Annotated in this window: 96 protein-coding genes and 3 tRNA genes (2 of these 99 cut by a window edge); 67 read left to right on the top strand and 32 right to left on the bottom strand. The window is 73.3% G+C overall.

All coding sequences use genetic code 11. The features are described from left to right. The 4 genes from SERN_RS09650 to SERN_RS09665 form a co-directional block, all read left to right on the top strand. Positions 1-160: the 3' end of a hypothetical protein gene (locus SERN_RS09650; protein ID WP_135849939.1), read on the top strand. Its footprint begins 941 nt before the window's first position; the window shows 160 of its 1,101 coding nt (coding positions 942-1,101); its start codon lies off the left edge, out of view; the stop codon is at positions 158-160. A gap of 76 nt (positions 161-236) precedes the next feature. Next, the gene (gene rsfS / locus SERN_RS09655) at positions 237-635 is read left to right on the top strand and encodes a ribosome silencing factor (RefSeq protein ID WP_135849940.1); all 399 of its coding nucleotides are present in this window, start codon (positions 237-239) and stop codon (positions 633-635) included. Positions 636-637: 2 nt separating this feature from the next. Next, on the top strand, positions 638-1,249 hold the full coding sequence (locus SERN_RS09660; protein ID WP_199241581.1) for a histidine phosphatase family protein: 612 nt from the start codon (positions 638-640) through the stop codon (positions 1,247-1,249). Positions 1,250-1,362: 113 nt separating this feature from the next. Then, positions 1,363-1,435: transfer RNA gene (locus SERN_RS09665), tRNA-Ala, on the top strand. Positions 1,436-1,510: 75 nt separating this feature from the next. Here SERN_RS09665 and SERN_RS09670 read toward each other — a convergent pair. Next, the gene (locus tag SERN_RS09670) at positions 1,511-1,855 is read right to left on the bottom strand and encodes an ArsR/SmtB family transcription factor (RefSeq protein WP_135849941.1); all 345 of its coding nucleotides are present in this window, start codon (positions 1,853-1,855) and stop codon (positions 1,511-1,513) included. A 77-nt stretch (positions 1,856-1,932) separates the two neighbouring features. Between SERN_RS09670 and SERN_RS09675 the strand changes: the two genes are divergently transcribed. After that, entirely contained in the window at positions 1,933-3,042 is a 1,110-nt protein-coding gene (locus tag SERN_RS09675; RefSeq protein WP_135849942.1) for an NADH:flavin oxidoreductase/NADH oxidase, read from the top strand. A gap of 9 nt (positions 3,043-3,051) precedes the next feature. On the opposite strand, the gene SERN_RS09680 is transcribed toward SERN_RS09675, so the two are convergent. Next, positions 3,052-3,249 carry a hypothetical protein gene (locus SERN_RS09680; RefSeq protein ID WP_135849943.1) on the bottom strand — a complete coding sequence of 66 codons (198 nt, stop codon included), beginning with the start codon at positions 3,247-3,249 and terminating at the stop codon, positions 3,052-3,054. Positions 3,250-3,353: 104 nt separating this feature from the next. Here SERN_RS09680 and SERN_RS09685 point away from each other — a divergent pair, with 104 nt between their 5' ends. Further along, positions 3,354-4,289: a WXG100 family type VII secretion target gene (locus tag SERN_RS09685; RefSeq protein ID WP_135849944.1), complete on the top strand. Its 936-nt coding sequence runs from the start codon at positions 3,354-3,356 to the stop codon at positions 4,287-4,289. Positions 4,290-4,314: 25 nt separating this feature from the next. Here SERN_RS09685 and SERN_RS09690 read toward each other — a convergent pair whose 3' ends face one another. After that, on the bottom strand, positions 4,315-6,276 hold the full coding sequence (locus tag SERN_RS09690) for a penicillin-binding transpeptidase domain-containing protein (RefSeq protein ID WP_135849945.1): 1,962 nt from the start codon (positions 6,274-6,276) through the stop codon (positions 4,315-4,317). A 115-nt stretch (positions 6,277-6,391) separates the two neighbouring features. On the opposite strand from SERN_RS09690, the gene SERN_RS09695 reads away from it, so the two are divergent. Both SERN_RS09695 and SERN_RS09700 read left to right on the top strand, forming a co-directional pair. Next, the gene (locus tag SERN_RS09695) at positions 6,392-7,456 is read left to right on the top strand and encodes a zinc-dependent alcohol dehydrogenase family protein (protein WP_135849946.1); all 1,065 of its coding nucleotides are present in this window, start codon (positions 6,392-6,394) and stop codon (positions 7,454-7,456) included. Positions 7,457-7,483: 27 nt separating this feature from the next. Continuing rightward, positions 7,484-8,161 carry a GOLPH3/VPS74 family protein gene (locus tag SERN_RS09700; RefSeq protein WP_135849947.1) on the top strand — a complete coding sequence of 226 codons (678 nt, stop codon included), beginning with the start codon at positions 7,484-7,486 and terminating at the stop codon, positions 8,159-8,161. Between the two features lie 4 nt (positions 8,162-8,165). On the opposite strand, the gene SERN_RS09705 is transcribed toward SERN_RS09700, so the two are convergent. The 5 genes from SERN_RS09705 to SERN_RS09725 form a co-directional block, all read right to left on the bottom strand. After that, positions 8,166-8,786, bottom strand: coding sequence for a DJ-1/PfpI family protein (locus SERN_RS09705; protein WP_135849948.1), 621 nt, complete (start codon positions 8,784-8,786; stop codon positions 8,166-8,168). Then, positions 8,783-9,625: a purine-nucleoside phosphorylase gene (locus SERN_RS09710; protein WP_135849949.1), complete on the bottom strand. Its 843-nt coding sequence runs from the start codon at positions 9,623-9,625 to the stop codon at positions 8,783-8,785. The genes SERN_RS09705 and SERN_RS09710 overlap by 4 nt, the downstream gene beginning before the upstream one ends. Continuing rightward, positions 9,622-11,127, bottom strand: coding sequence for a purine-cytosine permease family protein (locus SERN_RS09715; RefSeq protein ID WP_199241582.1), 1,506 nt, complete (start codon positions 11,125-11,127; stop codon positions 9,622-9,624). Before SERN_RS09715 ends, SERN_RS09710 begins: the two co-directional genes overlap by 4 nt. Before the next feature lie 89 nt (positions 11,128-11,216). Continuing rightward, a complete protein-coding gene (locus tag SERN_RS09720) occupies positions 11,217-12,503 on the bottom strand; it encodes an alpha/beta fold hydrolase (RefSeq protein WP_199241583.1) in 1,287 nt (428 codons plus the stop codon). After that, positions 12,500-13,114, bottom strand: coding sequence for a hypothetical protein (locus SERN_RS09725; protein ID WP_135849950.1), 615 nt, complete (start codon positions 13,112-13,114; stop codon positions 12,500-12,502). Before SERN_RS09725 ends, SERN_RS09720 begins: the two co-directional genes overlap by 4 nt. Positions 13,115-13,252: 138 nt before the next feature. On the opposite strand from SERN_RS09725, the gene SERN_RS09730 reads away from it, so the two are divergent. Next, positions 13,253-14,221, top strand: coding sequence for an EamA family transporter (locus SERN_RS09730; RefSeq protein ID WP_233251602.1), 969 nt, complete (start codon positions 13,253-13,255; stop codon positions 14,219-14,221). Here the strand turns inward: SERN_RS09730 and SERN_RS09735 are convergent. After that, complete coding sequence (locus SERN_RS09735) at positions 14,157-15,383, bottom strand: benzoate/H(+) symporter BenE family transporter (RefSeq protein WP_135849952.1); 1,227 nt, start codon at positions 15,381-15,383, stop codon at positions 14,157-14,159. The genes SERN_RS09730 and SERN_RS09735 overlap by 65 nt on opposite strands. Before the next feature lie 81 nt (positions 15,384-15,464). Here SERN_RS09735 and SERN_RS09740 point away from each other — a divergent pair, with 81 nt between their 5' ends. From SERN_RS09740 to SERN_RS09760, 5 genes are read left to right on the top strand one after another with little or no spacing between them, the layout of a single operon-like run. Beyond that, positions 15,465-15,989 (top strand): helix-turn-helix domain-containing protein, encoded by a 525-nt coding sequence (locus tag SERN_RS09740; protein ID WP_135849953.1) that lies wholly within the window; start codon positions 15,465-15,467, stop codon positions 15,987-15,989. Then, positions 15,986-16,912, top strand: a complete 927-nt coding sequence (locus SERN_RS09745; protein ID WP_199241584.1) for a DMT family transporter — start codon at positions 15,986-15,988, stop codon at positions 16,910-16,912. The genes SERN_RS09740 and SERN_RS09745 overlap by 4 nt, the downstream gene beginning before the upstream one ends. Positions 16,913-16,958: 46 nt before the next feature. Beyond that, complete coding sequence (locus tag SERN_RS09750; RefSeq protein ID WP_135849954.1) at positions 16,959-17,549, top strand: hypothetical protein; 591 nt, start codon at positions 16,959-16,961, stop codon at positions 17,547-17,549. Next, positions 17,546-18,343 carry an HAD-IIB family hydrolase gene (locus tag SERN_RS09755; RefSeq protein WP_135849955.1) on the top strand — a complete coding sequence of 266 codons (798 nt, stop codon included), beginning with the start codon at positions 17,546-17,548 and terminating at the stop codon, positions 18,341-18,343. The genes SERN_RS09750 and SERN_RS09755 overlap by 4 nt, the downstream gene beginning before the upstream one ends. A gap of 5 nt (positions 18,344-18,348) precedes the next feature. Beyond that, positions 18,349-20,082, top strand: a complete 1,734-nt coding sequence (locus SERN_RS09760; RefSeq protein WP_135849956.1) for a hypothetical protein — start codon at positions 18,349-18,351, stop codon at positions 20,080-20,082. On the opposite strand, the gene SERN_RS09765 is transcribed toward SERN_RS09760, so the two are convergent. Next, positions 20,069-21,133, bottom strand: coding sequence for a hemolysin family protein (locus SERN_RS09765; protein ID WP_135849957.1), 1,065 nt, complete (start codon positions 21,131-21,133; stop codon positions 20,069-20,071). The genes SERN_RS09760 and SERN_RS09765 overlap by 14 nt on opposite strands. Further along, positions 21,130-22,596, bottom strand: coding sequence for a hemolysin family protein (locus SERN_RS09770; protein WP_135849958.1), 1,467 nt, complete (start codon positions 22,594-22,596; stop codon positions 21,130-21,132). The genes SERN_RS09765 and SERN_RS09770 overlap by 4 nt, the downstream gene beginning before the upstream one ends. Positions 22,597-22,810: 214 nt before the next feature. Here SERN_RS09770 and SERN_RS09775 point away from each other — a divergent pair, with 214 nt between their 5' ends. The 7 genes from SERN_RS09775 (at position 22,811) to SERN_RS09805 (ending at position 32,399) form a co-directional block, all read left to right on the top strand. Continuing rightward, the gene (locus SERN_RS09775; protein WP_135849959.1) at positions 22,811-24,721 is read left to right on the top strand and encodes a metallophosphoesterase; all 1,911 of its coding nucleotides are present in this window, start codon (positions 22,811-22,813) and stop codon (positions 24,719-24,721) included. Positions 24,722-25,005: 284 nt separating this feature from the next. After that, positions 25,006-26,178, top strand: a complete 1,173-nt coding sequence (locus SERN_RS09780) for an LLM class flavin-dependent oxidoreductase (protein ID WP_135850498.1) — start codon at positions 25,006-25,008, stop codon at positions 26,176-26,178. After that, positions 26,175-26,675, top strand: coding sequence for a MarR family winged helix-turn-helix transcriptional regulator (locus SERN_RS09785; RefSeq protein ID WP_135849960.1), 501 nt, complete (start codon positions 26,175-26,177; stop codon positions 26,673-26,675). The genes SERN_RS09780 and SERN_RS09785 overlap by 4 nt, the downstream gene beginning before the upstream one ends. Beyond that, entirely contained in the window at positions 26,672-27,235 is a 564-nt protein-coding gene (locus SERN_RS09790) for an NAD(P)H-dependent oxidoreductase (protein WP_135849961.1), read from the top strand. The genes SERN_RS09785 and SERN_RS09790 overlap by 4 nt, the downstream gene beginning before the upstream one ends. Before the next feature lie 145 nt (positions 27,236-27,380). Beyond that, positions 27,381-30,323 carry a leucine--tRNA ligase gene (leuS, locus tag SERN_RS09795; protein WP_135849962.1) on the top strand — a complete coding sequence of 981 codons (2,943 nt, stop codon included), beginning with the start codon at positions 27,381-27,383 and terminating at the stop codon, positions 30,321-30,323. Between the two features lie 79 nt (positions 30,324-30,402). Then, a complete protein-coding gene (locus SERN_RS09800) occupies positions 30,403-31,680 on the top strand; it encodes an amidohydrolase (protein WP_135849963.1) in 1,278 nt (425 codons plus the stop codon). Positions 31,681-31,730: 50 nt separating this feature from the next. After that, complete coding sequence (locus SERN_RS09805) at positions 31,731-32,399, top strand: VOC family protein (protein ID WP_135849964.1); 669 nt, start codon at positions 31,731-31,733, stop codon at positions 32,397-32,399. Positions 32,400-32,487: 88 nt separating this feature from the next. On the opposite strand, the gene argG is transcribed toward SERN_RS09805, so the two are convergent. Both argG and SERN_RS09815 read right to left on the bottom strand, forming a co-directional pair. Continuing rightward, a complete protein-coding gene (gene argG, locus SERN_RS09810; protein WP_135849965.1) occupies positions 32,488-33,921 on the bottom strand; it encodes an argininosuccinate synthase in 1,434 nt (477 codons plus the stop codon). A 29-nt stretch (positions 33,922-33,950) separates the two neighbouring features. Next, entirely contained in the window at positions 33,951-34,550 is a 600-nt protein-coding gene (locus tag SERN_RS09815; protein ID WP_135849966.1) for a TetR/AcrR family transcriptional regulator, read from the bottom strand. A 144-nt stretch (positions 34,551-34,694) separates the two neighbouring features. On the opposite strand from SERN_RS09815, the gene SERN_RS09820 reads away from it, so the two are divergent. After that, positions 34,695-35,330 (top strand): CPBP family intramembrane glutamic endopeptidase, encoded by a 636-nt coding sequence (locus SERN_RS09820; protein ID WP_135849967.1) that lies wholly within the window; start codon positions 34,695-34,697, stop codon positions 35,328-35,330. Positions 35,331-35,333: 3 nt separating this feature from the next. Here the strand turns inward: SERN_RS09820 and SERN_RS09825 are convergent, their stop codons facing one another. Then, positions 35,334-37,268 (bottom strand): helicase HerA-like domain-containing protein, encoded by a 1,935-nt coding sequence (locus SERN_RS09825; protein ID WP_135849968.1) that lies wholly within the window; start codon positions 37,266-37,268, stop codon positions 35,334-35,336. Between the two features lie 166 nt (positions 37,269-37,434). Here SERN_RS09825 and SERN_RS15810 point away from each other — a divergent pair, with 166 nt between their 5' ends. The 3 genes from SERN_RS15810 to holA are packed head-to-tail and all read left to right on the top strand — an operon-like array spanning position 37,435 to position 41,974. Then, positions 37,435-38,382: a ComEA family DNA-binding protein gene (locus tag SERN_RS15810; RefSeq protein ID WP_233251603.1), complete on the top strand. Its 948-nt coding sequence runs from the start codon at positions 37,435-37,437 to the stop codon at positions 38,380-38,382. Beyond that, a complete protein-coding gene (locus SERN_RS09835) occupies positions 38,379-40,913 on the top strand; it encodes a ComEC/Rec2 family competence protein (protein WP_135849969.1) in 2,535 nt (844 codons plus the stop codon). The genes SERN_RS15810 and SERN_RS09835 overlap by 4 nt, the downstream gene beginning before the upstream one ends. 38 nt (positions 40,914-40,951) lie before the next feature. After that, the gene (gene holA, locus SERN_RS09840; RefSeq protein ID WP_135849970.1) at positions 40,952-41,974 is read left to right on the top strand and encodes a DNA polymerase III subunit delta; all 1,023 of its coding nucleotides are present in this window, start codon (positions 40,952-40,954) and stop codon (positions 41,972-41,974) included. A 188-nt stretch (positions 41,975-42,162) separates the two neighbouring features. Here the strand turns inward: holA and rpsT are convergent, their stop codons facing one another. Together rpsT and SERN_RS09850 are read right to left on the bottom strand one after the other, a co-directional pair. Then, positions 42,163-42,423 (bottom strand): 30S ribosomal protein S20, encoded by a 261-nt coding sequence (rpsT, locus tag SERN_RS09845; RefSeq protein ID WP_135849971.1) that lies wholly within the window; start codon positions 42,421-42,423, stop codon positions 42,163-42,165. A 232-nt stretch (positions 42,424-42,655) separates the two neighbouring features. Continuing rightward, complete coding sequence (locus SERN_RS09850; RefSeq protein WP_199241585.1) at positions 42,656-43,222, bottom strand: type II toxin-antitoxin system PemK/MazF family toxin; 567 nt, start codon at positions 43,220-43,222, stop codon at positions 42,656-42,658. Positions 43,223-43,363: 141 nt separating this feature from the next. Between SERN_RS09850 and SERN_RS09855 the strand changes: the two genes are divergently transcribed. From SERN_RS09855 to SERN_RS09865, 3 genes are read left to right on the top strand one after another with little or no spacing between them, the layout of a single operon-like run. Beyond that, a complete protein-coding gene (locus SERN_RS09855) occupies positions 43,364-44,995 on the top strand; it encodes a circularly permuted type 2 ATP-grasp protein (protein WP_135849972.1) in 1,632 nt (543 codons plus the stop codon). Then, positions 44,989-45,915, top strand: coding sequence for an alpha-E domain-containing protein (locus tag SERN_RS09860; RefSeq protein ID WP_135849973.1), 927 nt, complete (start codon positions 44,989-44,991; stop codon positions 45,913-45,915). Before SERN_RS09855 ends, SERN_RS09860 begins: the two co-directional genes overlap by 7 nt. Beyond that, positions 45,912-46,769: a transglutaminase family protein gene (locus SERN_RS09865; protein WP_135849974.1), complete on the top strand. Its 858-nt coding sequence runs from the start codon at positions 45,912-45,914 to the stop codon at positions 46,767-46,769. The genes SERN_RS09860 and SERN_RS09865 overlap by 4 nt, the downstream gene beginning before the upstream one ends. Positions 46,770-46,845: 76 nt before the next feature. Here SERN_RS09865 and SERN_RS09870 read toward each other — a convergent pair whose 3' ends face one another. The 3 genes from SERN_RS09870 to SERN_RS09880 are packed head-to-tail and all read right to left on the bottom strand — an operon-like array spanning position 46,846 to position 48,678. Further along, the gene (locus tag SERN_RS09870) at positions 46,846-47,319 is read right to left on the bottom strand and encodes a septum formation family protein (RefSeq protein WP_135849975.1); all 474 of its coding nucleotides are present in this window, start codon (positions 47,317-47,319) and stop codon (positions 46,846-46,848) included. 44 nt (positions 47,320-47,363) lie between these two features. Further along, entirely contained in the window at positions 47,364-47,822 is a 459-nt protein-coding gene (locus tag SERN_RS09875) for a hypothetical protein (RefSeq protein WP_135849976.1), read from the bottom strand. Positions 47,823-47,868: 46 nt separating this feature from the next. Further along, the gene (locus SERN_RS09880; RefSeq protein ID WP_135849977.1) at positions 47,869-48,678 is read right to left on the bottom strand and encodes a maleylpyruvate isomerase N-terminal domain-containing protein; all 810 of its coding nucleotides are present in this window, start codon (positions 48,676-48,678) and stop codon (positions 47,869-47,871) included. A gap of 40 nt (positions 48,679-48,718) precedes the next feature. Here SERN_RS09880 and lepA point away from each other — a divergent pair, with 40 nt between their 5' ends. The 4 genes from lepA (at position 48,719) to SERN_RS09900 (ending at position 54,043) form a co-directional block, all read left to right on the top strand. After that, positions 48,719-50,593 carry a translation elongation factor 4 gene (lepA, locus tag SERN_RS09885; protein WP_233251604.1) on the top strand — a complete coding sequence of 625 codons (1,875 nt, stop codon included), beginning with the start codon at positions 48,719-48,721 and terminating at the stop codon, positions 50,591-50,593. A 9-nt stretch (positions 50,594-50,602) separates the two neighbouring features. Beyond that, the gene (gene hemW, locus SERN_RS09890; RefSeq protein ID WP_135849979.1) at positions 50,603-51,805 is read left to right on the top strand and encodes a radical SAM family heme chaperone HemW; all 1,203 of its coding nucleotides are present in this window, start codon (positions 50,603-50,605) and stop codon (positions 51,803-51,805) included. A gap of 152 nt (positions 51,806-51,957) precedes the next feature. Continuing rightward, positions 51,958-52,938: a hypothetical protein gene (locus SERN_RS09895; RefSeq protein ID WP_135849980.1), complete on the top strand. Its 981-nt coding sequence runs from the start codon at positions 51,958-51,960 to the stop codon at positions 52,936-52,938. A gap of 115 nt (positions 52,939-53,053) precedes the next feature. Then, positions 53,054-54,043, top strand: coding sequence for a hypothetical protein (locus tag SERN_RS09900; RefSeq protein ID WP_135849981.1), 990 nt, complete (start codon positions 53,054-53,056; stop codon positions 54,041-54,043). Between the two features lie 3 nt (positions 54,044-54,046). Here the strand turns inward: SERN_RS09900 and SERN_RS09905 are convergent, their stop codons facing one another. Next, a complete protein-coding gene (locus tag SERN_RS09905; protein ID WP_135849982.1) occupies positions 54,047-54,922 on the bottom strand; it encodes a DUF3097 family protein in 876 nt (291 codons plus the stop codon). A gap of 132 nt (positions 54,923-55,054) precedes the next feature. Here SERN_RS09905 and hrcA point away from each other — a divergent pair, with 132 nt between their 5' ends. From hrcA to SERN_RS15335, 18 genes are all read left to right on the top strand, one after another. Further along, positions 55,055-56,113, top strand: coding sequence for a heat-inducible transcriptional repressor HrcA (gene hrcA / locus SERN_RS09910; RefSeq protein WP_135849983.1), 1,059 nt, complete (start codon positions 55,055-55,057; stop codon positions 56,111-56,113). Between the two features lie 76 nt (positions 56,114-56,189). Next, positions 56,190-57,308, top strand: a complete 1,119-nt coding sequence (dnaJ, locus tag SERN_RS09915) for a molecular chaperone DnaJ (RefSeq protein ID WP_135849984.1) — start codon at positions 56,190-56,192, stop codon at positions 57,306-57,308. Then, positions 57,305-58,315, top strand: a complete 1,011-nt coding sequence (locus SERN_RS09920) for a PhoH family protein (protein ID WP_135849985.1) — start codon at positions 57,305-57,307, stop codon at positions 58,313-58,315. Before dnaJ ends, SERN_RS09920 begins: the two co-directional genes overlap by 4 nt. Then, entirely contained in the window at positions 58,312-58,773 is a 462-nt protein-coding gene (ybeY, locus tag SERN_RS09925) for an rRNA maturation RNase YbeY (RefSeq protein WP_135849986.1), read from the top strand. The genes SERN_RS09920 and ybeY overlap by 4 nt, the downstream gene beginning before the upstream one ends. Then, positions 58,770-59,729, top strand: a complete 960-nt coding sequence (gene era / locus SERN_RS09930) for a GTPase Era (RefSeq protein ID WP_135849987.1) — start codon at positions 58,770-58,772, stop codon at positions 59,727-59,729. The genes ybeY and era overlap by 4 nt, the downstream gene beginning before the upstream one ends. Positions 59,730-59,806: 77 nt before the next feature. Next, positions 59,807-61,432, top strand: a complete 1,626-nt coding sequence (locus tag SERN_RS09935; protein WP_135849988.1) for an alpha/beta hydrolase family protein — start codon at positions 59,807-59,809, stop codon at positions 61,430-61,432. Between the two features lie 90 nt (positions 61,433-61,522). After that, positions 61,523-63,301 (top strand): FHA domain-containing protein, encoded by a 1,779-nt coding sequence (locus SERN_RS09940; protein ID WP_135849989.1) that lies wholly within the window; start codon positions 61,523-61,525, stop codon positions 63,299-63,301. Positions 63,302-63,323: 22 nt separating this feature from the next. Continuing rightward, positions 63,324-64,991: a serine/threonine-protein kinase gene (locus SERN_RS15585; protein WP_199241586.1), complete on the top strand. Its 1,668-nt coding sequence runs from the start codon at positions 63,324-63,326 to the stop codon at positions 64,989-64,991. Between the two features lie 45 nt (positions 64,992-65,036). Further along, positions 65,037-65,750 (top strand): hypothetical protein, encoded by a 714-nt coding sequence (locus SERN_RS09950; protein WP_135849990.1) that lies wholly within the window; start codon positions 65,037-65,039, stop codon positions 65,748-65,750. Positions 65,751-65,819: 69 nt separating this feature from the next. After that, positions 65,820-72,086 carry an Ig-like domain-containing protein gene (locus SERN_RS09955; RefSeq protein WP_135849991.1) on the top strand — a complete coding sequence of 2,089 codons (6,267 nt, stop codon included), beginning with the start codon at positions 65,820-65,822 and terminating at the stop codon, positions 72,084-72,086. 75 nt (positions 72,087-72,161) lie between these two features. Then, the gene (locus SERN_RS09960; protein ID WP_135850501.1) at positions 72,162-73,124 is read left to right on the top strand and encodes an AAA family ATPase; all 963 of its coding nucleotides are present in this window, start codon (positions 72,162-72,164) and stop codon (positions 73,122-73,124) included. Between the two features lie 11 nt (positions 73,125-73,135). After that, the gene (locus SERN_RS09965; RefSeq protein ID WP_135849992.1) at positions 73,136-74,398 is read left to right on the top strand and encodes a DUF58 domain-containing protein; all 1,263 of its coding nucleotides are present in this window, start codon (positions 73,136-73,138) and stop codon (positions 74,396-74,398) included. Then, positions 74,395-76,704, top strand: coding sequence for a transglutaminase-like domain-containing protein (locus SERN_RS09970; RefSeq protein WP_135849993.1), 2,310 nt, complete (start codon positions 74,395-74,397; stop codon positions 76,702-76,704). The genes SERN_RS09965 and SERN_RS09970 overlap by 4 nt, the downstream gene beginning before the upstream one ends. 41 nt (positions 76,705-76,745) lie before the next feature. Then, positions 76,746-78,308 (top strand): FHA domain-containing protein, encoded by a 1,563-nt coding sequence (locus tag SERN_RS09975; protein WP_135849994.1) that lies wholly within the window; start codon positions 76,746-76,748, stop codon positions 78,306-78,308. Between the two features lie 169 nt (positions 78,309-78,477). Next, on the top strand, positions 78,478-80,244 hold the full coding sequence (gene leuA / locus SERN_RS09980; protein WP_199241587.1) for a 2-isopropylmalate synthase: 1,767 nt from the start codon (positions 78,478-78,480) through the stop codon (positions 80,242-80,244). 187 nt (positions 80,245-80,431) lie between these two features. Continuing rightward, complete coding sequence (recO, locus tag SERN_RS09985) at positions 80,432-81,163, top strand: DNA repair protein RecO (protein ID WP_135849995.1); 732 nt, start codon at positions 80,432-80,434, stop codon at positions 81,161-81,163. After that, positions 81,160-81,978, top strand: a complete 819-nt coding sequence (locus tag SERN_RS09990; RefSeq protein ID WP_135849996.1) for an isoprenyl transferase — start codon at positions 81,160-81,162, stop codon at positions 81,976-81,978. The genes recO and SERN_RS09990 overlap by 4 nt, the downstream gene beginning before the upstream one ends. Before the next feature lie 74 nt (positions 81,979-82,052). Beyond that, a complete protein-coding gene (locus SERN_RS15335) occupies positions 82,053-82,409 on the top strand; it encodes a VOC family protein (protein ID WP_158292629.1) in 357 nt (118 codons plus the stop codon). Here the strand turns inward: SERN_RS15335 and SERN_RS10000 are convergent. From SERN_RS10000 to SERN_RS10020, 5 genes are read right to left on the bottom strand one after another with little or no spacing between them, the layout of a single operon-like run. Continuing rightward, entirely contained in the window at positions 82,406-82,930 is a 525-nt protein-coding gene (locus SERN_RS10000; protein WP_135849997.1) for an SNARE-associated domain-containing protein, read from the bottom strand. The genes SERN_RS15335 and SERN_RS10000 overlap by 4 nt on opposite strands. A 13-nt stretch (positions 82,931-82,943) precedes the next feature. Beyond that, positions 82,944-83,342, bottom strand: a complete 399-nt coding sequence (locus tag SERN_RS10005) for a Fur family transcriptional regulator (protein ID WP_135849998.1) — start codon at positions 83,340-83,342, stop codon at positions 82,944-82,946. A 2-nt stretch (positions 83,343-83,344) separates the two neighbouring features. After that, positions 83,345-84,304, bottom strand: a complete 960-nt coding sequence (locus SERN_RS10010) for a metal ABC transporter permease (RefSeq protein ID WP_135850503.1) — start codon at positions 84,302-84,304, stop codon at positions 83,345-83,347. A gap of 14 nt (positions 84,305-84,318) precedes the next feature. Beyond that, the gene (locus tag SERN_RS10015) at positions 84,319-85,197 is read right to left on the bottom strand and encodes a metal ABC transporter ATP-binding protein (protein ID WP_135849999.1); all 879 of its coding nucleotides are present in this window, start codon (positions 85,195-85,197) and stop codon (positions 84,319-84,321) included. Further along, positions 85,194-86,147, bottom strand: coding sequence for a metal ABC transporter substrate-binding protein (locus SERN_RS10020; protein WP_135850000.1), 954 nt, complete (start codon positions 86,145-86,147; stop codon positions 85,194-85,196). The genes SERN_RS10015 and SERN_RS10020 overlap by 4 nt, the downstream gene beginning before the upstream one ends. 130 nt (positions 86,148-86,277) lie before the next feature. Between SERN_RS10020 and SERN_RS10025 the strand changes: the two genes are divergently transcribed. Genes SERN_RS10025 through dusB form a run of 3 tightly spaced genes read left to right on the top strand, consistent with a single transcriptional unit; the run spans position 86,278 to position 90,309 of the window. Next, a complete protein-coding gene (locus SERN_RS10025; RefSeq protein WP_233251605.1) occupies positions 86,278-87,660 on the top strand; it encodes a glycine--tRNA ligase in 1,383 nt (460 codons plus the stop codon). Between the two features lie 7 nt (positions 87,661-87,667). Continuing rightward, a complete protein-coding gene (locus tag SERN_RS10030) occupies positions 87,668-89,113 on the top strand; it encodes a YibE/F family protein (RefSeq protein ID WP_233251606.1) in 1,446 nt (481 codons plus the stop codon). A 50-nt stretch (positions 89,114-89,163) separates the two neighbouring features. Continuing rightward, the gene (gene dusB, locus SERN_RS10035; protein ID WP_199241609.1) at positions 89,164-90,309 is read left to right on the top strand and encodes a tRNA dihydrouridine synthase DusB; all 1,146 of its coding nucleotides are present in this window, start codon (positions 89,164-89,166) and stop codon (positions 90,307-90,309) included. 15 nt (positions 90,310-90,324) lie between these two features. On the opposite strand, the gene SERN_RS10040 is transcribed toward dusB, so the two are convergent. Continuing rightward, positions 90,325-91,350, bottom strand: coding sequence for a LacI family DNA-binding transcriptional regulator (locus SERN_RS10040; protein ID WP_135850003.1), 1,026 nt, complete (start codon positions 91,348-91,350; stop codon positions 90,325-90,327). Positions 91,351-91,668: 318 nt separating this feature from the next. On the opposite strand from SERN_RS10040, the gene SERN_RS10045 reads away from it, so the two are divergent. The 5 genes from SERN_RS10045 (at position 91,669) to SERN_RS10065 (ending at position 98,927) form a co-directional block, all read left to right on the top strand. Continuing rightward, positions 91,669-93,009 (top strand): sugar ABC transporter substrate-binding protein, encoded by a 1,341-nt coding sequence (locus tag SERN_RS10045; protein ID WP_135850004.1) that lies wholly within the window; start codon positions 91,669-91,671, stop codon positions 93,007-93,009. A 105-nt stretch (positions 93,010-93,114) separates the two neighbouring features. Further along, the gene (locus tag SERN_RS10050) at positions 93,115-94,749 is read left to right on the top strand and encodes an ABC transporter permease subunit (RefSeq protein WP_233251607.1); all 1,635 of its coding nucleotides are present in this window, start codon (positions 93,115-93,117) and stop codon (positions 94,747-94,749) included. Between the two features lies 1 nt (position 94,750). After that, complete coding sequence (locus tag SERN_RS10055; RefSeq protein ID WP_135850005.1) at positions 94,751-95,713, top strand: sugar ABC transporter permease; 963 nt, start codon at positions 94,751-94,753, stop codon at positions 95,711-95,713. Then, a complete protein-coding gene (locus SERN_RS10060; RefSeq protein ID WP_135850006.1) occupies positions 95,710-97,638 on the top strand; it encodes a glycoside hydrolase family 13 protein in 1,929 nt (642 codons plus the stop codon). The genes SERN_RS10055 and SERN_RS10060 overlap by 4 nt, the downstream gene beginning before the upstream one ends. After that, positions 97,635-98,927, top strand: a complete 1,293-nt coding sequence (locus SERN_RS10065; protein WP_199241588.1) for an alpha-amylase family glycosyl hydrolase — start codon at positions 97,635-97,637, stop codon at positions 98,925-98,927. Before SERN_RS10060 ends, SERN_RS10065 begins: the two co-directional genes overlap by 4 nt. A gap of 96 nt (positions 98,928-99,023) precedes the next feature. Here SERN_RS10065 and SERN_RS10070 read toward each other — a convergent pair whose 3' ends face one another. Continuing rightward, the gene (locus SERN_RS10070) at positions 99,024-100,808 is read right to left on the bottom strand and encodes a glycoside hydrolase family 13 protein (RefSeq protein WP_135850007.1); all 1,785 of its coding nucleotides are present in this window, start codon (positions 100,806-100,808) and stop codon (positions 99,024-99,026) included. 87 nt (positions 100,809-100,895) lie between these two features. Between SERN_RS10070 and SERN_RS10075 the strand changes: the two genes are divergently transcribed. From SERN_RS10075 to dnaG, 3 genes are all read left to right on the top strand, one after another. After that, positions 100,896-102,170, top strand: coding sequence for a deoxyguanosinetriphosphate triphosphohydrolase (locus SERN_RS10075; RefSeq protein WP_233251608.1), 1,275 nt, complete (start codon positions 100,896-100,898; stop codon positions 102,168-102,170). A 56-nt stretch (positions 102,171-102,226) separates the two neighbouring features. Further along, entirely contained in the window at positions 102,227-103,018 is a 792-nt protein-coding gene (locus SERN_RS10080; protein ID WP_135850009.1) for an LLM class F420-dependent oxidoreductase, read from the top strand. 102 nt (positions 103,019-103,120) lie between these two features. Then, entirely contained in the window at positions 103,121-105,208 is a 2,088-nt protein-coding gene (gene dnaG, locus SERN_RS10085) for a DNA primase (RefSeq protein ID WP_135850010.1), read from the top strand. A gap of 302 nt (positions 105,209-105,510) precedes the next feature. Here dnaG and SERN_RS15340 read toward each other — a convergent pair whose 3' ends face one another. Next, positions 105,511-106,356: a hypothetical protein gene (locus SERN_RS15340; protein WP_158292630.1), complete on the bottom strand. Its 846-nt coding sequence runs from the start codon at positions 106,354-106,356 to the stop codon at positions 105,511-105,513. Between the two features lie 83 nt (positions 106,357-106,439). Between SERN_RS15340 and SERN_RS10090 the strand changes: the two genes are divergently transcribed. After that, positions 106,440-107,273: an alpha/beta hydrolase gene (locus SERN_RS10090; RefSeq protein ID WP_135850011.1), complete on the top strand. Its 834-nt coding sequence runs from the start codon at positions 106,440-106,442 to the stop codon at positions 107,271-107,273. A 100-nt stretch (positions 107,274-107,373) separates the two neighbouring features. On the opposite strand, the gene SERN_RS10095 is transcribed toward SERN_RS10090, so the two are convergent. The 3 genes from SERN_RS10095 to SERN_RS10105 all read right to left on the bottom strand — a co-directional run bounded on the left by SERN_RS10095 (position 107,374) and on the right by SERN_RS10105 (position 110,996). Continuing rightward, positions 107,374-107,634 carry a hypothetical protein gene (locus tag SERN_RS10095; RefSeq protein ID WP_135850012.1) on the bottom strand — a complete coding sequence of 87 codons (261 nt, stop codon included), beginning with the start codon at positions 107,632-107,634 and terminating at the stop codon, positions 107,374-107,376. Between the two features lie 122 nt (positions 107,635-107,756). Continuing rightward, positions 107,757-107,830, bottom strand: a tRNA-Ile gene (locus tag SERN_RS10100). Positions 107,831-107,936: 106 nt separating this feature from the next. Beyond that, positions 107,937-110,996: an amidase family protein gene (locus tag SERN_RS10105; protein ID WP_199241589.1), complete on the bottom strand. Its 3,060-nt coding sequence runs from the start codon at positions 110,994-110,996 to the stop codon at positions 107,937-107,939. 161 nt (positions 110,997-111,157) lie between these two features. On the opposite strand from SERN_RS10105, the gene SERN_RS10110 reads away from it, so the two are divergent. The 3 genes from SERN_RS10110 to SERN_RS10120 all read left to right on the top strand — a co-directional run bounded on the left by SERN_RS10110 (position 111,158) and on the right by SERN_RS10120 (position 112,518). Further along, positions 111,158-111,691, top strand: coding sequence for a hypothetical protein (locus tag SERN_RS10110; RefSeq protein WP_135850013.1), 534 nt, complete (start codon positions 111,158-111,160; stop codon positions 111,689-111,691). A 222-nt stretch (positions 111,692-111,913) separates the two neighbouring features. Next, a tRNA-Asn gene (locus SERN_RS10115) sits at positions 111,914-111,986 on the top strand. A 67-nt stretch (positions 111,987-112,053) separates the two neighbouring features. Beyond that, positions 112,054-112,518 (top strand): hypothetical protein, encoded by a 465-nt coding sequence (locus SERN_RS10120; protein ID WP_135850014.1) that lies wholly within the window; start codon positions 112,054-112,056, stop codon positions 112,516-112,518. Here SERN_RS10120 and SERN_RS10125 read toward each other — a convergent pair. Continuing rightward, on the bottom strand, positions 112,491-113,750 hold the full coding sequence (locus SERN_RS10125) for a kynureninase (RefSeq protein ID WP_135850015.1): 1,260 nt from the start codon (positions 113,748-113,750) through the stop codon (positions 112,491-112,493). The two genes, SERN_RS10120 and SERN_RS10125, sit on opposite strands and share 28 nt — an antisense overlap. Before the next feature lie 132 nt (positions 113,751-113,882). Here SERN_RS10125 and SERN_RS10130 point away from each other — a divergent pair, with 132 nt between their 5' ends. Next, a complete protein-coding gene (locus tag SERN_RS10130) occupies positions 113,883-115,217 on the top strand; it encodes a DUF4352 domain-containing protein (protein ID WP_135850016.1) in 1,335 nt (444 codons plus the stop codon). Between the two features lie 16 nt (positions 115,218-115,233). Then, positions 115,234-115,343, top strand: the start of a protein-coding gene (def, locus tag SERN_RS10135) for a peptide deformylase (protein ID WP_135850017.1). It continues 373 nt past the right edge of the window; 110 of the gene's 483 nt are visible here — the first part of the coding sequence; its start codon is at positions 115,234-115,236; the stop codon falls past the right edge of the window.

Genomic DNA, 115,343 nt, shown 5'->3' on the forward strand with positions numbered 1-115,343 from the left:
CGACGTCGTCCCCGAGGAGCTCGAGGCCGAGGCGGCCGACGGCATCGACGTCGGGAGCGACGACGGCGCGCGGCCCCTGTGGGTGACGTGGGCCGGCTTCGTTCTCCTGGCGCTCGTCGGCGTGGGGATCGGTGTCGGCATCTACCTGGCCGTGACGTAGGTCGCAGCCACCGGGACCCGCGCGGCCAGCCCGTAGACTCGGGACGATTCTGTCGTCCCCTTCCTTGGAGTACCGCGTGCCCGCAACTGCCAACGCCGTCGAGCTGACCATCGTGGCGGCGCTCGCCGCTGCGGAGAAGAAGGCCGAGGAGATCATCGCGCTGGACGTGTCCGAGCGCCTCGTCCTGACCGACGCCTTCCTGGTCGCCTCCGGCACCAGCGAGCGTCAGGTCTCCGGCATCGTCGACGGCATCGAGGACGCTCTGCACGCCCGAGGCGTCAAGGCGATCCGCAAGGAGGGCGTCTCGCAGGGCCGCTGGGTGCTGCTCGACTACGGCGACCTCATCGTCCACGTGCAGCACTCCGAGGACCGCGAGTTCTACGCCCTCGAGCGCCTGTGGCGCGACTGCCCGGTCATCGAGCTCCCCGCGGAGGTCCGCGAGGCCCCGGAGGACTCGCGCGACTCCCAGGACTGAGGGTGAGCGCCGGAACCCTCGTCCTGCTGCGGCACGGTCAGACCGACTACAACGTCGCGATGCGGCTGCAGGGGCAGACCGACATCCCCCTGAACGAGACGGGCCGCGAGCAGGCCCGCCGCGCCGCCGAGGTGCTGGCCGGGATCGCCCCCGACGCCGTCGTGGCCTCCGACCTCTCGCGCGCGGCTGACACGGCGCGCGCCGTCGCCGGCCCGCTCGGCCTGGACGTCGTCACCGATCCGCGGCTGCGCGAGCGCGACTTCGGGCTGTGGGAGGGCCTGCACGGTGACGTGATCGCCGAGCGGTGGCCGCAGGACTACGCCGTCTGGCGCGGGGGAGGCCACCCCGAGAGCGTCGGCGCCGAGCGCCGCGGCCACGTCGGGGTGCGGTTCGCCGACGGCGTCGCCGACGCCGCGTCGCGGCTCGAGACGAGCCAGACGCTTCTGGTCGTCGCCCACGGTGCGTGCATCACGTCCGGCATCACGGCCCTGCTGGGGCTCGACGCCGACACCTGGAGCGGGCTGAGCGGACTGGGCAACTGCCACTGGTCCGTGCTGCAGGCCTCCGAGCGTGAACCGCGCTGGCGGCTGACGTCGCACAACGTCGCGGCCTGAGCCTCCTCGCAGAACGAGGCCCGGGAACGGCGTGATTCCGCCGATTTGGTCGAATCGCCCGGCGCTGCGTAAGATAGTCAAGCCCTGCGGGGCACGGGCTGGGAGACCAGCACGGGGCATTGGCGCAGTTGGTAGCGCGCTTCCATGGCATGGAAGAGGTCAGGGGTTCGAATCCCCTATGCTCCACAGAAATCGACTGGAAGGCCGTCCCTCGCGGGGCGGCCTTCCGGCGTTCTCAGGCGAATGCACGCGGACAGCGCCCTACCGGGCCGCGGACGCCCCGCCGTCGCTCCGCGCCCGGCGCTCGGCCTCGATCACCGAGCTCACCAGTCCCGGGAAGCGCGCCTCGACGTCGTCGGTCCGCAGCGCGTTCAGGATGGCCGTGCCCTCGTAGCGCTGCGTGATCAGGCCGGCCTCGCGCAGCACCCGGAAGTGGTGGGTCGAGGTGGACTTGCTCACCGGGAGCTCGAACGCGATGCACGCCTGGTCGTCGTGGCCGCGCGCGAGCTGCGCCAGGATCGTTCGCCTGACGGGGTCCGCCAGGGCTGCGAGCACCGCGTCGAGCGAGACGTCGGCCGCAGCGGGGTGTGTCAGCTCACGTGCCATCTCGCCAGCCTAGCGTTGTACGATCGGCACCGTTGTACGACGCACGTCGTACGAGCCTCGACCCCAGGAGCCCCGCCGTGCCCTCCCTGTTCGACCCGATCCAGCTGCGCGACCTCGAGATCGACAACCGCGTCTGGATGTCGCCGATGTGCACGTACTCGGCCGACCCAAGCGCCGAGCTCGCCGGCCGCCCCACCGACTTCCACGTCGCGCACTACGCAGCGCGGGCGGCCGGGGGAGTCGGGCTCGCCATCGTCGAGGCGACGGCGGTCGTGCCCGAGGGACGCATCACGCCATACGACCTCGGGCTGTGGAGCGAGGACCGGGTGGCCGACTTCGCCCGCGTCGCTGCGGCGCTGAGGGCGAGCGGCGCCGTCCCCGGCATCCAGATCGCGCACGCCGGTCGCAAGGCCTCCACCGACCGCCCGTGGGCGGGCGGCGGACCGGTCGCCACGACCGGCGAGAACGGCGAGGAGACGCACGGGTGGACGCCCGTCGGCCCCAGCGCCGCGGCGTTCCCCGGCCTGAAGGACCCCAGCGAGCTGAGCGCGGACGACATCGCGGGCGTGGTGGAGGCGTTCGCCGCGACGGCGCGCCGCGCGGACGAGGCGGGCTTCGACGTCGTGGAGATCCACGCCGCGCACGGCTACCTGCTGCACTCCTTCCTGTCCCCGCTGTCCAACCACCGCACCGACTCCTACGGCGGCAGCCTCGAGAACCGGGCGCGTCTGACGCTCGAGGTCGTCGACGCCGTGCGCGCCGTCTGGCCGGTCGGCAAGCCGGTCCTGCTGCGTGTGTCCACGACCGACTGGGTCGAGGAGAACGACGGCGACGACCGCGACTCGTGGACCGTGGCGCAGACCGTGCAGCTCGCCCGCTGGGCAGCGCAGCGCGGCGTCGACCTCGTGGACGCGTCCTCCGGTGGCAACGACGTCGTGGACATCCCGCGCACGCCGGACTACCAGGTCAGCCGAGCCGCCGTCGTGCGCGCGGAGTCGGGCGTCCCGGTCGGCGCCGTGGGCCGGGTGGACACGCCCGAGCGGGCGCAGGAGCTGGTGCGCAGCGGTCAGGCCGACGCCGTGCTGCTGGGCCGCCCGCTGCTGCGTGACCCGTCCTGGGCGAACGACGCCGCGCTCGAGCTCGGCGCGAGCCCGCGGTTCCTCGAGCAGTACGCCTACGTGCTCTGAGCGGTACGGCTACCGCTTCGTGACGACGTAGGAGGACCCGTCGGGGCGCTGGACGCGCTCGAGCGTCTCGTGCAGCTGCGTCTCGCGGGCCTCGTCCGCCTCGGTCACCGGGGTGACGGCGTCGTGCGGGCGCAGCTGCGCCGGACCGAAGATCCGCAGCGCGAACCGGTAGGTCCCGCTCTCACCGTTCCATCGTCGCTTGGCCACGGTGCGACTCTAGGCGGTCGGTCGGCCCGAGGGTCGCGCGCTGCCGGAACGTTCCGGCAGCGCCGGTCTGGCGCACCGCGACACCGGGGGCGCACGATCCCTGCATGACGACCTTCAGCGGTGCCGACGTCCAACTCCTGAGCGACCTCGCCGAGGCGATGCTCGGCGGTGCCGGACAGATCGGCGACGTCCGCACCCGGCTCGACCGCGCGGTCCCGGCACTCGCGTGGAGCGGGCGCGACCAGCAGCGGTTCGCGCAGGAGTGGTCGACGACGTTCGGGCCCGCCCTCCTCACCGTGACCGGTGCCCTGGAGACGGCCGCGCAGGAGGCGCGGTCGAACGCGCAGGACCAGGAGCGAGCGTCGTCGGGCGGTCCGGGGGCGGCAGCCGCAGCGGCGGCCGGTGCCGGCGCGACCGCAGCACCCGGCACCGCAGCACCCGCCGCCCCCCAGGACCGTTACGGCCACCCGACCGGGGACCTCTCGGCCCGCTACGAGTCGCGCGGCGACGTCGCGACAGTCTCGACGGGCGTCGGGGACCCCGGCGGCGTCTCCTACGGCACCTACCAGCTCGCGACGACCAGGGGCGTGCCGCAGGAGTTCGTCACGTGGGCCCGCGAGCACTACCCGGCCGCGCACGACCGGCTGACCGGCCTCACGCCGGGCACCCCGGCGTTCGGGACCGCGTGGCGCGAGCTCGCCACGGCCGATGCCGCCGGCTTCGGTCAGGCGCAGCACGAGTTCATCACCGAGCACCACTTCCGGCCCGGCGTCGACCGGATCACGAGCCGGGTGCCCGGGTTCACGCTGGAGGGGCGTGACCCCGTGGTCGCCGACGTCGTGTGGTCCTCCTCGGTGCAGCACGGTCCCGCCGGCGCCGGGCGGATCTTCGCCGAGGGGACGGCCGGGCGCGACGTCGCCACGATGAGCGACGCCGACCTCGTCCGGGCCGTCTACGCCGAGCGCGAGCGGCGCTTCCCCCGCCTCGCCCCGCGCTTCCGCGCCGAGCAGGCCGACGCGCTGCACGGCCTGGGGGACTAGCGGGACCGGTGACCGGCGCGCGGCCTCACGCGCCCGTCGCGGCGAACGTGAGCACGTCGGCGATGATCGGACCCGCCGTCGCCGTCCCGTAGTCACCCACCTCCACCAGCACGGCGACGGCCAGATCGCCCTGGAACGCGATCATCCACGCGTGGGTCTGGGGCGGGTCCTCCGTCCCGAACTGCGCCGTCCCGGACTTCGCCCCGACGGGGTCGCCGGGCACGGACTGCAGGAAGGTGGACGAGCCGGTCCGGACGACGCCGAACATCAGCTCCTGCAGCGTCTGCGCCTCCTCGGTGGTGAGGGGAACGGCCGGCGCCACGGGCACCGGCGGCTCGGCGACCTCCACGAGCGTGGGGACCACGGTCCGCCCGGCGGCCACCGACGCCGCGACGCCCGCCATCGCGAGCGGGGAGGCGAGCACCTCGCCCTGCCCGATGAGGTCGGCCGCGTGGGTGGTGCCCGTGGCGTCCGTCGGCACGGTGCCCGAGAAGTAGGGGAAGGTCCACGCCTCGCCCTCGGGCAGGGCAGCGCCGATCCCGAGGCTGGCGGCGGCGTCGGCGACGTCCGCCGACGTGATGCTGGCGCTCTGCGCGATCAGGGCCGTGTTGCACGACTGGGCGATGGCCTCGCGCAGCGGGATCGTTCCGACCGACGTCTCCGGGTAGCCGGGGAAGTTCTGGAACTCGCGGCCGTCGACGGTCACGGTGGGCGTGCACTCGACCGGTGAGTCGGGGGTCAGCCCCGAGCGGATCAACGCGAGCGCGGTGGCGACCTTGAACGTCGAGCCCGGCGCGTACTGGCCCACGGTGGCGGTGCTCAGACCGGAGCTGCCCGGACCGCTCGCGGCCGCGAGCACGGCACCGGTCGACGGCTGGATCGCGACGACGGCGCTCGCCGAGGTCACGTCGGCGAGCCGCTGCTCGGCGTAGATCTGGAGGTCCACGTCGAGCGTGGTGCTCAGGTCAGCACCCTCGACGGCGTCGCTCCCGCCCAGGAGGACGTCGCCCGCCGGGTCGGTCAGCACGATCTGGGTCGCGGGCGTCCCGCGCAGGTCCGCGTCGTAGGTGCGCTGCAGGCCCGAGGTCCCGACGACGTCGCCCGCCACGACCTGCCCCTGCGAGGCGTCGACGATCTCAGCGGTCGCCTCGCCGACGCCGCCGAGGATGGCGCGCGCGAAGGTCGACGTGGGTGCGAGAGGAATCGTGTCCTCCTGGAGCAGGACACCCTCCATCGCGCGCAGCGCCTGCGTGTCGTAGCTCCCCTCGTCGCCCTGACGGATCGTGAGAGCCACGGGGAAGGCGGCGGCGCCGGCGCCCAGCACGCGCTGCACGTAGCCGGCCTGGTCGTCGAGCTCGAGGGCCGCGGCGAGCGCCTCCGCGGCGGGCTGCCACCGGTCCTCGGTCAGGTTGGCCTTGTCTATCCCGACGCGGAAGACGGGCCGGTCGATGACGATCGGCGCGCCGTCGCGACCGTTCACGTCACCGCGCGCCGCCTGGGTGCGCCGCACGGTGACGACCGACTCCGCCGTCGCCTCGGGGTGGACGAGCGTCGGGCTCCACACGGTGGTCCACGCGGCCGGGTCCTCGCCGTCGCCGTCGGGATCGGTGAGCGTCAGCGTCGCGGACGTCGTCGTCTCGAGCGGGTCCACGCCCTCGCCCAGGTCGATCGACCACGTCAGCTCGACGGTCCGCACCTCCGGCGCGTCCTCGCCGTCGCCGTCATCCTCGGCCGGCTCCACCACGGTCGCCGTCACCTCGCGCGGGAACGCGGCGAGATCCCCGAGGATCGAGGCGAGCTGCTCGTCCGCGACGTCGGGCGCGTCGAGCGGGGCGGCGTCGAACGTGCCGTCCTCGAGGTCGGTCGCCAGCGCGTCGGCCGCGGGCCGAGGATCGGGGTCCTCGGGCTCCGGGGTGCACCCGACCAGGGTGACCGCGAGGGCGAGGGCGAGCGTGAATGAGGTGGTGAGGCGTCGTCCGTGGCGCATGGGCCAACCCTAGGCAGACGCACCGACACGGGAGGTCCCTCCCGGCCGGGGGGCGGGCGACCTTCACCCGATCGGCACAGTGCCGTTCCGGGACGGGCGGTCGTAGGCTCGAACCATGCGCGCCACCCTCATCCACGCCCCCGGTGACATCCGTCTCGAGACGGTGCCCGACCCCGTCCTGTCCACGGGCGGCGACGCCGTCGTCCGCGTCACGGCGAGCTGCGTCTGCGGCTCCGACCTGTGGCCCTACCGCGGCGTGACGGAGACCAAGCACGCGCACCGCATCGGCCACGAGTTCATCGGCGTCGTCGAGGCCGTCGGCGACGACGTCACGACGCTGGCCGTCGGCGACTTCGTCATCGCGCCGTTCTACGTCTGCTGCGGCGAGTGCGCGAACTGCCGCAACGGGATCACCACCTCCTGCCTGAACGGCGGCTGGTGGGGCTCGAAGGTGCGTGAGCTCGGGTTCGCCGACGGTGCGCAGGGCGAGCTCGTCCGCGTCCCGCTCGCCGACGGCACGCTCGTCAACGTCTCGACGGCGATCGGGGGCGGCCAGCCCGACCCGGCGCTGATCCCGAGCCTGCTGACGCTCGCCGACGTGATGGGTACCGGCCACCACGCTGCCGTCTCGGCCGCGGTTCGCGAGGGATCCACGGTCGCGGTCGTCGGCGACGGTGCCGTCGGGCTGTGCGGCATCCTGGCCGCGAAGCGCCTCGGCGCGGCCCGCATCATCGCGATGTCGCGCCACGAGACGCGGCAGGCCATCGCTCGCGAGTTCGGCGCGACGGACGTCGTCGACCAGCGTGGCGACGACGGCGTCGAGGCCGTCCGCGCGCTGACGGGCGGCATCGGCGCCGACGCCGTCCTGGAGTGCGTCGGCACCAAGGAGTCGATGGACCAGGCGCTGCGCTCGGCACGTCCAGGCGGGCGCGTCGGCTTCGTCGGCGTTCCCAACGGCGGTCCGGAGCTGCCGATCCGCACGATGTTCGGCACCAACGTCGGCGTCGTCGGGGGCGTGGCGCCCGTGCGCGGGTACATCCCCGAGCTGCTGGCCGACGTGCTCAGCGGCGCGATAGACCCCGGCCGGGTGTTCGACCTCGAACTGCCTCTCGCCGACGTCGCGGAGGCCTACGCCGCCATGGACGAGCGCCGTGCGACGAAGGTGCTGCTGCGCCCCTGAGTCGGGCCGGATGGTTACCCTGACGCGATGACCATGCTCATCGTGGAGGACGTCGCGCTGCTCCTGCTGGACGACCGGAGCGGGAGGTTCGCCGGGTCGAGCGCCCTCACGCCCGTTCTGGGCGGCGCGGTGCTGGTCGAGCTGGCGCTCGCGGAGCACGTGTGGATCGAGCCGAAGTCCGGTTTCTGGCACACCGCGAAGGTCCATGTCGTCCCCGGCACCCCGGCGCCCGTCGACCCGCTGCTGCTCGGGGCGCTCGGCGTCGTCGCCGAGAGGCCTCGGGGTCCGCAGGACCTCGTCGGCCGACTCGGCAAGAACCTCCGCGACCACGTCGTGGAGCGTCTCGCCCAGCGCGGGCTGGTGCGGCGCGAGGACGCCACCGTGATGGGCCTCTTCCCGACCACCCGGTGGCCGGCGCAGGACGTTCGCCACGAGCAGGAGCTGCGCGGCGGGATCGAGCTCGTCCTCGGCCACGGCGCCGCCCCCGACCCCCGGACAGGCGCCGTCGTCGCGCTGCTGTCCGCCGCCGACCAGGCGCACCGCGTGCTGACGGTGCCGGGCGTGCCGCCCCGCGAGGTGAAGGCACGAGCGAGGGCCGTGGGCGAGGGGGACTGGGCGGCCAAGGCCGTGCGTGACGCGATCGCCGCGATGAACGCCGCAGTGATCGCCGGCATCACGGCCGCGACGGCAGCCGGCACGTCCTGATCGTTCAGCGCCGCCAGGCGTAGTCCATCTGGTGCGCGGTCGCCTCGGCGTGCGCCGTCGTCGACAGCGTCGCCACGAGGTGGAGGCTGAGGTCGAGACCCGCCGAGATGCCGGCGGAGGTGTAGAGGCCGTCGCCCCCGACCCACCGCGCCCGGTCGGTCACGCGGAGGGCGGGGAACCGCTGCGCCAGCTCGGCCTGGTCCTCCCAGTGCGTCGTGACCTCCTGGTCGGTGAGGACGCCGGCCACGGCCAGCAGGAACGCGCCCGTGCAGACCGAGGCGAGCGTCGGCGTCGTCCGCCGCTGCGCGATCCAGGCGATGACGTCCGCATCGGTCTCGACGGCGGTCGTGACGCCGCCGGGCACGATCAGGAGATCCAGCTCGGGGGCGTCGGACAGGGTGTGGTCGGCGGTGAGGACCAGCCCGCCGCGGGCGCGCACGCGCGTGGTGGTGCGGGAGGCCGCGATGAGCACCACCGTGAACGTGGCCGTCGCCGAGCCCGTGGCCGCGACGCGCGGCCGGGCCGCGACCGAGAAGACCTCGAACGGTCCGCACGCGTCCAGCACCTCGACCTCGTCGAAGACCAGGATGCCGACGGCGAGCGGGCGGGCGGGCGGTGAGGTCACGGGGTCTCCAGCATCAGTCGGACGGCGCGCGAGAGGGTCCCGCGCGCCCGCGCGGCGGCAGCGAGCACGGACTGCGCGTTCGTGGGCGTCGTCGCGAACGACAGGTCGGACACGACGCTCAGGCCACCCACCCGCAGGCCCAGGGCCGCGGCGGTGAGGGCCTCGTGCACGGTCGACATCCCGACGACGTCAGCGCCCTGAGCCGCCAGCATCCGGCTCTCGGCCACGCTCTGGTACTCCGGCCCGCGCACCCCGGCGTACACGCCGCGCCTGTTCGTCACGGTGGCGGCCGCCCCCGTGAGCGCGAAGTCCCAGACCCCGCGCGGGTCCAGGAACACGCCGCCGTCGAACGGCGAGGAACCCGTGAGGTTGAGGTGGTCGTCGATCGCGACGACGTCGCCCAGCGCCCAGTCGCTCAGGCAGCCGTTCGCGTTGGTCAGGACGGCGCGCGTGACGCCCGCCGCGGCGGCGATGCGCACGAGCGTGGTGACGGGACGACGCCCGAGCCCCTCGTACAGGTGCGTCCTTCCGAGGGCGACCAGGACGCGCAGCGGGGCACCACCGCCGTAGCCGTCGCCCTCGCCCTCGCCAAAGTTCTCGAGCACGACGCTGCGCAGCTCGTCGCGGTGACCGTCCGCGCTCGGCGCGAGCGCACCGGGCAGCTCCGAGAGCCGGAGCGTCGCACCCGCCGTCCCGAGGGCGTCGGCCACCTCGGCGAGTCCCGAACCCAGCACGAGCAGGGCGTCGTGCCGCTCGTGACCGGTGACGGACGCGAGGTGGGAGGCGGCGGCGCGGTCGTCGTCGTCGAGCAGGTGGTCGCGGAAGTCCTCCGGGCTCATCGGACGTCGCCGACGGGGACGTCCGCCCCGGCGTCGCCCGCCCCTGACCCCAGCAGCGACCCGCGGCGCTCCTGCTCGGCCACGCGCCCGCGGCACAGCAGCAGGTAGCCGACGAACCCGATCACGAGCGCGAACAGCACACCAAGGTTCGCGTACGCCCAGTCGCCGTCCCGGCCGCCCACCAGGCCGAGCAGGTAGCCCTGCCACGACAGCCAGCTCGCCGAGGTGTTCATCACGAACCCGAAGCCGACGACGGCGGCCAGCGCGAGCACTCCCAGGGCCGCCGGGTTCGCCGAACCGTAGACGCCGCGTGCGCTGAACAGGTCCGCCTCGGCGTAGTCGCGGCGGCGCAGCAGGATGTCGGCCAGGATGATGCCCGCCCACCCGGCGATGACGACGCCGAGCGTGGTGAGGAAGCCGGTGAACGGACCGAGGAAGTCGGCCGAGAGGAAGACCACGGCGATCGCGCCGAGCGTCATGATCGTGCCGTCGATCGCCGTCGCGACGGGACGGGTGACGGGCAGGCCGGTCGCCAGCAGCGACAGCCCGGAGGAGTAGATGTCCATCGTGATGCCGCCGATGAGGCCGAGGATCGCCACGACGGCGAACGGCACGAGGAACCAGGTCGGCAGGACCGTCGTCAGCGCGCCGATGGGGTCGGCGCCGATCGCGTCGGTCAGCGTCGGGTCGGACCCCACGAGCAGGAGTCCGAAGACCACCAGGAGGATCACCGGCAGGGCGGAACCGAACGTCGTCCACCCGACGACGCCGCGCGTGCTCGCCGAGCGAGGCAGGTACCGGGAGTAGTCGGCTGCGGCGTTCACCCAGCCGAGCCCGAAGCCGGTCGTGATCATCACGAGGGCACCGATCACGGCCGCCGTCGATCCGGCCGGCATCGCGAGCACGGCGGTCATGTCGATGCGCGGCACCACGAGGGCCAGGTAGACCACGGTCAGCGCGCCGGTGATCCAGGTGATCCACGTCGTCGCCCGCATCAGGGTGTCGAAGCCGAGCACGCCCGCGCCGCCGGCGATGAGCACGACCGCGATCAGCGCGACAACCTGCGCCAGGGTGTGGTCGGTGAAGCCCAGCGCGCCCATCACGGTCGCGGCCGCGAGCGTCGCGAGGACGCACAGGAACGTCTCCCAGCCGACCGTGAGGATCCACGAGATCGCGGCCGAGATCCGGTTGCCGTGGTAGCCGAACGCCGCCCGCGAGAGCACCAGCGTCGGGGCGGAGCCGCGCTTGCCGGCGATCGCGATGAGACCGCACAGACCGAAGCTCGCGACCACGCCGATGACGGACGCGATCACGGCCTGCACGAAGGAGATCCCGAAGCCGAGCACGAAGGCGCCCCACGAGATGCCGAACACCGAGATGTTCGCCGCGAACCACGGCATGAACAGGTCGGCGGGCCGGCCCTTGCGCTTCTCCTCCGGGATGACGTCCGTCCCGGCCATCTCGACCGTGGCCGTGCGGGTGGTGGCGCCCGACTCACTCATGCCGACTCACTCATCTCGTGCCCCTCGTCCCGGGCGCCCGTGCGCGCGGAGGTCAACGTACCGCGCAGCGACGACGTGTCGAGCGGCGGTCACCGCGCCGTGACGCGCCACCGCCCGGCGGCGAGGTCCATCAGCCGCGGCAGGATCACCTCGCCGCCCGTGCGGAGCCCGTCGTGCAGGTATTCGTTCGTCACCCAGACCTGGGCGTTGCCGACGGCGCGGGCGGTGCCGAGGGCGAGGTCGACGTCGACGTACGGATCGTCGAGGTACTGCACGGCCGCGAGCGGGACCTCGTTGCGGGCGAGCGCGTCGACGTCGTACAGCGCGGGCCACTCGGGGCGGGCCGCCAGCTCGTGCGCGACCGCCTCGAACGCGTGCAGACCGGGGATCTCGCGGTACATCCACGGGAAGATCGCCTCACCGGTGAGCTGGAGCGGTCGAGCACCCGCCGCGAACGCCGGGCGCCGGTCGAGCTCGGTCTGCGCCGCCCAGCCCGGGGTGCGTGCACCCTGGTGGTAGATGACCTCCTGCAGCACGGCGTACAGCGGGTTGGTCGCGAAGGACGTCTCGTGCGCGATCGTCGCCAGGAGCGACGGCGTGGGCGCCCCGTCGGCGTCCAGACCGGTCTCCAGGGCCCAGTGCACCTGCTCGACGCCGGTGCTCATCCCCAGGCCCATGCCCAGCAGCTGCAGGCGGCGGGCGGTCAGGCGCTCGCCCGTGGGGAGCGCGACCGGTGCGGCCTCGACGCGGTCGGCCAGCGAGCCGAGCGCGACGACGTCGTCGGGGAACCGCTGCGCGAGCTCGCGGTTGCGCGCCGCCTGGAGGTCGAACGTCCGGCGGTAGACCTCACCGGCGTCGGCCGTGATGCCCGGCAGACCCCCCGTGACGTAGGCGGCCTCGATCGCGTCGGGGTGGCGCGAGAGGTAGGTCAGCGTGAGGAAGCCGCCGTAGGACTGCCCGAGCGTCGACCAGCGCCGGCCGCCGAACACGCGGGTGCGCAGGTCCTCGGCGTCGGCGACGATCGCGTCGGCGCGGAAGCGGGCCAGGTACCCAGCCGCGGTCCGCGCGTCCGGGAACGCCGCGATCGTGTCGGACGTGATCGCGCCGGACCGGCCCGTCCCGCGCTGGTCGAGGAGGATCACGCGGTGCGTGCGCGTCGCCGTCGCGAGCCAGCCCCCGCCGGTGGGACGCGGACCCTGGCCGCCTGGTCCACCCTGCAGGAACAGCAGCAGGGGGAGGTCCTCGCCGTCGCGCGTCGGGTCGACGACCTCGCGCGCGAAGACCTCGATCGACCCGAAGCGTGTCGGGTCGGCCCGGTCCACGGGCACGGTCAGGACGTGGTCGCGGTGGAGCAGTCCGCCGGCGAGGACACTCACGAGCTGTGCCGTGCGCCGGAGGCGACGGTCGTCGTGACGCTCGTCAGACCGGGCGCTGCCGGCGTCGAGCTGAACCCGAACCGGACCGGCGGGTCGACCGGGGCGAGGTCGCCGAGCGACTCGCCGCGCCACGTCGCCTCCAGCGCGAGCACGTGGCGGCGGTCGGTCGCCCCGTACGCCTCGCTCCGGCCCCGACCGGCCGTCCCGAACGTCCGCACCCCGGCGATGGCGTACGCCGCTGGGGAGACCAGCCGCGAGAACCGCGGGCTGCGCGCCACGGAGCGCGGCAGCAGCGCGAGCGCGTGGCCGAGCAGGTCGCGCTCGCCGAGCCGGGCCCGCAGGTGGAGGTCGCCGCCGTCGAACGCCACGTCGCGACCGCTCAGCCGCGCGCGCACCGGGGCGAGGACCACCTCGTCGAAGGAGTAGGTCTCCGCGATGAAGGTCGCGACCTCCTGCGTCGGGGCGACCAGGGTCCGGTGCCCCGAGGCGTCGGCGACCATCGCGTCGGCGAACGGGCCGAACGGCGTCTCGCGCCACAGCCCCACCACCGCCCGGACGCCGCTGGTGCTGCCGACCCCGAGGATCGCGCCGTCGAAACGCCACTGGCTCATCCCTCCAGTGTGCGGGGCGCGGCGCCCCGGGTCCACGCTGCGGTCGTCCCGCGGGCGCCCCGGCGCCGCGCGCCATGATGGGCGCATGCCCCGCCCCGGCCGCCGCCCCCGAGGTCTCGCGACGTCACGGGCGTGCCCGTGAGCCCGACGCTCCTGGTCCTGGCCGCCGCGATCTGCTTCGGCACCACCGGCACCGCGCAGACGTTCGCGCCCGACGGCGCCACCCCGACCGCGGTCGGTGCCGCGCGGCTCGTGCTCGGGGGGCTGCTGCTCGCGCTCGTCGGCCTGGCCTCCGCGGCGTCGCGGGGTCGGGTCAGGAGCCGTGGGGGACGCCCCGGCCGCGCCGGCCCCGACGTCGCGCTGCCGACCACGCGCGCCCGCACACCCCGCGCCCTCGCCGTCCTGGTCGCCGTCGCGGCGCTCGCGATGGTGGGCTACCAGCCCGCGTTCTTCGCGGGGACGCAGGCGAACGGCGTCGCCGTCGGCACGCTGGTCGCCCTCGGCACCGGACCGCTCGTCGCGGGTGTCCTGGAGTGGCTCGTCCTCGGTCGGCGCCCCACGCGGCGCTGGGCGGTCGCGACGCTCGTGGCGATCCTCGGCGTCGCGCTGCTCGCCGCGACCCCCGGCGGGACGGTCGGGCCGGCCGGGCTGGCGTCGTCGCTCGCCGCCGGCGTCTGCTACGCCGTCTACGCCGTCGCGAGCAAGATGCTGCTCGAGGCCGGGTGGCCCGTGGTCCGCGTCGTCTCGCTCGTCTTCGGCACGGGCGCCGTGCTCGCGCTCCCGATCCTCCTGTCCGGCCCGACGGCGTGGCTCGGCACGGGCGCGGGCCTCGCCGTCGCGCTGTGGCTCGGGGTCGTGACGCTCGCGGCGGGCTACCTGCTGTTCGCCGCGGGCCTGCGGCACGTGCCCGCCGCGACGGCCGCGACGCTGACGCTGGCGGAACCCGTCACGGCCGGTGCGCTCGGCGTCCTGCTGCTGCACGAGACCCTGGGCGTGCAGGGGTGGCTCGGCGTCGCCGTCGTGATCGGGGCGGTCGCCCTGCTCAGCGTGCCGCGGGGGCGTCGGGGCTCGCGGTCGAGGGAACCGGTCGCTCCCGCCGATGCGTGAGCAGCAGCGCACCGTGCACCGCCAGTCCTGCCAGCAGCGCCCAGAACGCCGCGCCCACGCCGCCGAGCGTGATGCCGGACACGGCGACCACGAACGTCACGACGGCGGCCTCGCGACCCACGGGTGAGCTGACCGCGGCGTTCAGGCTCGAGCCGAGCGTGCCCAGCAGCGCCAGCCCGGCGGCAGCGACGAGCAGGTCGCCCGGGGCGCCGAGCACCACCGCGGTCAGCGACGCCGAGAACAGCGCGAGCACCAGGTAGGTCACGCCCGCGCTCCGGGCGGCGAGCCAGCGCCGCGTGGTGTCGGCGCCGCCGTCGGGTCCGGCCGAGAGCGCCGCGGAGATCGCGGCGAGGTTGAGGGCGTGCCCGCCGAACGGGGCGCCGAGCACGGTCGCGGCCCCGGTCACGGTCAGGCTCTCGCGCCACGGCGCGCGGTAGCCGAACGAGGCCAGGACCGCCGCCCCCGGCACGTTCTGCGCCGCCATCGTCACGATCCACAGCGGGACGGCGATGCCGACGACGGCCGCCCAGCTCAGGCCGGGCGTCGTCCACTCCAGGTGCGGCAGGAACGGGCCGGTGATGCCGCCGTCCCGCATCCCGGCGACCAGGGCCACGACGAGGGCGACGCCGATCGCCGCGGGAGCGGCCAGGCGGGGACGGAGGGCGAGCACCACGACCCACACGAGCACGACCGGGGCGACAAGGAGCGGGCGCGCCACGAGCGCCAGCACGGGTGTCAGGCACAGCGGGACCAGGACGCCGGCGAGCATCGCCTGGGCGATCGGTGCCGGGATGCGCGCGACGGCGTCGCCCAGGGCGGGGATCGCGGCCGTGGCCAGGAGGAGGAGCCCGGTGAGGGCGAAGGCGCCGACGGCGGCGGACCACCCGCCGTCGACCGCACCGGCGGCCGCGAGCAGGGCGGCTCCCGGTGTGGACCACGCGAGCACGACCGGGGTGCGGTGCCGCTGCGCCAGAAGGATGGTGCCGAGGCCCTGCAGCACGCACAGCGCCAGCAGGCCGGACGCGGCCTGACCGGGGGAGGCGCCGACCGCCGTCAGCCCGGCGAGCACGACGGCGAACGACGACGTCATGCCCACGACGGCCGTCACGACGCCGGCCACGTGGACCCGCGACCGTGCGTCCGACGCAGGGGTTCTGTTCATGGAACGGAGCGTAGCGGGCCGGGCAGATCGGCACGCCGACGTCCGGGGAAGGGTGTCGGTGGGCGGTCGTAGGGTGAGCGCGTGAATCCCCTCGTGTCCCGGGTCGGCGAGCGCGTCCGCGCCGTCAGGCGAACCAGGGGTCTCAGCCTGACCGCCCTCGCCGAGGCCGCCGCGATCGGCAAGGGTTCGCTGTCGGAGCTGGAGAACGGGGTCCGCAACCCCACCCTCGCCACGCTGTACGCGCTCGCGGCGCCGCTCGGGGTCCCGCTGGCCACCCTCCTGGACGACGCCGCCGGGGCGGTCGTGACGGACGACGGCGTGAGCGTCGTCCTGCTCGAGACCCGGCGGTCGGCGTCGTCCGTCCGCGAGGTCTACGCCCTCGACCTGGATCCGGGTGCGGTGCGCACCTCGCCCGCACACGGGTCCGGCGTGGTCGAGCACCTCCTCGTCACGTCGGGCTCGCTCGAGGCGGGTCGGGTCGGGGCGGGCGCGGCGCTCGCGGCGGGGGAGCACCACACCTGGACCAGCGACGTCGAGCACGTCTACCGGGCGGGGCCGCGGGGGGCCGGCGCGGTGCTGACCATCCTCACCGGGTCGCCGTCGTGACCCGCCGCGGCGCCGTCGTCCGGTTCGTCGTGCTCGCGGCGATCTGGGGGTCGAGCTTCCTGCTGATGAAGGTGGCCGTCCAGGGCCTCTCGCCCGTCCAGATCACCGCCGGCCGGCTGCTGTTCGGCGCGCTCGTGCTCACGGCGATCATGGCGGCGGGCCGGCGCGCCTGGCCGCGCGACCCGCGGCTGCTCGCCCGGATCGGGCTGCTGTCGGTGCTGCTGTGCGTCGTCCCGTTCTTCCTGTTCGGATGGGCGGCGCAGCACCTGCCCTCGGGCATCTCCAGCATCTTCAACGCCACCACGCCGATCATGACGCTGCTGGTCGGGATCGTGGCGCTGCCCACGGAACGGCTGACCCGGGACCGGGTGGCGGGCTTCGTGCTCGCGCTCCTGGGGGTGCTGGTCGTCGCCGGCCCCTGGCGCATCGACCTCTCGCAGGGCGGATCGCTGCTGGTCCTGGGCCAGCTCGCGTGCCTGGGTGCGACCTTCTGCTACGGGCTCGGCGCCGTGCTCAGCCGGCGCCTGCTGCGCGGGTCGGACATCGACTCCCGCACGCTCGCGGCCACCCAGATCACCATCGGCGCCGTGCTCGCGCTGGCGCTGGCGGGTGCCGTCGGTCGGAGCCCCATGACGCTCACGGCACCCGTGCTGGTCAGCATCGTCACGCTCGGCGCGGTCGGGACCGGACTCGCCTACATCTGGTTCAACGACATCATCCGGGCCTGGGGGGCGCCGCTGGCCACGAGCGTCACCTACCTCACGCCGGTGGTCGGGGTCGTGCTCGGCGCCCTGGTGCTGGCCGAGGAGGTGCACTGGAACGAGGGCGTGGGCGCCCTCGTCGTGATCGCCGGGATCCTCCTCACGCAGGGCGTGGCGTCTCGACGGCGAGCGAGCCCCCCGGTCGGAGGAGCCCCGCAGTAAAGTTGCGCGAGCGGCAGCAGCCGCGCCGCACACCTCGAGGAGCCCCATGTCTCAGCCGTACGACCCCTCCGGCCCGCAGCAGAGCCCCTGGGGCGCGTCGCCCGCCTCGCAGCAGCAGCAGGGCGCGCCGTCCGGCTACGGTCAGCAGCCCGGGTACCCGCAGGGTCAGCCGCAGCAGGGTCAGCCGGGCCAGCAGGGTCAGCCTCACCCGGGGCAGCACGGCCAGCAGCCGCCGCCCGCGGGCTACGGCGCACCCGGTGCGCAGATCCCCGGCTACGGCGGTCCCGGCGGCCCGGCCCAGCAGCAGTGGCCCGCCCCCGCGGCCAAGGAGCCCGGCGCGTTCGCGCGCCTGTTCGACACCTCGGTGACGAAGCTGATCAGCCCGTCGCACCTCAAGGGTGCGATGGTGCTCGTCATCATCGTGGCCGCCGGCGTCACCCTGAGGCGCGTCAGCGAGTCCTTCTTCTACTTCGGCGAGTACGCCGGTGTCGGCGAGATCCTGTTCGGCGTGCTCTCGCTCGTCCTGGCCGCGGTCTACGGCCTCGCCGTCCTGCTGGTGGGCCGGTTCGCGATCGAGCTCCTCGCCCACGTCGCCGCCATCCGCGAGCGCGGCGCGAAGGGTGAGGAGAAGGAGTGACGACGCCCGACGTCCGCCTGGACGCCGCCCCCGTCGCGTTGGTCGCCTTCGACCTCGACGACACGCTGGCCCCCTCCAAGTCCCCGCTGCCCGCCCCGATCGCCGACCTCCTCCGCTCCCTGCTGGAGCGCGTGCCGGTCTGCGTCATCTCGGGCGGCCAGTACGGCCAGTTCCAGCAGCAGCTGCTCGAGCGCCTCGACCTCACGCCGGAGCTCGCGCAGCGCCTGCACCTCATGCCGACCTGCGGCACGCAGTACTACCGCTGGGACGGAACCGGGTTCGGCCAGGTCTACGCCCACACGCTGACGGCCGACGAGCGCGACAGCGCCCTGGCGTCGCTGCGGACGAGGGCCGAGGAGCTCGGGCTGTGGGAGACCGAGACCTGGGGCGACGTGCTGGAGGACCGCGGTTCGCAGGTGACGTTCTCGGCCCTCGGACAGCAGGCGCCCGTGGCCGCCAAGGCTGCCTGGGACCCGACCGGGTCGCGCAAGTCGGCCCTGCGCGACGCCGTCGCCGCCGATCTGCCGGGCCTCGAGGTCCGCTCGGGCGGGTCGACGTCCGTGGACATCACCCGGCGCGGCGTCGACAAGGCCACCGGGATGCGCGCGCTCGTGGACCTGGCCGGGGTGCCGCTCGCGGAGATGGTGTTCGTCGGCGACCGGCTCGACGAGGGCGGCAACGACCGACCCGTGCTGGACCTCGGCGTCCGCTGCCACGCCGTCCACGGCTGGGAGGACACCGCCGCGTTCCTCGGCGACGTGCTGCTGCCCCACCTGGACGACCAGCGAGGCTGATCGTCGTGCCCCGCCTCGCCCGCCTGCGCGCCCTCCTCGCGATCACCGCCGCGACCGCGGTGCTCGCGGGCTGCACGGGCGAGGTGGTGCTGACGGCGGACCCTCCGACGGACGTCACCATCGGTGCCGCCACGCAGGACCCGCCCGAGGGTGTCACCGTGCTCGAGGGTGACGGGGCCACGGCGCTGGCGATCGCCGCCAGCGAGGCGTACTTCGCCTCGGCCGAGATCGTCGTGATCACGCCGCCGGAGGCCGACGCGCAGCTGCGGGCCGCGTCCGTGGCCACGACGCTCGGGCTGCCCGTCCTGGTGACGGGGGAGGAGGGCACGGCCGACGCCGTCGCGACGGAGCTGGAACGCCTCGGCACGCGCACGGTGCTCGTGACCGGCGGCGCGACCCTCCCCGAGCTGGCGCCCGACCGGCCGTTCCTGCGCGCCGTCCCCGCCCCCGACGACCTCGACGGTCTGCAGGTCGTGATCGGCCGCGACCTCGCGGGCGAGGTCGTCGTGCAGGCCGGGGGAGAGGTCGCGGCCCTGGCGTCCGCCCAGGAGCCGTTCGACTGGCTGCTCGTCCCGCCGTCCGACTCCCCGGCCGCGTCCTCCGACTCCGCCGAGCCCACCGAGGAGGCCACGCGCAACCTCGCCGACCTCCCCGGGCTGCCACCGTTTCGCGCGCCCGAGCGGCTCACGACCAACGCCCTCGTCTCCGACGGCGGGGACGGCCAGATCGCCGCGGTCGGCACGGCGCGGGCGGCGGGGGCCGGCGTCGTGGTCACGACCGACCTCGCGTCCGACCCGAACGCGATCGCCACGCTCTTCGGCCTCGGGGCCGACCGCATCGTCGGCGTCGGCGACGTCGGGGACCCGCAGACGTTCGCCTACCGCGCGCGGGTGGCCGCCACCGGCGTCGACCTTCCGGGCGGCGGTCAGGAGCTGCTCGACGGCAAGGTGTACGTCGGGCTGCGGGGTGCGCCGGGCGCCCCGGAGCTCGGATCCCTCGGCGAGCAGGACGCGTCGGCCACCCTGGAGCGGCTGCGGTCGCTGGCGGGGTCTGCGGGGGGCGGTTCCTCCAGGGTCGTCCCGACGGCGGTCCTGCTGACCACGGTGGCGTCCGCCACCCCCGGCAGTGACGGGTCGTACTCGGGCAAGCGCACGCTGGCGGACGTCGAGGGGTTCGTCGACGCCGCGCGCGACGCGGGCGTGAGCGTGCTCCTGACCTTCCAGCCGGGTCGGCAGAGCATGGTCGAGCAGGTCGCGCTCTACGACGAGGTGCTCGCGCGGCCGAACGTCGGCGTCGCCCTCGAACCGGGGTGGCGCCTGCAGCCCGGTGAGGTGCCGGGGTCGCAGGCGGGGGTGGTCGCGGCCGACGAGGTGAACGCCGTCGTGGAGCACCTGGCCGCCCTGACGGACGCCCAGGCGCTGCCGCCGAAGATGCTGCTCGTGCGGCTGGCGACCGACGGCACGGTGAGCGATCCGCAGAACATCGACGCGTCCCGACCGCAGGTCGGGGTCGTGCTCGAGGTCGACGGCGGCGGCGTCACCCCGCCCGCCGAGACCGAGGCTGCGCCTGAAGACCCGGCCGCGCCGGCGCCCGTCGTCGTGACGTCCTCGGAGATCTGGGCCAGGGCCACGGCGCTGCCGTGGAACGGTCCGTGGGGCTGGGCGCAGGGGAGCACCGAGGTGACGGCGAGCGAGCTGTTCGCGCTCTCGCCGTCACCCGTGGTCGTCACCTACCCCTGACAGCCAGCCGGCGGGAGTCGTCGCGGATCTCGCCGACGAGCTCTTCGAGGACGTCCTCGAGGGTCACGATCCCCAGCGGCGTCTCGGGGGTGGTGCTGTCGGCGTCGTGCACCGCGGCGAGGTGGCTGCTGGTGCGCTGCATCGCGGCCATCACCTCGCGCAGCGAGTCCCGCGGGCCCACCCGCGGCAGCTCGCGCACCAGCGACGCCGGGATCGGCTTGTCGCGCAGGTGCTCGTCCGCGGTCAGCAGGTCCTTGATGTGGACGTACCCGGCGAGCGAGCCGTTCGCGCCGCGCACCGGGAAGCGCGAGAAGCCCTGCACGGAGGCGGCCTCGGCGGCCTCCAGCGTGACGTCGGGCTCCAGCGTACGGACGCGGTCCATCGGGAGCAGCACGCTGCGCACGTCGCGCTCGGCGAACTGCAGGGCGCCGAGCAGCAGCTTCTCGTCGTTCAGCTCGATCAGACCGCCCTCGTGCGACTCCTCCACGAGACCCGCGACCTCGTCGCGCGTGAAGGCGCTGGTCACCTCGTTCTTCGGGGTCACGCGGATCAGGCGCAGGCAGATGTTGGCGATGCCGTTCAGGAGCCACAGCACCGGGTAGAGCACGAAGACGATCGCCACGAGGAGCGGCGAGAGCGCCTTGGCCATCCGGTCCGGACCCGCCAGCGCGATGTTCTTCGGCACCATCTCGCCGAAGACGACGTGGAGGTAGGTGACGAGGGAGAGGGCGATGACCAGGGCGACCGGGTGCAGCCACGCCTCGGGCACGCCGAGCGCCGCGGCCGGCACCTCGATGAGGTGCGCGATCGCCGGCTCGCTGATCGAGCCCAGCGCGAGCGAGCAGATCGTGATGCCGAGCTGCGCGCCCGCCATCATCAGCGAGACGTGCTCCATCGCGTACAGCGTGATCTTCGCGATGCGGTTCCCGTCGGCCGCAAGCGGCTCGATCTTGGTGCGCCGCGCGGAGATCAGCGCGAACTCCGCGCCGACGAAGAACGCGTTCAGGATCAGCAGGACGACGGTGAGGCCGATGCCGGCGAGGTCGCTCATCGCTGGGCCTCCGGGTCGTTCGTGGTGACGGGGGTGGTGACGGACTCTGGGTCGCTCCCGGTCTCGGGATCGCTCTCGTCCTCGTCGTCGCGGTTCTGGAGGGAGGACGGGTCGTCCTCCGCCAGCACCTCGACGCGGACGCGCTCGACTCGGCGGCCGTCCAGCTCCAGCACCTCCAGGCGCACGGTGCGCTCGGTGACGCCGGGCACGTGGTCGGTCGCGACCAGGGCGACGTCACCGACGTCGGGGAAGCGCTCGAGCGTCGCGGTCACGAGGCCACCCAGGGTGTCCCAGGCCTCGTCCTCGGGAACGGCGACGTCCAGGAGCTCGCTCGCCTCGTCCGTGCGCATCAGGCCCGGCAGGGACCAGGCTCCGTCGACGTCCTCGCTCGCGGCGACCTCGGCGACGTCGTGCTCGTCACGGACCTCGCCGACGATCTCCTCGACGAGGTCCTCGAGCGTGACGAGCCCGGCGATGGAGTCGAACTCGTCGATCAGCACGGCCATCTGGAGGCCGCCGGCGCGCAGGTCGTCCATCAGCTCGTCCAGCGGCATCGAGTCGGGGCAGACGATCGCGGGGCGCAGGAAGGCCCCGATGAGGGTCGTCGCGCGCTCGGCGTACGGCACCGCCAGGACGGCCCTGATGTGGGCGACGCCGCGGACCTCGACCTCGGTGTGGCCCTCGGTGTCCTCGCTGGTGTCGAGCACCGGGAAGCGGGAGTGGCCGCTGGTGCGGGCGCGCTCGATGAGCTCGGCGACGGTGTCGGTGGAGTCCAGCGCGATCACCCGCGAGCGGGGGGTCATGGCGTCCCGGGCGCGGCGGTCGCCGAACGCGAGCGAGCGCTCGACCAGCTCGGCGGTGTCCAGGGCGAGCGTGCCCCGCTTGGCGGAGTGCTTGACGAGCGCGGAGAGCTCCTCGGCGCTGCGGGCCGAGGCGAGCTCCTCCTGGGGCTCGATGCCGATGCCGCGCAGGATGCGGTTGGCGGTGCCGTTGAAGAACCGGATCGGCCAGGCGATGGCGCGGGTGAAGCCGCGCTGGAAGCCGGCGACGGCGCGCGCGGTGGCCAGCGGCCTGGCGATCGCGAGGTTCTTGGGCACGAGCTCCCCGAAGACCATCGTCACGACCGTGGCGGTGACGAGGCCGATCGTGACCGACGTCGTCGTGACGGCGGTCTCCGAGAGCCCGAGGTCGCGCAGACCGGGGCGGATGAGGGAGGAGATGGCGGGCTCGGCGAGGAAGCCGATCGCGAGGTTGGTGACCGTGATGCCGACCTGGGCTCCGGAGAGCTGGGTGGACAGGGTCCGCAGCGCGGACAGCACGGAGGCGGAGCGCTTGTCACCGCCGGCTGCTGCGGCCTCCACCTGGGCGCGGCCCACGGTGATGAAGGCGAACTCCGCGGCGACGAATCCGCCGCAGGCGGCCACGAGGATCATGGCGAGGACGAGCAGGAGTACTTCGGTCATGCTGCCTCACCCCCCGTGGGGCGAGGCGACGGACTGTCGCCCTCCGTGTCGGTGTCGACGTCAGTCGTGGGGGGGACCGTATGGTCGCCCGCGCTGGAGGCGCGCATTGTCTCCGTCCGGGTGGTGCGGGGGTCGGGTGGCCACCGAGCGGTGACCGCCGCTCAGGATACGACACCGGGGGCCACCCGGCGGGAGGCGGGGGAGAATGGTGGGGATGTCCTCCTCGCCCCCGCCTTCGCCCGCCTCGGAATCCGCCCCGGACCCCGCCTCGGACCCCGCCACCTCGACCCGCCGTCCTCGGGGCCCGCTCGCGCGCTGGTGGCACGCGCGCCGCCCCTGGCAGCGCCGCACCGTTCGCCAGACCGCCGTCGTGCTCGCGACGGGTGTCGTCGCGCTGGTCATCGGTGTCTTCACGGCGACGGCGGAGGGTTCCGTCGGTCCGCACGAGGCCGACCTGGCCGTCACGTCGACGCACTCGGTCGACATCGACCTCGGGCCGCTCGGCGCGCTGCTGCTGGAGTCGCCGGCGCCGTGGCCGCTGGGCGTCCAGGTCGACGTCGGGGAGATCCCCGCGACCCTGACCGAGGTCGACAACCCGCTGGACGCCCTCGGCGGCGACGTCAGCGCCTACGCCGCGTTCTTCGCGCAGCCCGAGAGTGCGATCACCACCGCCGTGTGGGCGCTGGTGAGCGACGCCGTCGCGCGCACCGTGCTCCTGTGGTCGATCGCTCTCGTCACGATCGCCGTCGGGCAGCTCGCCGCGGGCGGGCTGCTGCGGGCGGAGCTGCGCGCCAAGCTGCACCGTCGCGGCGTCGCGCCGCTGGTCGCGGTGACGCTGCTCGCCGTCGTCGCGGTGCCCGTCGCCGGGATCGCGCAGCGGCCGGGGGAGCAGGGGCGCGAGTCCCAGGTCCTCGCCGAGCTCGGCGGCGCGATGGACGGTGCACGCGTGACGGGGCGGTTGGGGGTGCTCGTGGACACGTACGGCGAACGCGCCATCGCGACCGTGCGGAGCAACGCCGCCTACTACGACGTCGTGCGCGAGAACGTGGTCGCGGCCTACGCCGCCGACGCCGCACCGCTCGAGCCGCGGCGTCCGCTCGCGCCGCTCGTGGTGGCTGAGCCGGAGCCGGAGGACGACGCCGACGCCGACGCCGACGCGCCGGCCGAGGACGAGACGCCCGCGGACGCCGAGACGTCCGCCGATGCGGACGAGACGTCCCCCGACGCCGACGCTCCCCTCGAGGACGAGACGTCCGCCGACGACGCGACGCGGTCCGGCACGCCGACCTCGACCCCGACCCCGTCCCGCGCCGCCCGTGAGGAGCTCGAGCCCGATCTCGTCACGATGGTCCTGGTCTCCGACAACCACTGCAACACGGGCATGGGGCGGGTGATGGGCGAGGTCGCGCGCCAGGCGCAGGCGGATCTCGTGCTCAACCTGGGCGACACGACGATGGGTGGCTCCGGACCGGAGCAGCTGTGCGTGGACGCGATCGCCGACGAGCTGACGGACTTCCCCGTCGTGGTCGCGGACGGCAACCACGACTCCATGCTCACGGGTGACCAGGAGCGCCAGCGCGGCTGGACGGTGCTGGACGGCGGTGTCGTCGAGGTCGAGGGCGTGCGGATCGTCGGCGACCGCGATCCGCGGCTGACCTCCGTCACCCTGGGCAAGCAGGAGTTCGCGACCAAGACCGAGGCCGCGACCACGCTGACCGACGCCGCGTGCGCCGGCTTCGACCCCGACGACCCGAGCTCGCGCGTGGACATCCTCGCGATCCACGACCCCTACGTCGGCAACCGCGTGATGCCGTCCGGGTGCATCGTGCTCGAGCTGTCGGGCCACCTGCACCGTCGGGTCGGGCCGTTCCAGCAGGGTCTCGGACTGTTCTACGGCATGGCCTCCAGCGGTGGCGCGACGGCGGGCCAGCTCACGCTCGGCACGCTCCCCGCGCAGGCGACCGTGTCGGTGCTGCTCTACGACCGCGCCAACCAGCGGCCCGCCGCGCTGCGCGAGGTGCGCATCGACCCCGACCAGGCCGTCACGCTGACACCGTGGGAGGCGTTCCCAGAGATGCCGACCACGTCGGTCGACGCCGATCTGTCACCCGCCGCCTCGAGCTGACCCCGGGTCCCGGGCCGTCCGGCTTCGCCCCGGCCGGCCGCGGCGCGCTGGCCGGGCTCGTCGCGCTGACCGGGCGCGAAGACTTGAGATCGTTCGTGTCCTTGAGAAGGACACGAACGATCGCGAAAGCTCGAGGGGTGGTCGGACGGGCTGGTCGCCGGTGCGCGCGGCGTCGTCACGGAGTGCGGCGTCGTGCGGGAATACCTGGACACGAGCGCCCGTTGACCCCCATAGTCCATGCAGATGCATGAATCAGAGAGTCGACGGAGGACGCCATGAGCGGCATGCAGTTCGGGATCTTCTCGGTCGGGGACGTCACGACGGACCCGACGACGGGCCACACCCCCACCGAGGCGGAGCGCATCAAGGCGATGATGACGATCGCCAAGCACGCCGAGGACGTCGGTCTGGACGTCTTCGCCACCGGTGAGCACCACAACGAGCCGTTCGTGCCCAGCTCGCCCACCACGATGCTGGGCTATCTCGCCGCCCAGACCTCGCGCCTCATCCTGTCGACCTCCACCACGCTCATCACGACGAACGACCCGGTGAAGATCGCCGAGGACTACGCCATGCTGCAGCACCTGTCCGACGGCCGGATGGACCTCATGCTCGGCCGCGGCAACACCTCGCCGGTCTATCCGTGGTTCGGTCAGGACGGCCGCAACGCGCTCCCGCTGACCGTGGAGAACTACCAGCTGCTGCGCGAGCTGTGGGACAACCACACCGTGAGCTGGGAGGGTCGCTTCCGCACGCCGCTGCAGAGCTTCACCTCCACCCCGCGGCCGCTCGACGGCGTCGCCCCCTTCGTGTGGCACGGCTCGATCCGGACGCCGCAGATCGCGGAGCTCGCTGCCTACTACGGCGACGGCTTCTTCGCGAACCACATCTTCTGGCCGAAGGAGCACTTCGCTAAGCTCATCGGGCTCTACCGCGAGCGCTACGAGCACTACGGCCACGGCCGTGCGGACCAGGCGATCGTCGGTCTCGGCGGTCAGGTGTTCCTGCGGAAGAACTCGCAGGACGCGGTGCGCGAGTTCCGTCCGTACTTCGACAACGCGCCGGTGTACGGCAACGGCCCGAGCCTCGAGGACTTCACGGACATGACACCGCTGACGGTCGGGTCGCCGCAGGAGGTCATCGACAAGACCCTGACCTTCCGCGAGACGTTCGGCGACTACCAGCGCCAGATGTTCCTCATCGACCACGCCGGGCTCCCGCTCGCGACCGTGCTCGAGCAGCTCGACCTGCTGGGCGAGCACGTGATCCCCGTGCTGCGCCGCGAGCTCGACGCGCTGCGCCCCGCCGACGTCCCGGGCGGCCCGACCCACGCCGACCGCGTGGCCGCGAGGCGTGCAGCCGAGACGGCAGCCCCGGTCGACGCCGCGCCGTCGTCCACCGATGACGCGCACGAGACCCCCGGTCTCGTCGACGGCGCCCTGGTCGGCGGCCGGTGACCAGCCGCGCCGGCGCCACGCGCGCCTGGAGCGAGATCCTGCGGACCTCGACGCTGCTGATGCGGCGGTTCGAGACCGCGGGCGACTTCGGCGACCTCGCGCCGCGCGAGTACGACGTGCTCCTCTCGCTCGCCGAGGCCGACGGCGAGGAGGCCCGGCTGGGCTTCCTGGCCCAGGCGTCCTCCCTCCCGCAGCCGAGCATGAGCCGGATCGTCGAGCGGCTGGAGCGCCGCGGCCTGCTGAGCCGCTGCCCGACGCCCGACGACGGCCGCGGCGTGCTGGTACGCCTCACCGACGCGGGGCGCACGCTCCAGCGCGAGGCGGCCCGCCGACACGTTCGCAGCATCACCGACGCGATGGCCGCCGGTCTGAGCGACGCCGAGATCACGACCCTCGCCCGCCTGCTCGGCAAGGTGCGCGCGGCCAACACGAGCACCAGCACCAGCACCGTCACCAGCGGCACGAGCAGCAGCACCACGGAAGGCAGGACACGATGAGACTGGTCGGACTCTCCGGCGGCGTGGGGGCGCCCTCCAGCACCACGACCGTGGTGCGGCTCGTGCTCGACGCCGCCACTGCGCAGCTGCGCGAGCGCGGTGTCGACGACGTCGAGGTGAGCGTCGTGGAGGTGCGCGACGTCGCCGTCGCGGCGGCGAGCGAGACCGTCGGAGGGCTCCGGGAGCCCCACCTGGACGCCGCGCTGCGCCACCTGGAGGAGGCCGACGCGCTCGTCGTCGCCTCGCCCGTGTTCCGCGGTTCGTACGCGGGCGTGTTCAAGGCGGTGCTCGACCTCCTCGAGCCGGGGTCGCTGCGCGGCATCCCGACGGCGCTCGCGGCCACGTCCGGCACGACGCGCCACACGCTCGTCACGGAGCACGCCATGCGCCCGTTGATGTCCTACTTCGGCGCACTCACGCTCCCGACCACGATCGTGGCGACGCCGGACGACCTCGTCCTGGGCTCGCGGCCGGTCCCCGAGCTCGCGGCGCGCATCGCCCGCAGCGCGGTCGAGCTGGCCGACGCCGTCGTCCCGGGCCGGACTAGGATGGGCGCATGACTCGTCGGGTGCTTCCCCAGCCGCGCTGACCTCGGCGGACGCCGCGCTCCTGCGATTCCGGGAGCCTGCGTCGCACCAGCGCGGCCGACCTCCCGCCCTCGCGGGGGGTCTCTTTTTGCCCCGACGCCACGACGAAGGACAACTGATGACTGAGCAGGTCGCGCAGGCCGAGACGACCGGGCAGGGCGCCACCACCCCGCCCTTCCGCTACACGCCCGAGCTGGCGAACACCATCGAGCTCGCGTGGCAGGAGCGGTGGCAGGCGGAGGGGACCTTCGAGGCGCCGAACCCGGTGGGCGACCTCAGCGAGCGCACCGAGGGGGCGCAGGTCCCCGGCGAGTCCTTCTTCGTCATGGACATGTTCCCCTACCCCTCCGGCAAGGGGCTGCACGTCGGTCACCCTCTGGGCTACATCGCCACCGACGTCACCGGCCGGTTCGAGCGCATGCGCGGCAAGAACGTGCTGCACGCCCTGGGCTACGACGCGTTCGGCCTGCCCGCCGAGCAGTACGCCGTCCAGACCGGCCAGCACCCCGCGATCACCACGGACGAGAACATCGCCGTGATGCGCGGCCAGCTCCGCCGCCTCGGCCTGGGTCACGACGACCGTCGCAGCTTCGCCACCACCGACCCCGAGTTCGTGCGCTGGACGCAGTGGATCTTCCTGCAGATCTTCCACAGCTGGTTCGACCCGAGCGCGACGGCCCCCGACGGTTCCGCGGGCGCCGCCCGCCCCGTGGCCGAGCTGGTCGCCACCTTCGCCTCGGGTGAGCGGGACCTGCCGGAGCCGCACCTCGGCCGGGCCTGGTCCGACCTCAGCCCGCGCGAGCGCGAGGACGTCCTGGCCGGCTACCGCCTGGCCTTCGTCGCCGACGTGCCCGTCAACTGGTGCCCCGGCCTGGGGACCGTGCTGGCGAACGAGGAGGTCACGGCCGACGGCCGCTCCGAGCGCGGCAACTTCCCCGTCTTCAAGCGCAACCTGCGCCAGTGGGTCATGCGGATCACCTCCTACGCCGACCGCCTGGTCGCCGACCTCGACGAGCTCGAGTGGCCCGAGAAGGTCAAGATCATGCAGCGGCACTGGATCGGCCGCTCGGAGGGTGCGCACGTGGACTTCGCCGTCGACGGCGCGTCCGAGCCGCTGACGGTGTTCACCACCCGACCCGACACGCTGTTCGGCGCGACCTACGCCGTCGTGGCGCCCGAGCACCCGCTCGTGGACGAGCTCCTGTCCGCCCCGACCGCCGCGGGCTGGGGCGAGGACGTCCCGTCCAGCTGGACGGGCGACGCCGCCACGCCCGCCGAGGCCGTGCGCGCCTACGTCGCGGCGGCTGCCGCGAAGACCCCCGAGGAGCGCCAGGCCGACGCCGGTGCCAAGACGGGCGTCTTCACCGGGGGCTACGCGGTCAACCCGGTCGACGGCGAGGCGCTCCCGATCTTCGTGGCCGACTACGTCCTCATGGGCTACGGCACCGGCGCGATCATGGCCGTCCCCGGCCACGACCAGCGCGACCACGCGTTCGCCACCGCCTACGACCTCCCGATTCGCGAGGTCGTCTCCGGCGCGCCCGACGGCGTCGCCGACGCCGCGTGGACGGGCGACGGCGTGGCCGTCCACTCCGCGAACGCGGAGGTCTCGCTCGACGGTCTGCCCGTCGCCGAGGCCAAGCGCGTGATCATCGCGTGGCTGCAGGAGAAGGGCGCCGGCCGCGGCACCACCACCTACCGCCTGCGCGACTGGCTCTTCAGCCGGCAGCGCTACTGGGGCGAGCCGTTCCCGGTCGTCTACGACGTCGAGGACGGCCGCGTCGTCCCCGTGCCGGAGTCGATGCTGCCCGTCGCGCTGCCCGAGGTGGCCGACTTCTCGCCGCGGACGTTCGACGTCGACGACGCCGACTCCGACCCCGAGTCGCCGCTGTCCCGCGCCACGGAGTGGGCCACGGTCGAGCTCGACCTGGGCGAGGGCGTGCGCACCTACCGCCGCGACACCAACACCATGCCGAACTGGGCCGGTTCGTGCTGGTACTACCTGCGCTACCTCGATCCGACCAACGCCGACGTCGCCGTAGCGCCGGAGCTCGAGCGCTACTGGATGTCCCCGCAGCCCGACGGCCCCCGTGGCACGACGGGCGGCGTCGACCTGTACGTCGGCGGCGTCGAGCACGCGGTCCTGCACCTGCTGTACTCGCGGTTCTGGCACAAGGTCCTGTTCGACCTCGGTGTGGTGAGCTCGCGCGAGCCGTTCCACAAGCTCTTCAACCAGGGCTACATCCAGGCGTACGCCTACACGGACGCGCGCGGGGTCTACGTGCCGGCCGAGGAGGTCGTCGAGGTCGCCGGCACCGGGGGTGCGGAGCCGACGTTCACCTGGAACGGCGAGAGCGTCAACCGCGAGTACGGGAAGATGGGCAAGTCGCTGAAGAACATGGTGACGCCCGACGACATGTACGCCTCCTACGGCGCCGACACGTTCCGCGTGTACGAGATGTCGATGGGTCCGCTGGACCAGTCGCGGGCGTGGGAGACGCGCGCCGTCGTCGGGGCCCAGCGGTTCCTGCAGCGGCTGTGGCGCACGATCGTGGACGAGACCACGGGCGAGGTCGTGGTGGCCGACGGCGCGGGGGCGCTCGAGACGCGGCGCGCGGTCGCGCGCACGGTCGCGGACGTCACGGTCGAGTACGCCGCGATGCGCCCCAACACGGCGATCGCCAAGCTCATCACGCTGACCAACCACCTCACTGCGGCGCCCGAGGTGCCGCGCGAGGCGGCCGAGGCGCTCGTGCTGATGACGGCGCCGGTCGCGCCGCACATCGCCGAGGAGCTGTGGCAGCGGCTCGGGCACACCTCCTCCCTCACGCACCACCCGTTCCCGGTCGCCGACCCGGAGCTGCTGGTGGAGGACACGGTCACGTGCATCGTCCAGGTCGCGGGCAAGGTGCGCGACCGGCTCGAGGTGGACCCGTCGATCGAGGCCGACGCGCTCGAGGCGCTCGCGCTGGCCACCGAGGGGGTGCAGCGCACGCTTCAGGGTGCGCCGCCGCGCAAGGTGATCGTCCGCGCCCCGCGCCTGGTCAACATCGTCCCCTGACGTGAGCAGGTGGGGTCCGGATGCTGGTACGTCCGGATCCCATCGGGCGGCGCGGGGGATCGCTGCCTAGCGTCGGGGGATGACCTCCTCCCCGATTCCGTCGCACCACGACCGGCTGCGCGACGCCGTCGATGCGCTCCTGCCCCGCCTGACCGCCTTCTCGCGCGACCTGTACGAGCACCCCGAGCTCGGTTACCGCGAGTTCCGCTCGGTCGAGGCGTTCGCCGCCGAGCTCGAGGCCGCGGGCATCGCGATCGAGCGCGGCACCGGCGGCATCCCGACGGCGTTCACCGCGCAGCTCGGCACGCGCGAGAGCGGTCCGCAGGCGGCCATCACGGCCGAGTACGACGCGCTGCCCGGCGTCGGGCACGGCTGCGGCCACAACGTCATCGCGGCGTCCGCGCTCGGCGCGTTCCTCGCGCTGGCGCCGCTGTTCGAGGCGCGCGACGGCGAGGCCCCGCTCCCCGGCGGCGTCACCCTCGTGGGCACCCCGGCCGAGGAGGGCGGCGGCGGCAAGGAGCTGCTGATCCAGGCCGGCGCGTTCGACGGCTACGACGCCGCCGTGATGGTGCACCCGGGCGGGCAGGACGTCGCGGCCGGCCCGTCGGCCGCCAAGCGGCAGGTCGTGGCCACGTTCCGCGGCCGCACGGCGCACGCCTCGGCCAACCCGCACCTGGGCCGCAACGCGCTCGACGGCGCCGTCACCGCCTACCAGGCCATCGCGCAGCTGCGGCAGCACATCCTCACGACCGACCGGATCCACGGCGTCTTCCTCGAGGCGGGCACCCGGCCGAACATCGTGCCCGAGCGGGCCGTGCTGGAGTTCTTCCTGCGCTCGCGCACGGTCGAGGGCCTCATCGCGCTGTCGGACCGCGTCGAGGCGACGTTCCGCGGCGCCGCCCTGACCGCCGGCGTCGAGGTCGACGTCGTGTGGGACGACGAGCCCATCTACCTGCCGCACCGCACCGCCACGTCGCTGGCGCAGCGCTACGCCACCAACCTCGCGGGTCGCCGCGAGGTGCTGCCGGTGCTGCACGAGGCGGCCGCCGTCGGATCGAGCGACATCGGCAACGTCAGCCACGTGCTGCCCACGATCCAGCCGGTCGTGAAGATCGGCGACCCGGACATCCCCGGCCACTCGCGCGAGCGGGCCGACTCCACCCTGACGCCCGACGGCGAGCGCGCCATCGCGGACTCCTCGTTCGGTCTCGCGGCGACCGTCGCGGACGTCCTCACCGACGACGCGCTCCGCGAGGCGGCGTGGGCCGACTTCCGGGCGCTCGGCGACCCGGTGCGCGTGGGAGACCTCGTGCCCCTCGCGCCGTGGCCGACGTTCCCGAGCCCGCCCGGCGCCTGACCCTCGTCCCGTTCCCGCACCATCGTCCGACCCCACCCCTGGAGACACCCGTGACCGACAGCACGCAGCAGTCCACGATCCCCGCCGACCTGGACCACGTGGTCCTGGCCGGACCCGACCTCGCCGAGGCGATCGACGCCGTCGAGCGCCTCACGGGCGTGCGCGCCGCGCCCGGCGGCAAGCACCCGACCGGTACGGCGAACGCGCTGATCGCGTTCACGATCGACGGCGCGCGCGTGCCGCACTACCTCGAGGTCATCGGTCCCGACCCGGAGGGCGAGCGCGAGGCGAGCCAGATCGAGACGTTCTCGATCAAGGAGCGGACCGCGCCCGCCGTCGCCACGTTCGCGATCCACCCGGCCGACATCGAGGCGACGGCGCGGGCCGCGGCCGACGCCGGTGTCGACCTGGGCGCGATCCAGCCGCTGTCGCGCCGGACGCCGTCGGGCGACCTGCTCGAGTGGCGCCTGACGCGCGGCGAGCGCCGCGACAAGGACCCCGCGATCCCGTTCCTCATCGACTGGGGCACGACGGCGCAGCCCGGCCTGGGCGACATCCCCACGCTCGAGCTGCTCGCGGTGCGCGTGGAGCACCCCGACGCCGCCACGCTGGCGCAGACGTACGCCACGCTCGGGATCGACACGGAGATCGTGCAGGCCGACGCGTTCGCGCTGGTGCTGACCGTCGAGGGACCGGCGGGCCGGGTCGAGCTGCGCTGACTCCCCGAACGTCCAGCCGAGAATGACCAGGGCTGCTCTATCGCGTGGATAGGGCAGCCCTGGTCATTCTCGGCGCTGGGGGATCGGCTCAGTCGGCGCCGAACTCGAACGAGGCCGACTCGATCGCGCTCTCGTCCGCGTTGTCGCCGCGGGAACGCGACGTGATCTTCTCCACGCCGCCGGGGGGCAGCGTGCCGAGCAGCGTGCCGTGCTCCACCAGGACCTGGCCCTGGTCGAGCGGCTGGGTGGCGTACAGCTCGAGCTTGCCGCGCGAGTCGGCGATGTCGAGGTTGCGCATCGTGAGCTGGCCGATGCGGTCGGTCGGACCGAACGCGGCGTTCTCGGTGCGCTCCATCGAGAGCTTGTCCGGGTGGTAGGAGAAGTTCTCGCCCCGCGTGTCGAGGATCGTGTAGTCCTCGCCACGGCGCAGACGCAGCGTGACCTGGCCCGTGACGAGGGAGGCGATCCAGCGCTGGATCGCCTCGCGCGTCATGAGCGCCTGCGGGTCGAGCCACCGGCCCTCGTACATCAGGCGACCGAGGCGTCGGCCCTCGTTGTGGTAGCTGGCGATCGTGTCCTCGTTGTGGACGGCGTTGACGAGCCGCTCGTACGCGATCCACAGCAGCGCCATCCCGGGCGCCTCGTAGACGCCGCGCGACTTCGCCTCGATGATCCTGTTCTCGATCTGGTCGGACATCCCCAGGCCGTGCCGCCCACCGATGGTGTTGGCCTCGTGGACGAGGGCGACGGCGTCGCCGGAGAAGTCGCGCCCGTTGATCGCGACGGGACGTCCGCGCACGAACGCGATGGTCACGTCCTCGCTCTCGATCGCGACGCTGCTGTCCCAGAACTTCACGCCCATGATCGGGTCGACGGTCTCGAGCGAGACGTCGAGGTGCTCCAGCGTCTTGGCCTCGTGCGTGGCGCCCCAGATGTTGGCGTCCGTGGAGTAGGCCTTCTCCTTGCTGTCCCGGTAGGGCAGGTCTCGCTCGGAGAGCCACTGGCTCATCTCGGCCCGGCCGCCCAGCTCGGTGACGAACGCGGCGTCGAGCCACGGCTTGTAGATGCGCAGGTCGGGGTTGGCGAGCAGGCCGTAGCGGTAGAACCGCTCGATGTCGTTGCCCTTGAAGGTCGAGCCGTCGCCCCAGATGTCGACGCCGTCCTCGTGCATCGCGCGCACCAGGAGCGTGCCGGTGACGGCGCGGCCGATCGCCGTGGTGTTGAAGTAGGAGCGGCCGCCGCTGCGGATGTGGAACGCCCCGCACTGGATGGCGCTCAGCCCCTCCTCGACGAGCTGCGGCTTGCAGTCGATCGCGCGGGCGATCTCGGCACCGTAGGCCTTCGCCCGGTCGGGGACACCGGAGATGTCGGGCTCGTCGTACTGCCCGATGTCGGCGGTGTAGGTGCAGGGAACGGCACCCTTCTCGCGCATCCAGGCGACGGCGACGGAGGTGTCGAGGCCGCCGGAGAACGCGATACCGACGCGCTCGCCGACGGGCAGGGAGGTGAGGACCTTGGACATGACCTCATCTTATACAGACTCCTGCATACTCATGCACTCGGGCGTGATCGTCCCGTTCGCCCGACGACGGCGTCGACCACCTCGTGCAGATCGCCACGGATGTCGGCCACGTCGAGTGCGGGATCCTCGATGGCGCGCGTGGCGATCCCGTCGGCCACGATCGCCAGGAGCGCGGCCGTCCGGTCGGCCGCGCGGGTGCCGTGCCAGGAGGCCGCGCTCCGGCCGAGCCCCACCACCGCCGTCAGGCCCTCGAGGTCCAGGCGGGAGCGTCCCTCCAGCAGGTTCGACACCTCGGGATCGTCTCCGGCGCCGGCGATGGCCGCCGCGAACGCGGCGATCCCCGGGTCGTCGGCCTCGGCGACCACGTCCCCGAACCAGGCGTCCAGGGCGCCGTCGGGGTCGCGCTCGGCCGCCGCGAGGCGCTGCTGCCAGGTGGTGGTGGCCTCGGCGAGGTCCTCGGCGAGGATGCCGCGGAGCACCGCGAGCTTGCTGGGGAAGTAGTGGAAGAACGTGCCCGAGGAGACTCCGGCCCTGCGGCAGATCTCCCGGGTCGTGGCGCGCTGGTAGCCCAGCTCACCGATGGCGGCCGCCGCGGCCGCGAGGACCGCCCGCCGGTTCTCCTCGGACATGGTTCATCTCCTTCTCTAGAGCGAACGCTCTAGAGCGGCTACTCTACCGGCATGGTCGAGGCGCGAAGAACGGCGGTGGTGAGATCCGCGCACGGATTCTGGTCGCGGGTGGACGCCCCCGTCTTTAGGGCAGGGGCGAGGGACGTGGTCGCCCTGATCGCGGGGCTGGCGGTCGTCGTGCTGGTCTACGACGCCGGCGCGAGACGCCTCCTGCCCGGGCTCGACCTCAGCGGGGGACTGACCGGACCGGCGTCGACCACGTGGTGGAAGTGGGGTGGGGCGCTGCTGCTGCTCGCCGTCGTCATCCTCCTGGAGCGTCGGCGGCTCGCGTCGATGCTGCTCGTGCGGCCCACCGGCCCCGACGTGACGTTCGCGGTCTACGCGTTCGGAGCGGCCATGACGTGGTCGTGGCTGGCCGGGACGTTCTGGCCGCAGGGGCAGAACGACGGGATCGACGCCGTCACCGGGCTGGGGGTGGGCGGCGTCATCGTCCTGATCGTCACGGCGGCGGTCACGGAGGAGGTCGTCTTCCGGGGCTACCTGGCCGAGCGGGTCGGGGCGATCCTGCGGTCCCGGTTGGCAGGGGCTGGGGTGAGCCTGGCGGTCTTCGTCGTCCCCCACGTGCTCGTGTTCGGACCGTCCTGGCTCCTGCACCAGCTCGCCGGCACGCTCGCACTCGTCACGGTCGCACTCGTGCGCCGCAACCTCGTGGCCGCGATGCTGACGCACCTGCTCGTGAACGCGCCGATCCTGATCCCGACCGTCCTCGCCGCGCGCTGAGCCTCAGCGCCGGCGGGTCCCGAAGATCGAGCGGGTGATCTCGCGCCCGAGCTGCGTCCCCGCCGACTTCAGGAAGTTGTCCAGCGGCGAGGCGGAGCGGCTGGTGCGCGACGACGTCGACCGCCCCGCCGACGACCGCGACTCGCTCCGCGACGTGCGCTCGAGGTCCTTGCGCATCTGCTCCAGCTCCTTGGCCCGGGCCTTGGCCTCCTTCTCGGCCTCCTTGGCGCGCACGGCGGCCTCCTTCTCCGCCGCGACGCGCTGCTGCTCGGCCGCCTCGGCCTGCTCCTGCAGCGCGACGCGCCTCGCGAGGATCTCGTAGGCGGACTCGTTGTCGACGGCGACGGCGTAGCGCTCGTTCAGGGGCGACGCCGCGATCGCGGCGGTGATGACGCCGTCCGGCGCCACGTCCATCGCCGAGCGCGGTGCCCGGATGCGGGTCCAGGCGACCGGTGTGGGGGCGCCCTTCTCCGACATCACGGTCACGACGGCCTCACCCGTGCCGAGCGAGGTCAGCAGCTTCTCGAGGTCGTACGGGGAGGTGGGGTAGGTGCGGACGGCGGCCCGGAGCGCGGCGGCGTCCTGCGGTGTGAAGGCGCGCAGCGCGTGCTGGACCCGGTTGCCGAGCTGGGCGAGCACGTCCGCCGGGACGTCCTTGGGCGTCTGCGTGACGAAGACGATGCCGACGCCCTTGGAGCGGATCAGCCGCACGGTCTGCGTGACCTGCGCGAGGAAGTCCTTCGAGGCGTCCGTGAACAGCAGGTGCGCCTCGTCGAAGAAGAACACCAGGCGTGGCTTCTCGAGGTCGCCGACCTCGGGCAGCTCGGAGAACAGGTCGGCGAGCAGCCACATGAGGAACGTGGAGAACAGCGCGGGGCGGTCGGCGACGGCGGGCAGCTCCAGGGCGGAGATGACGCCGCGGCCGTCGGCGGCGGTACGCAGCAGATCGCTCGTGGCGAAGGCCGGTTCGCCGAAGAACGCGTCGGCACCCTGAGCCTGCAGCGCGACGATCTCGCGCAGGATCACGCCCGCCGTCGCCCCCGAGACGCCCCCGATGCCCGTGAGCTCGCCCTTGCCCTCGTCGGAGGTGAGGAACGCGATGGTGGCCTGCAGGTCCTTGAGGTCCAGGAGGGCGAGACCCTGGGTGTCAGCCCAGTGGAAGATCAGCCCGAGGCTCGACTCCTGCGTGTCGTTCAGGCCCAGCACCTTGGCCAGCAGCAGCGGCCCGAAGTCGGTCACGGTGGTGCGGATCGGGGCGCCGTGACCCAGCCCGCCGAGGGAGAACAGCTCGACCGGGTAGGAGGTCGGGGTCCAGTCCTGGCCGATCGACGCCGTGCGCGCGAGCAGCTTGTCCGACGGCGTCCCCGGCGCCAGCAGGCCTGTCAGGTCGCCCTTGACGTCCGCGACGAAGACGGGGACCCCGGCGTCGGACAGGCCCTCGGCCATCGCCTGCAGCGTGCGGGTCTTGCCGGTGCCGGTCGCGCCGGCCACGAGACCGTGGCGGTTGAGCATGCCGAGCGAGAACGCGACCTGCGCGTCGGGCTCGGGTTCGCCGTCCACCAGCAGGGCGCCCAGGGGCAGCGAGCCGCCGGGGAAGGTGTAGGCGGCGGCGACCTCGGCGGGGTAGCCGGTGGGGGCGGCCGGGGTGGCCGGTTCGGGTGCCGCGTCGACGGCGGTCTCGTCAGTGGCGGGCTCCGGGGCGGCGGACTCCGGGGTGGCGGACTCCGGAGCGGCGGGCTCCGTGACGACGAGCTCGGGCTCCTGCCCCGCGGCGCGTCCGGGCTCGGGGGCGGTGAGTGCCGCCTCCGCCTCGGCTGCGGCGAGCGCGGCGCGGGCGGCGGTGGCGCGGGCGGCCGCGGCGTCGGCGTCGGCCTGCGCTGCCTCGGCGCGCAGCCGTGCCAGCGTGGCGTCGGGGGAGGGGGCGGGCTCGTGGCTCATCGAGAGCTCCTTTCGCGGCTGGTCGCGAGCCTAGGGCAGGGTGCCGCGTCGCGGTGGGGCACGACGCCACGACCCGACCTGTCCCCAGGGCCGGGACCCGTCCTCCCGGTTCACCTCGCGTCCGGGACCCGCGGTCGGGGTCGATCGCGACTCCTAGCGTCGCGGTATGGGCCCACCTCGCTCCGCCGGACGGCGCCTGGACCAGCGCGCCCGCGTCATGGCGCTGACGAGGGCCGCGTACTCGGTCTCGGAGGGCGTGCTCCCCGGGGGCGGGGCCGCGCCCTGGGACGAGGGCGACGACGGCGCTGACGGAGCTGACGGCGACGCGCCTGCCGCCGGTGGCGCCTCGATACGGCACCGCCGTGGACCGACCCGACGTCGGCTGCGCCCGCGCGGGGCGCTCGCGATCGCCGTCCTGCTCGCCCTGGTGACGGCGTTCCTCGTGGTGCGAGCGACCGTGACGGCGTCCTCGGTGGTCGAGGTTCCGGCGGCGAGCGCACCGGCGGAAGCACCGGTGGAGGTGCCGGTCGAGGGGATGGCCGCGCCGCCGTCCGGCACGGAGTCGACCTCCCGCCCGGAGTTGACCTCCGACACAGAGGCGGCGCCCCCGTCTCCCACCACCCCACCTCCGGCGACCGACGTCGTCGTCCACGTCTCGGGCAGGGTCGTCGGCCCCGGCGTCGTGACGCTTCCCGCGGGATCGCGGGTCGTGGACGCCGTCACCGCCGCGGGCGGGGCCCAACCGGAGGCCGACCTCGACGCCGTCAACCTCGCCCGGGTGCTCGTGGACGGTGAGCAGATCCACGTGCCGGCTCCGGGGGAGGCCGTCGACCCACCCGGTCCCTCGCCCGGGGCAGGCGGGGATGCGACCGGCGGCTCGAGCGGCCCCAGCGGCTCGGGCGCCACGGGCGTCGCACCGACCGGCCTCGTGAACCTCAACACCGCGACGCTCGCCGAGCTCGACGCGCTCCCGGGCGTCGGACCGGCGATCTCGCAGCGCATCATCGACTGGCGCGACGCGAACGGCGGTTTCCGGGACGTCGCGGAGCTGGACGAGGTCTCGGGCATCGGGCCGAGTCTGATGGGCAGCCTCGGCGAGCTGGTGACGGTGTGAGCGCGCCTTGGCGGGGACGTCACGCCCCCGACCTGCGGCTGGTGGCACCGGCGCTCGCGGCGTGGGCCGCGGCCGCGGTCGCCGTCGGTCTCCCGCTGCGGGCGCGGCTCCTCCTGGTCGCCGCCGCGTCGGTCGCGGGTGGCGTCGCGGTGTGGCGGGGCAGGCGCCGTCACACCGCACGCCACCGCGACCGCTGGCAGGGGGCGACGACGACCGTGGCCCTCGCCGGCCTCCTCGTCGGCCTCGTGCTCGGCAGCGTCCTGGTGCAGGACGACGTGCGGACGCGAGGTCTCGCGCGGGCTCTCGCGTGGTCGGGCTCGAGCGAGGTGGTGCTGCGCACGACGCACGACGCCGTGCCGGTCGCCGGTCCCGCGCCCGACGGCGCGCAGCGCGTGCGCCTGGAGGCCACCCTGCTCGGGGCGGAGACCCGGGGGGAGCGGACGACGGCGGTCGCCCCCGTGCTCGTGATCGGCTCGCCCGCCTGGCGCGACGTCCCACCCGGCACCACCGTTCGCACCACCGCCCGGGTGCGGCCCGTCGAACCGGGGGAGCGACCCGCGGCTCTCCTCGTGGCCGGGGAACCGGAGGTCGTCGGCGAGCCGTCGTGGTGGCGTCGCGCGACCCACGCGATCCGGGCGGGCCTCGCCGAGGCGGTGGTCGGACTGCCGCCGCACGCCGCCCTGCTGCCGGGGATCGGCGTCGGCGACGACTCCCGCGTCCCGGACGACCTCGCCGACGCGATGCGGGCGACGTCCCTCGGCCACCTGCTGGCGGTCTCGGGTGCGCACGTCGCGATCGTGCTGGCGGGGGTCCTCGTCCTGACCGGAACGCTGGGTCGCCGGGGCCGCGTGGCCGTCTGCGTCGCCGTCCTCGGCGGGCTGGTCGCGCTCGTCGGCCCCGATCCCAGCGTGGTGCGCGCCGTCGCGATGGGCGGCGTCGTGGTGCTGGCGCTGGTCCTCGGACGTCCGGCGGCCGCGATCCCGGCGCTCGCGACGGCGGTGACGGTCCTCGTGCTGGCCGATCCCTGGATCGCGCGCGAGGTCGGGTTCGCGCTGTCGGTGTCCGCGACCGCGGGTCTCGTGCTGGGGGCCGGTCCGCTGAGCGCGCTGCTCCAGCGTCGGCTGCCGCCGCTGCTCGCCACCGTCCTGGCGGTCCCGCTCGCGGCCCAGCTCGCGTGCCTGCCCGTGCTCGTCCTGATCGATCCGGGCCTGGCGACCTACGGGGTCCTGGCCAACGCCCTGGTCGCGCCGGTGATCCCCCCGGTCACCGTGCTCGCGCTGCTCGCGGCGATGCTGTCGACGTGGTGGCCCGCGGGCGCCCACGGTCTGCTGTGGGTCGCGCAGGGCGGCACGTGGTGGATCGACGTCGTCGCGCGGCACGGTGCGGAGCTGCCGCTCGCGCGCCTGCCCTGGCCGCCCGGGCTGCGGGGTCTCGCGCTCCTGGTGCTGATCGTCGTCGCCCTCCTGCTCGTGCTGCGGACCGCGGCGGGTCGGCGACTGCGCGCGAGGCTCGCCGGGCGCGGGACCCCGGCGCTGCTGACGCTCGGGTCGCTGGTCGCCGTCGTCGCGCTGGCGGCGAGCCTGGTCGCGCCGTGGCGTTCCGCGCTCGTGCACGTCGCCGGTCCCGTCGTGCCCGCCGCGTTCCCGCCGCCGGACTGGCGGCTGCTGCAGTGCGACGTCGGGCAGGGGTCGGCGCTGCTCGTCTCGACCGCCGCGACGGGTGGCGGCGACACCGCCGTGATGGTCGACGTCGGCCCCGAGGCGGGGGATGCCGCCGGGTGTCTCGAGACCGCGGGGATCGAGACGATCGAGCGCCTCGTGCTCACGCACGCCGACGCCGACCACGTCGGCGGGTTGGCCGCGGTGCTCGCGGCGGTCGACGTCGAGGAGGCGGTGGCGCCGCGCACGAGCGACGAGCGCATGGCCGAGGTGATCGACGACGTGCGCGCGGCCGGGGTGCCCGTGGCGGAGGCGGCCGTCGACCGTCCGCCCGAGCCCCTGGCGAGCGCGCCGCGCGAGGAGCTGGGCGCCGTCGGCCTCACCACGCTGTGGCCCACGGCCCGTTCCGTGGAGATCGGTGCCGACGTCGACCCGAACGAGCTGAGCCTGACGCTCTGGGTCACGACGCCGGAGCTGACCGCACTCGTGCACGGTGACCTCGGGGCGGCGGCGCAGCAGGCGATGTCGCGGGCGTGGCCCGAGCTGCTCACGGGCCCGCCCGACGTCGTCGTGGTCTCCCACCACGGCTCGCCCGACCAGGATCCGGCGCTGCTGGCCGCGGCGGCCGGCCGGGTGGCGCTGGTGAGCGTCGGGGCGGACAACGACTACGGCCATCCCGCACCCTCGACCGTGGCGGTGCTGGCGCAGGAGGGGGCGTTCATGGCGCGGACGGACGTGTGCGGGCCGATCGCCGTCGCGGGGCCCGGGGTCCCGACGGGGGCCGTGCAGGGTCGCAGCGGCGTGCTGCGGGTCTCGGGCTGTCGGGCGCCGCTCGGGTCGCTCGCATCGCGCCGCCGGCGGGCGTCCCGGTGATCCGCTGGACGCGTCGCTCGACGTGGCAGGCTTGCCCCGTGCCTCCCGCCCGCCGTTCAGCCTCCCGGTCGACCCCCACCGCCGGTGTGCCGTGGGACAGGGCGGAGCTCGCACCGATCGTGCTGATCCGCGGGACCGAGGGTCTGCTGGGCGACAGGGCCGTGTCGCGGCTGGCGCGACTGGCGCGCGAGGCCGCGTCCGCCGACGGCTCCGCCGAGCTCGAGGTGACGACGGTCGAGGCGGCGCAGTACGAGGGCGGACGGCTCGCCGTCATCACGTCGCCGTCGCTGTTCGCCGAGCCGCAGCACGTGGAGATCCTCGGTTTCGAGTCGATGACGGACGCGTGCGCGACCGACGTGCTCGCCTACCTCGCCGATCCGGCACCCGACGTCACGCTGGTGCTGCGGCACGGCGGGGGAGTGCGCGGAAAGAAGGTGCTCGACGCCCTGGTCGCCGCGAAGGTGGCGCTGGTCGCGTGCGACCCCGTCCCCGATCGCGACAAGCCCGGCTTCGTCTCGGCCGAGTTCTCCCGCGCCCGCCGCAAGATCGCCCCCGAGGGGGTCGCTGCGCTGGTGGACGCCGTCGGATCCGACCTGCGCGAGCTCGCCGCCGCCGCGCAGCAGCTCATCAGCGACACGACCGGAGTCGTCACCGACCAGGAGGTCGACCGCTACTACGGCGGACGCGTGGAGGCGACCGGCTTCAAGGTGGCGGACGCCGCCGTCGCCGGTGACGTGGCCGGAGCGCTCGTCCTGGTGCGCCACGCGATGGCGAGCGGGACCCCGCCGGTCCCGCTCGTGGCGGCGCTCGCGCTCAAGCTCCGCACCATGGCCAAGGTCGCAGCCTCCCGCGGACGCGACCACGGCGCCGACGTCCTCAAGGGTCTGGCGCCGTGGCAGGTCGACCGCGCGCGGCGCGACCTGCAGGGCTGGACCCCGGAGGGGCTCGCGACCGCGATCATGGCGACGGCGGCCGCCGACGCCGAGGTGAAGGGCGAGTCGCGCTCACCGGAGTTCGCGGTCGAGCGTGCGGTGCGACGCATCGTCGCCGCCCGCTCCTGACCCCGCCCGCCCGGCCCCGCCCGCTCCCGCCGCGCCCGCCCCCACTCGTCGAGAATGCGTGTGACTGCTCTATCCAGACGATAGAGCAGTCACGCGCATTCCCGGCGGGCTGGGGTGGAGGGTGCGGCGAGGTCCGGGGACGCGAACGGCGCCGCACCCCGAGGGCTACGGCGCCGTGAGGAGGAGGCTCAGAGAGCCTGGACCTGCTTCGCGAGGCCCGACTTGCGGTTCGCGGCCTGGTTGCGGTGCAGCACGCCCTTGGACACGGCCTTGTCCAGCTTGCGCGAGGCGATGCTGAGCGCCGCGGCGGCGGCGTCCTTGTCACCGGCGGTGATGGCCTCGCGCGTCTTGCGCACGTAGGTCTTCAGCTCCGACTTCACGGCCTTGTTGCGCAGACGCGCCTTCTCGTTCGTGAGGATGCGCTTCTTCTGGGACTTGATATTTGCCACGTTGTACGTCCTGGTGCTTGGAGTGATGGGTCGGCGAGGGTTCTTCCCGCCGGCCTGAGACTGGGCGTGGGGCACCCGTGGCGGTCAGCGGAACGAGCTGGCCGACCCGTGCGGGCGCCAGGCTCGACCTGCAATGCTACCACCGACCTGGTGGCCGATCATCGGGCGGGCTCGCGACCGGACATCCCGCCCGGGGATCACCGCCCGGGGATGACCTCCCGCTCGGGAAGCCCTACCAGCCGTGGTGCCGACGGACCGCCGTCGCGACGGCGTCGAACCTCGCGCGGTCGAGCGTGGCACCCTCGCGGCGCACGGCGTCGCGCCCCACGAGCAGCACGCGGTCGACGCGCACCTCGCTGTCCCGGCCACGGGAGTCCCACGCGCCCGACCCGATGTCGACCCAGACGCGCCCGCGGGCGGTCTCGCGCGCGGCGTCCCGGGAGTGGTCCTTCGAGGTGAGCTGGACGCCGACGAGGTCGCGGCCCCGCGTACCGACGATCAGCAGCGGGCGGTCCTTGCCCTGCGACGCGTCCTCCTCGTAGGGCACCCAGCCCCAGACGATCTCGCCGGGGTCGGCGTCGCCGTCGGGGTCGGGGGAGTAGGAGAACGACGGCGCGCCCCACGCCTGCACGTCGTAGGCCGAGATGCCGCCGAGCGTCCCGCCCGGTCGTGCGGCCGGCCTGGGGTAGGAGGGCGAGGGGCGCGACGGCGTCGCCGTGCGCCCGGACGAGCTCGAACCCGTGCCCCGGCGCGGGGCGAGCAGCGACAGTGCGGCGCGGAGGAACCTCTCGATCTTCACGCGCGCCACTCTCCCACGGGGCGGTCGAGCGCGACAGCGTCCGGTGATCACCACCCGGCCGTGTGAACGCCCGATCCACCACCCCGCGACACGGCTGCCCGGTTTTACGCATCCGTTACCCGGGGCGGCTAGGTTCGTGGCATGGCCGACCTGTTCGAGGGGTATCCCGCTGGCACCGCCTGGGACGAGATGACGGGACTGGTCGACGGCGACGACGCCGACAGCCCCTGGCGCTCCCAGTACGCGCAGCTGCGCGCCACGATGGCGCACCTGAGTCCGCAGGAGATGCGGGCGCGCGGCGACGCGCTCGCGCGCTCCTACCTGGCGCAGGGCGTGACGTTCGACATCGGCGGCGAGGAGCGACCGTTCCCGCTCGACCCCGTGCCCCGCGTGCTCGACACGCAGGAGTGGAACACGCTCGCGCCGGGTGTCGCCCAACGCGTGCGAGCGCTCGAGAAGCTGCTCGACGACATCTACGGGCGGCAGAAGGTCGTCACCGACGGCGTCATCCCCCGCGCGCTCATCACCTCCTCCGCGCACTTCCACCGCCAGGCCAAGGGCATCGTGAACGCGAACGGCGTCCGCGTGCAGGTGGCCGGGATCGACGTCATCCGTGACGACGAGGGCGGCTGGCGGGTGCTGGAGGACAACGTCCGCGTACCCAGCGGCGTCAGCTACGTGCTCTCCAACCGTCGCTCGATGGCCCAGACTTTCCCGGAGCTCTTCAGCTCGATGCGCGTCCGACCGGTCGCCGACTACCCGCGCCGGCTGCTCGCGGCGCTCACCGCGGCGGCGCCGAACGGGGTGGACGACCCGGTCGTCGTCGTGCTCACCCCCGGCGTGTACAACTCGGCCTACTTCGAGCACTCGCTGCTCGCGCGCCTGATGGGTGTGGAGCTCGTCGAGGGCCGCGACCTGTTCGTCAGCGGCGGCCGCGTCTACATGCGCACGACGGAGGGGCGCCGTCGCGTGGACGTCATCTACCGCCGCGTCGACGACGAGTTCATCGACCCTGTCGCCTTCCGCCAGGACTCGCTGCTGGGCTGCCCCGGTCTGCTGGGAGTCGCCCGACTCGGCAACGTCTCGATCGCCAACGCGATCGGCAACGGCGTCGCCGACGACAAGCTGATGTACACCTACGTGCCCGACCTCATCCGCTACTACCTGGGTGAGGAGCCGCTGATCTCCAACGTCGACACGTGGCGCCTGGAGGAGCCCGAGGCGCTGTCGGAGGTGCTCGACCGCCTCGACGAGCTCGTGGTCAAGCCCGTCGACGGGTCGGGTGGCAAGGGCATCATCATCGGTCCGGCGGCCTCGCGCGCCGAGATCGACGAGGCCCGCACCCGGCTGCGGCTCGACCCGCGCGGCTGGATCGCGCAGCCCGTGGTCCAGCTCTCGACCGTCCCGACGCTCGCCGGGGACCGCCTGCGCCCTCGACACGTGGACCTGCGACCGTTCGCGGTCAACGACGGGAACGACGTCTGGGTCCTTCCCGGAGGCCTGACCCGCGTGGCGCTGCAGGAGGGTCAGCTGGTCGTGAACTCCTCGCAAGGCGGCGGGTCCAAGGACACCTGGGTGTCCGGGCCCTCGCGCTGGACCGAGGAGAGCGCGGAGGCGACCGACGGACCCCGCGAGGCACCGGCGCTCCGCCAGGGCCCCGCCGTCGACACCCACCCCGAGGCCCGGCCGCGCAGCGAGCAGCACGAGCAGCAGCAGCAGACCGGCGCCGGTCGGCGCCCGAGCACCGCCACCCCGGAGGCCCCGACATGCTGAGCCGCATCGCCGAGTCCCTGTTCTGGGTCGGCCGCTACGTCGAGCGCGCCGACGACACCGCCCGCATCCTCGACACCCACCTGCAGCTCCTGCTGGAGGACCCGTGGGTCGCGGAGGACCTGGCGTGCCGCTCGCTGCTGGCCGTCATGGGCGCACCGCCGCCCGAGGTGGGACCTGCCGTCACGCCCGCCCGCGTCATGCAGACCCTGGGCTACGACCGCCTCAACCCCGGATCGATCGCCGGAGCGCTGGACGCCGCCAGGGAGAACGCCCGCCGCGCCCGCGAGACCATCTCCACCGAGCTGTGGGAGTGCCTCAACACGACGCGCAACGACCTCGCGAGCGCGATCGCCAACCGCACCACGTCGGAGTACTTCGCCTGGGTGCGCGAGCGGGCAGCCGTCGCCGCCGGCATCACCGACTCGGCCACCAGCCGGGACCAGATCTGGACCTTCCTCGTGCTCGGCCGCTCGATCGAGCGGGCGGACATGACGGCCAGGCTCGTCGCCACGCGCGCCGTCGCCGGCTCCAGCGGTCCGAGCTGGACCACCCTGCTGCGCTCGTGCGGCGCCTACGAGTCCTTCCTGCGGGCCTACCGCGGCAGCGCGAGCGATGCGCTCGCGGCGGAGTTCCTGCTGCTGGACCCGCTGTTCCCGCGCTCGGTGGTCTACGCGCTGCGGCAGGCCGAGCAGTGTCTGGTCTCGCTCGGCGAGGGCACCGACCGCTCCAGCACCGAGAGTGCCGTCCGCATCCTCGGCCGCGTGCGCTCCGGGCTCGAGTTCCGGCCGGTCGGCCAGCTGCTCGAGGACCTGCCGTCCGAGATGGAGGAGGTCCAGCGGGCCTGCTCCTCCGCGAGCGACGCCGTCCGGCTCCGCTACTTCCCCACGGGGGCGCACGACGACTGGGGGGTAGGGCTGTGACACGGCTGCACATCGTCCACACGACGAGCTTCGTCTACGAGCGGGCCGCCTCGGCGTCCTACAACGAGGCGCGCATGCGTCCGACGACGATCCCGGGCCAGATGGTCCTCAGCTCGCGCCTGACGGCGAGCCCGATGAGCTTCAGCCAGGAGTACCGCGACTACTGGGGCACCCACGTGGTCGCGTTCGAGGTGCTGCGCAAGCACTCCGAGCTCGTCGTGGTCTCCGAGTCGACGGTCGACCTCGCACCGCGCACCGACCCGATCGCCAGCGGCCTCGCGGAGCAGGTGGAGTGGCAGACGCTGTCGGAGCCCGGCATCGTCGACCGCCTCGCCGAGCACCTCGCCTCGACGCCGGCCACCGCGCCGTCGGACGACCTGGCCGCCCTGGCGCTGGCCGTCGGAGCCGGTCTCTCGCCGTCGGAGGCCGCCCTGGCGGTCTGCAACGCGGTGCGCGACGCCGTCGAGTACGTCCCGGGCGCGACCGGTGTCCACACGCGCGCCGCCGAGGCGTGGGAGCAGCGCTCCGGCGTCTGCCAGGACATAGCGCACCTGGCGATCGGCGCGCTTCGCAGCCTCGGGATCCCGGCGCGCTACGTCTCGGGCTACCTGCACCCGCTCGGGCACGAGGCCGTCGTCGGCGAGACGTTCGTGGGGGAGTCCCACGCCTGGGTCGAGTTCTGGTGCGGCGAGTGGTACGCCTACGACCCCACCAACCGGTGCCCGGTGGGCGACCACCACGTCGTCGTCGCTCGTGGCCGGGAGTACTACGACGTCACCCCGCTGCGCGGCGTGTTCGCCGGCGGTGGCCGCTCGCAGCAGTCGGTCCAGGTGGCCCTGACCCTCGAGGCCTGAGGCCTCCACGCGCAGCAGCGCCCGGGACGACGGCGGTCGTCCCGGGCGCTCGTGCGTCACCAGCGCGGGGCTCGGGTCAGTAGGCCGCGCCCTCGAGCGAGCCGGTGACGTCCTGCGAGGGATCGCCGACGAGGCAGCTGACGAGACGGTCGTCGCCGGACTCCCACGACTCCTGCGTCGGGGTGTAGTACGTGACCCCCAGCTCGGACTCCTCGTAGGACAGACCCACGAAGGCGTCGAACAGGGCGACGCACTCCTGTTCCGCCGTCGTCGAGATGCTCTCGTCGCCGGGGTAGTCGCCGTCGGCGAAGGTGTACTCGCCGAAGACCTCGAGCTGGTGGGTCTCCGAGCACGGCACGGTCGGGACGTCGTTGACCTCGCCCGTCTCGACGGTGCTCAGGCAGTCGCCCACCTGCAGGGTGAAGACGTCGGTGTCACCGCCGGACGTGATCTCGCCGGACTCGTCGCGAGTCTCGCTCTGCCCGCAGGCACCGAGCAGGAGGGTGGTGGCCGCGATCGCGGAGCCGAGGGCCAGCTGTCGAGTTCTCATGCTGCGGAGGTTAGCGGCAGCACAGCCCCGCGTGGGGGACGGGCTCAGAAGAGCTGCGCGAGCCCGACGATCAGCAGCAGCCCGAAGGACATCCCGGCGCTGGCGAAGGTCGCGATGCTGAGGGCGGCGAGCCCGCCGACGCCCAGGCGCGGCACGACGGTCTGCTCAGCGCCGGCCACGACGATCTCGAGCTGCTGACCGTCCGGCGTCACGGTGCGCACCACGTTGTCGGGGTGCTCCCCGGTCAGCTCCATGCCGTGCAGGCGCCGGAGCACCTGCTGACGGCGGACCGCGAGCATCACGACGGGCACCGCCAGCAGCACGGCGGCCACCCGGACGATCCAGGCGCCCACGCCGCTCAGCGGCAGCGTCACGGCGATCAGCGCCAGCACCAGCGCCCCGCCCACGATCACGAGCGCGAGCGTCGGCCTCCCGACGGCGCGCGAGCCTCCGCGCCCGATGGCGCCCCAGTCGATCCCCGCTCCCGGTGTCTGCCCACTCATCCAGCAACCCTCGCACGCGTGCGCCGACGGTGCCAGGAAGGTTCGCTCACGGCGTGAGCCCCGCGCGCAGCAGGTCGGCCAGCAGCGACCGGGCCGCGGCGTCGTCCACGCCGTCGCCCCGGACCTCGTACGGGTCGAGCCCCGGGGTGCCAGCGTCCCCGGCGGCCACCCCCGACCGCCCCCACACCAGCAGTCCCAGCTCGCGCGCGCTCCCCACGACCTCGAGCCGGGGGAGGCCGGTGGCACTCGGGACCCCGCCGTCGAGCGCCACGCCCTCGCCGTCGGGCCGGCGCAACGTCACCAGCACGGGCGGCGCAGCCACGCGCGCGAGCCTGACCTGCCGCGGGTGCATCACCTCGGCGACCTCGAGCACGACGTCCCACCACTGCTCCTCCCGTCCCAGGTGCCCGACGTCGGAGGGCAGGCCGCCCGCCGTCCGCAGGTCCCACAGGTGCACGAGGGTCTCGAGCTTCTGCCGCCGGTGCCAGAACGCGACCGTGCCGCGCTGCTGCTCGCGCGGGACGCCGTCGTCCAGGAGCGTGGCGGCACGCGCGTCGGGATCGAGGGCCGCCAGGGTCTCGCGCAGCTCGGCCGCGCACGAGGCGTACAGCTGGGTCGGGTCGAACGGGCCGCGCCCCAGCGGCACCTCCCGTGTGCGCGCCGCCTGCGCTGCCGCCCAGTGGTGCACGCGGGCCAGGTGCACCACGAGGTGGCGCACGCGCCACCGCCCGCACCAGGGGACCGGCGTCTCGGGATCGACGTGCACCAGCGCCCCCAGGACGTCCGCCTGGAGGTCGGCCAGCACCTCCAGGTCGGTCGGCGGAGGCGGGGGCTGTGAACCGGGAGCCGAGGGCATGGGACCATGGTGGCGTCCCCGTCGCTCTCCCGGAGTACCTGTGCCTATTCCCTCTGCCTCGCTGAGCGCGAGCATCGCGCCGGCAGCGACCGCGCCGCAGCTGCTGCGCAACTTCTGCATCATCGCCCACATCGACCACGGCAAGTCCACGCTGGCCGACCGGATGCTGCAGTCGACCGGCGTCGTCGACTCCAGGGCGATGCGGGCGCAGTACCTCGACCGGATGGACATCGAGCGCGAGCGCGGCATCACGATCAAGAGCCAGGCCGTGCGGATGCCGTGGCAGCTGGACGAGACCGCCTACGCGCTCAACATGATCGACACCCCCGGGCACGTCGACTTCACCTACGAGGTCTCGCGCTCGCTCGCGGCCTGCGAGGGCGCCGTGCTGCTCGTGGACGCCGCGCAGGGGATCGAGGCGCAGACGCTGGCCAACCTGTACCTGGCCATGGAGAACGACCTCACGATCATCCCGGTCCTGAACAAGATCGACCTCCCGGCGGCGCAGCCGGAGAAGTACGCCGAGGAGCTCGCGAAGCTCATCGGCGGCGACCCCGAGGACTGCATGCGGGTGTCGGGCAAGACGGGCGTCGGCGTCGAGGCGCTCCTCGACCGCATCGTGCGCGACATCCCGGCCCCGACGGGCGACGCCGACGCACCGGCTCGCGCGATGATCTTCGACTCGGTCTACGACACCTATCGCGGCGTGGTCACCTACGTCCGCGTGGTCGACGGCCAGCTGAGCCCGCGCGAGAAGATCGTGATGATGTCGACCAGGGCCACGCACGAGCTGCTCGAGATCGGCGTCTCGGCCCCCGAGCCGACCCCGACCAAGGGCCTCGGCGTCGGCGAGGTCGGCTACCTCATCACCGGCGTGAAGGACGTGCGCCAGTCCCGCGTGGGTGACACGGTCACCAACGCGCACAAGCCGGCCGAGCAGGACCTCGGCGGCTACAGCTTCCCCAAGCCGATGGTGTTCTCCGGCCTGTACCCGATCGACGGCTCGGACTACCCGGTGCTGCGCGACGCGCTGGACAAGCTCAAGCTGAACGACGCGGCGCTGAACTACGAGCCCGAGACGTCCGCGGCGCTCGGCTTCGGCTTCCGGTGCGGCTTCCTCGGTCTGCTGCACCTGGAGATCGTGCGCGAGCGGCTCGAGCGCGAGTTCAACCTCGACCTCATCTCCACGGCTCCCAACGTGATCTACGAGGTCACGATGGAGGACGGCACCGAGCACGTCGTGACCAACCCCAGCGAGTACCCCGCCGGCAAGATCAACGAGGTCCGCGAGCCCGTGGTCCGCTGCACGATCCTGACGCCGAGCGAGTTCGTCGGCACGATCATGGAGCTGTGCCAGACGCGCCGCGGTGTGCTGCTCGGCATGGACTACCTCTCGGAGGAGCGCGTCGAGATGCGCTACACGCTCCCGATGGCGGAGATCGTGTTCGACTTCTTCGACGCCCTGAAGTCCCGCACCCGCGGGTACGCCTCGCTCGACTACGAGCGCACGGGGGACCAGGTCGCCGACCTCGTCAAGGTCGACATCCTGCTGCAGGGCGAGAACGTGGACGCGTTCAGCTCCATCCAGCACAAGGACAAGGCCTACGCCTACGGCGTGATGATGGCCGGGAAGCTCCGTGAGCTGATCCCGCGCCAGCAGTTCGAGGTGCCGATCCAGGCCGCCGTCGGCAGCCGGATCATCGCCCGCGAGACCATCCGCGCGATCCGCAAGGACGTGCTGGCCAAGTGCTACGGCGGCGACATCTCCCGCAAGCGCAAGCTCCTGGAGAAGCAGAAGGAGGGCAAGAAGCGCATGAAGACCATCGGTCGGGTCGAGGTGCCGCAGGAGGCCTTCATCGCCGCGCTCTCCTCCGACGCCCCCACGGGCAAGGACGCCAAGGATGCCAAGAAGTAGGTCGCGCTCGTGAGCCCGCAGCTGCCCGACGGCGAGGTGGCGCCCGACGACGGCACCCTGCCCGCCTCCGCGCTGGAGGGCGCCGCCGAGCGCGACCTCGGCGTCTACCTGCACGTCCCGTTCTGCCGCGTGCGGTGCGGCTACTGCGACTTCAACACCTACACCGCCTCCGAGCTCGGCGGCGGGACGAGTCAGGCGACCTACGCCGCCGACGCGCTCGCCGAGATCGCGTTCGGCGCCGAGGTGCTGCGCCGCTCCGGGCTGCCGGAGCGGCAGGTCAGCACCGTCTTCGTGGGCGGCGGTACGCCGACGCTCCTGCCCGTGGCGGACCTGGCCGCGATGGTCGACGGCGTGCGCGAGACCTGGGGCATCGCACCCGGGGCGGAGATCACCACCGAGGCCAACCCCGACTCCGTGACGCCGGAGTCCCTGGCCGCCCTCGTGGCGGCCGGTTTCACGCGAGTCTCGTTCGGCGTGCAGTCGGTCGTGCCGCACGTCCTGGCCACGCTGGATCGCACGCACGACCCGAGGCGGGTGCCCGACGTCGTGCGCTGGGCCCGTGAGGCCGGCCTCGCCGTCTCCGTCGACCTGATCTACGGCACACCGGGGGAGAGCCTGGCGGACTGGCGCGCGAGCCTCGAGGCCGCGCTCGCTCTCGAACCCGACCACGTCTCCGCCTACGCGCTGACGGTCGAGCCGGGCACGGCGCTGCACCGGCGGGTGCGCAGCGGCGAGCTGCCGGCGCCCACGGGCGACGACGAGGCCGCCAAGTACGAGCTGGCCGACGAGATCCTGGGCCGCGAGCTCGGCTGGTACGAGATCAGCAACTGGGCCAGGACGCCCGCCGACCGGTGCCGCCACAACCTCGCCTACTGGCGGGGGGCGGACTGGTGGGGCGTCGGTCCCGGCGCCCACAGCCACGTCGGCGGCGTGAGGTGGTGGAACGTCAAGCACCCGCGCGCCTACGCGGGTCGCCTCGCTGCCGGGCAGTCGCCCGCGCAGGGCCGCGAGATCCTCGACGGCGATGCCCGCCGCCTCGAGCGGGTCATGCTCGGCACGCGCCTGGCGGACGGCTTCCCGACGGCGGGGCTCGACCCGCGCGCCGTCAGCACGCTCATCGCCGACGAGCTCGTGACGTTCCGCCCGGGGACCATCACGCTGACGCGGCGCGGTCGGCTGCTGGCCGACACCGTGGTCCACCGCCTCACCTGAGGCGTCCGGCGGCGCGCCGGAGCGGCCCGGTTCCTTGACACGCCGCACCGCGGGGCGGTTCGCTTCCCCCTGCGGTCTTCATCCGCCACCGCACGGCGCCACCCGCACGCGGACCGTCGACACGTGACCACGAGACCGAGAGGAACGCACCGATGACCGATCCCAGCACGCCGGACCGCCCGGGCGAGAACGACCCGAACCCGAGCACGCCCGGCTCCCCGCCCCCGCCCGCCGCGCCGGCCTGGGGTGCGCCGCCGCCTCCGCCCAGCTCGCCGCCGGCGTCGCAGCAGCCCGGGCCGCAGCAGCCGGGGCGCTACGACGCTCCCCAGCAGCCCCCGAGCGCGTACCCCTCGCCCCAGCAGGGCGGCTTCCCGCCCCCGCCGTCGAGCGGGTTCCCGCCGCCCCCGCAGCAGGGTGCCGGCTTCCCGCCGCCCCCGCAGGGCTACGGCCAGCCCGGCGGCTACCAGGCGCCGTCCTCCGACATCGGCGTCGCCTTCGGGTGGGGCTGGCAGAAGTTCAAGAGCAACGCCGGGCCGCTGATCCTCAGCATCCTGCTGTGGGGCATCGGGATCGCACTGATCGCGGGGATCGGGTTCGCCCTCGCCGGCGCCGTCGCCGGGACGTCCTCGACGGCCCAGACCGAGGCGGGTTTTGCTGCGGCGACCTCCTTCGGCATCGGCGGGATCATCCTCGTGTCGATCCTGACGTTCCTCGCCGCCTTCGTGGCGCAGGTTGCTCTGACGAACGGCTACCTCGCGGTCGCCGACCGTGGCCACGCCTCGCTCGGAGACTTCTTCAAGTTCCGCCACATCGGCCAGGGAATCCTGCTCGCGCTCCTCCTCGGTCTGGCCAGCGGACTGCTGAGCTGGACCGGCATCGGTTCGCTCGCCGTGGCATTCTTCGGCGCCTTCGCGATCTTCTTCGTCGTCGACAAGGGGATCGGCGCGATCGACGCCATCAAGGCGTCGGTCCGCCTCGCGCTGGACAACGCGGGGGTCACGATCGTCGCGATCCTCGTGAGCTATGCGGGAGCCCTCGTGTGCGGTGTGGGTGCGCTGGTCACGGCGCCCCTCGCCTCGTTGGTGCTCGCCTACGTGTACCGCCGTGTCACGGGTGGCCGCGTCGCCGCCTGACGCACCCGCTCGAGAACGACGCCCCCGGACGCCTCGGTGACCGGGGGCGTCGTCGTCCCGCCGCGCAGGTGTCGAGGTCCCCGGTGCCCCGGACCGCCTCTGCCACGATGGCCCGATGACCTCGCCACGCGACCCCGACGAGACGCCCGGCTGGAACACCGGCGGGAGCGCCGGCGACCCGGGCTCCGGCCAGGTGCCCCGGCCGTGGGACGAACCGTCCCTCCAGGACCAGCCGATCCCGCCGCCGCCCGCGTTCCCGCCGCCCGGCACCTGGGGCGGTGGCGGCAACCCCTACGGCGAACCGCCTGCGTACGGCGCTCCCGCGTACGGCGCACCACAGCCTTTCGGGGCCCCGCAGCCCTACGGTGCACCGCCGCCCTACGGCGTCACGGGCGGCTCCCGACGACTCGCCCCCGCAACCGCCGGCGCGGCGACGGCGTTCGCGTTCTCCCGCTTCGGCCGCGCCGCCGGCGTGCTCATCGCGGTGACGGTCGTCGTCGGCGTCCTCAGCATCGTGCTGCAGCTCGGGCTCGGTGCCGTCCTCGGTGCCGCCGGGATGGCCGACCCCTTCGCCACGCCGACCGCCGTCCAGGAGTTCCGGGGTGGCTTCACCTACATCGGCAACCTCGTCCTCACGGCGGTCGCCGCGTTCGTGTCGGCCGTCCTGTCGCTCGTGATGACGGTCGGTTCGCTCCGCATCGTCCGGACCGGCAGCGCGAGCTTCACGGACTTCTTCGACCTCCCGCAGGGGTGGGCCGGCTACGCCGGCGGCCTCACGCTGCTGTCGACGGTCCCGGCCCTGGTGCCCTCACCGGGAGCATCGGTGGTCCTGAGCCTGCTCTCGCTCGTGGCGTGGATCGCCGTCCTCTTCGCCGCGTGCCACCTGGTTGACGCCCCCGGGGCACCCGTGGCCGCGTTCCGGGCCTCCGTCAGCACCGTCGGCGCCCACCTCGGCCAGACCCTGCTGCTGCTGCTCATCACGTTCGGGCTGACGGTCGTGGGGGCGCTGGCGTGCCTCGTCGGCCTGCTCGTCGCGGTCCCGGTGGCGGCGGTCGCGCTGGTCGCCCTCTACTGCGGGTTCCGACAGGACGTCGTGCCCGCCTGAGGCTCAGCCCTCCGGCAGCGTCACGAAGTCGACCAGCTCCTCCACCCGGCCCAGCAGCGCGGGGGAGAGGTCCTTGAAGTCGCGCACCCGGCCGAGGATCTTCGCCCACCCGCGCGCCACGTCGGCCTGCGTGTCGTGCGGCAGGCCGAGCGCGGCGAGCGTGCCGACCTTGATGTCGGTCCCGCGCGGCACGTGCGGCCACTCGGTCAATCCCACCCGGTGCGGCTTCACCGCCTGCCAGACGTCGATGTAGGGGTGGCCGAGGATCAGCACGTGCTCCGAGCGGCGGCCGAGCTGCCGCAGCGTCTCGTCGGCCAGCCGCCGCTCCTTGGACCCGGCCACCAGGTGGTCCAGCAGCACTCCGGCGCGTCGCGTGGGGGCCGGTTCGAACGCCGTCAGGACGTCGGCGAGGTGGTCCGCGCCGTCGAGCATCTCCACCACGATGCCCTCCAGGCGGAGGTCGTCGCCCCAGACCTTCTCGATCAGCTCGGCGTCGTGCTTCCCCTCGACCCAGATGCGCGAGGCGCGCGCCACCCTCGCCCGCGCGCCCGTCACGGCGCGGGAGCCCGACGCCGTCCGCGCCGTCGCGGCCGGAGCCACGACGCGGGCGGGACGGACGAGGACGACCGGATCGCCGTCGACCCAGAAGCCCGGTCCAAGCGGGAAGGACCTCCGCGCCCCGCGCCGGTCCTCCAGCACGACGACGTCACCCCCGTTGGTGCGCTCCACACGGAGGATCGCGCCGACGTAGGAGGTCGAGACGTCCTCGACGACGAGGCCGGGCACGGCCGGCTCCTCGCGCGTCACCTTGCGCGATCCGGTGCGGACGCGGGGGTCGCTCTTCAGGACGTCGGGGCCGTACGGATCTCTTCCGGTCACCGGGGCACGGTAGCCGCCGTGGCCGACGTCGCAGCGGCCGCCACCCCGGGATGTCGGAGACGGGGCGTAGAATTGGCACTCCGGCACCGAGAGTGCGAATCGGGGTGACGACGACGGCGAGGTGGAGGTGGCATGAGCGAGGACAGGCGTCTGGACGTGCTGCGCGCCATCGTCAGCGACTACGTCTCCACCCGTGAGCCCGTCGGCTCCCGCACCCTCGTCGAGCGGCACGCGCTGGGCGTCTCGCCCGCCACCATCCGCAACGACATGGCGGCGCTCGAGGAGGCCGGGTACATCACCCAGCCCCACACGTCCGCCGGCCGCATCCCCACCGACTCCGGCTACCGCCTGTTCGTCGACCACCTCGCGACCCTCAAGCCGCTGACGCAGCCCGAGCGGCGCGCCATCGAGTCGTTCCTGGCGGAGTCGGTCGACCTGGACGACGCCGTGAACCGCACCGTGCGGATGCTCTCGCAGCTGACGCAGCAGGTCGCCGTCGTGCAGTACCCGTCGCTGCGCCGCTCGGGGCTGCGCCACGTCGAGCTGGTGCTCGTCGCCCCCGGCCGGGTGCTCGTGGTGCTGATCTCCGACACGGGCAGGGTCGAGCAGCGCATGCTCGACGTGCCGGCCGGCGTGCCGGAGCTGGACGAGTCCACGGTCGCCGACCTGCGCGGTCGCATCAACGTCGCCGCCGCCGGCCTGCGGATGCCTGCGCTCCGCCCGGCCCTCGAGGCCGTCGCGCAGGACGTCACGCCGGACCTCGCGCTGCTCGTGCACGCGCTGGTCGACGTCGTGGCCGACACGCTCACCGTCGAGGTCGAGGACCGCATCGTGATGGCGGGCACGGCCCACCTGGCGCGTGCGGGCTACGACTTCTCGCGCACCATTTCTCCCGTGCTGGAGGCCATCGAGGAGCAGGTGGTGCTCATGCGCCTGCTGGCCGAGATGGCCGCCGAGCAGGAGGCGGGCGGAGTCGGCCGCGAGCACGACGTCTCGGTCCGCATCGGTACCGAGACCCGCTACGCCGGCCTGAGCGAGACGTCCGTGGTCGCCTCGCCGTACGGTGGGGCGAGCGCGCAGGACGCCGTCGCCTTCCTCGGTGTCCTCGGCCCCACCCGCATGGACTACCCCACGACGATGACGGCGGTGCGCGCCGTCGCCCGCTACCTCTCCCGGGTCGTGACCCCCTGAGGGTCCACCGGCCCCGGCCCAGCACCACGTCCCACCCCCGCACCTCACTCCCGACGCACAAGGATCAAGCGAACACGTGACGGACTACTACGAGGTTCTCGGAGTGGCGAAGGACGCCACCTCCGAGGAGATCAAGCGCGCCTACCGCAAGCTCGCCCGCACCTACCACCCCGACATCGCGGGTGAGGAGGGCGCCGACCGCTTCAAGGAGGTCTCCGCCGCCAACGACGTGCTCTCCGACCCCGAGAAGCGCCGGGTCTACGACGCCGGTGGCATGGGCGGCGGGATGGGTGGTGGCGACGGCGCAGGCTTCGGCTTCCAGGACATCTTCGAGACGTTCTTCGGCGCGGCCGGCGCCGGCAGCGCCCGCGGTCCCGTGCCCCGCGCCCGGCGCGGTCAGGACGCGCTGGTGCGCATCGAGCTCGACCTCGCCGAGGAGGCCTTCGGCGTCCGCCGCGAGATCACCGTCGAGACCGCCGTCACGTGCGGCACCTGCCAGGGCTCCTGCGCCGCGCCCGGCACCTCGCCGCGCGCCTGCACCGTGTGCGGCGGCCGTGGCTCGGTGCAGCGCGTCGCGCGCTCGTTCCTCGGCAACGTCATGACCCAGGCGCGCTGCGACGCGTGCCAGGGCTTCGGTTCCACGATCCCCGAGCCGTGCCCGGAGTGCTCGGGCGAGGGACGCGTCCGCACGCGTCGGACCATCGCCGTCGACGTGCCCGCGGGCGTGGAGAACGGCACCCGCATCAAGCTGGTCGGCCAGGGCGAGGTCGGCCCGGGCGGCGGCCCCGCCGGTGATCTGTACGTGGAGATCCGGGAGCGTCAGCACCCCGTCTTCACCCGTCGCGGCGACGACCTGCACTGCACGATGGCGCTGCCGATGACGGCCGCCGCCCTCGGCACGGTCCTCACGCTCGAGACGCTCGACGGCGAGGAGGAGGTCGACGTCGTCGCCGGCACGCAGGGCGACCACGTCATCACGCTCCGCGGCAAGGGCATGGGCCGCCTGCGCGGCCACAACCGCGGCGACCTGCACATCCACCTCGACGTCACCGTGCCGACCCACCTCGACGAGCGGCAGGAGGAGCTGCTGCGGGAGCTCGCCGCGATCCGCGGCGAGGAGCGCCCGCAGGGCAAGCTGGCCCCCGTCGGCGTGGGCATGTTCTCCCGGCTGCGCGACAAGCTGGCGGGTCGATGACGGCCGGGAACGGCTCCGCCGCTCGCCCCGAGCCCGTGGTCCGCCAGGTGCAGGTGCCCGACGATGTCGACATGCGCGCCGTCGTCGGTCCCCGCGACGAGGTGCTCCGGACGATCGAGCGCGGCTTCCCGCGCCTGCAGGTGCACGTGCGCGGCAGCGTCGTGACCCTGGAGGGTCCCGCCGAGGAGGTCACGCTGGCCGAGCGCCTGATCGACGAGCTGGCGCAGATCGCCCGGTCGGCCCAGCCGCTGTCGGCCGATGCCGTCGAGCGTGCGATCGGGATGCTGCGGTCGCCCGCGGCGACGTCGCCGGCGAGCGTGCTGACGATGAACATCCTGTCCTCGCGCGGGAGGACGATCCGGCCCAAGACCGTCGGGCAGAAGGAGTACGTCGAGGCGATCGACAGGAACACGGTCACGTTCGGCATCGGCCCCGCCGGTACCGGCAAGACCTATCTCGCGATGGCCAAGGCCGTGCAGGCGCTCCAGGCCAAGCAGGTCTCGCGGATCGTCCTGACCCGACCGGCTGTCGAGGCGGGGGAGCGGCTCGGGTTCCTGCCCGGCACGCTGACCGAGAAGATCGACCCGTACCTGCGACCGCTCTACGACGCGCTGCACGACATGGTCGACCCCGACTCGATCCCGCGCCTGATGGCCTCGGGCGTCATCGAGGTCGCACCGCTGGCCTACATGCGCGGGCGCACCCTCAACGACGCGTTCATCGTGCTCGACGAGGCCCAGAACACCTCGGCCGAGCAGATGAAGATGTTCCTCACCCGCCTCGGCTTCGGTTCGCACATGGTCGTCACGGGCGACGTCACGCAGGTCGACCTGCCCGTGGGCACGGCCTCCGGCCTGCGCGTGGTGACGGAGATCCTGCACGACATCGACGACATCGCGGTGTGCCGCCTGACGTCGGCCGACGTCGTGCGCCACCGCCTCGTGGGCGAGATCATCGACGCCTACGCGCGCTGGGACTCCGCCGCGACCGGGGAGGCCCGCCGATGAGCACCGAGATCAGCAACGAGTCCGCGCACGTCGTCGACGAGGTCGAGTTCGCGGCGCTCGCGCGGTACGTGCTCGACCAGATGCACGTGCACCCGCAGGCCGAGCTCTCCATCATCTTCGTGGACGTCCCCGCGATGACGGAGCTGCACGTGCGGTGGATGGACGAGCCCGGCCCGACCGACGTCATGTCCTTCCCGATGGACGAGCTGCGACCCGGGTCGGAGACCGCACCGTCGGCCGAGGGCATGCTCGGCGACGTCGTCGTGTGCCCGGAGGTCGCCGCCACGCAGGCGCGCGAGGCCGGCCACTCGGCCCAGGAGGAGATGCTCCTGCTGGTCACCCACGGGATCCTGCACCTGCTCGGCTTCGACCACGCCGAGCCCGAGGAGCGCGAGGAGATGTTCACGCTGCAGCGCACGCTGCTGCTGACGTTCCTCGCCGGAAGGGCCACGCGATGACCGGTCCGAGCCAGCCGACGAACCAGGGTCCGTCCTACCTGTCGCCCCGCGACCCCGCGTCCTACCGGGCCGGTTTCGCGTGCGTCGTCGGCCGCCCGAACGCCGGCAAGTCGACCCTCGTGAACGCGCTCGTGGGCACGAAGGTCGCGATCACGTCCGACCGGCCGCAGACCACGCGCCACACCGTGCGCGGCATCGTGCACCGCGAGGACGCCCAGCTCGTGCTGGTCGACACCCCGGGGCTCCACCGCCCGCGCACGCTCCTGGGCAACCGGCTCAACGACCTCGTGATGGGGACGCTGGCCGAGGTCGACGTCGTCGGCTTCTGCCTCCCCTCGGACCAGAAGATCGGCCCGGGCGACGAGTTCATCGCCCGGACGCTCGCCGAGATCCGCACGCCGGTCGTCGCGCTCGCGACCAAGGCGCACCTCGTGGACTCCAAGCGTCTGGTCGAGCACCTCATCGGGATCGAGCAGCTCGGCGACTTCGCCGACATCGTCCCCGTCAGCTCGCTCGAGGACTACCAGGTCGACGTCGTCTCCGACGTGCTGTGCTCGCACCTGCCCGTCAGCCCGCCGCTCTACCCCGAGGGCGAGCTGACCGACGAGCCCGACCGCGTCATGGTGGCCGAGCTCGTCCGCGAGGCCGCGCTCGAGGGCGTGCGCGACGAGCTCCCGCACTCGCTCGCCGTCGTGGTCGAGGAGATGAACGAGCGACCCGACCGCACGCCAGAGCAGGGCCCCCTGCTCGACGTGCACGTCACCGTCTTCGTCGAGCGGCAGAGCCAGAAGGCCATCGTCATCGGCGCCAAGGGCGCGCGCCTGCGCGACGTCGGCAGCCGATCCCGCGAGGGCATCGAGGCGCTGCTGGGCACCCGGGTGTTCCTCGACCTCCACGTCAAGGTCGCCAAGGACTGGCAGCGCGACCCCAAGCAGCTGCAGCGGTTGGGCTTCTAGGGTCGATGGCACGGCAGCGGAGGGCCACCCGGGCGGCACGACGCCGGGCGGTGGCCGGGAGGTTGAGCACGCCCCGGATGCGCACCGCGTGGGCGGTGCTGATCTCGGTGACGGTGCTCGCCCTGGTCGGAGCGGCCGCCGGACCCCGCTGGAACCCCGTCCCGCTCAGCGCCACGGTGGGTGTCGCCTCCGACTCCGTCGCGGTCGAGGGCAGCACCGGGGCCTCCGCCGTCGGACGCTACGAGACCGTCTCGCGCATCGTCGAGGTGGAGCTGGTGCCCGCAGGGCCCGACGGTGACGGTGCCATCACGACCGATGTGCTCATCGTGACGCCGGTGGGGCTGGAGGAGCCGGCCCCCGCCGTCGTCTTCCTGCACGGAGCGGGCACGGGATCGGCGGCCGCCTTCACCGAGCACGCCGAGGCGCTGGCGAGCGCGGGCGTCGTCGCACTCTCGCCGAGCAAGCGGCTCGACACCTACTCCACGCTGGAGCGCGACTACGTCGCGATGGCCGCGGACTACGCCCGGACGCTCGCCCTCGCGCTGCAGCTGCCCGAGGTCGACCCCGCGCGGGTCGGGCTCTACGCGGAGAGCGAGGGCGCGTGGATCGCCCCGATCCTCGCGGCCGACAACCCGGACGTGGCGTTCGTGGCGCTGATCTCCGCCCCGGTGGTGACGCCTCGGCAGCAGGGGGCCTTCGCCGTCGACGCCTACCTCCGCGCGGTCGGCGTCCCGCAGACGTTCCTGCGGGCGATCCCGCGCGCGACGGGGGCGCACTGGCCGGCCGGGGTCCTGTCCTACGCCGACTTCGACGTGCTGCCCTACCTCGAGCGCACCGATCAGCCGATCTTCATGGCCTACGGCACCGCCGACCTGTCCATGCCGACGGTCCAGGGTCCCCAGATCGTGCGCGGGGCCATCCCCGGCGGGGGCGAGCGGCTGATGCTGCGCTACTACGCCGGGGCCAACCACGGCATCCGGATCGGCGACGCGACCGCGCCCGTGGTCCCCGCGTTTCTCGACGGGCTCGCGACGTGGATGCTCGACCCCGCGGCGGCCGAGGCGGCCGGTCCCGCCGTGGCCGGGGCGACGCCGGAGCAGATCCACCTGGCCTCGGCCGTGCCCCAGCCACGGTGGTACGCCGACGGCGAGATGATGCTGCGCGTCCCGATGATCTCCGCCGGGGTGCTCGTCGGCGGACTGCTGGCGCTCCTCGGCGGCTCGGTGGCGCTGGCCGCCACCGAGCGTCGGCGCCGCCGGGGTGCGGTCGCGACCGCGGGTGCGGACGCCGCGCGGGACGACGACGGTGGGGTCGTGGCCAGCTCCGTCGACCCGGACGACGCCGACCTCGACACCTCCGTCGTCGGGCACGCCCCACGACTGGTGCGCCGGCTCGTCGCCTTCGCGGTCGGGACCCTCGCGGTCGTCCTGGTCCTGGCGAGCTACATCGTCGTCGTCGCGCAGCTCGCCCTGAGCTACAGCACCAACGGCGTCGTGGTCTGGGGCGGCTGGGTGCTCGTGCAGGCGCTCGCCGTGATCTCGGTCTGGCTCGGTCTGCGCGCCGTGCGGCGACTCGTGGACGAGCGTCGCGGGCACGGCATCCCGGGCTTCGTCCGCGTCGCCGGCGGCTGGCTGATCGTCGCCGGGCTGCTCGGGCTGCTCGTCGTGTCCGCCTACTGGGGCGCCTTCTCACCCGTGTCCTGAACCGTCGCGTCCCGCCGTTACGGGTGCGGCCGGAGCACCGTAGGATCGCTGGCGGGTCCGATCCGAGCAGGGCGAGCAGGGAGAGCAGCGATGGGATACGACGGCGTCGACGACTGGAGCATCTACACCCCGGGGCCCGACTCGGCCGTGATCACCTCCACCACCCTGGCGCTCCTGGACTCCGCCGTTCCCGCTGACGTCGTCGAGCGGGTCTGGGACGCGGCCCGCCAGGGCGGGGGGCTGGCAGCCGTCGTCGCACCCCTCGTCGGTTCGCTCGCCGACCTCCCCACGTTCGCCGTCGTCGTGATCGACGGCGGTCGCCCGCGTGCCCTGGTGCGGGGCGAGCTCGAGGTCGTCGTGGGTGACACCGTCGTGAGCGGCCAGGGCGTGGCGACGTGGCGTGAGGAGACGCTGGCGACGGGGGAGGGCGACGCCCACGTCGAGGTCACCGTCCGGCGCCTGGACCACGCGGAGGCTCCCGACTCCACCCCGCTCCCGGTGCTCGCCGGCGTCGTGCGCGCCTCCCGCGCGACCGGTCGGCTCGAGCTGCGTCCCTCGAACGCGGTGGCCGACGGGTCGACCCCCGCCGTGAGCGACGCCTCCGACGCCTCGGAGGTGGGGTCCGAGTCCGCGGACCCCGACCCGGTCGTCCCGATCCCGCTGCCCGTGCCCGTCGACGGCGACGAGGCCGCGTTCGACGAGGCCGCGCTCGGCAAGGCTCCGGCCGACGAGGCTGCTCCCGACGAGGCCGCGGTCGGCGAGGCTCCGGCCGACGAGGCCGAGGGCGAGGACCTGGCCGACGACGGCATCGAGGTCCACGACGTCGCGGAGGAGAACGAGCCCTTCGTCGCCTCCGGCGAGTCCGACGACTCCGGTGCGAGCGCCGAGTCCCTGGTCGGCCTCGAGAACGACGGCTCGCCGCACACGGACGACGCCGTCGAGCGCCGGTCCGAGGACCCGGTCGTCGACGAGCTGGCCGAGCACGACCTCGACGAGCCCACCGTCGCGCCCGCGCTCGACGGGGTCGCCCTGCCCGAGGAGGACGCGTCCGGCGTCGACGCCGACCCCGACACCGAGCCGCTCCTCGACCGCGAGTCGCTCCAGGACGTGCCGCTCGACCCGCCCCTCGACCAGACGCTGCACCCCGGTGGCGAGGACAGCAGCTACGGCTTCGTCTCGGAGGGCGGCTCCTCGGTCGTCCCGGCGCGGCCCGGCCAGGTGCCGCCGCCCCCCGCGGCGCCGGAGCTCGCCGACGTCGACCCGTCGCTCGACCAGCCGCAGGCGCAGGAGCCCCCCGCGTCGCCGGCCCCGGTCGACCCGTTCCCGACGCCCGAACCGGTCGCTCCCGCTCCGGTCCCCGCCGAGTCGGCACCGGCCGAGCCCGCGCCGATCGAGCCCCCGCCGATCGAGCCCGCACCCGCCGACGACGTCGACGGCGACCACGACGGCGGCACGATCCTGGACCACCAGGTCGCCGGTCTGCGCGACGCCGGTCTGGTGACCGTCTCGCCGTGGTCGCGACCCGCCGCGGAGCCCGCGGCCCCCGGCCTGCACCTGTCGTTCTCGCACGGCGTCGAGGTCCAGCTGGACCGGCCTGTGCTGGTGGGCCGTGCACCCGAGGCGCGCCCCGGCGTCGACGCGCAGCTCGTGGCCGTCCCCAGCCCGCAGCAGGACATCTCGCGCACGCACTGCGAGATCCGGCTCGACGGCGAGGACGTGCTGGTCACCGACCTGCGCTCGACCAACGGCACGATCGTCTCGCGTCCGGGCCAGGCGCCGCACCGGCTGCACCCGGGTGAGGGCACGTCCGCCTCGGCCGGTTCGCGGATCGACCTCGGCGACGGCGTCGTGATCGTGGTCGAGCTGTGACATCCCTGCAGCGAGGGTGCGTGTGAGCTCACGCCGTCCCCCGGCCACCCCGCCGGAGCTCCCCGGGTACACGCACGACCGACTCCTCGGATCGGGCGGGTTCTCCGACGTCTTCCTGTACCGCCAGTCGATGCCGCGTCGCGACGTCGCGGTCAAGGTGCTGCGCATCGTCCCCGGTGCCGAGCAGGTCGAGTTCGTCGACGAGGCCAACCTCATGGCCCACGTCTCGAGCCACCCCGCGATCGTGACGGTCTACCACGCCGACGTCGCCGCCGACGGTCGGCCGTTCCTCGTCATGGAGTACTGCGCGGGCCCCAACCTGTCCGAGCGCTACCGCTCCGGAAGGCTGGGCGTCGCGGAGACCCTGCGCATCGGCGTCCGCCTCGCCGGCGCGATCGAGACCGCCCACCGGGCCGGGATCCTGCACCGCGACATCAAGCCGGCCAACGTGCTGACCAACGACTACGGCTGGCCCGCGCTGACCGACTTCGGCATCTCGGTGATGGGTGCGGGGGCGGCCGAGACCGAGACCGGCATGTCCATCCCGTGGGCGGCGCCGGAGTTCTTCGCCGACGACTCCCCGCGCGGGGTCCAGGCCGACATCTACTCGCTCGCGGCCACGCTCTACACGGTGCTCGCCGGCCGCTCGCCGTTCGAGATCGTCGGCGGCAACAACGCCGCGTTCGACCTCATCACCCGGATCACACGCGAGGACGCTCCGCCGATCGGGCGCCAGGACGTGCCGCAGTCGCTCGAGAACGTGCTCCGGCGCGCCATGGACAAGCGGCCCGCGCGCCGGTTCGCCTCGGCTCTCGACCTCGGCCGTGCGCTGCAGCGCGTCGAGCTCGACCTACACCTCGCCCCGACCCCGATCGACGTCCCCGACGTCCGCCGGGTCACGGGGGACCAGGCACCCGACGGCGGTGGCGTCGTCTTCGGCGAGACGCAGGTGCGCGCCGTCATCGACATCGACCCCGACGGCGCGGCCTCGGGCTTCGGCAACCCGCCCGGCGGCGCCCACGACGGGTGGACGCCGGGGGAGCCGTTCCCCGGTCCGCCCTCGGCCGCCCGACCCGCCGGGTTCGCCGGCGTCGCCGGCTACTCCGTCACCTCGCCCGCGGCCGCCAGGGCCGACGCCCCGCAGCCGGTCCGCGTACCGCGGCGACCCGACGACCCCGCTGTCTGGGACGCCCCGGCCGCGGCGCGACGTCCGGCGTGGGAGCGCCCGCCCGAGCAGGAGAAGGAGGTCGACCCCGAGGGTCTGCCGCCCGCACCCCGCCGGTCGTGGGTGCCGGTCGCCGTCGGAGGCGCGCTCGTCGCCGTCGCCGTGACCGCGCTCGTGCTGCTGAACCTCAACGGCGACGACGGTCCGGGCCCCTCGCCGACAGCGAGCGAGACCGTCGAGGAGACCGGTGGCGCGGGCGGGAGCGGCCCGACCGTCGTGCCGAGGCCGGAGGTGCAACCAGGTGCACGCACTGAGGACGCCGCCGACACGGTGGTCTTTACGTGGCCGGAGCCAGCAGACGTGCCCGACGCCGAGTTTCTCTACCGCATCCTCGACGGTGACGAGGGTTTCCTACCCGCCCCCAATCCGCTCACCCTGACCAACCGCCCGGACTGGACCTGTATCGAGGTCAAGACGCGCACGCAGGACATGCGCGTGTCCGAGGCGGCGACGGCGTGCGGGTGAGGCGAGCAGTGACAGCAGTGGTGAACGAGACGGGGGTGGTCGACCGTGCAGGTCGAGTTCTGCGGTGAGTGGTTCGACGTCGATCCGGAGGAGCCGTTCGTCGTCGGACGCGAGGGCGACCTCGCCATCGACGACAACCCCTATCTCCACCGGCGGTTCCTCGCGATCACGCGGTCGAGCGACCTGTGGTGGCTGGAGAACGTCGGCACGCTGATCCCGGCGACGGTCGCCGACGCGCAGGGCAACGTGCAGGCGTGGATCGCGCCCGGTGCGCGCCTCCCGCTCGTGTTCGCCCGCACCACCGTGCTGTTCACGGCGGGACCCACCACGTACGAGCTGCTCATCGTGGGGGAGGAGCCGGCCTACGAGCCCGTGGCCCAGGAGGTCGAGCAGGGCGACACCACGATCGGCCCGGTCGTCCTGACGGACAGCCAGCGCGCGCTCGTGGTCGCGTTCGCCGAACCGGTGCTGCTCGGCCGGGGCAGCACGACGGCGATCCCGTCCTCCACCCAGGCCGCGGCCCGCCTCGGCTGGACGATCACGCGCCTGAACCGCAAGCTCGACAACGTGTGCGACAAGCTGTCGCGCCAGGGGGTGCGCGGACTGCGCGGTGGACCGCGCAAGCTCGCCGTCAACCGCCGCGCGCGGCTCGTGGAGCACGCCGTCACCTCGCGCCTCGTGACCGCCGCCGACCTGCCGCTCCTGGACGAGCAGGCGGCCCTCGCCGCGGCCGCCGCCGGGGGCGACGCGGAGGAGTGAGCCCGATCCCCGCCACACGCGACGCTCACCTATCCTGAAGCCTCATGTGTCGAGTTCCCGGGGGATCTGTTGGCTGAGCGTTCCAAGCGCCGGAGCACCATCGCCAGTGCGACGGCCGTCATCCTCGTCGTCGGCACGGTCGTGGCGCTCAGCCTCACCTACGACGGCGTCGCGACCGCCGACGTCAGCCTGAACGACGGCGGCGTGTGGGTCACCGGCACCGCCGACACCCGCATCGGGCGGCTGAACTACCCGATCGAGGAGGTCGACGCGCAGCTCGCGGCGGCCACCGCCTCGTTCGACATCCTCCAGGACGCCTCCGACGTCCTCATCGTCGACGACGGTCTCGGCCGTGTGGACCGCATCGACACGGCCACCGTCGCGGGCGCGGGCGGGGCGGCCCTGCCGTCCTCGCGCCAGATCGACCTCGGCGGCGGCACGGTGTCGGTGCTGGACTCCGGCACCGGCGACCTGCGCGTCGTCACGGTCGACACCCTGGCCGCGCTCGAGGACGAGGAGCTGGACGCCACCCTGCGCGTCGGCGTGCGCTCGGTGATCGACGTCGACGGCGAGGGCACCACCTGGATCTTCGACCCCGCGACCCGCGTGGTCACGGCGGTCACGCGCGAGGACGCCGACCTCCTGGCCCTCATCGCGCGCGGTGACGACGGCGAGGAGGCGGCCGACGACGCCGCCACCGACGAGGCGGCCGCTTCCGACCCCGCCACCGACGGTGCGCTCGCGGCCACCGGTGACGAGGTCGCCGTCGAGGACCTCGAGCCGCCCGAGCTCACGACCTTCGACCTGACCGAGTCGATCCTCGACCCCGAGGGTCTGGACACCGCCGACGTCGAGATCGCCGCCGTCGGCACCGACCCGGTCGTCACGATCAGCCGGACGATCCGCGTCGACGACGAGAACCGCCCCCAGGTCGAGATCGTCCAGCCCGAGCGTGACCCGATCCTGCTGTCCGACGTGGCCGCTGAGCTCGGCACCGAGCTCGACGCGGACGAGGTGGCGCTGCAGGCCACCGGTGCCGAGCGCCCCGACGTCACGATCGCGACCCGCGACGCGCTGCTGCGCATCCCGCTCGAGGGCGGCGAGGCGCGCATGACGAAGGCGGAGTCCGCCGGGACCCCGGCCACCCCCGTGGTGGTCAAGGGCTGCGCGTTCGGTGCCTGGAGCGCCGACGCCGCCTCGGCGATGCGGTTCTGCAACGACGCCGGCGTGCCGATGGCCGTGGACGGCGCCGGGGCCGACGCCCAGCTCGCGTTCCGCGTGAACCGCGACTACGTGGTGCTGAACAACATGGCCACGGGCGCGGTCTGGATGATCGAGAACCAGCTCATCCCGGTCGCCGACTGGCTCGACACCTCCCCGCCGCCGAACAGCCAGCAGGAGGAGGAGGACTCCCACGACACGGTCCAGGAGGACGTCCCCCTCGACCGCGACCAGCCGAACCGGGCCCCCACCGCGGCCGACGACGACCTGGGCGTTCGCCCGGGCACCACGCGCGTCCTGCCGCTGCTCGACAACGACGCCGACCCCGACGGCGATCTGCTCACGATCCTCCCGCCCGGCGACTTCCCCGAGGCGTTCGGCACGCCCCAGCTCGTCATGGGCGGACGCGCGCTGCAGGTCGTGGTCCCCCCGGACGCCTCGGGCACCGCGACGTTCACCTACACCGCCGACGACGGCCGCGGCCTCACCGACGACGCCCTGGTCACGCTGCGCGCCGTCCCCCTGGGGGAGAACTCGCCGCCCGAGGTCATCCGCGACGTCACGCTGCGCGTCGCGAGCGGCGCGAGCGTGACGCGCAACGTCTTCGCCGACATCCGCGACCCCGACGGCGACGAGCTGACCCTGTCGGGCGCCACGGTCGACAGCGAGGGCGACAGCGTCCGCACCACGCCCGACGGGAGCGTGACGTTCTCGGACGCCGGCGTGTCGACCTCGCCCAAGCGGATCACGCTGCAGGTGTTCGACGGCTACGAGCTGACCCCGATCGAGATCGCGGTCGAGGTCACCCCCGGCAACCAGCCCCCGCGCGCCGAGTTCGACTTCGCGACGGCGTTCGTCGGCCAGACGATCGTGCTGACGCCGCTCGACAACGACACCGACACCTCGGGCCAGCAGCCGCGCCTGGCGCAGGTGCAGCCGTTCGGCAACGGCCAGACGGCGCCCAACTTCGCGGACGGCACGGTCGAGTTCACCCCCGACCAGCCCGGTCCGGTCTACGCCACCTACCTCATCGCCGACGACGAGGGCGCGACGGGCGAGGGTCTCATCCGGGTGGACGTCAAGACGCCGACCGACGGCGACCCGATCGCCGTGCGCGACACCGCCATGCTCCCGCCGGGCGGGGAGGTGCTGGTCGACGTCCTGCAGAACGACACCGACCCCCAGGGCGGCGTGCTCGCCGTGCAGCAGGTCGACGTGCCCTCCGGCTACGGCCTGAACGTCGCCGTCCTCGAGCACCGCCTGCTTCGGATCACGAGCGACCGCGTGCTCGCCGAGCCGGTGCGCATCGGCTACACGATCGCGAACGAGACGGGTTCGGCCGTCGGCGAGGTGCTGGTGGTCCCGCTCCGCGCCGACACCCAGCCGCAGCCGCCCGTGGCGGTCAAGGACACCGTCAGCGTCCGGGCCGGCGACTACGTCACCATCCCCGTGCTGAGCAACGACCACCACCCCAACGGGCTCGAGTTCACCCTCGACGAGACGCTGCCCACGATGCCCGAGAACGGGCTGATGTTCGCCACGCAGAACGTGCTGCGCTACCAGGCGCCCGCCGAACCGGGCCAGCAGACCGCGATCTACTCCGTCACGGACGTCAACGGTCAGCAGAACTCGGCCCAGGTGGTCATCGAGGTGAAGGCGTCGGAGGGCAACGCCGCGCCCGTGCCGATCGACGTCGACACCCGCGCGTTCCAGCGCGAGCTGATCCGGGTCCCGATTAACCTCATCGGCATCGATCCCGACGGCGACTCCGTCCAGCTGCTCGGGCTGGGGAGCGCCCCCACCCTCGGCCAGGTCACCGAGATCGGGACCGACTACCTCGACTACGTGCCGTTCGGCAACGCCGTCGGGACCGACACGTTCGACTTTCTGGTGCGCGACCGTCCCGGCCAGATCGCGACGGGCACCGTCAGCGTCGGCATCGTGCCGCCGCCGGCGATCAACCGGAACCCGGTGGTCCCCGCCGTCGAGGCGCACCACCGGCCCGAGCGCACCGTCACGGTCAACGTGCTGGAGGAGGCCACCGACCCCGACGGCGACCAGCTCGCCGTCACGCGCGTGACCGACCCCGGCGGTCTCACGGTGGAGGTCACGCAGGACAGCCAGCTCCAGATCAGCACCCCGGTCGAGTCGGGAACGTTCCCGATCGGGTTCGAGGTCACGGACGGCAACGGCGGTGTCGCGGTCTCGACGCTCGTGCTCGAGGTCTCCCCGGAGGCGCCGCTGCACACGCCCGTGGCCGTGGACGACCTCGTCCCCGTGAGCGACATCGTCGGCTCCGACAGCGCCCTCGTGGACGTCCTGGCCAATGACTACGACCCCGACGGCGACGCGAGCGACCTCGTCCTCGGGCTGACGGACGGCCAGCAGACCGCCTCGATCGAGACGGTCGACGGCATCCAGCAGGTGCGGGTGACGCTCACCCCGACGCGTCAGGTCGTGACGTACCAGATCACCGACTCCGACGGCCTCGTCACCTACGCGTTCATCGACGTCCCGGGCACGGAGGACTCCGGACCCGCGCTCCGCTCCGGGTTCACCGAGCTCGAGGTGATGACGGGGGAGACGCTCGCGATCGAGCTGAACGACCACATCGTGGCCGTCTCCGGGGACCCGGTGCAGGTCACCGACACCAGCAAGGCGCGCGCGACCAACTCCGACGGCACGCCCCCGGTCACCGGACCCACCACCCTGACGTTCACGTCCGCCGCGGGCTACGTCGGCCTGGCGAGCGTGACCCTCGAGGTCACCGACGCCGCCGACCTGAACGATCCGGAGCGCAAGGTCTCGGTCATCACGATCCCGATCAACGTGACGGCGAACGGCAACACCCCGCCGACGATCAGCAGCACCGAGATCAACGTCGAGGCCGGGCAGAGCGAGCCGCAGATCATCCGGCTGCCCGCGCTCGCCGACGACGTCGACGGCGTCGACCGGCCCAACCTCCGCTTCGAGCTGCTCGGTCAGCCGGAGGGCTTCACGGCCGAGCTCGTCAACCTCACCGAGCTGCACGTCACCGCGGCGCTCGACACCCAGAAGGGCACGCGCGGCGAGTTCCAGGTCTCGGTGACCGACGGCGTCAACGAGCCCGTGGTCGGCACGATGATCGCGAACGCGGTGGCCAGCAGCGCCGCCCCCGCCGTCGCGGTCGACGACGACCTGGGCGAGGTCCAGCAGGGACAGACGGCCAGCATCGACGTCCTCGCCAACGACTCCAACCCCTTCCCGGGGGAGGCGCTGACCATCGTGAATGCCGCGACGGAGACGGGTGTGGCCCAGGTCGGGGCGAATGGCGGGACGATCACGGTGACACCGCCGAGTGACTTCGTCGGTCGACTCTCGATCGTCTACACGGTGCAGGACGCCACGGGCGACCCGGACCGTCAGGTCCAGGCGCGCGTGCGCGCCAACGTCATCGGTGTTCCGGCCGCTCCCTCAGCACCCCGCGTCGAGGCGGTCGGCAACCGCGAGGTGACGGTCTCCTTCACCACGCCGATCGACAACGGCGCCCCTATCACCGGGTACACGGTGCAGTGGGCGGGTGGGTCGCAGGCGTGCGCGTCGACCACGTGCGTCATCGGCGGACTGACCAACAACGTGGAGTACACGTTCACGGTGACGGCCGAGAACAAGGTCGGGCCCGGGCCGGCGAGCGCGTCGTCCGCCGTCGCGCGCCCGGACGTCAAGCCCGGCGCCCCCGGCGCCCCTACCCTGAAGTTCCAGGACAGCGCTATCGAGGTCGCCTGGTCGACGCCCGCCAACGAGGGCTCGCCGATCATCGACTACGACGTGCAGATCTCCCCGGCCACCGGGGGCGGTCAGCAGTCGGTCGGCACGCAGACCGGTTACACGTGGGGCTCGCTGCAGAACGGCACCGCGTACACGTTCCGGGTCCGCGCCCGCAACAGCGCACCCGATCCGGGGGACTGGTCTGCCTGGTCCGCGCCGGAGACCCCGGCCGCCCCGCCGGCCACCCCGCAGGCTCCGCGCGCCACCCGCGTGGACACGCCCATCGGTGGCCAGATCCAGGTCGCCTGGCAGGCGCCCGCGAACAACGGCGACGCGCTGCGCGACTACGTGCTCACGCCGTTGCGCGGCGGGGCGGCCCAGCCGGCCATCACACTGCCTCCGGGCCAGACCAGCTACACGTACGCGGCCGAGAACGGCCAGGACTACGCGTTCACCGTCAGCACCTCGAACAAGGCGGGACCCTCGGGAACGTCTCCGGCCTCGTCAAGCGTCCGCTCGTTCGGTCAGCCCGCACAGGTCGGGGGGACCACGGCCGCCCCGACCGGGTCGAACGGTCAGATCGTGGTGACGCACGGGACGCCGTCGGACAACGGTCAGGCCATCTCGCGGTTCGAGTACGCGCTCAACGGCGGCGGCTACCAGGCGCTTCCGGGGAACAAGATCATCGGTGGTCTCGCGAACGGGTCGAGCTACACGGTGCAGGTCCGGGCGTGCAACACCTACTGCGGTCCGGCCAGCGCCGCGAGCAGTGCCGCGGTGCCCTACGGCCCGATCGGCAACCCGTCGGTCCGGGGCGAGAAGGTCGGCGCCACGGGCACCCGGTTCACCATCGCCCGGCCCAGCTCCGGCGCGAACGGCCGTCCGGAGTCGGCCTTCCAGTATCGCGTGAACAACGAGGGCTGGCAGAACGTCCCGGGTGGCGGAGTCGTCAACCTCGGCAACGACTACGACCAGGCCTACACGGTCGACGTCCGCTACGCCGTCTCGGGTCCCGACCAGGAGACGACGGCGAGCGCGGGACCCGTGCGCACCGATCCCCGGCCTCCGCCCGTCGTCCCGAAGGTCGAGTCCTTCCGTACTCGAAGCGCCGATGGCGCCAGCGACCCGAGTGGGAACTTCTGTAGAAACGCGCCGGGCTACCCGTGCTACTTCAGCGACATGCGTTACGAGAACGTTCCGAACGAGATCTACACGATTACGTATAGCGAGAACGGATCCATCGTGCGCACGTACACGGGCGAGCGGCTGTCGGGGAACGGTGTTTTCGAAACTGGACGCTTCTCCGGCTTCAACCCGAACATCCAGTTCTGCATCCAGTCCGGGGGAGGCCCGCGCACCTGCGGCTGACGCTCGACTGACTAAGGACCGACCTGTGAACGACCAGAAGGAACCCACGTGACCACCGCCCCCGCAGTCCAGCACATGAGCGCCGAGCAGGCCTCGTGGTTCTCCCAGACCTTCACCCGGCTGGTCGACAACGTCGGCCTGGCGGTGCTCGGCAAGCCCGAGGCCGTCAAGCTCGCCTTCACGTGCCTGCTCTCGGGCGGTCACATGCTGCTCGAGGACTTCCCCGGCACCGGCAAGACCTCGCTCGCGCGCTCGCTGGCCGCGACGGTCCAGGCCAGCCACAGCCGCATCCAGTTCACGCCCGACCTGCTGCCCAGCGACGTCACCGGCGTCACGATCTTCGACCAGGCCTCGCGCGAGTTCGAGTTCCACCCCGGCCCGATCTTCGCCTCGATCGTGCTCGCGGACGAGATCAACCGCGCCTCGCCCAAGACCCAGTCGGCCCTGCTGGAGGTCATGGAGGAGGGGCGCGTCACGATCGACGGCAAGCCCCACGAGGTCGGCCGGCCGTTCCTCGTCATCGCGACGCAGAACCCGATCGAGCAGGCCGGCACCTACCGCCTGCCGGAGGCGCAGCTCGACCGCTTCCTCATGAAGTCCTCGCTCGGCTACCCCGACCACGACGCGACGGTCGACATCCTGGGTGGCGTCTCGGTCCGCGACCGCTCGGCGACGCTCTCGCCCGTGATCACGGCGCAGGCCGTCGTCGAGATGATCGACCTCGCCGCGACCGTCTACGTCGACCCCGCCGTGCTGGACTACGTGTCCCGCCTGGCCGCCGCCACCCGCGGCAAGCCCGAGGAGATCCGGCTCGGCGTCTCCGTCCGCGGCGCGATCTCGCTCGTGCGGGCGGCCAAGACGTGGGCGGCCGCGAACGGCCGCCACTACGTCGTGCCCGACGACATCAAGGACCTCGCGGAGCCCGTCCTCGCGCACCGCATGGTGATGGACGCCGAGGCCGAGTTCGACGGCGCCACGTCCGCCGTCTCGCTCGCCCGCGTCCTCGACCAGGTCGCACCGCCCCAGCAGCGCGCCTGAGCCTCCCGAGCATGTCGACCACCTCTCGTCCCCCCGCTGCCGTCGCGGGGACCACCACCCGCGGCCGGATCTTCGCGGCGACGCGGACGACCCTGCGCGCGGGCATCCGGCAGGTCTCGCCCGTGCTCGGCTGGGTCAGCGTCGCCGCGTGGGTCACCCTCGGCGTCGCCGTCGCGAGCCTCGTGGCCGCCCACCGCCTCGGCTGGGTCGAGCTGGCCGGCCTCGGCTGGGGCCTGGTCGCGGTGCTCCTGGTGTCCGCGGCCTTCACGATCGGGCGGCACCCCTACGAGGTGCGGCTGCGCCTGCGCGAGCACCGCGTCACCGTGGGGGACCGCGCCGTCGGCGGCATCACCGTCCGCAACGTCGGAGACCGACGCGTGCTTCCGGCCCGCATCGAGCTGCCCGTCGGTGCCGGACGCGCGGGCTTCGGCCTGCCGTCGCTCGCCGCGGGGGAGGAGCACGAGGACCTCTTCGCCGTCCCGACCTCGCGCCGCGCCGTCATCACCGTGGGGCCCGTGAGCTCGGTGCGCGGGGACCCGCTCGGCCTGCTGCGCCGCACCGTGACGTGGACGCGACCGCAGGACCTGTACGTGCACCCGCGCACCGTGCGGCTGACCAGCAGCCACTCCGGTCTCGTGCACGACCTCGAGGGCAAGGAGTCGCAGGACCTCACGGCCTCCGACCTGACGTTCCACGCGCTGCGCGAGTACTCGCCGGGCGACGACCGGCGCAGCATCCACTGGCGCTCGTCCGCGCGCACCGGGAAGCTCATGGTCCGCCAGTTCGTCGAGACCCGCCGCTCGCAGCTCGTCGTCGGTCTCTCGTGCCGCCCCGAGGACTTCGGCAAGGACCCCGAGGAGTTCGAGCTCGCGATCTCGGCGCTCGGCTCCTACGCGCTCCAGGCCGTGCGCGAGCAGCGGGACATCGCCGCGGTCACCACGGGTGAGACGCTGCGCAGCGCGACGCCGGACGCCCTCCTGGACGCGCTCACCGCCGTCGAGATCGCTCCCGGCCACCACACGCTCACCGAGACGTGCCGGGCGATCGCGCGCGACTACCCCCGCGCCGCGATCATCGTGCTCGGCGTCGGCAGCCTCCCCGGCCCGCGCGACGTCCGCGCGATGGCCTCCGTCCTCCCGCTCGGTGCCGAGGTCATCTGCGTGCGCGCCGAGCCCGGTACCGACACGAAGGTCCGTCGGCTCCCCGGTCTGACGTCCATCACGCTGGGGGCCCTCGCGGACCTGCCGCGTGCGCAGCACCGGAGCGAGTCGTGAGCGGCACCTCGGCGCCCCCGGTCCAGGTGCGCTCCGGGCGCCGCGCCACCCGCACCGGACTCAGCGGCAGCGTCCAGCGCGCGGTCGACCTCGCCGTCCCCTGCGTGCTCGTGCTGCTCGCCCTCCTGCCGCTCTGGCCCGTGTACCGCTCGGGCCACGCGATCGCGGCGGCGCTCATCGGGGTCACGCTCGGGGCGGCGATCGCCCTGGCCGGTGCGCTGCGCCGCTGGAACGCGATCGTCATGGCCGCGGTCACCCTCGGTGCCCTCATCGTGACGGCGGCGGTCACCGCGCCGACGACGGCGATCGCGGGCGTCCTCCCGACGATCGAGACCTGGCGCACGCTGGGCATCGCCGTCGTGCGCGTGTGGAAGCAGGTCCTCACGCTGCAGCCCCCGCTCGGGAACGCGGACGGGCTCCTGACGGTGGTCTACCTGCTGGCGCTCGTGGGTGCCGTCGTCGCCGGAACGATCGCGCTGCGCGCCCGCGCGCTGCGCCCGCTGGCGCTCGTCGTGCCCGCGGTCGTCCTCGTGGGCTCCGTGCTGCTCGGCACGTCTGCCGCGGTGACGCCCGCCGTCGTGGCCGGCCTGGGGGTGCTCGCCGGACTCGGCTGGCCCGCGTGGCGCTCGGGTCGCATCGAGCTGAACCGGCCCGTCGGGACGGTCGCGCTCGGCGCCGCCGCGCTGGTCGGCGTCGTCGGCGGCACGGTGCTCGGCTCGCCCGACAGCACCCGGTTCGTGCTGCGCGACCACGTCGACCCGCCGCCGCTCGAGGAGAACTACCCGAGCCCGCTGGCCGGCTTCCGCGACTACGTCAAGAACCACGAGGACGACGTCATCCTCACGCTCGACGGCGTGCCCACGGACCTCACCCGCGTGCGGCTCGCGACGCTCGACTCCTACGGCGGCCAGGTCTGGGACGTCAGCGACGGCGACACCCCCGCTGGCGGTCGCTACCTGCGCGCCACGGATCGGTTCGTGCAGGAGATCGACGCCGCCGCCGTCGACATCGACGTCACGATCGGCACCTACGACGACGTCTGGCTCCCGATGACCGGCAGCGTGGAGGACGTCACGTTCGAGGGCGACCGCGCGACCGACCTGTCGCGCAGCGTGTTCTACAACGAGCAGACCGCCACGGCGATCGTGACCGACCGGCTGCGCGAGGGCGACACCTTCACGCTCACCACGCTCCCGACGCCGGTGCGGATGGGCGACCAGCTCGGCGGGCAGGTGCTGAGCGACGTCTCGCTGCCGCCGGTGAATCGGCCACCGGACGGGCTCGGCGCCGTGGCCGCCCGCCTGACCGAGGGCGCGACGACGGACGCCGCCAAGGTGCAGGCCCTGGCGGACGGGCTGTCGCAGACGGGCTTCTTCTCGCACGGGCTCGAGGGTGACGTGCCCTCCGAGGCCGGGCACGGGGCCGCCCGGATGGCGCTCATGGTCGAGGACGAGGAGATGATCGGCGACGCCGAGCAGTACGCCGCCCTGATGACGCTGATGGCGCGCGAGATGGGCTGGCCGGCGCGCGTGGTCTACGGATTCGAGCGCGGCGAGCGCGACACCGGGACCACCTGGGCCGTCACCGGTGGCAACGTCACCGCGTGGGTCGAGGTCGCCTTCGAGGGGGAGGGCTGGGTCGCCTACGACCCGACGCCCGACGAGAACAACGTCCCCATCTCCGAGGATCCGGCTCCGGCCGACAGGCCGCAGCCGCAGATGCTGCAGCCGCCGCCGCCCCCGATCGCGGCCCCCGACGTACCGAGCCTCGAGTCCGGCAACGCCGACGTGCAGCCGCAGGAGGACCCCGAGCCCGAGCCGGAGATCCCCGCCGTCGTGCGATGGGCCGCCTACCTCGGCATCCCGGTGCTGCTCCTGATCCTGCCGGCCGTGATCGCGCTCGCGCTCAAGGGCCGACGGCGTCGGCGGCGTCGTCGTCGCGGGGACGGCGCGGCGCGCGTGGCCGGCGGCTGGCTCGAGCTGCAGGACACCGCGCGCGACCTCGGCCTGGCACGCGTCCCGACGGCGACGCGGCGCGAGCAGGCCGGTGCGATCGAGCGGCACTTCGCCGACGCGGCCGCGTCGGGGGCGGAGGCTGTCGGCACGGCCGGGACCGGAGGTTCGGCCGTCGCGCTGGCGACCCGGGCCGACGCCGCCGTGTTCGGCCCGGTCCCGGCCGACGAGGACGAGGCCGAGCGGTTCTGGGGTGAGGTCACGGGGACCGAGCGTGGGCTCCGCCGGCACGCCTCGCCGTGGCGTCGCCTGCGCGCGCGGATCGGCTACGCCTCGCTCCGCCGTCGGGACTGACCGGGCGCGCGCCCGAGCCGTCAGGCACCACAATGGGCGGTATGGCGCTGGTCGACTCCACCCCGCAGCAGGCACGGCCGTTCCTCGGCGACGCTCCCAGGCGAGCCCGGACCGCCGGCGCCGCCGGTGAGACGCTGCGCCGCGAGGCCGTCGCGACCCTGACCGCCAGCCTCGCGCGGCCCGGCCGGTTCGCGCGCCAGATCGCGTCCCTCGTCGCGGCGAACATCGGTGTCTCGCTGCTCGCCTCCGCCCTGTTCCCGCCCGCGGGTGCCGCCCTGGCGCGGCCCGGCCTGGTCGTGCTGACCGGGCTCGTCCTCGTGGCAGCGGGGGTGCTGCTCGCTGTCGGGCCGGTCGTGGAGGGTCAGCGCACCACGCGGGCCCTCCAGGCCTGGCTCGCTCCGGGCGCGGCGGACCACAGCCGCGTCCCGTCGCTGACCGATCTGCTGCGGCCCGTCGGTCTCGTGCGCCTCCTCGGGTGCGGGCTGCTCGTGATCGGGATCCTCGCCGGCCTCGTCACCGGGTTCGGGGTGCTGGGCGGCTCCGGCGGCACCGGTGGTGTCGTGCTCGTCGGTGCCTCGGGACCCGCCGCGCTGGTGGGCACGCTGCCCGCCGTCGTCACCGTGGTGCTCGCCGCGATCGCGACGCTGCGCCTCCAGCGCGGCCGCCGCGGTCGGGCGCCGCAGGAGGACGCGGGGGAGCGCGCCGCGGTGTTCGCGCCCGGACCCGGGGGAGCGCCCGGCGGGTTCTCGACGGCCCGCGCCCCCGGCGGAGACGCGGCCGCCGTGCCGTGGGGCACCGGGGCCGCACCGGCCGCACCGGTCGCACCGGTCGCACCGGTCGCACCGGTTGCACCGGTTGCACCGACGACGGCGCCCCCGGACCCGGGGACCCCCGCGCCGGCGTGGAACGGGACCGCCGCGGCCACACCGTCGGGACCGCTGTGGCCATCCGTGCCGTCCGAGGACGTGTCCGTCGCCGCACCAGTACCTCCCGCACCGCCTGCGCCCGCACCGCCTGCGCCCCCGCCGGCCGCCGCGCCCGCGGCGTCCCCGGCCGTCGTCACGGGCGTCCCCGTCCTGGGTCGCCCCGCCCCCCTGGCCCCGGGCGGTGCCCACCCGCTGCCCGCCACGACCACGGAACCCGGTCCGGTACCCGGCTGGACCACGCCCCCGGCGGAGCCGTCCACCGAGCTGCCCGAGGCCACGATCGTGCGCACCGACCTGCCCGAGCACACGATCGCGCGCCCCGACCTGCTTCGGCCGCGTCGCCTCGCCGTCGTCGTGGACGACGGCAGCGCCCCCGTCGCGCTCGCACCGGGCAGCTGGCTGCTCGGCCGCGCGCCGTCGGCGCGTCCCGGCGAGGACGGCCTGCTGCCGCTCGTGGTGGAGGACGGCTCGGTCTCCAAGACGCACCTGCTCGTGGAGGTGGCCGAGCACGTCGTCTCGGTCACCGACCGCGCCTCCAGCAACGGGACGCACCTGCGGTGGGCGGGCGGGCGACGGCGCCTCACGGCGTGGCAGTCGACCGCCGTCGCCGCCGGCGAGACGGTCGAGGTCGGCGCGATCACGATCAGCGTCGAGACGGCGGCAGAGCCGTCCGAGTGAGGGATGGCGCGTCCCGCCGTCGGACGCGTGCGTTAGGGTGTCGGCGTGCTGCTCGTGGGTGTTCTGCTCCTTCGTTGCCGCGACGAGGCCTGACTCGGCTGGCTCCTCGTCGCGGCGCTCCTCCTGCCCGCCGGAGCCCCTCGCACGACGAAGGAACAGAGAAGAAGCCATGAGCCACCGCCCTTCCTCCAACAGCCCCGCCGAGCTGTCCGCCACGCCGATGCCGCTGGCGAAGTACCCCCCGTTCCACGAGGTCAACGGCCTCGACCTGCCCGACCGCACGTGGCCGAGCAAGCGCATCACCGCAGCGCCGCGCTGGCTGTCCACCGACCTGCGCGACGGCAACCAGGCGCTCATCGAGCCGATGGACCCCGCGCGCAAGCACCGCATGTTCGAGCTCCTGGTCCGCATGGGCTACAAGGAGATCGAGATCGGCTTCCCGGCGGCGAGCCAGACCGACTTCGACTTCGTCCGCTCGCTGATCGAGACCGACGCGATCCCCGACGACGTCACGATCTCCGTGCTGACGCAGGCGCGCACCGACCTCATCGAGCGGACCGTCTCCTCGCTGGTGGGCGCGCACCGCGCGACCGTCCACATGTACAACGCCACCGCGCCGGTCTTCCGCGACGTCGTCTTCCGCACCGACCGGCAGGGCACGAAGGACATCGCCGTCTCGGGCACGCGCGACGTCATGGACTACTTCGCCAAGTACCTCGACGACGGCACGGTCGTCGGCTACGAGTACTCGCCGGAGATCTTCATCGACACCGAGATCGACTACGCGCTCGAGGTCTGCGAGGCGGTCATGGACGTCTGGGAGCCCGACGGCGACCGCGAGATCATCCTCAACCTGCCGGCCACGATCGAGCGGTCGACGCCCAACGTCTACGCCGACCAGATCGAGTGGATGAGCCGCCACCTCAGCCGCCGCGAGCACGTCGTGCTGTCGGTGCACCCCCACAACGACCGCGGCACGGCCGTCGCCTCGGCCGAGCTGGCCGTGATGGCCGGGGCCGACCGCGTCGAGGGCTGCCTGTTCGGTCACGGTGAGCGGACCGGCAACGTCGACCTGGTGACGCTCGGGATGAACCTGATCTCGCAGGGCGTGGACGCCGGCATCGACTTCTCCGACATCGACGAGATCCGCCGGACCGTGGAGTACTGCGGTCAGATGGACGTCCACCCCCGCCACCCCTACGGCGGCGACCTCGTCTACACCGCGTTCTCCGGCTCGCACCAGGACGCGATCAAGAAGGGTCTGACCAAGCGCGACGCCGACGTCGCGGCCGCGGGCGGCGACGAGCTCGCCGTGCCGTGGACCGTGCCGTACCTGCCGGTGGACCCGCGCGACGTCGGCCGCAGCTACGAGGCCGTCATCCGCGTCAACAGCCAGTCCGGCAAGGGTGGCATCGCCTACCTGATGTCGACCGAGCGCCACCTGGACCTGCCGCGCCGCCTGCAGATCGAGTTCAGCCGGATGGTCCAGAAGCACACCGACCAGGCCGGTGGCGAGGTCACGGCCGACCGGCTGTGGGACATCTTCGTCGACGAGTACCTGCCCGCCCCCGCCGACTCCGAGCTGCACCCGTGGGGCCGGTTCGCGCTCCGCTCGACGCGTCTGACCTCGGCGGGCGAGGGCAGCGACACCGAGCTGGTCGTGACGCTGGTCGACGGCGGGCAGGAGCACCAGCTGACCGCGACGGGCAACGGTCCCATCGACGCGTTCTCCGCGATCCTGCGCCAGCGCGGCGTCGACGTCTCCGTCATGGACTACGCCGAGCACGCGCTCGCGCAGGGCGAGGACGCCTCGGCCGCCGCCTACGTCGAGGGCGAGGTCGACGGTCAGGTCCTCTGGGGCGCCGGCATCGACCCGTCCATCACGACGGCGTCCTTTCGCGCCATCGTCTCGGCGGTCAACCGCGCCGTCCGCTGACGCTTCGCGCAGCCACTCCGCCGCCACCGCGCCGAGAGCGACCCGTGCGCCGCGGGAGCGACCCTTGCCCGGTCGCTCCCACGGCGCACGGGTCGCTCTCGCGTGAGGGGGCGGGTGTGCGGGGCTCGGCGTGGCCCGGACCGTGTCGCGAGGCCGCGATGTCGGTGGTGTGGGGGAGAATGACGCCGTGAGGACGTATCGGGACGAGGCGGTGGTGCTGCGCACCCACGACCTCGGTGAGGCCGATCGCATCCTGACGATGCTGACCCGCGAGCACGGGCTCGTGCGCGCCGTCGCCAAGGGCGTGCGCCGCACCTCCAGCAAGTTCGGCGGCCGCCTCGAACCCTTCGGCGTGATCGACGTCCAGCTGTACTCCGGCCGGAACCTCGACGTCGTCACCCAGGTCGACACGCTCGCGCCGCACGGCCGCTCGATCATGGCCGACTACGGCCTCTACACGACGGCGACGGCGATGGTCGAGACCGCGGCGCGGCTCACCGACGTCGAGCACGAGCCCGCCACGCAGCAGTACCTGCTGCTGGCCGGGGCGCTGCGCGCGCTCGCCGACCGCCGCCACGCCTCGACGCTCGTGCTGGACTCCTACCTGCTGCGCGCGCTCGCCGTCGCCGGGTGGGCGCCGACGTTCGCCTCGTGCGCGCGGTGCGGGCAGGACGGGCCGCACCGCGCCTTCTCCGCCCCGATGGGCGGTGCCCTCTGCACCGACTGCCGCCCGCCCGGCGCCGCCGCTCCCGCGCCCGAGACGTTCCTCCTGCTCGGCGCGCTGCTCGCGGGTGACTGGTCGGTCGCCGACGGCAGCGACGAGCGCCACCGCCGCGAGTCCAGCGGCCTGGTGTCGGTCTACCTGCAGTGGCACATGGAGCGTCAGCTCCGGTCGCTGCGCCACGTGGTGCGCGCATGAGGCGCCGCGCCGCCGCCGCAGCGACCGCGTGGCAGCCCCACGAGATCACCGCACCGCCGCCGCACCCCTCCGGTGAGACCGCCCCCGTCATCGACCCCCGCTTCGTGCCGAGGCACGTCGCGCTCGTGATGGACGGCAACGGCCGCTGGGCGAACGCGCGCGGCCTGCCGCGCACCGAGGGGCACGCGGCCGGTGAGCAGGTCCTGCTCGACGTCGTCGCCGGCGCCATCGACCTCGGTGTCTCCCACGTCAGCGCGTACGCCTTCTCCACCGAGAACTGGAAGCGCTCGCCCGAGGAGGTGCGCTACCTCATGGGCTTCAACAGGGACGTGCTGCGCCGCCGTCGGGACGTCATGAACTCCTGGGGTGTCCGCGTGCGCTGGGCCGGGCGCCGCCCGCGCCTGTGGCGCAGCGTCATCGCCGAGCTGGAGGAGGCCGAGGCGCTCACCGAGGGCAACACGCGCTGCACCCTGACGATGTGCGTGAACTACGGCGGTCGCGCCGAGATCGCCGACGCCGTGCGCACGATCGCCGCCGAGGCCGCGGCCGGGCGGCTGGATCCCTCGCGCATCAGCGAGCAGACCGTCGCGCGCCACCTCGACGAGCCGGACATGCCCGACGTCGACCTGTTCATCCGCACCGGCGGCGAGAAGCGGGCCTCGAACTTCCTCATCTGGCAGGCCGCCTACGCGGAGTTCGTGTTCCTCGAGAAGGCGTGGCCCGACGTCGACCGCCGCGACCTGTGGGCCGCGGTCCTGGAGTACGCGCGCCGCGACCGCCGCTACGGCGGGGCGATCGACGCCGTCGGTTCCTGACGGCTTCCCGATCGTGCCCTGAGACGCGACACGAACGACACGTCGATGTCATCGGCCGGTTCTAGGGTGACGGCATGGCCCTGCACCTCGGCATGATCACGACCGACTCGACCGACCCGCTCCCGCTCGCGCGATGGTGGGCCCTCGCCCTCGGCGGTGAGGTCGTGGCGGAGAACGATGGCTGGTTCGTCGTCGTGATGACGTCCTCCGGTGCTCTCGCGTTCCAGCGGGTCGACGCCGTGACGCCCGGCAAGAACCGCGTCCACCTCGACCTCGTGGTCGACGGCGACCTGGACGCCGAGCACGAGCGGCTCGTCGGCGTCGGCGCCAGGAGCCTGGGGGAGCGGAGCGAGGGCGCGGCCCGCTGGTTCACCCTCACCGACCCGCAGGGCAACGAGTTCTGCGTCGCGCCGGAGGACCACACCGCCTAGGGCAGCTCTGCCCCGTCGGCGGTGCTCGCGCGGCGGCGGGCTCGGAGCCGGAGCGCGACCAGGATCAGCACGGCGAGCGCGATGACCGCGATGGCGGCGATGCCCCACGCCGAGCCGGTCGCGGCGGCCAGCGCCGCGCTCCACGCGGCCCAGCCGACCGTGGCGTAGATCGTGGCGTGCACGACGCAGCCCAGCAGCATCGCGGGCAGGTAGCGGGGGAACGGCATCGCCACGACCCCGGCGGCCGCGTTGACGACCGTCTTCGTCCCCGTCGCCAGGAACGACAGCGGGACGGCGACCACACCCCACCGCTCCACCGTGCGCAGCCCGCGCGCCGTGCCCTCGCCCTGCAGCCAGCGGTGCACGCGTGCGACCCAGGGGCGTCGCGGACGCGTGTGGTCGAGCGACCAGCGCGTCACGAGGCGCGCGATCCAGTACGTGAGCTGCGTGCGCAGCAGGACGACGCCGAAGAAGAACGCGAACAGCGGCCAGAACGAGGCGCCGTCGAGGGCGGCCGGCACGGAGGGGGCCCGCCTAGGCTCGGGCGTCGGCGGCGCTGCAGGTCGCGCAGAGCCCGAACAGCTCGATGGTGTGCTCCACGGCGGTGAAGCCGTGTGCGGCGGCGATGGTTCCGGACCACGCTTCGACGGCGGCGGCGTCGAGCTCGACGGCCGTTCCGCAGCGGCGGCACACGAGGTGGTGGTGGTGGGCCTGCTCGTCGCAGCGGCGGTAGCGGACCTCGCCGTCGGGGCCTCGCAGCGCGTCGACCTCGCCGACCTCCGCCAGCGCCTGCAGCGTGCGGTAGACCGTCGCGAGACCCACCGACTCGCCGCGGTCGGCGAGCATCCGGTGCACCTCCTGGGCGCTGCGGAACTCGGCCGAGTGCTCCAGCAGCTCCGCCACGGCGGTTCGCTGACGTGTCGTGCGCTGCACCGCTACTCCCTCGCCGTCGTGCCTCGTGTGGCTGTCGAACCGCCCGCCGTGCCCGGCTCGGTCATCCCCGCCACCAGGACGTCGTCGGGGTGGTCGGGGTGCGGATCGAACGCCGCCTGGGCCCCGCGGGCCCGCGACCGGTTCACCAGGAGCGGTCGCACGGCGGCCACCCCAGCGTAGACGGCGATCGCCAGGCACACGATGACCGCACCGGGGGAGAGGGCCCGGAAGTAGGTGATGACGAGGCCGGAGACGCACACCAGCACGCCCACCCCCATCGCGAGCCGCATCGTGGCGCGGAACGACGTCGCCACCTGCTGCGAGATCGCGACGGGCAGGATCATGATCGCGCTCACCAGCAGGAGACCGACCACGCGCATCGCGACCGTGACGGTCAGCGCGGCGACGATCGCGATCATCATGTTGAGCAGACGCACCGGGAGCCCGAGCGAGCGGGCGAACTCCTCGTCGTGTGAGACCGCGAAGAGCGCCGGACGCAGCCCGATGCCGACACCGAGCACCAGGGCGCCGAGGATGACGATCTGGACGAGGTCGCTCGTGCTGACCGTGGCGATGGAGCCGAACAGGTAACCCATGAGATTGGCCGTCGTGCCGCCGGCGAGGCCGATGATCAGCACACCGCCGGCGATGCCGCCGTAGAAGAGCAGGGCGAGCGCGACGTCGCCGCTCGTGCGGCCCCGGGCGCGGACGACGTCGATGGCGAGCGCGCCGATCACCGCGGCGACGACGGCGCCCGGGATGGCCAGCGCGTCGTGCGGCGTCAGCGACATCGCGTTGCCGACGAGCCAGCCGGCCGCGACGCCCGTCAGCGCGACGTGCCCGATGCCGTCACCCAGCAGTGACAGGCGCCGCTGGACGAGGTAGGTGCCCATGACGGGCGCCGCGAGCCCGACGACGACCGCCGCGATCAGCGCGCGCTGCATGAGCGGGGAGGAGAACATCTCCACGAACGTGCTCACGCCAGCCCTCCCGGGGTGATGCGGATGGCGGAGCGGTCACCGGTGGGGCGGTCGCCCCCGTGCGCACGCTCCTCGGCCCAGTGCTCGTCGCGGGAGTCCCCGTGCGGGTGCAGGTGGTCGTGGTCGTCGTGGTCGTGACCGGGCGCGGCGGGGGGCGGTTCGCCGTCGTGCACGATCGCGCCGTGCCGCAGCACGAGCGCGCGGGAGATCAGGGGGGCGAGCGGTCCGGTCTCGTGCAGGACCACGAGGACGGTCACGCCGTCCTCGCGCAGGCCCGCCATGGTGCGGGCGAAGGAGGCCTGGTTCGCGGCGTCGACGCCGGCCAGCGGCTCGTCGAGCAGGAGCACCTCGGGGTCGCGGGCGAGCGCGCGCGCGATCAGCACGCGCTGCTGCTGCCCGCCGGAGAGCTCGGCGACGGCGCGGTGCGCACGGTCGGCCAGGTCGACGCGCTCGAGCGCGCGGCGGACGCGGGCGTCGGCGTCGCGCGGCGGACGGAGCATGCCCGCGGCGAGCAGCCCCGACCGGACGACCTCGACGACCGTGGCGGGGACGCCCGCCGTCGCCGTCGAGCGCTGCGGCACGTAACCGATGCGCTGCCACGGGACGCCGGCGCGGCGCGTGATGTCGGCGCCGAGCACGCGGACGGTGCCGGCCGCGGGCGGCAGCACGCCGATCAGCGTGCGCACCAGCGTGGACTTGCCGGAGCCGTTCGCGCCCAGCAGCGCCACGAACTCCCCGCGGTGCACCTCGAGGCTGATGTCGCGCAGGATGCGCGACCCGCCGAGGTCGACCGCGAGGTCGCGGACGGCCACGACCGGGTCGGTCGAGCCGGTCGGGTCGGTCGCGCCGGTGGGGCTGGGACGGGTCCTGCTCACGCGCAGGTCAGCGCGTCGCGCAGCGAGGCCAGGTTGCTGTTCATGACGTCACGGTAGTCCGCGTCGGGGTCGGCCTGGTTCTCGAGCGGGTCGAGCACGCCGGTGGTGATGCCGAGGTCGTCGGCGAGCACCTCGGCCACGCGCGGGTCGATGAGGGACTCGGTGAAGATGATGCTCACACCGGTCTCGCGCACGACCTGCTCGATCTCGCGCAGGCGCGCGGGGGAGGGCTCGGCGTCGGGGTCGATGCCGGAGATGCCCTCCTGCTCCAGGCCGTAGGCACCGGCGAGGTACCCGTAGGCCTCGTGGGCGACGACGATCGTCGTCGTGCTGCACTCGGCCAGGCCCGTGCGGTAGGACTCGTCCAGGCCCTCCAGCTCGGTGCGGAGCTCGGCCGCGTTCGCCTCGAACTGCTCGGCGCCGTCGGGGTCGACCTCGGCGAGCTGCGCGGCGACGGCGTCGGCGGCGTCGGCCATCCGGATCGGGTCGAGCCAGAAGTGCGGGTCGAGCCCGTTGTGGTCGTGGCCCTCCTCCTCGGCCTCGTGGTCGTGCTCCTCCTCGTGCGCGGCGTCCGTGAGGCGCGCGGCCGAGGCGACGTCGATCGCCGTGGGGGAGACCTCGGACACCGCCGTGTCGACGGCGGGCTGGAACCCGGACAGGTAGACGACCAGGTCGGCGCGGCCCATGGTGGCGACCTGCGACGGCGAGAGCTCGAGGTCGTGCGGCTCGGCGCCGGCGGGCGTGAGGCTGGAGACCGTGACGGCGTCGCCGCCGATGCGCTGCGTGAGGTACTGCAGCGGGTAGAACGAGGCCAGGACCTCGATCGTGTCGCCTCCACCATCGGTACCGGAGGCGCCCGAGCCGGAGCCGCCGTCGCCGCACGCGGCCAGCGGGAGGGCCAGGGAGAGGGCGGCGATCGGGACGAGGGCACGGCGGAACGAGGGCTGCATGAGAACGATTCTCGACTCAATGAGAACGATTGTCAAAACGGCTGGGCCGGGAAGCCAGCCACGCCTCACGGTAGGTTGGACGTCGCCCGCGCCAGCCAGGTGCGGGGTCTCGTCCGCAAGGAGCTCAACCGTGGCCGCCAGTCGTCTCGATTCCGTCATCACCCTCGCCAAGCACCGGGGGTTCGTCTTCCAGTCGGGTGAGATCTACGGCGGTTCCCGCTCCGCCTGGGACTACGGGCCCCTCGGCGTCGAGCTCAAGGAGAACATCAAGCGCCAGTGGTGGCGCGCGATGGTCACCCGCCGCGACGACATCGTCGGCCTCGACTCCGCCGTCATCCTCCCTCGCCAGGTCTGGGTGGCCTCCGGCCACGTCGGCGTCTTCACCGACCCGCTGACCGAGTGCCTCTCGTGCCACAAGCGCTTCCGCGAGGACCACCTCGTGGAGGAGTTCGAGGCGAAGAAGGGCCGGGCGGCCGAGAACGGCCTGAAGGACATCGCGTGCCCCAACTGCGGCACGCGCGGCGAGTGGACCGAGCCCCGCGACTTCAACATGATGCTCAAGACCTACCTCGGCCCGGTCGAGGACGAGTCGGGCATGCACTACCTGCGCCCCGAGACCGCGCAGGGCATCTTCGTCAACTACGGCAACGTCGCCACGGCGGCGCGCAAGAAGCCGCCGTTCGGCATCGCCCAGATCGGCAAGTCGTTCCGCAACGAGATCACGCCGGGCAACTTCATCTTCCGCACGCGCGAGTTCGAGCAGATGGAGATGGAGTTCTTCGTCGAGCCGGGCACGGACGAGACGTGGCACCAGTACTGGATCGACACGCGCATGGAGTGGTACACCGGCCTGGGCATCGCCGCGGAGAACCTGCGCCTGTTCGAGCACCCGGCCGAGAAGCTCTCGCACTACTCCACCCGCACCGTGGACATCGAGTACAAGTTCGGCTTCACGGGGAGCGAGTGGGGCGAGCTTGAGGGCATCGCCAACCGCACCGACTTCGACCTCAAGACCCACACCGAGCACTCCGGCAAGGACCTGTCCTTCTTCGACCAGGAGAAGGGCGAGCGCTGGGTGCCCTACGTCATCGAGCCCGCCGCCGGTCTGACGCGCTCGCTGATGGCGTTCCTGGTCGAGGCCTACCACGAGGACGAGGCGCCGAACGCGAAGGGCGGCGTCGACAAGCGCACCGTCCTCAAGCTCGACCCGCGGCTGTCCCCGGTCAAGGCCGCCGTGCTGCCGCTGTCGCGCTCGGGAGAGCTCTCGCCCAAGGCACGCGCTCTGGCCGCCGAGCTCCGCGAGCACTGGAACGTCGACTTCGACGACGCCGGCGCCATCGGTCGCCGCTACCGCCGTCAGGACGAGATCGGCACGCCGTTCTGCGTCACGGTCGACTTCGACACGCTCACCGACGACGCCGTGACGATCCGCGAGCGCGACACCATGGCGCAGGAGCGCGTGGCGCTCTCTCAGGTCGCCTCGTACCTGGGCGCGCGTCTCCTCGGCGCGTGATCGACGCGTGAGCACGCCGGAGCAGGGGGCGACGGCGGCCGGGCCGTCCGCGGCCGCGGTGTCGCAGGGCGGCGCGGACGCGACGGGGCCGGGTCACGGTCACGGGCACGGCCACGCGCCGGTCCACCTCCCTCCGGGGGAGGTGCGCCGCGCGCGCATCCTGCTCGCGGCCATCGTCGTCCCCCTGCTGCTGGCGACGATCGCCGGGATGGTCGCGCTGTGGCCGAAGGGTGAGTCGATCGCCGGCTCCATCCCGATGACGGCGTCCGGCCTGTCGTTCGAGACCGCGCGCATCACGGACGTCCCCGGGACTCCGGGCGCCGAGGTGACGGCCGAGCTGCTCACGGGTGACGGCGCCGGTGTCGAGGTGCCCGTCTCGGTCGGCGAGGACGTGCTGCGGGAAACCGTCCCCGTGGGCGCGCAGATCCTCGTCCTGTTCGAGGCCGACCGGCTGGACGCCGGCGCGAGCTTCACGTTCATCGACTACAAGCGCGACGTCCCGCTGATCTGGCTCGCGGTCGCCTACGTGCTGCTGGTCGCCCTCGTGGCGCGCTGGCGCGGGCTCGCCGCCGTCGTCGGCCTCGCCGCCTCCCTGGCCGTGATCGGCCTGTTCGTCCTGCCGGCGCTCATGACCGGGGTGTCACCGCTGCTGGTGGCGCTCGTGGGATCGAGCGCGATGATGTTCGTCTCCGTCTACCTGGCGCACGGGATCTCCATCAGGACCACGACGGCGCTGCTCGGCACGTTCGTCGGCCTCGCCGTCACCACGGTGCTCGCCATCGCCTCCGCCGCCGGCGCCAACCTCCTGGGCACCGGCTCGGAGGAGGGCTACCAGGTGATGTCGACGTTCCCCGAGATCAGCATGCGCGCGCTGCTGGTCTGCGGGTTCGTGATCGCCGGGCTCGGCGCGCTCAACGACGTCACGATCACGCAGGCGAGCGCGGTGTGGGAGCTGCACGCGAGCGATCCGACCGTGCCGCGCCGCCGTGTGTTCCTCCGCGCCATGCGCATCGGACGCGACCACATCGCCTCGACCGTCTACACGCTCGCGTTCGCCTACGTCGGCACGGCGCTGCCGATGCTGATGATCGCCTCGATCTACGACCGCTCGCCGACGCAGCTGATCACGTCGGCGAGCATCGCCGAGGAGCTCGTGCGCACGCTCGTCTCCTCGATCGGTCTCGTCCTCGCGATCCCGGTGACGACGGCGATCTCCGCGTCGCTGGTGCGCACGTCCGACCGCGACGAGCGGGGGCACGGCGTGGTGATCGCCGCGGGGGGTGCGACCGCGGTGGTGGCGGCTCCGGCGTCGGGCGACGGCGTCCCCGCCGCGACGCCCGAGCCCGAGGCCGCGCCCGCGCACCAGCCCGAGGCCGAGGGTGACCGGGCCCACCCGCCGGTGCAGCGCCGTCGGGACAGACGCTTGCGCGGTTCTGGGACCATGGAGGAGTGAGTCTCACCCTCGGCCGCTTCACCGTCGGCACACCCGTCGTGCTCGCCCCCATGGCGGGCGTGACGAACGCACCCTTCCGCCAGCTGTGCCGCGAGGCCGCGCGCGCCGGTCTGCCCGAGCCCACCGGCTCGCCGATCGAGCCGCACGCGAGCGACGCCCCCGAGGGCGTGTTCGTCTCCGAGATGGTCACCTCGCGCGCGCTGGTCGAGCGGACTCCCGAGTCGATGCGCATCATCACGCCGGCTCCCGACGAGACGATCCGCAGCGTGCAGCTCTACGGCGTCGACCCGGCGACCGTGCGCGCCGCCGTTCGCATGCTCGTGACCGAGGACCGCGCCGACCACATCGACCTGAACTTCGGCTGCCCCGTGCCCAAGGTGACCAAGCGCGGCGGGGGAGCGGTCCTGCCCTGGAAGCGCGACCTGTTCGCCGCGATCGTGCGCGGCGCCGTCGAGGAGGCCGGGCGCGGCGACGTGCCCCTGACCGTCAAGATGCGGATGGGGATCGACGAGACGCACCTCACCTATCTCGAGGCCGGGCTGATGGCGCAGGACGCCGGCGCGGCCTGGGTCGCGCTGCACGCCCGCACCGCGGCGGAGTACTACTCCGGCCACGCTCACTGGGACGCGATCGCGCGGCTCAAGGAGGCGGTCACGGACATCCCGGTGCTCGGCAACGGCGACATCTGGTCGGCGCAGGACGCGCTGGCGATGGTGGCGCAGACGGGGTGCGACGGCGTCGTGGTCGGGCGCGGGTGCCAGGGCCGGCCGTGGCTGTTCACCGACCTCGTCTCGGCCTTCGCCGGGACGGAGCGGCGCGTGCGGCCGGGCCTGGGCGCCGTCGCGAGCGTGCTGCGCCGCCACGCCGAGCTGATGATCGTGCACGCCGACGGCGACGAGGGCCGCGGTCTGCGCGAGCTGCGCAAGCACATGGCGTGGTACCTCAAGGGCTACTCGGTCGGCGGGGACGCACGGCGCGGACTCGCGCTCGTGGACTCGCTCGCCGACCTCGACGACAAGCTCGCCGCGCTCGACCTCGACCAGGCCTACCCGGGCGAGGCGGCCGAGGGGCAGCGCGGCCGGGCCGGGACCCCGAAGGTGCCGAGCGTGCCCTACGGCTGGCTGGACTCGCGCGAGATCGACGCCGACCTCGCCGCCTCGCTGCACGAGGCGGAGCTGAGCGTCAGCGGCGGCTGACCGCCCGCGGTCGGGTCAGGAGGTGGGGACGGAGCTCGTCGAGCTCCGGACGATCAGCTCGGGGGCGAAGCGCAGCTCGATCGGATCCCGTCGTCCGGCCATCGCCGAGAGCAGCGTGTCCACCACCGCCTGACTCATGGCGTCGACGGGCTGGCGCAGCGTCGTCAGCGGCGGCGACGTGAAGTTCATGAACAGCGAGTCGTCGAAGCCGATGATCGAGACGTCCTTGGGCACCGTCAGCCCCGCCTGACGCACGGCCCGGATCGCCCCGAGCGCCATGATGTCGCTGCCGCAGATGATGGCGCTGGCACCCTCGCGCAGCAGCGCACGCGCCGCCGCCTCGCCGCCCTCGACGGTGAAGAGCGAGGTCAGCACGCGATGCTCGGCGTCCTGCCCGATGTGACGCTTCATCGCGGCCACGAAGCCCTCGCGCTTGAGCGCGGCGGGGATCAGCCGGTCGGGCCCGACGGCGAGCGCGATCCGGCGGTGCCCGAGCGAGGCGAGGTGCCGCACCGCGAGATCCATGCCGAGCCGCTCGTCGACCGAGACCGACGGCGCCTCGAGCTCGTCGCGGTGCCCGTTGACCAGGACGAACGGGACGCCGCGCTCGGCCAGCCGCTGGTAGCGCGCTATCGGCGCCTGCGAGTCCGCGTGCAGCCCGTTGAGGAACACGATGCCCGCGACGTCGGCGGACATCAGGGTCTCGACGTACTCGTCCTCGGAGACCCCGCTCGCGGTCTGGGTGCACAGCAGCGGCGTGTAGCCGTGGTGCGCGAGGGCCGTCTCGATCGCCTGGGCGAACGCCGGGAAGACCGGGTTGGACAGCTCCGGGATCACGAGCCCGATGAGGCCGGCCGACGGCGACGTGATGCGCCGCGGTCGCTCGTAGCCGAGCAGGTCGAGCGCGTGGTAGACGGCCTGGCGCGTGGACTCGGCGACCCCAGGCTTGCGGTTGAGGACGCGCGACACCGTGGCGGTGCTGACGCCCGAGTGCTCGGCCAGGTCGGCCAGTCGCGTGCGCGGCACGTCGTGGTTGGTCACGTCATCTCCTCACGGCCGCAGCAGTGCGGCCTCGGGACGGCGGACCATCCCCGTGCATGTCTCGGTGCAAGATACCGCAAACGTTGCGTCAGGACCGCGCGTGCCCGCCGGGTGTCGCGGCCGTCCGGCCTCGTGGATCGGACGGGGGGCCGCCCCGCCGCCCCCGGTCACGATTGCGTCACAGATCGTCGTGCGGCAGCGAAGTGCTGCCGCGTTGCAGAAAGTTGCAGTACGTTGCCACCAACGCAGCGTCGCGTGTTCCCGGCCAACGAGGGTCGGAGCGCGCTGCCGATCGATCCGAGACTCAGGAGCGAGCACATGCGCAGAACCACCATCACGGCCGCCATCGCGACGACGGCGCTGCTGCTGACCGCGTGCGGCGGGGGCGGCGGCGGGTCCGAGGAGACCACGTCCCCCGAGGCCGGCGACTCCGAGACGTCCGCCGAGGAGACCTCGGCCGCGCCGGAGGGCGAGGAGGAGGAGACCGTCGCCGTCCGCGGTGACGAGGACCTCGTCATCTGGACGGACGACGTCAAGCTCGACGCGGTCACCGCCGCGGCCGAGGCCTTCGGCGAGGCGAACGGCATCTCCGTCGGCGTGCAGGCGATCGTCAACACACGCACGGACTTCATCACGGCGAACGAGGCCGGCAACGGCCCCGACGTCCTCGTGGGCGCGCACGACTGGATCGGCCAGCTCGTCGCGAACGGTGCGATCGACCCGCTGCAGCTCGGCGCCGACGCGCTCGGGGGCTACGCCGAGCGCGCGGTCTCGGCCGTCACCTACAACGGCCAGCTCTACGGCATCCCCTACGGCGTGGAGTCGCTGGTGCTGTACTGCAACACCGCCTACGCGCCCGACACCTACGCGACGCTCGACGACGCCATCGCGGCGGGCCAGGCGGCCAAGGACGCCGGCCAGGTCGACTCGGCGCTGAACGTGGCGCAGGGCGTGGACGGCGACCCGTACAACATGCAGCCCCTGTACACCTCGGCCGGCGGCTACCTGTTCGGCCTCACCGCCGACGGCACGCCCGACCCCGCGGACCTCGGCGTCGGCACGCCCGAGGGTCAGGCCGCCGCCGCCAAGCTGGCCGAGCTCGGTTCGGCCGGCTCCGGCGTGCTGTCGACGGCGATCTCCGGCGACAACGCGATCGCGCTGTTCGCCGACGGCCGCGCCGGGTGCCTGATCTCCGGCCCCTGGGCGCTCGGTGACGTCACGACCGGCCTCGGCGAGGACGGCTTCACCGTCCAGCCGATCCCCGGCTTCGCGGGCATGGGCCCCGCCGTCCCGTTCATGGGGGCGCAGGCGTTCTACGTGGCCTCGAACGGTGCGAACAAGAGCTTCGCGCAGGCGTTCGTCACCGGGACCACGGGTGGGGCGCTCAACTCCGAGGACACGATGCAGATCCTGTTCGACAACGCCAACCTCCCGCCGGCCATGACGTCCGTGCGTGAGGCCGCCGCGGCCGCCGACCCCCTGGTTGGCGTGTTCGGCGACGCCGCCGACCAGGCCCAGCCCATGCCGGCCATCCCGGCCATGGACCAGGTCTGGACGCCGCTCGGCCAGGCCTACGCCGCGATCATCGGCGGGGCCGACCCGGCCGGCACGATGACCACGGCCGGCGAGACCATCAGCGCGGCCATCGCCAGCTCCTGACGAACGATTCCGGGGTCCGGTCATCGCCGACCGGACCCCGGGCGCTCCCGTCCGCGCCGGACGCGCGGACGGGCCCCCACCCTCGTCACCACCCGGGAGCGTCCCGTGACCCAGATCCTCACCCCCACCCCGCAGCGCCGCAAGGACGCGTCGCCGCGCCGCCGTCATCCCCTCGCCATCGACGCCCGCAGCTCGGGCGGCCTCGTGGCCAAGATCGTCAGCCTCGGGCTCGTGCTCGCCCTGGCCGTCGCCCTCACGCCGACGCTCGTGGCGACCGCGAACTGGGCCTTCCTCATCATGCTGTGGGCGGTCGTGGCCGTCGTCGTCGCCGTCTACCTCACCGGCCGCATCGTGCCGGCGAAGTACCTGCTGCCCGGCGTGCTGATGCTCGTGCTGTTCCTGATCTACCCGATCATCCTGACCTTCCAGCTCTCCACCACGAACTACGGCGACGGCACGCGCTCCAGCAAGGAGGCCGCCGTCGCCCGCATCGTCGGCACGTCCGCCGTCCAGGTGCCCGACGGTGCGGTGTACTCGCTCGTCGTCGGCACCCAGGGCGCCATCACCACCGGCCCGTTCGAGATGCTGCTGGTGGACACCGCGACGGAGCAGGCCTACGTCGGCTCCGAGGAGGAGGGGCTGACCGAGCTCCCCGCTGACACGGTCACGGTCGACGCCGGCCAGATCACCGCCGCCGAGGGCTACACGATCCTGACGCGGCAGGAGCAGAACGACCTCAGCGGTGCCGGGCAGCCGCTCGACGGCTTCGCCGTGCCGGTCAACGACGACACGGTCATCAAGGCGCAGGGCTTCCAGGCGATCGAGATGCGCACGCCGCTGATCTACGACGAGGCGGCGGACACGATCACGAACGTCGACACGGGCGTCGTGTACACGGCCGAGCGTGCGCCGTCGGGTGACCGGTCCTACTTCGTCGACGACGCCGGGCAGCGCCTGGCCACGCAGTCGTGGTCGGAGAACGTCGGGACCTTCAACTTCGAGCGCATCTTCTCCGACCAGCGGATCACGGGGCCGTTCCTGTCGATCCTGGGCTGGACCCTCGTGTTCGCGGTCGGCTCCGTCGGCAGCACGTTCGCGCTCGGGCTGCTGCTGGCCGTCACGCTCAACGACACCCGGATGCGCGGTCAGCGCGCCTTCCGGTCGTTCCTGATCATGCCGTACGCCATCCCGGGCTTCATCTCGCTGATGGTCTGGGCGGGCTTCTGGAACCGCGACTACGGCCTCGTCAACGACATGCTCGGCACGGGCATCGACTGGTTCGGTGACGCCACCTGGGCGAAGGTCGCCGTGCTCCTGACGAACCTGTGGATGGGCTTCCCCTACATGTTCCTCATCTGCACCGGCGCGCTGCAGTCGATCCCGTCCGACCTCAAGGAGGCGGCCTCGATCGACGGCGCGACCGGGTTCGGCCAGTTCCGGCGCATCGTCTTCCCGCTGCTCCTGGTCTCGACGGCCCCCCTGCTGGTGAGCTCGTTCGCGTTCAACTTCAACAACTTCAACGCGATCCAGCTGCTCACGAAGGGTGGTCCGTTCAGCCCGGACAACCCGACGGCGGGCGGCACCGACATCCTCATCAGCTACACCTACCGGCTCGCGTTCGGCAGCGGCGGTTCCCAGATCGGCTTCGCCTCGGCCGTCTCGGTGCTCCTGTTCGTCCTCACGGGTGTGCTCGCCGCCATCCAGTTCCGGGGTACCCGCAAGCTCGAGGAGATGAACTGACATGACCTCCGCCCCCACCCCCACCGCCGCGACGGTCGCGACCACCGCCGTCGTCAAGCCCTCCCCGCGCGGCCGCCGTCGCCCGCCGAAGGGCGCGCCCGCCGACCGCCTCACGGGTGCCCGCTGGTGGCGCACCCTCTCGTGGCGCTACCTCGTCGGCGTCGTGGCGTGCATCTACGCCGTCATCCCGATCCTGTACATCGTCTCGGCGTCCCTCAACCCGATCGGGTCCGTCGCCTCGACCGACCTCATCCCCACGGTGGTCAGCTTCGCCAACTTCGAGCAGCTGTGGAACAACCCCTCCCGGCCGTTCTTCCGGTGGGCGCTGAACACCGTGGTGGTGGCGCTGGTCGTGGTCGTCGTCCAGCTGATCTTCAGCTGCTTCGCCGCCTACGCGTTCTCGCGCTTCCGCTTCCGGGGTCGCCGCGCGGGACTGCTGTCGCTGCTGCTGATCCTGATGTTCCCGCAGATCCTCGTGACGGTCGCGCTGTTCCAGATGTTCAGCATCGTGGGTGAGGTGCTCCCGGCGTTCGGCCTCGACACGCTCCCGGGCTACATCCTCATCATGCTGGGCGGCTCGCTCGGCCAGGTCTACCTGATCAAGGGCTTCTTCGACACCGTCCCGATCGAGCTCGACGAGGCGGCCAAGATCGACGGGGCGAGCCACCTGCAGGTGTTCTTCCGCATCCTGCTGCCGCTGCTGCAGTCGATCCTGGTGATCTCCGGACTGCTGGTGTTCGTCGGCGTGATCGGGGAGTTCCTGCTGGCCTCGATCTTCCTGCGCTCCACCGACGTCAAGACGATCGCCGTCGGCATGCAGGGTGTCCTCGCGGCCGACCAGTCCAACAACCTCGGCTGGTTCGCGGCCGGATCCGTGGTGATCGCCGTCCCGATCATCCTGCTGTTCCAGTACCTCCAGCGCTACATCGTCGGGGGCATCACGGCGGGAGCCGTGAAGGGATGACGCCCCCCACCCTCCGAGACGTCCACCACGACGGCTCGGCGCGCTTCGTCGCGCCCGGCCCGTACGAGCTCGGCGGCACCGTCGCGCTGCGCGTGCTGGTGCCCGACCTCGCCGACGGGCGCGACGGCGTCGAGCGCCTCGTCCTGCGGTCGCTGCGCGACGGCGAGCCGCACCTCGCGCCGGCACGCCGCGGCGCCCGCACCGCGGGCGGACGCTGGTGGCACGTGGACATGCGATCGACGAACCCGGTGATGAGCTACCGCTTCTTCCTGGGCGGGCCCGACGGCGCCTACCGCTGGCTGAACGCCGAGGGGGTGCACGGGCGCGACACGTCCGACGGCGCGGACTTCCTGCTGCGCATCGACCGGTCACCGCCCGCGTGGGTGGCGGACCAGGTGGCCTACCAGGTCTTCCCCGACCGGTTCGCACGGTCCTCGCCCGACACCGTGCCGCCCGCGTGGGCGGTCGAGGCCGCGTGGGACGAGCCGGTCATCGGCTCCGGGCCGGGCGTGGAGCGCCAGTGGTACGGCGGCGACCTCGACGGTGTCGTCGCTCGTCTGGACCACGTCGTCGAGCTCGGCGCCGGGGTGCTCTACCTGACGCCCGTCTTCGAGGGGCGCTCCAACCACCGCTACGACGCCGTCACGTTCGACCGCGTCGACCCCGCGCTGGGCGGGGACGACGCGCTGCGGCGCCTCATCGCGGCGGCGCACGAGCGCGGGTTGCGCGTGCTCGGCGACCTCACGACCAACCACACGGGTCGCGAGCACGACTGGTTCCTCGCGGCGCAGGCCGATCCCGGTGCGCCGGAGGCGGCGTTCTACCGCTTCCGCGACCACCCCGGCGACTACGTCTCGTGGCTCGACGTGCCCTCGCTGCCCAAGCTCGACCACCGCAGCGAGGAGCTCCGCGCGCGGCTGTACCGCGGCGAGGGCTCGGTCGTCGCGCGCTGGATCGAGGCCGGTCTCGACGGGTGGCGCATCGACGTCGCCAACATGACAGGACGCCTCGGGGCGGACGACCTGGCCCACGAGGTGGCTCGCGAGATCCGAGCGACGATGCACGCCGTCGACCCGGACGCGTGGCTGCTGGCCGAGCACGGGCACGACGCGGCCGCCGACCTGACCGGGGACGGTTGGGACGGGACGATGGACTACCAGGGCTTCACGCGGCCGCTGTGGGTGTGGTTGAACGGTGGGGCGCCGGGGGCCGGCGCCGGCGCCGTCGAGCACGGGCTGCACTTCCTCGGCCTGCCCGTCGACATCCCGGTGCTCGGCGCCGACGAGGTCACCCGGACGATGCGCGAGGTGCACGCCGCGATGCCGTGGGCGGCGTTCGCCGCCTCGACGATGCACCTCGACTCGCACGACACCCCGCGGTTCCGGACCGTCGCGGGCGGCGGGGTGAAGGGCGGTGTCGACCTCGCCGGCGCCGGCCGGGACCTGCACCTGCTCGGCCTCGCGCTGCAGATGACGATGCCGGGGGTGCCGTCGGTGTTCGCGGGTGACGAGATCGGGCTCACCGGCACGAACGGCGAGCACGCGCGCACCCCGTTCCCGTGGGACCGCGACGCGTGGGACGCCGCGACGTGGGAGGCCTACCGCACCTGGGTGGCCCTGCGTCGGGACAGCGTCGCGCTGCGGCGCGGCGGTCTGCGGTGGGCGCACGTCGGCGTCGACTCGCTGACCTTCGTGCGCGAGCACGCCGAGCAGCGGCTGCTGGTGCACGTCGCGCGGGCCGACGGCGAGGAGGTCCGCCTCCCGCTGGCACTCCTGGGTGGCGCCACGCCGGTGGTCCGCGAGGGTGCGGCGACCCGGATCGAGGGCGACGCCGTCGTGCTGCCCGCGGTGCGCGGTGCGCACGTGTGGGAGCTCGCCCTCGACGAGGGCTGGAACGAGACCGAGAACGCCGAGGAGGCACCGTGACCAACCCGACGCGACAGACCGTCGTCCACCCCGCGTGGAGCCGTGACGCCGTCATCTACCAGGTCAACACCCGCCAGTTCACGCCCGAGGGCACGCTCGCGGCCGCGCGCGATCAGCTGCCGCGACTGGCCGGGCTGGGCGCGCGGATCGTCTGGCTGATGCCGATCCACGAGATCGGCGAGGTCAACCGCAAGGGCAGCCTCGGCAGCCCGTACGCGGTGAAGGACTACTACTCCGTCAGCAGCGAGCTCGGCACCCTCGCCGACCTGCGCGCCTTCGTCGACGACGCGCACGAGCTCGGGCTGAAGGTCATCCTGGACTGGGTCGCGAATCACACGGCGTGGGACAACCCGCTCGCGACCGAGCGCCCCGAGCTCTACAGCCGCAGCTGGGACGGGGAGCTCACCCCGACACCCTGGTGGGACTGGGACGACATCATCGATCTCGACTACTCGGCACCGGGGATGCGCGAGTACATGCGCGACGCGATGGTGCACTGGGTGCGGGAGGCCGACGTCGACGGGTTCCGCTGCGACGTCGCCGGATTCGTGCCGACCGACTTCTGGGAGGACGTCCGCGACGCGCTCGAGCAGATCAAGCCGGTCTTCATGCTCGCGGAGTGGGAGTCGCGCGAGCTGCACGAGAAGGCGTTCGACATGACGTACGCGTGGTCGTGGAACTCCACCATGCACGAGATCGCGCACGGGAAGGCCGACGTCGAGGCGCTGCGGGTCTACTACGCCTGGAACGACCGCGCCTACCCGCGCGAGGCGATCCGCATGCTGTTCGTGTCCAACCACGACAAGAACTCGTGGGAGGGCACCGAGTTCGAGCAGTTCGGTGAGGCGCTGGAGGCAGCCGTGGTGCTGTCGGTGGTGAGCGACGGCATGCCGCTGATCTACAACGGGCAGGAGGCGGGGAACGAGCGTCGGCTGGAGTTCTTCGAGCGGGACCCGATCACGTGGCGCGAGCACCCCATGGGGGAGCTGTACCGCCGCCTGTTCGCGCTCAAGCGCGAGACCCGGGCGCTGCACAACGGGGCGTGGGGTGCACCGATGATCGAGGTGCGCACGTCGGACCCGAACCAGGTGCTGGCGTTCGTGCGCGACAGCGGACAGGACGCGGTGCTCGCCGTCGTCAACCTGTCGGCCGTCGCCCGCGAGGTCGAGCTGCGCCGCGGCCCGGTCGCGGGCACCTGGCGCGACCTGGCGACGGGCGAGGAGCTGGACGTCGCGCCGGGCACGACCCTGACGCTGGCCGCGTGGGGCTGGCGGGTCCTGACGCGCTGACCCCCTCACCCGCGAGAACGTCCTGGCTCGCGCCACGGCCGACCGGAACGCGAGCCGGGACGTTCTCGGCGGGTGGGTGGGAAGAGGGGGATCCGCTCAGTCGGGGCCGAAGGGCTTGCGCCCGACCTCGCTCTGCGTGCGCAGGGCCCAGAGCGTCGCGTCGCCGGGGAGGAAGATCGCGCCGTCGCCGTGCTGGTCCAGCTCGATGCTGCTCAGCAGCGGCTCGAGACCCTCCGGCAGGCGGATCTGCTCCGCGCCCGTGTTCGCCAGCACCACGAGCTCGCCGTTGGCCAGGCCCAGGACGTCGGGGTGGTCGACGTCGATCCACGCCAGGCCGCCCGAGCCGAGCGCGTAGTCACGGCGCATGCGGAGCGCACGCCGGTAGAACTCGTACGTCGAGGCCGGGTCGCCCTTCTGGGCGTCCAGGGCGTAGCGCCCGTACTCCTCGGGCTGGGGGAGCCAGCTCTCTCCGGTGGGGGAGAACCCGAACGACGGCGCCGCCGCCTCCCACGGGATCGGCACGCGGCACCCGTCGCGGCCGAGGCCACCGCCGCGCGCGATCGTCGGGTCCTGGCGGACGTCGAACGGCAGCCGCGTCGCCTCCGGCAGGCCGAGCTCCTCGCCCTGGTAGAGGTAGGCGGAACCGGGCAGCGCCAGCATGAGCAGGGTGGCGGCGCGGGCGCGGCGCAGGCCGAGCTCGGCGTCGGGCTGCCGGTCGTCGGGCCCGACGGGTTCGACGTTGCCGCCCGCCGAGGGCAGGCCGAAGCGCGTGGCGTGCCGCACGACGTCGTGGTTGGACAGCACCCAGGTGGTCGGGGCGCCCACGGTGTCGTTGACCTGCACCGAGTGCTCGATCACGCCGCGCAGCTCACCCGCGTGCCAGTGCGAGGCGAGGAAGGCGAAGTTGAACGCCTGCTGCATCTCGTCGGGCCGCACGTACTTCGCCAGCTCCGGCAGCGGGGAGACCCAGGCCTCGGCCACGAGCATCTTGTCGGCGCCGTACTCCGCGAGCACACCGTGCCAGTCGCGGTAGATCTCGTGCACGCCCGGCTGGTTCCACATCGGGCCGGCGTTGCCGAGGTCGACGTCGTCCTGCGCGTCGGGCCCGGACTCCTCCGTCTCGCCGGACTCCGCCTCGGAGATCATCGCCGAATGACCGGCCCAGTCCGGCAGGCCCTCCTCCTTGACCATGCCGTGCGCGACGTCGACGCGGAACCCGTCCACGCCGCGGTCCAGCCAGAACCGCAGCACGTCGCGGAACTCCTGGCGGATCTCCTCGTTGGCCCAGTTCAGGTCGGGCTGGCGGACGTCGAAGATGTGCAGGTACCACTGGCCGGGGGAGCCGTCGGCGTTGGTGGTGCGGGTCCAGGCGGGTCCGCCGAACACGCTCTCCCAGTTGTTGGGCGGCAGCTCGCCGGCCTCGCCGCGGCCGTCGCGGAACATGTACCGCTCGCGCTCGGGGCTGCCGGGGGCGGCGGCCAGCGCCTGCTGGAACCAGACGTGGGCGTCGGAGGTGTGGTTCGGCACGAGGTCGACGACGACGCGCAGCCCCAGCTGGTGCGCGCGGTCGAGCAGCGCGTCCGCGTCGGCCAGGGTGCCGAAGATCGGGTCGACGTCGCGGTAGTCGGCGACGTCGTACCCGTGGTCCGCCTGCGGTGAGGTGTAGAACGGCGAGAGCCACAGGGCGTCGACACCGAGGCGGGAGAGGTGGCCGAGGCGCGCCGTGATGCCGGGCAGGTCGCCCAGTCCGTCGCCGTTGCTGTCGGCGAACGAGCGCGGGTAGACCTGGTAGATGACGGCCGTGTGCCACCACTGCAGGGTGCCGGTGCGGGGCACCGAGACGGGCTGGGTGGTGTAGATGGCCGGGGCGGTGGCGCTCATCCCTCCATTGTCGCGGCGGCGCGCGGGAGGGCCAAATCCCGGGAGACCGAGATGTCCACCACCGACACGCCCACTAGGCTGGGAGCGATGTCCTGGCAACCGCCCCTCACGATGCACGCCTCCGGCGTGAACGACGTCGACCGGTGGCTGCCGGAGGTCTCCAAGAACGTCCGCCGCTCGCCGTACGAGCGCGACCGCGCCCGCCTGCTGCACTCCTCGGCCCTGCGCCGCCTCGGGGCCAAGACCCAGGTCCTGGCCCCCAGCACCGACGACTTCGTCCGCACCCGGCTCACGCACTCGCTCGAGGTCGCGCAGGTGGGCCGCGAGCTGGCCAAGCAGCTGGGGTGCGACCCCGACGTCGTGGACACCGCCTGCCTCGCGCACGACCTGGGCCACCCGCCGTTCGGCCACAACGGAGAGGCGGCGCTCGCGGCCGTGTCCGAGGAGGCCGGCGGTTTCGAGGGCAACGCCCAGACCCTGCGCATCCTGACGCGGCTCGAGCCGAAGGTCTTCCGCGAGGACGGCCGCTGCATCGGCCTCAACCTCACGCGCGCCAGCCTGGACGCCTCGGCCAAGTACCCGTGGCGGCGCGAGGACGCCCCGCGCCGGGTGGACGGTCGCCGGAGCCGCAAGTTCGGCGTCTACGACGACGACCTCGAGGTGTTCGCGTGGCTGCGGGCCGGTGCCCCCGAGCGCACCACGTGCCTCGAGGCCCAGGTCATGGACCTGGCCGACGACGTGGCCTACTCGGTCCACGACGTCGAGGACGCCATCGTGGGGTGGCGCGTGGAGCCCCGACGGCTGCGCGAGCAGGCGGAGCAGGACCGCGTCGTCGCGCAGGTGCGCTCCTGGTACGACCCGCCGGAGTCGGACGACGAGCTCGGCGCCGCCCTCGAGCGGCTGCTCGCCGGCGCGCTGTGGGTCGAGGCGTACGACGGCACGCGCGTCAGCCTCGCCCACGTCAAGGACATGACCTCGCAGCTCATCGGCCGGTTCGTCGGCGGCAGCGTGGACGCCACGCGCGCCAGCCACGGGTCCGGCGACCTCGGCCGCTACTCCGCCCGGCTCGAGGTCACACCGGGCACGCGCGCCGAGATCGCCGTGCTCAAGGGCATCGCGGCCCTGTACGTGATGGCGCCGCGCGAGAACGAACCGCTCTACCGCTACCAGCGCCAGATCATCACCGAGCTGGTCGAGGTGCTCTCGGAGCGCGCCGAGCTGACGCTCGAGGCGCACTTCCTGGAGGACCACCGGGAGGCGGCCGACGACGCGGCGCGGCTGCGCGTCGTCGTCGACCAGGTGGCCTCGCTCACCGATCTGTCGGCGATGGCCTGGCACGCTCGGCTCGTCCCCGCGCCGTAGCGCCACCCGCCTACCCACACCGTCGGCCGCGCGGCACGCGGCGTAACGTGGATCACATGACGGCCATCCGCATCGGAGTCCAGCTCCAGCCCCAGCACGCCACCTACGCCCAGATTCGCGACGCGGTGATGCGGTCGGAGGAGGCCGGCGTCGACATCGTCTTCAACTGGGACCACTTCTTCCCGCTCAGCGGCGAGCCCGACGGGCTGCACTACGAGTGCTGGACCATGCTCGGCGCCTGGGCCGAGCAGACCGAACGCGTGGACATCGGCGCCCTCGTGACCTGCAACAGCTACCGCAACCCCGAGCTGCTGGCCGACATGGCCCGCACGGTCGACCACATCTCGAACGGTCGTCTCATCCTCGGCATCGGTGCCGGCTGGTTCGAGCGCGACTACGACGAGTACGGCTACGAGTTCGGCACGGCGGGCAGCCGGATCGCCGACCTCGGCGAAGCGCTGCCGCGCATCAAGGCTCGCTGGGCGAAGCTCAACCCCGCGCCGGTGCGCGACATCCCGATCCTCATCGGGGGCTCGGGACCGCGCAAGACGCTGCGTCTCGTGGCCGAGCACGCGGACGTCTGGCACGCGTTCGGTGATGCCGCTTCGCTGCGCGAGAAGTCGGCGATCCTGACCGGGCACGCGGCCGACGTCGGGCGCGACGACTCCCAGGTGGAGCGCTCGATCGGCGTCCAGGAGGAGCCGACCGACGTGGCCGAGGGACTCGTGGACGCCGGCGCGACGCTCTTCACCATCAGCACGGGCGGTCCGGAGTTCGACCTCGAGCTCGTGCAGCGGTGGGTCGCATGGCGCGACGAGGAGAACGACCGCCGGGCCCAGCAGGGCTGAGCGAGCCCCCTCCGCGCGACGGTCGTCCGACGGCGGCCCGCCTCGTCCCCAGGACGCCGACGGCCGCCGTCGTCCGGCGCGCGCGCGACCTAGACTCGCTGCATGCCCCTCATCCACCGCGACTCCATCGGGGTCGTGCGGGAGACGGCCAAGATCGAGGAGGTCGTCGGCGAGCACGTGGCGCTGAAGAACGCCGGCGTCGGCTCGATGAAGGGCCTGTGCCCCTTCCACGACGAGCGCACCCCGTCCTTCCACGTCCGCCCGCCCGTCCAGCTGTGGCACTGCTTCGGCTGCGGCGAGGGCGGCGACGTCATCTCCTTCGTGCAGAAGATCGACCACCTGCCGTTCGGCGAGGCGGTCGAGCGGCTCGCGGGCCGCTACAACGTCACCCTCCGCTACGAGGAGGACGCCGCCGGCGGCCCGTCCCGTCCGCGCGAGGAGCCCGGCAAGCGGCAGCGCCTGGTCGAGGCCCACCGCGTGGCGGCTGAGTACTTCGCGCAGCAGCTCACCTCGCCCGAGGCGGCGACGGCGCGCGCCTTCCTGGCCGAGCGCGGTTTCGACCGCGCGGCGGCGGCGCACTTCGGTGTCGGCTACGCCCCCCAGGGCTGGGACTCGTTGCTGCGTCATCTGCAGGGTCGGGCGTTCACGCAGGCCGAGCTGTCGACGGCGGGGCTCGTCTCGCAGGGCAACCGTGGCTTCTACGACCGCTTCCGCGGGCGACTGATGTGGCCGATCCGCGACCTCACCGGCGACGTCATCGGGTTCGGCGCCCGGCGTCTGTACGACGACGACCCCGGGCCCAAGTACCTCAACACCCCCGAGACGCCGATCTACCACAAGGCCCAGGTGCTCTACGGGATCGACCTCGCCAAGAAGGCGATCTCGCAGGGACGCCAGGTCGTCGTGGTCGAGGGTTACACCGACGTGATGGCGTGCCACCTCGCGGGGATCACGACGGCGGTCGCGACGTGCGGCACGTCGTTCGGCACGGACCACACGCGCGTCATCCGCCGCCTGCTCGGCGACTCGGCCACCGGGGTGGCGGGCATCCAGCTCTCCTCGGGTCGCGCCGTCGGCGGCGAGGTCATCTTCACGTTCGACGGCGACGCCGCCGGTCAGAAGGCCGCGATGCGCGCCTTCGACGAGGACCAGCAGTTCGCCGCGCAGACGTTCGTCTCGGTCTCGGCCGACGGTCTCGACCCCTGCGAGGTCCGCGTGCAGCAGGGCGACGCCGCCGTGCGCAAGCTCGTCGCCGACCGCGAGCCGCTGTTCGAGTTCGCCATCCGCACGGCCCTGTCGAACGTCGACATGGCGACGGCGGAGGGTCGCGTCGCGGGGCTGCGCGTCGCCGCCCCCGTGATCGGCACGATCCGCGACGTCGCGCTCCGCGCCGAGTACGCACGGCAGCTCGCGGGCTGGGTGCAGATGGAACCGTCCGACGTGCGCAGCGCCGTCGCCGAGGCGACGCGGCGCGCACGGTCGGCCGCCGGTCGTCAGCAGTCCGGGGGCGGGTCGAACGGGCAGGGCGGGCCTGGTGGGCCGAGCGGCTCGAACGGCCAGGGCGGGTACAACGGGCCGAACGGCCAGCGTGGGGGAGACCGGCGCGACGGCGGACGCGACCAGCGTTCCGGGGGTGGGCAGTCGGGTCCGCGCGGCGGCGCCGAGCGCGCGGAGCCACGTTTCCGCATGCCCGACGACCCGGTGGCCAGGCTCGAGCGCCAGGTGCTCGAGGTCGCCCTGCAGTTCCCGGCGTTCGCCGCGCCGGCCGGTTTCGACGCCGTGGACCCGTCCGTCTTCCAGGTTCCGAGCCACCGCTCCGTCCACGACGCGATCCGGGCGGCGGGCGGTGTGGCCGCCCCGGCGCGGACGACGGTCGACCTCGGCGGCACGGCCGACGCGCACCGCGCCGCCTCGGCGCGCTGGGTGACCGAGGTGCTCGAGGGTGCGACCGAGACCCTCGCGCCGCTCGTGCGCGAGATGACGGTGGCGCCGATCCCCGCCGTCGAGAGCGAGATGCAGTCGTACACGCTCGGGGTGGTGACGGCGCTGCGTCGCCTGGGTCTGACGAAGCGCATCGGGGACCTCAAGTCGCAGGCGCTGGCGATGGACTCGAGCGATCCCGGGAGCGGCGCGCTGTGGACCCAGGTGTACGCCCTCGAGGACGAGCGACGGCGTCTGACCGACACCTGACCGATCCGCGGCGCGGTGCTAGGAGGCGCTGGCCGGACGCGCTGATCGGTCCCGCCGAACGCCGATCGTTCGTGTCCTTCGCAAGGACACGAACGATCACGTCGGTCCGAGGCGCCCGGTCGCGTGTTCCCTCCCGTCGCCACGACGACGGGCAACGGCGTCGGTCGGTGCGCACGCCACTTGTGTCCGATCGGGGAACGGTTCTAGCCTCGTCCTCGAAGGCCCCCTCGACCTTGCGGCTCCGCCCCCTGCGCCGCTCGACCGAGGGGGCCTCGCTGCGTCTCGGGGCACCACCGCGGCGGTCAGGCGCCGGGCTCGGTGAGCCCTCCTGCGCCGGCGACCAGGTCGCCGCACGAGACCTCCTGCGCCGTGGTGACGACGGGATCGTCGGCGGTCGCGTCCTCCGCCACGACCGTCGCCGTGCCGTTGGCCGCGACGCGTCCGCCGTCGCTCAGGTCGATGAGCGTGCGCGTGACCGTCCAGCCGTCGCCCTGCCGGACGGCGAGGAGGCCGGCGAGGCGCGTGGCGCCGTCCACGTTCGAGCAGCCGACACCCGTGCCCTGGTCGCCGAACCCGCGGTCGAACACGTAGGGCTGGCCCGACGCGTCGAGGGTCTGCGTCACGGTGCAGTCGCCTAGAGCGAAGAGCTGCGCCTCGCGCCCCAGATCGACGAGCGCGACCGGGACGTCACCCCCGCCCGAGTCAGCCACGCTGCCGACGACGGCGGAGGCGGCGATCGGGCTGGCCGAGGTGATCGGCGCGGAGAAGGTGGCGCCCGAGGCGGTGGTGATGCCGAAGGTCCGGTCAGCGCCGGCGGTGAGCCAGGCGGTGTCGGGGCGGCCGTCGCCGTCGACGTCGACGACCTCGGCCGAGGAGGCGCCCTGTGGGACGCCGTCGCCGGCGGCCGGGCAGCCGCTCCCGGGGCTGGTGCCCGCGCTCTCGCTCGGCTCGTCGGTGGGCGACGGCGAGGTGCTCGTCGAGCTCCCGGAGGGGGTCGCCGAGGGCGAGGAGCTGGCGGTCGAGGGGTCGGTCGCGGTGGGCGAGGGATCGTCGCCGGTGCCGGAGCAGCCGGTGAGGAGGAGCGCGGTCGTGGCGAGCGCGGCCAGGCTGAGCGAGAGGGTCCGTCGTCGTGCTGCGTGCGTGCTCATCTCTCTGGTCTAGCACTCGATTCGCTCTCGCGACAGTGCTCGCGGGCGGGCGTACGGTGGTCCGGACGAAGGTGGGTGGAGCGATGTCGGACCCGGTGGCGGGCCTCGGTCGGGGCGACGGGAGCGTGGCGGACGAGGGCGGTACGACCCGCCCGGGACGACGCCGCAGACGCCGCCTCCTGCGCATCCTGCGCGTCCTGGGTCTCACCCTCGTCGCGGTGCTCGTCCTCGGAACCGGGGCGTTCCTCCTCTGGGCGAACGACACGTTCGCGGCCGACCCCGCGGCCCTCGCCGTCGTGACCGACGACCCGCGCGTCGAGCTCGAGCACCGCGACGGCGTCGTGGTGATGACGCCGACGGGGGAGAGCGACGGCGTCGGCCTCGTCTTCCTCGCGGGCGCGAAGGTGGACGCCGACGCCTACGCCGCCACGTTCCGCGAGGCCGTGGCGCGCGGGACGACCGTGGTGATCGTGCAGCCGTTCCTCAACCTGGCGATCCTCGAGCGGCGGCCCCTGTCCGCGTTCACCGACGAGGCACCGGACGTGGAGTCGTGGGCCGTGGGCGGGCACAGCATGGGCGGGGTCAAGGCGTGCTCCTACGCGGAGGACGACGGCGTCGACGCCCTCGTGCTGCTGGCGTCCTACTGCTCGCTCGGCGACCTGTCCGACCGCACCGACCTGACCGCGCTGAGCGTGTCCGGCACGGCCGACGGGCTGGTCTCGGTCGCGGACCTGGACGGCTCGATGCCCCTCATGCCGGCCGACACCACGCGCGTCCGGCTCGACGGCGTCTCCCACGCCCAGTTCGGTGCCTACGGCGACCAGCCGGGAGACGGCACGCCGTCGGTCTCCGACGACGAGGCACGCGTGCTCGTCGACGAGGCGCTGCTCCCGGTGCTGGTGCCGTCCGGCGGGTAGGGCAGCCTCCCGATCAGGCGCGGTCGTGGAGCGTGATGTGGTAGCCGTCGGGGTCGGCGAAGGCGGCGCTGGGGCCGGGCTGGGACCCGGTCAGCTGCAGCTAGCTCGCGCGCTCCGGGCACGCCCGCTCGAATGCGGCGTTCTTGTACTCGCGGATCTCCTCGTCCTCTCCTGGAATCCGCTTGTTGCGATCCCCGGAGAACCCGAGCAGAGGCGCGAGGGCGTCGTTGAGCTCGAGGCTGGACATCTCTGCATCGGCGGCGCACAGGCCCTCGTCCGAGAGGAGCGGGTCGTTCGCGTCGGGCGGCACCGGTACGCCGTCGCTGGTCGCCGTCGCCGTCACCGTTGCCGTCTCCGTCACGGTTTTTGTCTCTGCGGGCGCCGGTTCCGCGGCGCATGCGCCCACGGAAAGCGCCAGGGCGGCGGCCGCGAGAACGGATCTCGTACGCACGAGCATGGTCGCTCCTTCGGTCGCTTCCGGAGTGCCCCCTCTGGGGCTTGAACCCAGGACCGACGGATTATGAGTCCGCTGCTCTGACCGGCTGAGCTAAGGGGGCGGTCGCCGACGGATCGGCGCGTCGATCCTACGGGGGACGGCGGGTGGGCACCGGCACTCGCGGGTGCCCACCCGCCGTCGTCATGCGGTGACGATCACGCGCCCGGTCAGCTCACCCCGAGGTCGAGACGGTCGAACCGGTAGAGGAACGCGGCCATGGCGTCGCGAGCGACGGGGGAGAGCGGCTGGTAGATGGCCGTCCCGTCGTTGCCCTGCCAACCGGTGCTCACACCCGTCGAGGCGAGCCACGTGATCTCGCCGTAGAACGCATCACCGGGGGCGACGTCGGTGAAGGGCGACGCCGCAGGGTTCGGCAGCGCAGGCTCGTCCGCGAGGCGGTAGAGGAAGGCCGCCATCGCGTCGCGGGCGATCGGCTGGAGCGGACGGAACGAGAACGTCCCGTCCCCGTTGTCCCAGCCGGTCGAGATGCCCGTCGAGGCCAGCCACGAGATCTCCGTGTAGAACTGGTCGCCCACGGCGACGTCGGAGAACGGCGAGACGTCGGGCGCCACGTAGTCCTGCGGGTCCTCGAGCCGGAACAGGAACGCCGCCATCGCATCGCGCGCGATCGGCAGCAGCGGTCGGAACGTCGCCGTCCCGTCGGCCTCGGCCCATCCGGTGGAGATGCCGCGGTCGGCGAGCCACGTGATCTCGCGGAAGAACTGGTTGTCGCGGGCGACGTCGGCGAAGTCCGGGTCGTAGGCCAGCGCCGGCGCGAACGTCGTGTGCTGCTGCGCGTCCGCCTCCTGCTCCAGCGCGTAGCCCATGCCGAGGACGGCGGCGTCGTCCCACGCCCGACCGACGAGCTGGAGCGAGGTGGTGTAGCCGTGCGGGTTGGTCCCCACGGGCACGACGACGGTCGGCAGCCCCACGTTGGAGGTCAGCACGCCGCTGGCGCGGTCGGAGGTCAGCTGGCTGGCGGCCGCGTCGTTGTTGTACATGTCGCTGAGGAAGCCGGGGTAGGCGACGACGTCGACCCCCGAGGTGTCCATCCACGTCGCGATCTCGGCCTTGTAGGTCTTGCGGTAGGTGTCCCACGCCGTGACCTGCTCGGGCGTGAGGCGCGGCGTCGTGCCGAGCGAGCGCTGGTTGTACGGCAGCACCTTGTCCGAGGCGAGGATGGCGTTGCCGTCGACGAACGGGAAGTTGTCGTGGAGCTCGATGTAGCGGGCCCAGCCCTCCATGCCGCGGCTGCCGCCGGGCGCACCGGGCACGACGGGCGGTGCGGGCATCTCCTTCAGCGTCGCGCCGGCGGCCACGAGCTCGTCCAGGCGCTGCCGCGTGGACTCGCCGGTGCCGTCGTCGGCGTAGCTGGAGACGAACGACGTCGGGATGAACCCCACGACCTTGCCCTCCAGCGAGCCGGCGTCGAGCGACGCGGTCCAGTCGGCGGGGCGCCGCGCGTCCGCCTCGATGGTGAGCGGGTCGCTCGGGTCGGTGCCCGTGGTGGCGTTGAGCAGGTAGGCCAGGTCGGTCACGGTGCGGGCGATCGGGCCCGCGTAGTCCTGGTACCAGGTCAGCGGGATGACGCCGCTGCCGCTGGCCATGCCGTCGGTGCCGCGGAAGGTCGTGAGCGAGGCGCCCGTCGTCGGCGCGTAGAGCGAGACGCCCGTCTGCGTGCCCATCGCGGCGGTCGCCATGCTCGCGGCGACGGCGACGGCGGACCCGCCCGAGGAGCCGAACGACGTCTTGCTCGGGTACAGCGCGTTCCACGTCTGCATCCAGCCGGACTCGCTCTGCCCGCCCGAGTTGGCGAACTCCGACAGGTTGGCCTTGCCGATCAGCACGGCTCCGGCCTCGCGCAGGCGCGCGACCTGGAAGGCGTCCTGCGCGGGCTGGAAGCCCTCGAGCGCGCGGGTGCCGCCCGTCGTCGGCATGTCCTGGGTGTCGTAGAGGTCCTTCAGCGCGATCGGGATGCCGAGGAGGTCACCGGTCTCGCCGGCGACGCGTGCGGCGTCGGCGGCGCGCGCCTGGTCGAGCGCGTCGCCCGCGACGTGGAGGTAGGAGTGGAATCCCTGCGGTCCGCCGTCGTACACCGCGATGCGGTCGAGGTAGGCCTGCGTGATCTCCTCCGAGGTCACGACGCCGGCGGCCATGTCGGCCTGCAGGTCCTGGATCGTCCGGCCGACGACGTCGTAGGCGACCGAGGTCACGGCCGCCGGCGCGCCGGCGGCGGCGGGCGGGGTGAGGGGGCCGGCCGCGTCGCACGCGGCGACGTCGTAGCCCGGCAGGGCGGTCAGGTCCCAGTTGGCCACGGTGCAGACCTGGGCGACGGACAGGCCACCGAGGTCGGGCGCGGCCGCGAGGGCGGCGGTCGCCGTCGCCGCCGCGGTGAGACGTTCGGCGCCCTGGGTCCCGACGTGCACGAAGCGCGCGAGCGAGGCCGAGGAGCCGGGTTCGATCGTCAGCTCGTTGACGAAGCCGTAGAACGAGGCCTCGTGACCCGTGGTCGCGAGCGGTGTGGTGAACGGGTCGCGCTGCTGGTTGCCGGTGCCGTCCAGGCTCCCGACGCTGCCGAGCGCGACGCCCACCGGCCGCGAGTTCGCGACCGTCGTGCCCATCACGGCCCAGGAGTCGGCGCCGTCCACGGTGGAGTCGCCGCTCGAGGTGGACTGCACCAGGCTCTGGTTGGTCGCCGTGCCGTAGCCGAGCGAACCGCCGAAGGAGACCTGCACCGTGAGGGCGGTCTCGGTCGTGTTCGTGAAGGAGTCGAAGAACCGGGCCGCGCTGCCGGCGGCGTCCAGGTCGATGTCGCGCGTGACGAGCACGCCGCCGAGGTCGACCGACTGCGTGGTGTCGAAGGACGCCTCGCCGGTCCGGGTGAGGCCGAAGCCGCGGGCGAGCTCGCCGTTGAGGCGGGGCTCGTCGGCCGGATCGAGGCCGTCGACGCGCACGAAGATGCCGCCGAAGCCCTGGATCGGGGAGCCGCTGGCGACGCGGATGCTGCCCGTGTCGAGCGACGGCGGAGCAGCGTCGTGGATCTGCCACACGACGCCCTGGGCGTCCGTGACGGAGGTGAGGGCGCTCGCGGGCACGGCGGCGAGGGCGACGCCGGTCACGCCCACCGTGAGGGCCGCGAGGGCGGCGAGCGGGCGACGGCGGTGGACCACCCACCCCGGCGGCGGGGCGAGGGTTCCGGTGGAGCTGGTGGGGGAGGAGGCTGGCATGGCCAACTTTCGGTCGTCGGGCGGAGCCCCCCGCCAGTCCATCCGACAACGCGGTCGTGACGGCGCTGTTACGGATCTGGCGCGTTGTCGTTTCGGTTTGTGAACGTGCACAGGCTCTGGTCGGCGAACCGGGTGGGCGTGGGGCGGACTACCGTCGTGACATGCCCCTGCTGCCCTCGCTGCGCCGTCTCGGTCGCCCCGGTCGTGTGCCTGCCCGTCTCCCTCCCGAGGTCGCCGCGCGCCTCCCCGGCGTCACGCCGATCGCGTGGGCGCCGGTGCGGGACGGCGGCTGGGTCGTCCTGAGCACGCGCGAGTGGGTCGCGGTCCCGGCCGACGAGACCGCGCCCCCGGTCCGCCGCGGCTGGCACGAGGTGGACAACGCTCAGTGGCTGACGGAGTCCTCGGCGCTCCGGGTCCGATGGATCGACGGCGACACCCAGGTCGTGCGGCTGTCCGGCGACGACCCGCGCGTGCCCCAGGTGGTGCGCGAGCGTGTCGAGGCGTCGATCGTGCACCACGTCAGCCGCGACCTTCCGGGCGGGGTCCAGGTCCGCGCGGTGGTGCGTCGCGACGGCGACGGTGGTCTCACGAGCCAGGTGAGCGTCGTTGGCACGGCGTCGGTCTCGCCCGAGGTCGCCCGGATCGCCGAGGCGCTCGAGGCCGAGGCGCGCTCCGCCGTCGGGCTGCCGGAGTAGGCCGCCTCTCCACGCGCGCCGCAGCAGTCCCGAACATCGACTGCTGCACTCCGCACGGGTAGCCGATCGACTGCTGCGCCCGGCACGGATAAGGCTCGGTAACCGTGCGCGGCGCAGCAGTCGACGCCTCGCCGGGGCGGGTCAGGTGAGGCTGGACCGGGGGGCTCGGAGGCGTCCGTGGTCGAGACCACCCCGTGGTCGCTGGTAACGTTCTCTGCGCGATCCCGCATAGCTCAATTGGCAGAGCATCCGACTGTTAATCGGACGGTTGATGGTTCGAGTCCATCTGCGGGAGCGGTCAGAACCCCCGTCGGCCCAGGCCGACGGGGGTTCTCTCGTACCCGCAGCGCTAGGGTCGCGCCATGCAACGGCGACGCGGCGCGGCGGCAGCGGGGCTGCTCGCACTTGCGGTGGCGACCGCCGCGGCGTGCAGTCCTCGGGTCGATCCCGAGGACGCCGCCGCCTGGTTCGCCGAGGTCGAGACGAACGGCCCGCCCGGATTCGTCGGCGGTGGCCCCACCAGCACCCCCGTCGAGGCGCCGCGCGGCACGGACCTGGGAGTTCTCGTCCCGACGGTCACCCAGGACCTGGCCGCACCGCTGGACATCGCCACCATCGACGCCATGTGCTTCGGCGGCGGAATGGTCTCGATCGCCATCAGCGTCTCCACCCCCGAGGCGGAGCGCTCGTCCCTGATCGACATCCCCTGCGACGGCGAGCGGCACGAGGTCGCGCCAGCGAGGGACGGGGTGACGTCCTTCGCCTTCGGTGGCTACCCGGCCCGGTGGGGGCCGACCTACTACGCCGTCGTCGTCGACGAGGCCTGACGACCGAGCTCCTCCGCGATCGCCTCGAATCCCGCCTCGACCTCCGCGAACGACGTCGACAGCGGTGACAGCCCGATGCGCAGCCCGTGCGGGTCGCGGTAGTCCGGGATGACGTCGCGCCGCCACAGCGCCGCGACCACCTCGCGCATCCGGGGGTGACGCAGCGTGACGTGGCCACCGCGGCGGTCCGCGTCGCGCGGTGAGGCCACCTCGACGCCGAACGGCGCCAGCCGCTCGTCCGTCACCTCGATCGCGAGCTGGGTCAGGGCCACGGACTTCGCGCGCACCGCGTCGATGCCGACGCCGTCGACCAGGCTCAACATGTCCCGCAGCGCCAGCATGCCGAGCACCGGGGGAGTCCCCGAGATGAAGCGGCGGGCGCCCTCGGCGGGCGTGTAGCCCGGCCCCATCGCGAACGGGTCGGCGTGCCCCATCCATCCCTGGATCGGCTGCGCGAGCCGCGACTGGTGGCGTGCCGCCACGTAGCCGAAGGCGGGGGAGCCGGGCCCTCCGTTGAGGTACTTGTAGGTGCAGCCGACGGCGAGGTCCACACCGTGCGCGTCGAGCTCGATCGGCACGGACCCCGCCGAGTGGCACAGGTCCCACAGCACGAGCGCGCCGACGTCGTGCGCCGCCGCCGTGATCCGCTCGACGTCGGCGAGCCAGGCCGAGCGGTAGGCCACCTGGCTGAGGACGACGACGGCGGTCCGCTCCGTCAGCAGCTCGCGCAGCGGCTCGACCTCCACCCCGCCGTGCGTCGTGACGTCGAGCCACCGGACGGTCAGGCCCCGCTCGCGCGCGATGCCCTCGACGACGTACCGGTCGGTCGGGAAGTTGTCGGTGTCGATCACGATCTCGTCGCGCCCGTCGGGCAGCTGTGCGTCGACCGCGGCGCGGATCAGCTTGTAGAGCGTGACGGTGGTGGAGTCGCCCACCCAGGTCTGACCCGGTGCAGCGCCCAGGGTGATCCGGCCGATCTCGTCCCCGAGCGTCAGCGGCAGGTCGAACCACCCCTCGTCCCAACCGCGGATGAGGCGGCCTCCCCACTCCTGCTCGACGAACCGCGCCATGGACGCGGCCGTGCGCCGCAGCGGCCGCCCGAGGCTGTTGCCGTCCAGGTAGACCAGCGAGGTCTCGGCGCCGACGAACTCCTCGCGCAGCGCGGCCAGCGCGTCCTGGCGATCGAGGTCGGCCGCCGTGCTCGCGGGGATCGAGGGGTCCGGGTTGCTCATGCTGGGCACCCTAGACCGGTGGTGGGGCGGGCCGGCTCTCCGCACTTCCCCTGCCCCGCGAACAGAAGTCCCGTGGTGCGCCAGTTTCTGCGAGGATGTCGGGCGATCCGCGTCATCGAGAAGGGGACCCCTGTGGCCTACCAGTTCAACCCGCCGCCCGGTTGGCCGACCCCTCCGCAGGGCTGGTCCCCGCCCGAGGGCTGGGAGCCCGACGCGTCGTGGCCGACGCCCCCGCAGGACTGGCAGTTCTGGGTCGAGGAGTCCGCCGCCGGATCCGCCGCGACGCCGGCCGCTGCGCCCCAGCAGCAGCAGCCCCCGCAGCCCGACCCCACGCAGCAGCTGCCCGCGGCCTCGTTCGGGGAGCCGTCCCAGCAGACGCCGTCCCAGCCGACGTCGCCGTCCGGCCCCGGTTCGTCCTCGACCCCGGCGCCGAGCTACGACCCGACCCAGCAGCTTCCCAGCCAGCACTCCGGCAACCAGCACCTCTCGGGCCAGGGCTTCGGCGTCCCCGGGGGCTACTCCCAGGACCCGCCGTACCAGACCGCCCCGGCGCCGTACTCCGGCGAGCCGACGGCGCAGCTCCCGTACTCCACCGACCCGGCCGCGTTCGGCGCGGCGCCCCCGAGCTACGCCGCGGGCGGCTTCGCCGGGCAGGGCGGGCAGGGCAACCAGGGCGGCTACCCCGGCCAGCAGGGCTTCGGCCCCGGTGGTCCTGGTGGCCCCGGTGATCCCGGCAAGAAGAAGAACAACGTCGGCCTCCTCGTCGCCATCGTCGCCGGTGCCGTGCTGATCCTCGGTCTCGGTACCTTCGCGGTCGTCAATGCCCTCTCCGGAGGCAGCGACGACCCGACGGCCGACCCGACGACGTCGACGAGCGAGCCCACGGACGACCCGACCACGGACGCTCCCACGGACGACCCGACGACGGACGCCCCCACGGACGACCCGTCCACGGACGCCCCCACGGACGACCCCACGACCGATCCGACGGCTGACCCCACGACCGACGCGCCCGACCCCGGCGCGGGAGGCGCGGCTCCGGTCGGCACCGTCGAGGCCGCGGTCGGCTCCCCGATCGACGTGACGGACTTCGACGGCGCCACCGAGGCCACCGTCACGCTGCAGGAGATGGCCTGGGACCCGCAGTGCAACTCGAGCTTCGGCGGCGACCCCGAGGGGCGGCTGCTCGCCCTCCGGTTCGACGTGACGGTCGCGAACCCCACCCCCGACGGTGAGGCGTTCGACCTCAACGGCATCTTCTTCAACGCCTACAGCGACTCCGCCGCCACCGGTTCCGCGTGGTCGCTCTTCTGCGAGGTCGACCCCGTGCTCCCCTCCGACATCCAGCCCGGCGCGACCGTGAGCGGCTGGCTCGTGCTGGACATCCCCGAGGGCTCGACCTGGGTGGCCTACGAGTCGACGTTCGGCATGGGCGGGGACAGCGCCGCCTGGCGTCTCCCGAGCTGAGGTCCGAGAAGCACCGATGGCCTTCCGTGACATCCGCCTGATCGGCGACCCCGTCCTGCGCACGCCCTGCGCACCGATCACCACGGTCGACGACCGCGTCCGCACCCTCGTGGCCGACCTCCTCGA

It is taken from the genome of Serinibacter arcticus, from assembly GCF_004786095.1.
Lineage (GTDB): Bacteria > Actinomycetota > Actinomycetes > Actinomycetales > Beutenbergiaceae > Litorihabitans > Litorihabitans arcticus.

What these genes read in the sequence shown, in the direction of transcription:
- SERN_RS09670 (WP_135849941.1), bottom strand. Translation starts at nt 1,855, where the DNA reads ATGGCACGTGAGCTGACACACCCCGCTGCGGCCGACGTCTCGCTCGAC.
- SERN_RS09685 (WP_135849944.1), top strand. Translation starts at nt 3,354, where the DNA reads ATGACGACCTTCAGCGGTGCCGACGTCCAACTCCTGAGCGACCTCGCC.
- SERN_RS09690 (WP_135849945.1), bottom strand. Translation starts at nt 6,276, where the DNA reads ATGCGCCACGGACGACGCCTCACCACCTCATTCACGCTCGCCCTCGCC.
- SERN_RS09695 (WP_135849946.1), top strand. Translation starts at nt 6,392, where the DNA reads ATGCGCGCCACCCTCATCCACGCCCCCGGTGACATCCGTCTCGAGACG.
- SERN_RS09700 (WP_135849947.1), top strand. Translation starts at nt 7,484, where the DNA reads ATGACCATGCTCATCGTGGAGGACGTCGCGCTGCTCCTGCTGGACGAC.
- SERN_RS09710 (WP_135849949.1), bottom strand. Translation starts at nt 9,625, where the DNA reads ATGAGCCCGGAGGACTTCCGCGACCACCTGCTCGACGACGACGACCGC.
- SERN_RS09715 (WP_199241582.1), bottom strand. Translation starts at nt 11,127, where the DNA reads ATGAGTGAGTCGGGCGCCACCACCCGCACGGCCACGGTCGAGATGGCC.
- SERN_RS09725 (WP_135849950.1), bottom strand. Translation starts at nt 13,114, where the DNA reads ATGAGCCAGTGGCGTTTCGACGGCGCGATCCTCGGGGTCGGCAGCACC.
- SERN_RS09735 (WP_135849952.1), bottom strand. Translation starts at nt 15,383, where the DNA reads ATGAACAGAACCCCTGCGTCGGACGCACGGTCGCGGGTCCACGTGGCC.
- SERN_RS09750 (WP_135849954.1), top strand. Translation starts at nt 16,959, where the DNA reads ATGTCTCAGCCGTACGACCCCTCCGGCCCGCAGCAGAGCCCCTGGGGC.
- SERN_RS09765 (WP_135849957.1), bottom strand. Translation starts at nt 21,133, where the DNA reads ATGAGCGACCTCGCCGGCATCGGCCTCACCGTCGTCCTGCTGATCCTG.
- SERN_RS09770 (WP_135849958.1), bottom strand. Translation starts at nt 22,596, where the DNA reads ATGACCGAAGTACTCCTGCTCGTCCTCGCCATGATCCTCGTGGCCGCC.
- SERN_RS09775 (WP_135849959.1), top strand. Translation starts at nt 22,811, where the DNA reads ATGTCCTCCTCGCCCCCGCCTTCGCCCGCCTCGGAATCCGCCCCGGAC.
- SERN_RS09780 (WP_135850498.1), top strand. Translation starts at nt 25,006, where the DNA reads ATGCAGTTCGGGATCTTCTCGGTCGGGGACGTCACGACGGACCCGACG.
- SERN_RS09790 (WP_135849961.1), top strand. Translation starts at nt 26,672, where the DNA reads ATGAGACTGGTCGGACTCTCCGGCGGCGTGGGGGCGCCCTCCAGCACC.
- leuS (WP_135849962.1), top strand. Translation starts at nt 27,381, where the DNA reads ATGACTGAGCAGGTCGCGCAGGCCGAGACGACCGGGCAGGGCGCCACC.
- SERN_RS09800 (WP_135849963.1), top strand. Translation starts at nt 30,403, where the DNA reads ATGACCTCCTCCCCGATTCCGTCGCACCACGACCGGCTGCGCGACGCC.
- argG (WP_135849965.1), bottom strand. Translation starts at nt 33,921, where the DNA reads ATGTCCAAGGTCCTCACCTCCCTGCCCGTCGGCGAGCGCGTCGGTATC.
- SERN_RS09815 (WP_135849966.1), bottom strand. Translation starts at nt 34,550, where the DNA reads ATGTCCGAGGAGAACCGGCGGGCGGTCCTCGCGGCCGCGGCGGCCGCC.
- SERN_RS09825 (WP_135849968.1), bottom strand. Translation starts at nt 37,268, where the DNA reads ATGAGCCACGAGCCCGCCCCCTCCCCCGACGCCACGCTGGCACGGCTG.
- SERN_RS15810 (WP_233251603.1), top strand. Translation starts at nt 37,435, where the DNA reads ATGGGCCCACCTCGCTCCGCCGGACGGCGCCTGGACCAGCGCGCCCGC.
- SERN_RS09855 (WP_135849972.1), top strand. Translation starts at nt 43,364, where the DNA reads ATGGCCGACCTGTTCGAGGGGTATCCCGCTGGCACCGCCTGGGACGAG.
- SERN_RS09860 (WP_135849973.1), top strand. Translation starts at nt 44,989, where the DNA reads ATGCTGAGCCGCATCGCCGAGTCCCTGTTCTGGGTCGGCCGCTACGTC.
- SERN_RS09870 (WP_135849975.1), bottom strand. Translation starts at nt 47,319, where the DNA reads ATGAGAACTCGACAGCTGGCCCTCGGCTCCGCGATCGCGGCCACCACC.
- SERN_RS09875 (WP_135849976.1), bottom strand. Translation starts at nt 47,822, where the DNA reads ATGAGTGGGCAGACACCGGGAGCGGGGATCGACTGGGGCGCCATCGGG.
- SERN_RS09880 (WP_135849977.1), bottom strand. Translation starts at nt 48,678, where the DNA reads ATGCCCTCGGCTCCCGGTTCACAGCCCCCGCCTCCGCCGACCGACCTG.
- SERN_RS09895 (WP_135849980.1), top strand. Translation starts at nt 51,958, where the DNA reads ATGACCGATCCCAGCACGCCGGACCGCCCGGGCGAGAACGACCCGAAC.
- SERN_RS09900 (WP_135849981.1), top strand. Translation starts at nt 53,054, where the DNA reads ATGACCTCGCCACGCGACCCCGACGAGACGCCCGGCTGGAACACCGGC.
- hrcA (WP_135849983.1), top strand. Translation starts at nt 55,055, where the DNA reads ATGAGCGAGGACAGGCGTCTGGACGTGCTGCGCGCCATCGTCAGCGAC.
- SERN_RS09920 (WP_135849985.1), top strand. Translation starts at nt 57,305, where the DNA reads ATGACGGCCGGGAACGGCTCCGCCGCTCGCCCCGAGCCCGTGGTCCGC.
- ybeY (WP_135849986.1), top strand. Translation starts at nt 58,312, where the DNA reads ATGAGCACCGAGATCAGCAACGAGTCCGCGCACGTCGTCGACGAGGTC.
- era (WP_135849987.1), top strand. Translation starts at nt 58,770, where the DNA reads ATGACCGGTCCGAGCCAGCCGACGAACCAGGGTCCGTCCTACCTGTCG.
- SERN_RS09935 (WP_135849988.1), top strand. Translation starts at nt 59,807, where the DNA reads ATGCGCACCGCGTGGGCGGTGCTGATCTCGGTGACGGTGCTCGCCCTG.
- SERN_RS09940 (WP_135849989.1), top strand. Translation starts at nt 61,523, where the DNA reads ATGGGATACGACGGCGTCGACGACTGGAGCATCTACACCCCGGGGCCC.
- SERN_RS09960 (WP_135850501.1), top strand. Translation starts at nt 72,162, where the DNA reads ATGAGCGCCGAGCAGGCCTCGTGGTTCTCCCAGACCTTCACCCGGCTG.
- SERN_RS09965 (WP_135849992.1), top strand. Translation starts at nt 73,136, where the DNA reads ATGTCGACCACCTCTCGTCCCCCCGCTGCCGTCGCGGGGACCACCACC.
- SERN_RS09975 (WP_135849994.1), top strand. Translation starts at nt 76,746, where the DNA reads ATGGCGCTGGTCGACTCCACCCCGCAGCAGGCACGGCCGTTCCTCGGC.
- leuA (WP_199241587.1), top strand. Translation starts at nt 78,478, where the DNA reads ATGAGCCACCGCCCTTCCTCCAACAGCCCCGCCGAGCTGTCCGCCACG.
- SERN_RS09990 (WP_135849996.1), top strand. Translation starts at nt 81,160, where the DNA reads ATGAGGCGCCGCGCCGCCGCCGCAGCGACCGCGTGGCAGCCCCACGAG.
- SERN_RS15335 (WP_158292629.1), top strand. Translation starts at nt 82,053, where the DNA reads ATGGCCCTGCACCTCGGCATGATCACGACCGACTCGACCGACCCGCTC.
- SERN_RS10010 (WP_135850503.1), bottom strand. Translation starts at nt 84,304, where the DNA reads ATGTTCTCCTCCCCGCTCATGCAGCGCGCGCTGATCGCGGCGGTCGTC.
- SERN_RS10020 (WP_135850000.1), bottom strand. Translation starts at nt 86,147, where the DNA reads ATGCAGCCCTCGTTCCGCCGTGCCCTCGTCCCGATCGCCGCCCTCTCC.
- dusB (WP_199241609.1), top strand. Translation starts at nt 89,164, where the DNA reads ATGGCGGGCGTGACGAACGCACCCTTCCGCCAGCTGTGCCGCGAGGCC.
- SERN_RS10045 (WP_135850004.1), top strand. Translation starts at nt 91,669, where the DNA reads ATGCGCAGAACCACCATCACGGCCGCCATCGCGACGACGGCGCTGCTG.
- SERN_RS10055 (WP_135850005.1), top strand. Translation starts at nt 94,751, where the DNA reads ATGACCTCCGCCCCCACCCCCACCGCCGCGACGGTCGCGACCACCGCC.
- SERN_RS10060 (WP_135850006.1), top strand. Translation starts at nt 95,710, where the DNA reads ATGACGCCCCCCACCCTCCGAGACGTCCACCACGACGGCTCGGCGCGC.
- SERN_RS10070 (WP_135850007.1), bottom strand. Translation starts at nt 100,808, where the DNA reads ATGAGCGCCACCGCCCCGGCCATCTACACCACCCAGCCCGTCTCGGTG.
- SERN_RS10075 (WP_233251608.1), top strand. Translation starts at nt 100,896, where the DNA reads ATGTCCTGGCAACCGCCCCTCACGATGCACGCCTCCGGCGTGAACGAC.
- SERN_RS10080 (WP_135850009.1), top strand. Translation starts at nt 102,227, where the DNA reads ATGACGGCCATCCGCATCGGAGTCCAGCTCCAGCCCCAGCACGCCACC.
- dnaG (WP_135850010.1), top strand. Translation starts at nt 103,121, where the DNA reads ATGCCCCTCATCCACCGCGACTCCATCGGGGTCGTGCGGGAGACGGCC.
- SERN_RS15340 (WP_158292630.1), bottom strand. Translation starts at nt 106,356, where the DNA reads ATGAGCACGCACGCAGCACGACGACGGACCCTCTCGCTCAGCCTGGCC.
- SERN_RS10090 (WP_135850011.1), top strand. Translation starts at nt 106,440, where the DNA reads ATGTCGGACCCGGTGGCGGGCCTCGGTCGGGGCGACGGGAGCGTGGCG.
- SERN_RS10105 (WP_199241589.1), bottom strand. Translation starts at nt 110,996, where the DNA reads ATGCCAGCCTCCTCCCCCACCAGCTCCACCGGAACCCTCGCCCCGCCG.
- SERN_RS10110 (WP_135850013.1), top strand. Translation starts at nt 111,158, where the DNA reads ATGCCCCTGCTGCCCTCGCTGCGCCGTCTCGGTCGCCCCGGTCGTGTG.
- SERN_RS10120 (WP_135850014.1), top strand. Translation starts at nt 112,054, where the DNA reads ATGCAACGGCGACGCGGCGCGGCGGCAGCGGGGCTGCTCGCACTTGCG.
- SERN_RS10125 (WP_135850015.1), bottom strand. Translation starts at nt 113,750, where the DNA reads ATGAGCAACCCGGACCCCTCGATCCCCGCGAGCACGGCGGCCGACCTC.